Annotated in this window: 103 protein-coding genes, 1 tRNA gene and 1 rRNA gene (1 of these 105 only partly in view); 38 read left to right on the top strand and 67 right to left on the bottom strand. The window is 66.7% G+C overall.

Going from position 1 to position 113,115, the window contains the following annotated elements:
* The 3 genes from astD to astB all read left to right on the top strand — a co-directional run.
* Positions 1 to 34, top strand: the 3' end of a protein-coding gene (gene astD / locus ACOZBP_RS00525; protein WP_422674510.1) for a succinylglutamate-semialdehyde dehydrogenase. The gene continues 1,382 nt to the left of window position 1, outside the view; 34 of the gene's 1,416 nt are visible here — the last part of the coding sequence; the start codon falls outside the window, past its left edge; the stop codon is at positions 32 to 34.
* Positions 35 to 170: 136 nt separating this feature from the next.
* Positions 171 to 701, top strand: a complete 531-nt coding sequence (locus ACOZBP_RS00520; RefSeq protein ID WP_422674509.1) for an endonuclease domain-containing protein — start codon at positions 171 to 173, stop codon at positions 699 to 701.
* Between the two features lie 8 nt (positions 702 to 709).
* Positions 710 to 2,044 carry an N-succinylarginine dihydrolase gene (gene astB, locus ACOZBP_RS00515; RefSeq protein ID WP_422675458.1) on the top strand — a complete coding sequence of 445 codons (1,335 nt, stop codon included), beginning with the start codon at positions 710 to 712 and terminating at the stop codon, positions 2,042 to 2,044.
* Between the two features lie 212 nt (positions 2,045 to 2,256).
* Here the strand turns inward: astB and phhA are convergent, their stop codons facing one another.
* Both phhA and hspQ read right to left on the bottom strand, forming a co-directional pair.
* Positions 2,257 to 3,132, bottom strand: a complete 876-nt coding sequence (gene phhA, locus ACOZBP_RS00510; RefSeq protein WP_422674508.1) for a phenylalanine 4-monooxygenase — start codon at positions 3,130 to 3,132, stop codon at positions 2,257 to 2,259.
* Between the two features lie 72 nt (positions 3,133 to 3,204).
* Positions 3,205 to 3,519: a heat shock protein HspQ gene (hspQ, locus tag ACOZBP_RS00505; protein ID WP_422674507.1), complete on the bottom strand. Its 315-nt coding sequence runs from the start codon at positions 3,517 to 3,519 to the stop codon at positions 3,205 to 3,207.
* A 145-nt stretch (positions 3,520 to 3,664) separates the two neighbouring features.
* Here hspQ and ACOZBP_RS00500 point away from each other — a divergent pair, with 145 nt between their 5' ends.
* On the top strand, positions 3,665 to 4,792 hold the full coding sequence (locus tag ACOZBP_RS00500) for a Ppx/GppA phosphatase family protein (protein WP_422674506.1): 1,128 nt from the start codon (positions 3,665 to 3,667) through the stop codon (positions 4,790 to 4,792).
* Here ACOZBP_RS00500 and ACOZBP_RS00495 read toward each other — a convergent pair.
* From ACOZBP_RS00495 to gyrA, 6 genes are all read right to left on the bottom strand, one after another.
* Positions 4,765 to 5,646, bottom strand: a complete 882-nt coding sequence (locus ACOZBP_RS00495; protein WP_422674505.1) for a peptidylprolyl isomerase — start codon at positions 5,644 to 5,646, stop codon at positions 4,765 to 4,767. The two genes, ACOZBP_RS00500 and ACOZBP_RS00495, sit on opposite strands and share 28 nt — an antisense overlap.
* Positions 5,647 to 5,672: 26 nt before the next feature.
* Complete coding sequence (locus ACOZBP_RS00490; protein WP_422674504.1) at positions 5,673 to 6,524, bottom strand: peptidylprolyl isomerase; 852 nt, start codon at positions 6,522 to 6,524, stop codon at positions 5,673 to 5,675.
* An 8-nt stretch (positions 6,525 to 6,532) separates the two neighbouring features.
* Entirely contained in the window at positions 6,533 to 7,015 is a 483-nt protein-coding gene (gene coaD, locus ACOZBP_RS00485) for a pantetheine-phosphate adenylyltransferase (protein WP_422674503.1), read from the bottom strand.
* Between the two features lie 52 nt (positions 7,016 to 7,067).
* A complete protein-coding gene (locus ACOZBP_RS00480; RefSeq protein WP_422674502.1) occupies positions 7,068 to 7,862 on the bottom strand; it encodes an aminotransferase class IV in 795 nt (264 codons plus the stop codon).
* A complete protein-coding gene (locus tag ACOZBP_RS00475; protein ID WP_422674501.1) occupies positions 7,859 to 8,641 on the bottom strand; it encodes a hypothetical protein in 783 nt (260 codons plus the stop codon). The genes ACOZBP_RS00480 and ACOZBP_RS00475 overlap by 4 nt, the downstream gene beginning before the upstream one ends.
* A gap of 63 nt (positions 8,642 to 8,704) precedes the next feature.
* Complete coding sequence (gyrA, locus tag ACOZBP_RS00470) at positions 8,705 to 11,485, bottom strand: DNA gyrase subunit A (protein ID WP_422674500.1); 2,781 nt, start codon at positions 11,483 to 11,485, stop codon at positions 8,705 to 8,707.
* Between the two features lie 122 nt (positions 11,486 to 11,607).
* On the opposite strand from gyrA, the gene ACOZBP_RS00465 reads away from it, so the two are divergent.
* Positions 11,608 to 12,231, top strand: coding sequence for a superoxide dismutase family protein (locus ACOZBP_RS00465; protein WP_422674499.1), 624 nt, complete (start codon positions 11,608 to 11,610; stop codon positions 12,229 to 12,231).
* 9 nt (positions 12,232 to 12,240) lie between these two features.
* Here the strand turns inward: ACOZBP_RS00465 and ACOZBP_RS00460 are convergent, their stop codons facing one another.
* A complete protein-coding gene (locus ACOZBP_RS00460; protein WP_422674498.1) occupies positions 12,241 to 13,143 on the bottom strand; it encodes a DMT family transporter in 903 nt (300 codons plus the stop codon).
* A gap of 130 nt (positions 13,144 to 13,273) precedes the next feature.
* On the opposite strand from ACOZBP_RS00460, the gene ACOZBP_RS00455 reads away from it, so the two are divergent.
* A complete protein-coding gene (locus tag ACOZBP_RS00455; protein WP_422674497.1) occupies positions 13,274 to 13,846 on the top strand; it encodes a nucleoside 2-deoxyribosyltransferase domain-containing protein in 573 nt (190 codons plus the stop codon).
* A 9-nt stretch (positions 13,847 to 13,855) separates the two neighbouring features.
* Here the strand turns inward: ACOZBP_RS00455 and ACOZBP_RS00450 are convergent, their stop codons facing one another.
* The 18 genes from ACOZBP_RS00450 to ACOZBP_RS00365 form a co-directional block, all read right to left on the bottom strand.
* A complete protein-coding gene (locus ACOZBP_RS00450; RefSeq protein WP_422674496.1) occupies positions 13,856 to 14,323 on the bottom strand; it encodes a DUF2269 family protein in 468 nt (155 codons plus the stop codon).
* Positions 14,323 to 15,630, bottom strand: coding sequence for an SDR family oxidoreductase (locus ACOZBP_RS00445; protein ID WP_422674495.1), 1,308 nt, complete (start codon positions 15,628 to 15,630; stop codon positions 14,323 to 14,325). The genes ACOZBP_RS00450 and ACOZBP_RS00445 overlap by 1 nt, the downstream gene beginning before the upstream one ends.
* Positions 15,631 to 15,634: 4 nt before the next feature.
* A complete protein-coding gene (locus tag ACOZBP_RS00440) occupies positions 15,635 to 16,084 on the bottom strand; it encodes a thiol-disulfide oxidoreductase DCC family protein (RefSeq protein ID WP_422674494.1) in 450 nt (149 codons plus the stop codon).
* A gap of 18 nt (positions 16,085 to 16,102) precedes the next feature.
* Entirely contained in the window at positions 16,103 to 16,603 is a 501-nt protein-coding gene (gene ssb / locus ACOZBP_RS00435) for a single-stranded DNA-binding protein (RefSeq protein WP_422674493.1), read from the bottom strand.
* Between the two features lie 90 nt (positions 16,604 to 16,693).
* Positions 16,694 to 17,125: a hypothetical protein gene (locus ACOZBP_RS00430; RefSeq protein ID WP_422674492.1), complete on the bottom strand. Its 432-nt coding sequence runs from the start codon at positions 17,123 to 17,125 to the stop codon at positions 16,694 to 16,696.
* A complete protein-coding gene (locus ACOZBP_RS00425; RefSeq protein WP_422674491.1) occupies positions 17,122 to 17,802 on the bottom strand; it encodes a hypothetical protein in 681 nt (226 codons plus the stop codon). The genes ACOZBP_RS00430 and ACOZBP_RS00425 overlap by 4 nt, the downstream gene beginning before the upstream one ends.
* Before the next feature lie 78 nt (positions 17,803 to 17,880).
* Positions 17,881 to 20,574: a transcriptional regulator gene (locus tag ACOZBP_RS00420; protein WP_422674490.1), complete on the bottom strand. Its 2,694-nt coding sequence runs from the start codon at positions 20,572 to 20,574 to the stop codon at positions 17,881 to 17,883.
* Positions 20,575 to 20,821: 247 nt separating this feature from the next.
* Complete coding sequence (locus tag ACOZBP_RS00415; RefSeq protein ID WP_422674489.1) at positions 20,822 to 21,703, bottom strand: flagellin; 882 nt, start codon at positions 21,701 to 21,703, stop codon at positions 20,822 to 20,824.
* A gap of 133 nt (positions 21,704 to 21,836) precedes the next feature.
* A complete protein-coding gene (locus tag ACOZBP_RS00410) occupies positions 21,837 to 22,109 on the bottom strand; it encodes a flagellar protein FlaG (protein WP_422674488.1) in 273 nt (90 codons plus the stop codon).
* Between the two features lie 87 nt (positions 22,110 to 22,196).
* The gene (locus ACOZBP_RS00405; protein ID WP_422674487.1) at positions 22,197 to 23,006 is read right to left on the bottom strand and encodes a flagellin; all 810 of its coding nucleotides are present in this window, start codon (positions 23,004 to 23,006) and stop codon (positions 22,197 to 22,199) included.
* Between the two features lie 112 nt (positions 23,007 to 23,118).
* On the bottom strand, positions 23,119 to 23,973 hold the full coding sequence (locus ACOZBP_RS00400; RefSeq protein WP_422674486.1) for a flagellin: 855 nt from the start codon (positions 23,971 to 23,973) through the stop codon (positions 23,119 to 23,121).
* Positions 23,974 to 24,087: 114 nt separating this feature from the next.
* Complete coding sequence (locus ACOZBP_RS00395; RefSeq protein ID WP_422674485.1) at positions 24,088 to 24,900, bottom strand: flagellin; 813 nt, start codon at positions 24,898 to 24,900, stop codon at positions 24,088 to 24,090.
* Positions 24,901 to 25,009: 109 nt separating this feature from the next.
* Positions 25,010 to 25,867 (bottom strand): flagellin, encoded by an 858-nt coding sequence (locus ACOZBP_RS00390; RefSeq protein ID WP_422674484.1) that lies wholly within the window; start codon positions 25,865 to 25,867, stop codon positions 25,010 to 25,012.
* Positions 25,868 to 26,102: 235 nt separating this feature from the next.
* Positions 26,103 to 26,429: a hypothetical protein gene (locus ACOZBP_RS00385; protein WP_422674483.1), complete on the bottom strand. Its 327-nt coding sequence runs from the start codon at positions 26,427 to 26,429 to the stop codon at positions 26,103 to 26,105.
* Positions 26,430 to 26,735: 306 nt separating this feature from the next.
* Positions 26,736 to 27,119 (bottom strand): M15 family metallopeptidase, encoded by a 384-nt coding sequence (locus tag ACOZBP_RS00380; RefSeq protein WP_422674482.1) that lies wholly within the window; start codon positions 27,117 to 27,119, stop codon positions 26,736 to 26,738.
* The gene (locus tag ACOZBP_RS00375; protein ID WP_422674481.1) at positions 27,116 to 27,388 is read right to left on the bottom strand and encodes a hypothetical protein; all 273 of its coding nucleotides are present in this window, start codon (positions 27,386 to 27,388) and stop codon (positions 27,116 to 27,118) included. The genes ACOZBP_RS00380 and ACOZBP_RS00375 overlap by 4 nt, the downstream gene beginning before the upstream one ends.
* Positions 27,385 to 27,540: a hypothetical protein gene (locus ACOZBP_RS00370; RefSeq protein ID WP_422674480.1), complete on the bottom strand. Its 156-nt coding sequence runs from the start codon at positions 27,538 to 27,540 to the stop codon at positions 27,385 to 27,387. Before ACOZBP_RS00370 ends, ACOZBP_RS00375 begins: the two co-directional genes overlap by 4 nt.
* 5 nt (positions 27,541 to 27,545) lie before the next feature.
* Entirely contained in the window at positions 27,546 to 29,021 is a 1,476-nt protein-coding gene (locus ACOZBP_RS00365) for a DUF2793 domain-containing protein (protein WP_422674479.1), read from the bottom strand.
* Between the two features lie 216 nt (positions 29,022 to 29,237).
* Here ACOZBP_RS00365 and ACOZBP_RS00360 point away from each other — a divergent pair, with 216 nt between their 5' ends.
* Entirely contained in the window at positions 29,238 to 30,197 is a 960-nt protein-coding gene (locus tag ACOZBP_RS00360; RefSeq protein ID WP_422674478.1) for an endonuclease/exonuclease/phosphatase family protein, read from the top strand.
* Here the strand turns inward: ACOZBP_RS00360 and ACOZBP_RS00355 are convergent.
* Genes ACOZBP_RS00355 through ACOZBP_RS00330 form a run of 6 tightly spaced genes read right to left on the bottom strand, consistent with a single transcriptional unit; the run spans position 30,172 to position 35,043 of the window.
* Positions 30,172 to 31,377, bottom strand: a complete 1,206-nt coding sequence (locus ACOZBP_RS00355; RefSeq protein WP_422674477.1) for a CCA tRNA nucleotidyltransferase — start codon at positions 31,375 to 31,377, stop codon at positions 30,172 to 30,174. The genes ACOZBP_RS00360 and ACOZBP_RS00355 overlap by 26 nt on opposite strands.
* Positions 31,374 to 32,036 carry a CoA pyrophosphatase gene (locus ACOZBP_RS00350; RefSeq protein ID WP_422674476.1) on the bottom strand — a complete coding sequence of 221 codons (663 nt, stop codon included), beginning with the start codon at positions 32,034 to 32,036 and terminating at the stop codon, positions 31,374 to 31,376. The genes ACOZBP_RS00355 and ACOZBP_RS00350 overlap by 4 nt, the downstream gene beginning before the upstream one ends.
* Positions 32,033 to 32,584 (bottom strand): DUF1285 domain-containing protein, encoded by a 552-nt coding sequence (locus tag ACOZBP_RS00345; protein ID WP_422674475.1) that lies wholly within the window; start codon positions 32,582 to 32,584, stop codon positions 32,033 to 32,035. Before ACOZBP_RS00345 ends, ACOZBP_RS00350 begins: the two co-directional genes overlap by 4 nt.
* Before the next feature lie 48 nt (positions 32,585 to 32,632).
* On the bottom strand, positions 32,633 to 33,142 hold the full coding sequence (locus ACOZBP_RS00340; RefSeq protein WP_422674474.1) for a GNAT family N-acetyltransferase: 510 nt from the start codon (positions 33,140 to 33,142) through the stop codon (positions 32,633 to 32,635).
* 51 nt (positions 33,143 to 33,193) lie between these two features.
* Entirely contained in the window at positions 33,194 to 33,970 is a 777-nt protein-coding gene (locus tag ACOZBP_RS00335) for an enoyl-CoA hydratase (RefSeq protein ID WP_422674473.1), read from the bottom strand.
* Complete coding sequence (locus ACOZBP_RS00330) at positions 33,967 to 35,043, bottom strand: MBL fold metallo-hydrolase (protein WP_422674472.1); 1,077 nt, start codon at positions 35,041 to 35,043, stop codon at positions 33,967 to 33,969. The genes ACOZBP_RS00335 and ACOZBP_RS00330 overlap by 4 nt, the downstream gene beginning before the upstream one ends.
* A gap of 165 nt (positions 35,044 to 35,208) precedes the next feature.
* Between ACOZBP_RS00330 and ACOZBP_RS00325 the strand changes: the two genes are divergently transcribed.
* The 4 genes from ACOZBP_RS00325 (at position 35,209) to ACOZBP_RS00310 (ending at position 38,581) form a co-directional block, all read left to right on the top strand.
* Positions 35,209 to 36,180 (top strand): hypothetical protein, encoded by a 972-nt coding sequence (locus ACOZBP_RS00325; protein WP_422674471.1) that lies wholly within the window; start codon positions 35,209 to 35,211, stop codon positions 36,178 to 36,180.
* A 103-nt stretch (positions 36,181 to 36,283) separates the two neighbouring features.
* Entirely contained in the window at positions 36,284 to 37,069 is a 786-nt protein-coding gene (gene xth / locus ACOZBP_RS00320) for an exodeoxyribonuclease III (protein ID WP_422674470.1), read from the top strand.
* Between the two features lie 2 nt (positions 37,070 to 37,071).
* On the top strand, positions 37,072 to 37,587 hold the full coding sequence (locus tag ACOZBP_RS00315) for a hypothetical protein (RefSeq protein ID WP_422674469.1): 516 nt from the start codon (positions 37,072 to 37,074) through the stop codon (positions 37,585 to 37,587).
* A 73-nt stretch (positions 37,588 to 37,660) separates the two neighbouring features.
* Positions 37,661 to 38,581 carry a cobalamin biosynthesis protein CbiG gene (locus tag ACOZBP_RS00310; RefSeq protein WP_422674468.1) on the top strand — a complete coding sequence of 307 codons (921 nt, stop codon included), beginning with the start codon at positions 37,661 to 37,663 and terminating at the stop codon, positions 38,579 to 38,581.
* 188 nt (positions 38,582 to 38,769) lie between these two features.
* Here ACOZBP_RS00310 and ACOZBP_RS00305 read toward each other — a convergent pair whose 3' ends face one another.
* The 3 genes from ACOZBP_RS00305 to ACOZBP_RS00295 all read right to left on the bottom strand — a co-directional run bounded on the left by ACOZBP_RS00305 (position 38,770) and on the right by ACOZBP_RS00295 (position 41,692).
* Complete coding sequence (locus ACOZBP_RS00305; RefSeq protein ID WP_422674467.1) at positions 38,770 to 39,075, bottom strand: GIY-YIG nuclease family protein; 306 nt, start codon at positions 39,073 to 39,075, stop codon at positions 38,770 to 38,772.
* Between the two features lie 4 nt (positions 39,076 to 39,079).
* Entirely contained in the window at positions 39,080 to 40,777 is a 1,698-nt protein-coding gene (gene recN, locus ACOZBP_RS00300; RefSeq protein WP_422674466.1) for a DNA repair protein RecN, read from the bottom strand.
* A 99-nt stretch (positions 40,778 to 40,876) separates the two neighbouring features.
* Positions 40,877 to 41,692, bottom strand: coding sequence for an outer membrane protein assembly factor BamD (locus ACOZBP_RS00295; protein ID WP_422675457.1), 816 nt, complete (start codon positions 41,690 to 41,692; stop codon positions 40,877 to 40,879).
* A gap of 241 nt (positions 41,693 to 41,933) precedes the next feature.
* Between ACOZBP_RS00295 and ACOZBP_RS00290 the strand changes: the two genes are divergently transcribed.
* The 4 genes from ACOZBP_RS00290 (at position 41,934) to pth (ending at position 45,462) form a co-directional block, all read left to right on the top strand.
* Entirely contained in the window at positions 41,934 to 42,869 is a 936-nt protein-coding gene (locus ACOZBP_RS00290; protein WP_422674465.1) for a ribose-phosphate pyrophosphokinase, read from the top strand.
* Positions 42,870 to 42,962: 93 nt separating this feature from the next.
* A complete protein-coding gene (locus tag ACOZBP_RS00285; RefSeq protein WP_422674464.1) occupies positions 42,963 to 43,997 on the top strand; it encodes a hypothetical protein in 1,035 nt (344 codons plus the stop codon).
* A 144-nt stretch (positions 43,998 to 44,141) separates the two neighbouring features.
* Positions 44,142 to 44,756 carry a 50S ribosomal protein L25/general stress protein Ctc gene (locus ACOZBP_RS00280; RefSeq protein ID WP_422674463.1) on the top strand — a complete coding sequence of 205 codons (615 nt, stop codon included), beginning with the start codon at positions 44,142 to 44,144 and terminating at the stop codon, positions 44,754 to 44,756.
* 88 nt (positions 44,757 to 44,844) lie between these two features.
* Positions 44,845 to 45,462 carry an aminoacyl-tRNA hydrolase gene (gene pth / locus ACOZBP_RS00275; protein ID WP_422674462.1) on the top strand — a complete coding sequence of 206 codons (618 nt, stop codon included), beginning with the start codon at positions 44,845 to 44,847 and terminating at the stop codon, positions 45,460 to 45,462.
* Between the two features lie 158 nt (positions 45,463 to 45,620).
* Here the strand turns inward: pth and ACOZBP_RS00270 are convergent, their stop codons facing one another.
* Both ACOZBP_RS00270 and ACOZBP_RS00265 read right to left on the bottom strand, forming a co-directional pair.
* A complete protein-coding gene (locus tag ACOZBP_RS00270; RefSeq protein ID WP_422674461.1) occupies positions 45,621 to 47,219 on the bottom strand; it encodes a DUF4139 domain-containing protein in 1,599 nt (532 codons plus the stop codon).
* 4 nt (positions 47,220 to 47,223) lie between these two features.
* On the bottom strand, positions 47,224 to 48,636 hold the full coding sequence (locus ACOZBP_RS00265; RefSeq protein ID WP_422674460.1) for a DUF4139 domain-containing protein: 1,413 nt from the start codon (positions 48,634 to 48,636) through the stop codon (positions 47,224 to 47,226).
* A gap of 127 nt (positions 48,637 to 48,763) precedes the next feature.
* Here ACOZBP_RS00265 and ACOZBP_RS00260 point away from each other — a divergent pair, with 127 nt between their 5' ends.
* The 5 genes from ACOZBP_RS00260 (at position 48,764) to ychF (ending at position 54,360) form a co-directional block, all read left to right on the top strand.
* Complete coding sequence (locus ACOZBP_RS00260) at positions 48,764 to 49,150, top strand: hypothetical protein (protein WP_422674459.1); 387 nt, start codon at positions 48,764 to 48,766, stop codon at positions 49,148 to 49,150.
* Positions 49,151 to 49,225: 75 nt separating this feature from the next.
* Positions 49,226 to 51,304, top strand: coding sequence for a TonB-dependent receptor family protein (locus tag ACOZBP_RS00255; protein ID WP_422674458.1), 2,079 nt, complete (start codon positions 49,226 to 49,228; stop codon positions 51,302 to 51,304).
* Positions 51,304 to 52,674 carry a PepSY-associated TM helix domain-containing protein gene (locus ACOZBP_RS00250; RefSeq protein ID WP_422674457.1) on the top strand — a complete coding sequence of 457 codons (1,371 nt, stop codon included), beginning with the start codon at positions 51,304 to 51,306 and terminating at the stop codon, positions 52,672 to 52,674. Before ACOZBP_RS00255 ends, ACOZBP_RS00250 begins: the two co-directional genes overlap by 1 nt.
* A 14-nt stretch (positions 52,675 to 52,688) precedes the next feature.
* Positions 52,689 to 53,162, top strand: coding sequence for a copper chaperone PCu(A)C (locus tag ACOZBP_RS00245; protein ID WP_422674456.1), 474 nt, complete (start codon positions 52,689 to 52,691; stop codon positions 53,160 to 53,162).
* A 100-nt stretch (positions 53,163 to 53,262) separates the two neighbouring features.
* Positions 53,263 to 54,360 (top strand): redox-regulated ATPase YchF, encoded by a 1,098-nt coding sequence (gene ychF, locus ACOZBP_RS00240; protein WP_422674455.1) that lies wholly within the window; start codon positions 53,263 to 53,265, stop codon positions 54,358 to 54,360.
* Positions 54,361 to 54,437: 77 nt separating this feature from the next.
* Here ychF and ACOZBP_RS00235 read toward each other — a convergent pair whose 3' ends face one another.
* The 6 genes from ACOZBP_RS00235 to petA form a co-directional block, all read right to left on the bottom strand.
* Positions 54,438 to 54,914, bottom strand: coding sequence for a hypothetical protein (locus ACOZBP_RS00235; protein ID WP_422674453.1), 477 nt, complete (start codon positions 54,912 to 54,914; stop codon positions 54,438 to 54,440).
* Positions 54,915 to 54,952: 38 nt separating this feature from the next.
* Entirely contained in the window at positions 54,953 to 56,563 is a 1,611-nt protein-coding gene (locus tag ACOZBP_RS00230; protein ID WP_422674452.1) for a M28 family peptidase, read from the bottom strand.
* Positions 56,564 to 56,669: 106 nt separating this feature from the next.
* Positions 56,670 to 58,310, bottom strand: coding sequence for a M28 family metallopeptidase (locus ACOZBP_RS00225; RefSeq protein WP_422674451.1), 1,641 nt, complete (start codon positions 58,308 to 58,310; stop codon positions 56,670 to 56,672).
* Between the two features lie 139 nt (positions 58,311 to 58,449).
* A complete protein-coding gene (locus ACOZBP_RS00220; RefSeq protein WP_422674450.1) occupies positions 58,450 to 59,325 on the bottom strand; it encodes a cytochrome c1 in 876 nt (291 codons plus the stop codon).
* A 5-nt stretch (positions 59,326 to 59,330) separates the two neighbouring features.
* Positions 59,331 to 60,626, bottom strand: coding sequence for a cytochrome b (locus tag ACOZBP_RS00215; protein WP_422674449.1), 1,296 nt, complete (start codon positions 60,624 to 60,626; stop codon positions 59,331 to 59,333).
* Between the two features lie 17 nt (positions 60,627 to 60,643).
* Entirely contained in the window at positions 60,644 to 61,198 is a 555-nt protein-coding gene (petA, locus tag ACOZBP_RS00210; RefSeq protein ID WP_178824549.1) for a ubiquinol-cytochrome c reductase iron-sulfur subunit, read from the bottom strand.
* A gap of 194 nt (positions 61,199 to 61,392) precedes the next feature.
* Here petA and ACOZBP_RS00205 point away from each other — a divergent pair, with 194 nt between their 5' ends.
* Together ACOZBP_RS00205 and ACOZBP_RS00200 are read left to right on the top strand one after the other, a co-directional pair.
* A complete protein-coding gene (locus tag ACOZBP_RS00205; RefSeq protein WP_422674448.1) occupies positions 61,393 to 61,848 on the top strand; it encodes a tRNA (cytidine(34)-2'-O)-methyltransferase in 456 nt (151 codons plus the stop codon).
* 571 nt (positions 61,849 to 62,419) lie between these two features.
* Positions 62,420 to 62,746, top strand: coding sequence for a hypothetical protein (locus ACOZBP_RS00200; RefSeq protein ID WP_422674447.1), 327 nt, complete (start codon positions 62,420 to 62,422; stop codon positions 62,744 to 62,746).
* 15 nt (positions 62,747 to 62,761) lie between these two features.
* Here the strand turns inward: ACOZBP_RS00200 and ACOZBP_RS00195 are convergent, their stop codons facing one another.
* Positions 62,762 to 64,039, bottom strand: coding sequence for a dipeptidase (locus ACOZBP_RS00195; protein WP_422674446.1), 1,278 nt, complete (start codon positions 64,037 to 64,039; stop codon positions 62,762 to 62,764).
* Positions 64,040 to 64,216: 177 nt separating this feature from the next.
* On the opposite strand from ACOZBP_RS00195, the gene hemF reads away from it, so the two are divergent.
* Entirely contained in the window at positions 64,217 to 65,071 is an 855-nt protein-coding gene (gene hemF, locus ACOZBP_RS00190) for an oxygen-dependent coproporphyrinogen oxidase (protein ID WP_422675456.1), read from the top strand.
* A gap of 15 nt (positions 65,072 to 65,086) precedes the next feature.
* Here the strand turns inward: hemF and ACOZBP_RS00185 are convergent, their stop codons facing one another.
* Positions 65,087 to 67,582 (bottom strand): ATP-binding protein, encoded by a 2,496-nt coding sequence (locus ACOZBP_RS00185; RefSeq protein ID WP_422674445.1) that lies wholly within the window; start codon positions 67,580 to 67,582, stop codon positions 65,087 to 65,089.
* An 82-nt stretch (positions 67,583 to 67,664) separates the two neighbouring features.
* On the bottom strand, positions 67,665 to 68,396 hold the full coding sequence (locus tag ACOZBP_RS00180; protein WP_422674444.1) for a type 1 glutamine amidotransferase: 732 nt from the start codon (positions 68,394 to 68,396) through the stop codon (positions 67,665 to 67,667).
* Between the two features lie 83 nt (positions 68,397 to 68,479).
* Here ACOZBP_RS00180 and ACOZBP_RS00175 point away from each other — a divergent pair, with 83 nt between their 5' ends.
* Positions 68,480 to 68,797, top strand: coding sequence for an antibiotic biosynthesis monooxygenase family protein (locus tag ACOZBP_RS00175; protein WP_422674443.1), 318 nt, complete (start codon positions 68,480 to 68,482; stop codon positions 68,795 to 68,797).
* Here the strand turns inward: ACOZBP_RS00175 and rlmJ are convergent.
* Positions 68,794 to 69,618: a 23S rRNA (adenine(2030)-N(6))-methyltransferase RlmJ gene (gene rlmJ / locus ACOZBP_RS00170; RefSeq protein ID WP_422674441.1), complete on the bottom strand. Its 825-nt coding sequence runs from the start codon at positions 69,616 to 69,618 to the stop codon at positions 68,794 to 68,796. The genes ACOZBP_RS00175 and rlmJ overlap by 4 nt on opposite strands.
* 133 nt (positions 69,619 to 69,751) lie before the next feature.
* Here rlmJ and ACOZBP_RS00165 point away from each other — a divergent pair, with 133 nt between their 5' ends.
* Entirely contained in the window at positions 69,752 to 70,156 is a 405-nt protein-coding gene (locus ACOZBP_RS00165) for a hypothetical protein (RefSeq protein ID WP_422674440.1), read from the top strand.
* 57 nt (positions 70,157 to 70,213) lie between these two features.
* Here ACOZBP_RS00165 and tdh read toward each other — a convergent pair whose 3' ends face one another.
* The 3 genes from tdh to ACOZBP_RS00150 are packed head-to-tail and all read right to left on the bottom strand — an operon-like array spanning position 70,214 to position 73,395.
* The gene (gene tdh / locus ACOZBP_RS00160) at positions 70,214 to 71,248 is read right to left on the bottom strand and encodes an L-threonine 3-dehydrogenase (protein ID WP_422675455.1); all 1,035 of its coding nucleotides are present in this window, start codon (positions 71,246 to 71,248) and stop codon (positions 70,214 to 70,216) included.
* Positions 71,249 to 71,259: 11 nt separating this feature from the next.
* Positions 71,260 to 72,462: a glycine C-acetyltransferase gene (locus ACOZBP_RS00155; protein WP_422674439.1), complete on the bottom strand. Its 1,203-nt coding sequence runs from the start codon at positions 72,460 to 72,462 to the stop codon at positions 71,260 to 71,262.
* Between the two features lie 45 nt (positions 72,463 to 72,507).
* Positions 72,508 to 73,395: a DUF4232 domain-containing protein gene (locus ACOZBP_RS00150; protein ID WP_422674438.1), complete on the bottom strand. Its 888-nt coding sequence runs from the start codon at positions 73,393 to 73,395 to the stop codon at positions 72,508 to 72,510.
* A gap of 129 nt (positions 73,396 to 73,524) precedes the next feature.
* Here ACOZBP_RS00150 and ACOZBP_RS00145 point away from each other — a divergent pair, with 129 nt between their 5' ends.
* Together ACOZBP_RS00145 and ACOZBP_RS00140 are read left to right on the top strand one after the other, a co-directional pair.
* Entirely contained in the window at positions 73,525 to 75,600 is a 2,076-nt protein-coding gene (locus ACOZBP_RS00145; protein ID WP_422674437.1) for a TonB-dependent receptor, read from the top strand.
* Between the two features lie 220 nt (positions 75,601 to 75,820).
* Complete coding sequence (locus tag ACOZBP_RS00140) at positions 75,821 to 78,355, top strand: TonB-dependent receptor (RefSeq protein ID WP_422674436.1); 2,535 nt, start codon at positions 75,821 to 75,823, stop codon at positions 78,353 to 78,355.
* 35 nt (positions 78,356 to 78,390) lie between these two features.
* Here the strand turns inward: ACOZBP_RS00140 and mce are convergent, their stop codons facing one another.
* Genes mce through ACOZBP_RS00110 form a run of 6 tightly spaced genes read right to left on the bottom strand, consistent with a single transcriptional unit; the run spans position 78,391 to position 86,966 of the window.
* Entirely contained in the window at positions 78,391 to 78,813 is a 423-nt protein-coding gene (gene mce / locus ACOZBP_RS00135; RefSeq protein ID WP_422674435.1) for a methylmalonyl-CoA epimerase, read from the bottom strand.
* A complete protein-coding gene (gene scpA / locus ACOZBP_RS00130; protein ID WP_422674434.1) occupies positions 78,813 to 80,984 on the bottom strand; it encodes a methylmalonyl-CoA mutase in 2,172 nt (723 codons plus the stop codon). The genes mce and scpA overlap by 1 nt, the downstream gene beginning before the upstream one ends.
* A complete protein-coding gene (locus ACOZBP_RS00125) occupies positions 80,981 to 82,363 on the bottom strand; it encodes a methylmalonyl-CoA mutase family protein (RefSeq protein ID WP_422674433.1) in 1,383 nt (460 codons plus the stop codon). The genes scpA and ACOZBP_RS00125 overlap by 4 nt, the downstream gene beginning before the upstream one ends.
* Entirely contained in the window at positions 82,364 to 84,340 is a 1,977-nt protein-coding gene (locus ACOZBP_RS00120) for an acetyl-CoA carboxylase biotin carboxylase subunit (protein ID WP_422674432.1), read from the bottom strand.
* 14 nt (positions 84,341 to 84,354) lie between these two features.
* The gene (locus tag ACOZBP_RS00115; RefSeq protein ID WP_422674431.1) at positions 84,355 to 85,434 is read right to left on the bottom strand and encodes a hypothetical protein; all 1,080 of its coding nucleotides are present in this window, start codon (positions 85,432 to 85,434) and stop codon (positions 84,355 to 84,357) included.
* A complete protein-coding gene (locus ACOZBP_RS00110) occupies positions 85,431 to 86,966 on the bottom strand; it encodes an acyl-CoA carboxylase subunit beta (protein ID WP_422674430.1) in 1,536 nt (511 codons plus the stop codon). Before ACOZBP_RS00110 ends, ACOZBP_RS00115 begins: the two co-directional genes overlap by 4 nt.
* A 131-nt stretch (positions 86,967 to 87,097) precedes the next feature.
* Here ACOZBP_RS00110 and ACOZBP_RS00105 point away from each other — a divergent pair, with 131 nt between their 5' ends.
* Positions 87,098 to 88,531: a short-chain fatty acyl-CoA regulator family protein gene (locus ACOZBP_RS00105; RefSeq protein ID WP_422674429.1), complete on the top strand. Its 1,434-nt coding sequence runs from the start codon at positions 87,098 to 87,100 to the stop codon at positions 88,529 to 88,531.
* Between the two features lie 40 nt (positions 88,532 to 88,571).
* Entirely contained in the window at positions 88,572 to 88,958 is a 387-nt protein-coding gene (locus ACOZBP_RS00100) for a hypothetical protein (RefSeq protein ID WP_422674428.1), read from the top strand.
* A gap of 59 nt (positions 88,959 to 89,017) precedes the next feature.
* On the opposite strand, the gene ACOZBP_RS00095 is transcribed toward ACOZBP_RS00100, so the two are convergent.
* Entirely contained in the window at positions 89,018 to 90,520 is a 1,503-nt protein-coding gene (locus tag ACOZBP_RS00095) for a CoA-acylating methylmalonate-semialdehyde dehydrogenase (protein WP_422674427.1), read from the bottom strand.
* A 103-nt stretch (positions 90,521 to 90,623) separates the two neighbouring features.
* Between ACOZBP_RS00095 and ACOZBP_RS00090 the strand changes: the two genes are divergently transcribed.
* Positions 90,624 to 91,508, top strand: coding sequence for a LysR family transcriptional regulator (locus ACOZBP_RS00090; protein WP_422674425.1), 885 nt, complete (start codon positions 90,624 to 90,626; stop codon positions 91,506 to 91,508).
* Here ACOZBP_RS00090 and ACOZBP_RS00085 read toward each other — a convergent pair.
* From ACOZBP_RS00085 to ACOZBP_RS00070, 4 genes are all read right to left on the bottom strand, one after another.
* Positions 91,505 to 93,202 (bottom strand): M56 family metallopeptidase, encoded by a 1,698-nt coding sequence (locus tag ACOZBP_RS00085; protein WP_422674424.1) that lies wholly within the window; start codon positions 93,200 to 93,202, stop codon positions 91,505 to 91,507. The two genes, ACOZBP_RS00090 and ACOZBP_RS00085, sit on opposite strands and share 4 nt — an antisense overlap.
* A complete protein-coding gene (locus tag ACOZBP_RS00080; protein ID WP_422674423.1) occupies positions 93,199 to 93,573 on the bottom strand; it encodes a BlaI/MecI/CopY family transcriptional regulator in 375 nt (124 codons plus the stop codon). Before ACOZBP_RS00080 ends, ACOZBP_RS00085 begins: the two co-directional genes overlap by 4 nt.
* 135 nt (positions 93,574 to 93,708) lie before the next feature.
* The gene (locus ACOZBP_RS00075) at positions 93,709 to 97,284 is read right to left on the bottom strand and encodes a M1 family aminopeptidase (RefSeq protein ID WP_422674422.1); all 3,576 of its coding nucleotides are present in this window, start codon (positions 97,282 to 97,284) and stop codon (positions 93,709 to 93,711) included.
* 10 nt (positions 97,285 to 97,294) lie between these two features.
* Entirely contained in the window at positions 97,295 to 98,188 is an 894-nt protein-coding gene (locus ACOZBP_RS00070) for an ABC transporter ATP-binding protein (RefSeq protein WP_422674421.1), read from the bottom strand.
* A 170-nt stretch (positions 98,189 to 98,358) separates the two neighbouring features.
* On the opposite strand from ACOZBP_RS00070, the gene ACOZBP_RS00065 reads away from it, so the two are divergent.
* Positions 98,359 to 99,912, top strand: a complete 1,554-nt coding sequence (locus ACOZBP_RS00065) for a carboxylesterase/lipase family protein (protein WP_422675454.1) — start codon at positions 98,359 to 98,361, stop codon at positions 99,910 to 99,912.
* On the opposite strand, the gene ACOZBP_RS00060 is transcribed toward ACOZBP_RS00065, so the two are convergent.
* The 3 genes from ACOZBP_RS00060 to ACOZBP_RS00050 form a co-directional block, all read right to left on the bottom strand.
* Positions 99,913 to 100,908 carry an alpha/beta hydrolase gene (locus ACOZBP_RS00060; protein ID WP_422674420.1) on the bottom strand — a complete coding sequence of 332 codons (996 nt, stop codon included), beginning with the start codon at positions 100,906 to 100,908 and terminating at the stop codon, positions 99,913 to 99,915. It lies immediately after the preceding gene.
* A 71-nt stretch (positions 100,909 to 100,979) separates the two neighbouring features.
* On the bottom strand, positions 100,980 to 102,230 hold the full coding sequence (locus ACOZBP_RS00055) for an MFS transporter (RefSeq protein WP_422675453.1): 1,251 nt from the start codon (positions 102,228 to 102,230) through the stop codon (positions 100,980 to 100,982).
* A 138-nt stretch (positions 102,231 to 102,368) separates the two neighbouring features.
* Positions 102,369 to 103,196, bottom strand: coding sequence for a 2-keto-4-pentenoate hydratase (locus ACOZBP_RS00050; RefSeq protein WP_422674419.1), 828 nt, complete (start codon positions 103,194 to 103,196; stop codon positions 102,369 to 102,371).
* 174 nt (positions 103,197 to 103,370) lie between these two features.
* Here ACOZBP_RS00050 and ACOZBP_RS00045 point away from each other — a divergent pair, with 174 nt between their 5' ends.
* The 7 genes from ACOZBP_RS00045 (at position 103,371) to ACOZBP_RS00015 (ending at position 112,517) form a co-directional block, all read left to right on the top strand.
* A complete protein-coding gene (locus ACOZBP_RS00045) occupies positions 103,371 to 104,423 on the top strand; it encodes a LacI family DNA-binding transcriptional regulator (RefSeq protein WP_422674418.1) in 1,053 nt (350 codons plus the stop codon).
* Positions 104,424 to 104,526: 103 nt separating this feature from the next.
* Entirely contained in the window at positions 104,527 to 106,113 is a 1,587-nt protein-coding gene (locus ACOZBP_RS00040; RefSeq protein WP_422674417.1) for an AMP-binding protein, read from the top strand.
* Positions 106,114 to 106,183: 70 nt separating this feature from the next.
* A complete protein-coding gene (locus ACOZBP_RS00035) occupies positions 106,184 to 106,891 on the top strand; it encodes a TetR/AcrR family transcriptional regulator (RefSeq protein ID WP_422674416.1) in 708 nt (235 codons plus the stop codon).
* Positions 106,884 to 108,134 (top strand): serine hydrolase domain-containing protein, encoded by a 1,251-nt coding sequence (locus tag ACOZBP_RS00030; RefSeq protein WP_422674415.1) that lies wholly within the window; start codon positions 106,884 to 106,886, stop codon positions 108,132 to 108,134. The genes ACOZBP_RS00035 and ACOZBP_RS00030 overlap by 8 nt, the downstream gene beginning before the upstream one ends.
* A gap of 35 nt (positions 108,135 to 108,169) precedes the next feature.
* A complete protein-coding gene (locus tag ACOZBP_RS00025; RefSeq protein ID WP_422674414.1) occupies positions 108,170 to 109,471 on the top strand; it encodes a spinster family MFS transporter in 1,302 nt (433 codons plus the stop codon).
* Positions 109,468 to 111,177 (top strand): carboxylesterase/lipase family protein, encoded by a 1,710-nt coding sequence (locus tag ACOZBP_RS00020; RefSeq protein WP_422674412.1) that lies wholly within the window; start codon positions 109,468 to 109,470, stop codon positions 111,175 to 111,177. Before ACOZBP_RS00025 ends, ACOZBP_RS00020 begins: the two co-directional genes overlap by 4 nt.
* A gap of 1,112 nt (positions 111,178 to 112,289) precedes the next feature.
* Positions 112,290 to 112,517 (top strand): hypothetical protein, encoded by a 228-nt coding sequence (locus ACOZBP_RS00015; protein WP_422674411.1) that lies wholly within the window; start codon positions 112,290 to 112,292, stop codon positions 112,515 to 112,517.
* A 164-nt stretch (positions 112,518 to 112,681) separates the two neighbouring features.
* On the opposite strand, the gene ACOZBP_RS00010 is transcribed toward ACOZBP_RS00015, so the two are convergent.
* Positions 112,682 to 112,758 (bottom strand) — tRNA-Met (locus tag ACOZBP_RS00010).
* Positions 112,759 to 112,862: 104 nt separating this feature from the next.
* Positions 112,863 to 112,977, bottom strand: a 5S ribosomal RNA gene (rrf, locus tag ACOZBP_RS00005).
* Positions 112,978 to 113,115: the final 138 nt, after the last annotated feature.

Here is a 113,115-nt window from a genome sequence, read left to right as displayed (position 1 = left end):
GAACATCGAAAGCGAGATCAAGGGCTTGCGCTGATTTTCTCACGCTGCGCGATCTTCCACGCACTAGAGCCCTCCCCCTCGAGGGGGGAGGGTTGGGAGGGGGTGCGCCCACGCCGTTTCCCGATCATATTCAGGAGGCTCAACCACCCTCTTGAACCGCAGCCGCTACAATGACCGGCCCAGCCCCCTTCACCATCCCGTCCCGCATCACCCCACGCGAGCGCACCCGCGCCCGCCATCTTCGCTCAGTTCCCACCTGGACCGAGGCCAAACTCTGGGGCCGCCTGCGCCGTCTGCCGATCCGTATCCGGCGTCAGGCCCCGATCGGCCCCTATGTCGTTGACTTCGCCTGCCTGCGCGCCCGGCTGGTGATCGAAGTCGACGGCGGCGTCCACAATCGCATGGACGTCGCCCTGCGTGATCTGAAACGCGACGAATGGCTGACGAGCCAAGGCTACGGGATTCTGAGGATCGACAGCCGCCGCATCCCCCACGACCTCGACGCCGTCATCGCGGAAATCACCCAGGCCATCCGCCTCAAAGCCCCCCTTCCCCTCGAGGGGGAAGGGGTCGGGGGATGGGGTGAAGCCGCATCGCATCTGGAAATGACGCAAGAGGCGCAGTCGCGTCTCCCGCGCTCCAATAATCAACCTCCTGCCAGCACCCCCACCCAACCCTCCCCCCTCGAGGGGGAGGGCTAGTGAGCACCATGACCCACGCCATCGAAGCCAACGCCGACGGCCTGATCGGGCCGACCCACTCCTATGCGGGCCTGTCCCCGGGCAACCTCGCCTCCAGCCTGAACAAGGGCGAGGCGTCGAACCCGCGCGCGGCGGTGCTTCAGGGCCTCGACAAGATGAAGCGGCTGGCCGACCTGGGCCTGCCCCAGTTCGTCCTGCCGCCGCATGAGCGGCCCAACATCCCCGTCCTGCGCTCGCTCGGCTTCTCGGGCTCCGACAAGACCGTGCTGGCCAAGGCCTGGCGCGACGCCCCGGCCTTCGCCGCCGCCGCCTGTTCGGCCTCGCCCATGTGGGCCGCCAACGCCGCGACGGTGACGCCCAGCGCCGACGCCGCCGACGGCCGGGTCCACTTCACCCCCGCCAACCTGCACACCAACCTGCACCGCTCGCTGGAGCATCAGCAGACCAAGCGGGCGCTGGACGCCCTCTTCCCTGACCGGGCCCGGTTCGCCGTCCATGACGCCCTGCCCGCCGTCGCCCATCTGGCCGACGAGGGCGCCGCCAACCACGTCCGCCTGTGCGCCGAACACGGCGGTCGCGGCGTCAATCTGCTGGTCTGGGGCCGCGAAGCCTTCACGCCCTGGGACGGCCGCTTCCCCGCCCGCCAGACGCGCGAGGCCTCCGAGGCCATCGTCCGCCGCCACGAAGCCGGCCGCCCGGTCCTGGCCCAGCAGTCGCGCGCGGCCATCGACGGCGGCACCTTCCATAACGACGTGGTCTGCGTCGGCGCCCTGGACACCCTCTTCTTCCACGAGCTGGCGTTTGAGGACACGGACGCGACCAAGGCCGCCCTCCGCCGCGCCGCCGACGGCCTGTTCGAGCCGCAGTTCGTCGAGGTCTCCGCCGCCGACCTGCCTCTGGCTGACGCCATCAGCTCCTATCTGTTCAACTCCATGCTGATCCAGATTCCAGGCGAGGACCGCCTGACCCTGATCTGCCCGACCGAGACGCGCGACAACGCCCGCAGCCATGCGGTCGCCGAACGGATCGCCGCGTCCAACGGTCCCATCGGCCGCGTCGAATATGTCGATGTGCGCCAATCAATGCGCAACGGCGGCGGCCCCGCCTGTCTGCGCCTGCGCGTCGTCCTGACCGACGATGAACTGGCCGCGACCAATCCCGCCATGCGGATGACGGATGACCTGCACGCCCGCCTCTCGGCCTGGGCGACCCGCTGGTATCGCGAGACCCTGACCGCCCAAGACCTGGCCGACCCCGACCTGCTGGACGAGACGCGCGGCGCGCTGGACGAGTTGACCGGGATATTAGCGCTGGGCGCGGACTTCTACCCGTTCCAGCGATGACGGAACTCTCCTCCCCCGCTTCGCAGGGGAGGATCGCGAAGCCATCATAACTCGACGCCGCAATCCCTTAAAAACGTGGGATTTGAGCACGTCCGGCACGCTTTTCTGCGCCGTCTCTTCACCACGCGTCATAATCCCCTCCCGGTCAGCGCCACGGAGGGGATTTCAGACGATTCAGACGAATTGGACTCTGTTTTTTTGCGACCCAGCCGTCAGGCCGCGAACCGCCCGCCCTTGGCCGCATAGGCCTGCGTCCCGCGCGTAAACACCTGATCGCTCGGCAACACGGTTTCGATCGGCAGGTCCTCGGCCCCCTTCAACCGCTCGTACAGCGGGCCGAAGTCCTGCAGCGTCACCGCCTTCAGATCCTCGATGCTGTCGATGACGAAATAGACCTGCTGGAAGTCATCGATCCGGTAGAGGGTCTTCATCACCCGCTCCAGATCAAAGCCCAGCCGGTTGGGCGAGCCGTCCTCCAGGCTGAACACGCTCTCGGTCGCCGAAGAGACGATGCCCGCGCCATAGATGCGAAGGCCGTCGCCCTCCTTCATCAGGCCGAACTCGACCGTGTACCAGTAGAGCCGCGCCAGCTTGTCCAGCATCCCCAGCGACGCCGCCCGCTGCCCGCCCTTGCCATAGGCCTCCATATAGGCGGCGAAATCGGGGTCGGTCAGCATCGGCACATGGCCGAAGACGTCGTGGAAGATGTCGGGTTCCTGCAGGTAATCCAACTGATCCGGCTTCCTGATGAACTGGCCCGAGACGAAGCGGCGATTGGCCAGATGGTCGAAGAAGACGTCCTCAGGGACCAGTCCCGGCACGCAGACCACGGTCCAGCCGGTCAGGGCCTGTAGCTTGGGGTTCATCACCTCGAAATCGGGGATGCCCCCGGTGTTCAGGTCCAGCGCGTCCAGTCCGCGGAGGAAGGAGTCGCAGGCGCGGCCGGGCAGAATCTTCATCTGCCGGGCGTAGAGCGTGTTCCAGGTCTCGTGCTCGACGTCGGTGTAGGCCGCCCAGTTCTGCGGAATGGTCCAGTCGGCGGCGGCGCCTTCAGGCGGGGCTTCAAAGACGTGTTCGAAATCGGACATGGGAACGCTCCTCTCGGCTCTGACGGCCGTTGCGGGCAGATTAGCGCGCCGGCCCGTCGTCGTCACGCACGTCTATTGCAGCGTTTGCGAACGCGGCGCGTGACGGCCCTGGGCGTCGATGGTGAACCACTGGCGCTCGTCGTCTGGCGACAAGGGTTCGATCTCCGGCGTCGCCACCAGGGCGTCCTCGGCGGCATAGGCCAGAAGTCCGCCGTCGCTGTCGGCGATCAGGATGCGATAGAAGGGCTGATCAGCACTGACCATGCCCGTCTCTGCGGCCGGGCCTGCGTATTGAGCATCCACATCCATGACCAGGCCATGGAAGGCATGGTCGCGATGGCGGACGATCTGTCCGAGGCCGAACCGGGCTTTGTGAACCTGGGTCATGATACAGTTGATACGCCCGCTCGCCTGAAGCAGATGCATCAGCGCCGTTCATCTATGCGACAGAATGTCTTGGCTTGATCAGGCTGACCGGTCTAACCTGATCGGGACGGGCGCCGTTTCGGACCGCCCACATGAAAGCTCGGCCATGCCGGAGACCCCTGGCGCGCCCGCACGGCGCGACGCGAGGTCCCTGCCCACGAAGTCCCGCGATTCAGGGGCTTCCGGTCGCGATGCGCCCCTCTATGGCGCGCTCGACCTGGGGACCAATAATTGCCGCCTGCTGATCGCGCGCCCTTCGCGCGACGGGTTCCGGGTGGTCGACAGCTTCAGCCGCATCGTCCGGCTGGGCGAAGGCCTGTCGCGCACCGGTCGTCTGGATGATCGCGCCATGGACCGGGCCTATGACGCCCTGGCCCTGTGCGCCGAGCGCGTGGCCCGCAAGGGTTTGGACGCCAGCCGCCTGACGGCTGTCGCCACCCAGGCCTGCCGCGCCGCCGACAATGGCGAGGCCTTCATCGAACGGGTTCGTCGCGGCACTGGTCTGAAGCTGAAGATTATCGACCCGGCCGAAGAAGCCAGCCTGTCGGTCGCAGGCTGCCTGAATCTGTTCGACCCCAGGGCCGAGGCGGTGCTGGTCATCGATGTCGGCGGCGGCTCGACCGAACTGTCCTGGCTGATGCGCAGCGCGCGGGGCTTTGAGAGCAAGGGCTGGATGTCGGCGCCCTTGGGCGTGGTCACCCTGGCCGAACGCCACCCCGAACCTGAAGGCGACACCGAAGCCTGGTATGAAGCCATGGTCGCCGATGTGGGCGAGCATCTGGCCGCGGGCGGCCCCAATGATGATAAGGTTCGCGGCCTGTTTGAAAGCGGGCGCGTGCACATGGTCGGCACCTCGGGCGCCATCACCAGCCTGGCCGGCATCCATCTGGGCCTGCGCCGTTACCAGCGTGATCTGGTGGACGGCCTCTGGATGACACGTGGCGACTGCGAAGCGGCGGCGGCGCGGCTCAAGTCTCTGGGACCAGTTGGTCGGGCGGCTGAAAGCTGCATCGGCCCTGACCGCGCCGATCTGGTGCTGGCCGGCGCCGCGATTCTCGAAGCGGTGCAGCGGGCCTGGCCCTGCGAGCGCGTGCGCGTCGCCGACCGGGGCCTGCGCGAGGGTCTGCTGCTGCAAAGAATGAGCGAAGACCGCCAGAAACCTCGTCGACGCCGCCGTCGCGGTCGCAACAACGGCCAGGCGGCCAATCAGGCGGCCGGCGCTCCCGCCACCTGAACCGGCAGGTCGATGTCGCAAACCGAAAAGTCGGCGCCCCTGGCCTGACGCGCGGCCTCGGCCAGGGCGCGGAACTGCGGCGAGGCCGTATCCAGCACCCGAGCCGCTGGGCGCTCGGCCTCGGGCAGATCAGAGGCCACACGCACCCGCGTCATGCGATCGGGGTCGGCGACGATGCCGTCCGGATTGGAGCTGAACTTCAAAGCCCGCACCACGTCGAGCCCGGACACGACCCGCCCCCAGATGGTGTAGCGCTTGTCCAGCGAGGGATAGGGCTGGCGCATCAGGAAGAACTGGCTGTTGGCGCTGTCGGGCGCATCATCCCGCGCCATGCCGGCCACACCGGGACAATACAGGCCCCAGGCGTGGACCTTCCTGTCCGCCGTCGTGGCCATGAAGGCGTCCGGCTGGGTCTGAACCGGCAGGGAATGCAGGATGCCCAGCACCGCGCCTGCAGGCGCGGCCACGGCTGTGAACGGCGTCTGGCCGTCGCGTCGGAAGGTGAACTCGGCCTTCAGGTCAGGATAGGGGCTCTGGCCCTCGCCGGTGCCCAGAGGGTCGCCGGTCTGGGCCATGAACTGATCTATCACCCGGTGCCAGAACTGGCCGTCGTAGAAGCCCCGCCCGGCCAGAAGACGGATGCGTTCGACATGGCCCGGCGCGACTTCGGGCGCCAGTTCAACCAGGATGCGCCCCTTGCTGGTGTCGATCACCAGCAGGTTCTCAGCGGGAACCGCACGCCAGTCAGAGGTTGGAACCGCCGCAGGCGCGACGACCGGCGCCGCCTCCTGCGCCCACGCCGATCCGGCCAGCATCAGGACGGACGCCGCCGCCAAACCCGTTGAAAAGCGCATTGTCGTCCCACCCCAATCGAAAAAAACTAGCCGCCGACGACCTCGACCACCGGCTGGACGTCGCAGATGCCGAACTGGGCGCCGCGCGCGGTGCGGGCGGCCTCCACGGCGGCGTTGAAGGCGGGCGAGCCAGGCAGGGCGACGCGCACGGTGGGGCGTTGGGCCTCGGGCAAGGCCGACGCCAGTTGCACCTTGGTCATGACATCCGCATCTGCGCCGACAGCGCCGTCCTTGGAATCGTCGCCGGCTTTAAGCGCCTTGACCACATCCAACCCCTGAACCACGCGACCGAAGGTCGTGTAGCCGCCGTTCAGGTTGTCGTTCTGGCCTGTCATCAGGAAGAACTGGCTGTTGGCGCTGTCAGGCGAACCGGCGCGGGCCATGCCCGCCACGCCGGGGCAGAACAGGCCGGCGGCCGTCGTCTTGAAGTCGGCGGTGACGAACATCTGGGCGTCAGGCTGGGTGGTGATCGGCAGGCTGCCCATGATCCCGCGCAGGCCGGGGCCGCTGTTCTCGACCGCGACGAAACCGCTGTCGCGTCCACGACGGAAGCTGAACTCGCCCTTCACATCCGGCAGTTCGCTGCCGCCCTCGCCTGTCCCCTGCGGATCGCCGGTCTGGGCCATGAAGTTCGGGATGACGCGGTGGAACTTCAGCCCGTCATAGAAGCCCTGATTGGTCAGGGTGCGGATACGTTCGATATGGTTCGGCGCGGCGCGCGGCTCCAGTTCGACCAGAACCCGTCCCTTCGACGTGTCGATCACCCACAGGTTGTCCGGCGAAACCGTGCGCCATTCCGAAGCTGTCTGAGCGACAGCGCCGCCCGCGATCATCGAGACCGCAGCCGCGGCCAAAAGCATCTTGAGGTTCATATCCATCCTGAAATCTAGCGCTGCACCTTGGCGCGCACCTGGGCGGCGACCGCCGGACTGACGAAGCTTTCGATCGCACCGTCCAGACGGGCGATCTCCTTGACCAGCCGCGAAGCGATGGCCTGATGGCGCGGATCGGCCATCAGGAACACGGTCTCTATGTCGCTGTTGAGGCGCTGGTTCATCGCCGTCATCTGGAACTCGTATTCGAAATCCGCGACCGCCCGCAGACCGCGCACGATGACGTTGGCGTCCACCTCTTCGGCGAAATGCATCAGCAGGCTGCTGAAGGGCCGCACTTCGATATCGAAGTTGAAGCGCGCAACCTCGGCCTTCAGCATCTCGACGCGCTCGGCGGTCGAGAACAGCGGCCCCTTGTCATCGTTCTGGGCCACGCCGATGACCAGCCGGTCCACCAGCTTGATCGCCCGCCCGATGATGTCCATGTGGCCGTTCGTGACCGGGTCGAAAGTCCCCGGGTACAGTCCGATGCGCATGGCCTTCGCCTCCCCGCGTTTCGCCCCGTTTAGCAGGTGCGAAATCAACGGCCTAGATGGCCTGACACGGGTTTGATCGCCAGGCCTCGATGAGGCGTGAAATCAGGGCTTCCGCCAGACCGAACTGATGGCCGTCGATCGCCGCTATGGCGCAGGCGGGCGTGGCGCTGTTGCAGATAAAGGCGCCGTCGAAAGACCCCAGATCAGACAGATGCACCGGGCGTGTCACGCTGCTCAGGCCGAGCTCCGCCATCCCGCGTTGCAGCAGGCCCTGGCCCGTCCCCGCCAGCATGGGCGCCTCGGGCCAGACCACCGCCTCGTCCTGCACGAAGCCGATATTCCAGATGGAGCCTTCGGAAATCCGCCCGTCGCCATCGACGAACAGGACGTCGTCAAAGCCAGCCTGCACCGCCTGACGCCGCGCGCGCACCAGTCCAAAGGTGCCGGCGTGCTTCAACTGGGGGACTTCGCGGGCATAGGTCTGGGCCTGAAGGCGCATCCCGCCCGGCAACGATGCAGGGGGATCAAACACCCCGACCATGACCTCGGGTCGGCCGACCCAGGACGGTTGGCGCATGGAAATCTGGGGCGCAAACAGACTGACCCTCAACCAGGCCTCTCTCCGTCCAGCCAGGGCCATTCGCATTTGATCGCGCAAACTGCGCTCGGGCACGGCGACGCCGAACAGCTCGACGGCTTCGGCTTCCAAACGCGCGAGATGCAGATCAAAGCCCCGCACCCCGCCACCCTCCACCCGAAACGAGGTGAAGGCTCCATAGTTGACCAGGGCCTGATGCTTCAGGTCTTCGACCGACGCCCGCTCGCCATTGATGAAGAGAGCGCTCACGCGTCAGCGGCGGTATGCGCAGGCAACGGGTCCGTCGCAGTCACGACCTTCGGCCGATAGCGTTTCAGTATCCAGAACACTATGGCGGGCAACGGCAACCACACCATCACTATCCACGGATCAAGCGCGCCCATCCCCTTCACCGCTGCGGCGCTGAGAAATGCAACATTGATAGGCTGAAACTGCCAGGTGCCATTGCTCCAGTTGAGTGCGATCTGGGCGACGCCGAAAAGGCTGACCGCCATCCAACCCCACCGCCTGCGCCAGGCGGCGACACCGGCCGTCGCCAGACAGATCAACGGTGCCAGAACAGCACCGGCCAGCACAGCGTAGTGAAGCGGCGTCTTGCCTTGCAGACTGAACCCGCTGACCGCCGCCACCTGTGCGGGCGTAACGACATTGAGGTGAATGCCATCCAGCAGCCAAGGACCGTCGCCTTGCCGTTTCATGAGCGCAGAAACCAGAACGCTTCGCTGAGGATACTCCAGCAGTTGGACCACCTCATAGGTCGACGCTCCGCCGGCTACGACGTTGGACCTCCACGACACAACCTTACTGCTGGCGGCCTCCCCAGCCACGGCAAAGCGGCCCAGGTCCGTGAGCGCCTGCGCCGTGATCTGGGGCCGCATCGTGGTTGTGCTCTGACCAGCAAGCGCCTCAACGTTGCCGTCGCGCACCCACTCGTAGGCTTCACGTCCCTGCTCCACACGCGCCGGATCGGCTTGCGGCAAGGCGCAAGCCGACAGCATCATGACAACGACGACCAGCAAAAAACGCATAGCGCCCCCTCCCCCAAATCCCATTCACACTGTGGACGAGGGGGTTCTAGGGGGTCAAGCTGATCAGCCCTCGCCGCCCTCTTCCGTCGGGGTCTCGTCCGCGCCGTCGTCGTCGCCGCCCGAGTCGGGCAGGCGTTCGACCGAGACGACCTTCTCGTCCTTGCCGGTGCGGAAGATGGTCACGCCCTGGCTGGAGCGACCGACGATGCGGACCTGGCTGACCGGGGTGCGGATCATCTGACCGCCGTCGGTGACCAGCATCAGATCGTCCGACTCCTCGACCGGGAAGGCCGCAGCCAGACGCGTGCCCGCGCGACCGCCCAGACCGTGGGCCGTCAGCCCCTGCCCGCCGCGACCGGTGCGGCGATACTCATAGGCCGAGGACCGCTTGCCGAAACCGGTCTCCGTGACCGTCAGGATGAACTGCTCGGCCGCGCCCAGTTCGGCGATGCGCTCAACCGCCAATGGTGCTTCTTGGGCGGCGTCGGCCACGTCCTCGTCGTCCGCCTCGACGGTCGCGATCTCTTCGTCCGCATCCGCGCCGGCTACGGCCTTGCGCATGGCGTTGGCGTGCTTGACGTAGGCGGCCCGTTCTTCCGGCGAGGCGTCCACGCGGCCCAGGACGGCCATGGAGATGACCTCGTCGTCGCCTTGCAGACGGATGCCGCGCACGCCGGTCGAATCCCTGCCCTTGAAGACGCGAACGTCGTCGGCCTTGAACCGGATGGCCCGGCCCAGCTTGGTCGTCAGCAGGATGTCGTCGTCGGCGTTGCAGATGGACACGCCGACCATGTGGTCGCCGTCTTCCAGCTTCATCGCGATCTTGCCCGCGCGGTTCACCGTGGCGAAGTCGCTGAGCTTGTTGCGCCGCACGTCGCCCGACTTGGTGGCGAACATGATGTCGTAGTTGTCCCACTCGGACTCGTTTTCCGGCAGCGGCAGCACGTTCATGATGCTGTCGCCCGGCTCGATCGGCAGCAGGTTGACGAAGGCCTTGCCGCGCGACTGCGGGTTGCCGAGCGGCAGACGCCAGGTCTTCAGCTTGTAGGCCTTGCCGTTGGTGGCGAAGAAGAGGACCGGGGTGTGGGTCGAGGCCGAGAAGACGCCGGTGATGGCGTCCTCGTCCTTCATCGTCATGCCTGACTTGCCCTTGCCGCCGCGGTGCTGGGTCCGATAGGCGTTCAGAGCGACACGCTTGACGTAGCCGCCGTGGGTGACGGTGACGACCATGTCCTCGCGGGGGATCAGGTCCTCGTCCTCCATCTCGGCGTCGCCTTCACCGATCAGGGTGCGACGCGGTACAGCGAACTGGGCCTTCACCACCAGCAGGTCTTCGCGGATGATGGCCAGGACATTCTTGCGGTCCGACAGGATGGTCAGGTGGCCCTGGATGGTGTCAGCCAGGCCGCGCGCCTCGCCGAAGATGTCATCGCGGCCCAGGCCGGTCAGACGCGACAGGGTCAGGGCCAGGATGGCCCGCGCCTGTTCGTCGGTCAGGTTCAGTTTGTCGCCGTCGATCAGCATTGACCGCGGGTCGGCGATCAGCTCGACCAGGGCGATCATGTCGCCAACCGGCCAGGACTTGGCCTGCAACCGCTCGCGCGCCTCCGCCGGATCGGCCGACGAACGGATGATGTGGATGACTTCGTCGATGTTGGCGACGGCCACGGCCAGACCGACCAGGACGTGGCCGCGGTCGCGGGCCTTGGCCAGCTCGAACTTGACCCGGCGAATGACCACTTCCTCACGGAATTCGAGGAAGAGCTCCAGCAGCTTGCGCAGGCCCATCTGCTCCGGCCGGCCGTGGTTCAGCGCCAGCATGTTGACGCCGAACGAGCTTTGCAGCGCCGTGTAGCGATAGAGCTGGTTCAGGATCACATCGCCCGAAGCGTCGCGCTTCAGCTCGATGACGATGCGCATGCCCTGACGGTCGGACTCGTCGCGAACGTCGGAAATGCCTTCCAGACGCTTCTCACGCACCATTTCGGCGATGCGTTCGATCAGGGTCTGCTTGTTTACCTGGAACGGCAGTTCGGTGATGACGATGGCGTCGCGATCCTTGCGAATCTCCTCGACCGAGGCGCGACCGCGCACGATGACCGAACCGCGTCCGTCGCGCAGCGCATTGCGCGGCGCGGTGCGGCCCATGATCTCGCCCCCCGTCGGGAAATCGGGACCGGGCACTATGTCCAGCAGGGCCTCGTCGCCCATGTCGGGGTTGTCCAACAGCGCCACGGCCGCGTCGACGACTTCACCCAGGTTGTGCGGCGGGATGTTAGTCGCCATGCCGACGGCGATGCCGCCCGCGCCGTTGACCAGCAGGTTCGGAATCCGCGCCGGCAGGACGACAGGCTCCAGTTCCTTCTCGTCGTAGTTCGGCTGGAAATCGACGGTGTCTTTCTCGATGTCGGTCAGCAAGGCCACCGCCGCCGGGGCCATCCTGGCCTCGGTGTAACGCATGGAGGCCGGCATATCGCCGTCGACCGAGCCGAAGTTGCCCTGACCGTCGACCAGCATCAGACCCATCGAGAAGGGCTGCGCCATCCGCACCAGGGCCATGTAGACCGAGGCGTCGCCGTGCGGGTGGAAGCGACCCAGCACGTCGCCGACGACGCGCGCGCACTTCGAATACGACCGCTCGGGCGTCATGTTCAGGTCGTGCATCGAATAGAGGATGCGGCGGTGAACAGGCTTCAGACCGTCGCGCGCGTCCGGCAGGGCGCGGCTGACGATGACGCTCATGGCGTAGTCGAGGTAGGAGCGTTTCAGCTCGTCCTCGATCGTGATGATGGAGATGTCGCCGGGCGCCGAAGGTGCGGCGTTGTCGTAGCTGTCGTCGGTCAAGGAAATCAGGCTTTAAATGGCCGGAATCGGAACGTGATCCGCTGTTCCGGTTTCTAGCATCAGGGGGCCGTCGTGGCAAAGAAACGCCGCTGATTTCCCCATGCCAAAAGGACAGGAAAACCATGCGCATCACCGTCGCCTCCCTCACCGCCGTCGCCTTCACTTCGCTGATGGCCGCGAACGCCTCTGCCCAGAGCGTCGACCATGCCGCCATGGGTCACGGCGCGTCGCATGGCCAGGCGACCGCGACGGACCACTCCGCCATGATCCCGCGCGCCACGCCGGGCCAGACGGGTCAGGCTGCGATCATCAACAGCCAGGGCGCCGAGATCGGCAAGGCCACCCTGACGCAGGGCGCCACGGGCCTGCTGATCAAGGTCGAGGCCACGGGCCTGACGCCCGGCTGGCACGGCATCCACGTCCACGCCACAGGCCAGTGCGCCGCCCCCTTCACCTCGGCGGGCGCCCACATCAACCACACTGATCCCAAGACGCCCCACGGCTTGCTGAACGCCCAAGGGCCGGACGACGGCGACCTGCCGAACCTCTACGCCGCCGCTGACGGCTCGGCGCACGGCGAATTCTTCACCACCAAGGCTCGCATCAGCCAGGACGGCCCCGGCCAGTGGCTGTGGGACGCGGACGGCTCGGCCCTGGTGATCCACGCCAACCCGGACGACCACAACAGCCAGCCCATCGGCGGCGCGGGCGACCGCGTGGCCTGCGCCGTCCTCAGCGCCAACTAGGTTCGGCGATCAGACCTTGGCGGGGGCGCCGGCGCGCAGGCCGCGCTCCCCCAGGGCGACCGTCACCACGCCGATCAGGGCGATGGCCACCCCGGTCAGGATCTGCGGCGTCAGCACGTCGCCCATCCACAGCCAGCCGATCAGGATGGACACCAGCGGCGAGCCCAGCAGATAGGGCGTGACCCGCCCCGCCTCGCGCCGCTGCACCAGCCAGAAGACCAGACTGGTCGCGAACACCGACGAAATCACGCCCGCCCAGACCACCGTGCCCCAGACGATGGGGGGCGCAATCTGCGCGGCTTCCCACTGCCCCGTTTCGAACAGCATCGACCCGAGGGTCAGGGCCGGGAAGGCCATCAGGGCAAGCAGCCCCTGCATCTTCAGCGGCGGGATGGAGGTGGTGCGCCGCGCGATCACCGTCGTCAGCGCCCAGGCCGAGGCCCCCGCCGCCCCCACCGCAATGGCCTTCCAGTCCTGCAAGGCGTGCGGGTCCAGCGTCATCCAGGCCACCCCGACAAAGGCGATGACCAGGCCGACCACGGCCATCCGGCTGATCCGCTCGCCTAGCAGCAGGAAGGCGAGCAGAGAGGTCAGCGGTATCCACAACTGGGTCGCCACCGTCACCGGGCTGACGTCGTGCGCCAGCCAGAAGGCCAGATAGATCAGGCCATAGTGGACCGGCCCGCCCACCACGGCGATGATCAGCAGGCTCTTCCAGTTCGGGAAAGGCGGCCGCACGAACCAGACCAGACAGGCGGCGGCGATGGCGAACCGCAGCGCTCCCACCATCAGCGGCGGCATGACCTCGGTGGCGATCTTGGCGGCGGCGTTGTTGACGCCCCAGATCAGCATCACCGCGATGATGGCGCCGATCTCGAGCAGGCTGAGCGGGGAATGACGTTGGCTGGACACACGCGACCTGATGCCACAGGCGACTGGGAAAGGCCCGTCACGTTCGATGACGGCTCTTTTCCAACGCGCCTGCCCTAGTCTTCGCCCGACAGGGTGCTATGCCCCGCCCCTTCGCGAAACCGAGGCAGACATGAACCGCACGCTGGCCGCCCTAATGATGACTGTCGCCGCCTTGAGCGCCGCGCCCGCGCTGGCGCAGACCGCCAAGGGACCGACTGCGGTGGTCTCGCCCCAGTCCTTGCCCATTGACGACAGCCGGCCGCGCGTCTTCCTGGGCGGCAGCATCGACATGGGCGGCGCGCCGGACTGGCAGGCGGCCATGACCTCGGCCCTGGCAGACATGGATGTGGTGATCCTGAACCCGCGCCGTCCCGACTGGAACCCCAACTGGCGTCCCGAGGCCGACGAGCCCGAGTTCCGCCGTCAGGTCGAATGGGAGCTGGCCGCGCTGGAATCCGCCGACGTCATCGTCATGTATTTCGCCCCCGGCACGCAAAGCCCCATCAGCCTGCTGGAAATGGGCCTGCACGCGCGCGGCGGAAAGCTGATCGTGCTCGCCCCCGACGGCTTCTGGCGCAAAGGCAACGTCGACATCACGGCGCAAGCCTATGGCGTCAGACAGGTGCAGTCCCTGCCCGAACTGACCGCCGCCGTTCGAGAAGCTTTCAGCGACGCTGCGTCCAAGGGCCGCTTCGCCCGCTAGAAGACCGGCCTAGAAGACCGGCTTGGCCACCATCAGGGCGTAGATGCCGATCACGCCCGCGAAGGCCGGCCATCCCAGGATGAACCAGGCCCGGAACAGACGGTGGTAGAGAGGCGGCAGGGGCGTCCCCGCCGCCACCGCGCCCTCGGCCAGCTTGACCATCCGCCACTGGAACCAGACCACCGGCAACCAGCAGGCGCCGATCAGGACATAGAGGGCATAGGCCGCCATCAGCCAAGGCTCGGTCAGGGCGTAGCCCTGCAGGTGGATCAGGGCCAGACCGCTGATCGGCTGGACCACCACGGCGCTGGCGGTGAAGACGAAATCGGCCAGCACCACGATCCGCCCAACCGAGGCGACGGTGCGCGGGTCTTTCGTCGCGTGCGCCCTCAGCATGAAGAAGGCGATGCCCGCCCCTGTGCCGAACAGGACCGCGCCCGACAGGATGTGGATCACCTTGAGGATCAGGTAGGTCATCAGCGCCGCGCGTCCGTCGCAGCCACGAACAGGCACAGCGCCATCATCGGCAGGACCTTGAGCCACGGCCCCAGCGGATCGATCCAGTAGTGCGGCAGGCTCAGCGTCCCGGCGATCAGATAACCGATGGTCGACAGGCACATGAAGATCGCCACCCGCGCCGTCCACGGCCGCACGAAAAGGGCCAGCCCCAGCACCACGTCCAGCAACGCGCCCCACCAGGCGATCGGTCCCGCCCAACGCCCGAAGCCGCCCTCATGCAGGATGGCCAGAGCCCCGCTCCAGCCCGGCCCGAAGCTGATCAGGCCGGTGATCAGCCAGAACAGGCCTAGCGTCACAATCGAGATCGGCCGCACAAACCACAGCCGCGCGTGCCAGACGTCCTGAACCGACGCCGGCGTCTCGGCCAGAAAGCGCGAGAAACCGCGCGCCTGAACGCCCAGACGCTCGGCCCAACCGCTGTCCTGACCTGAAACGTCATGATCCATCTGGCGCATGGCCGTGGTGCGGATCGGCGAGGACCAGCCCAGCCGTCCCAACAGGTCGCCTATGACCAGGGCCGGCGCCGCCAAAACGCGCGGAACCCGGACTACCCGCGCGGGCGACAGGCCCAGCCAGCCGCGATAGAGGCGAACCGTCTCAGCCATGGTCACGGCCTCGGGGCCGGGCATGTCGAAGGTCTCGCGGATCGGCGCGCCCGGCTTCAACGCGGCGACGACGGCGACGCCGAGATCGCTCAGGGCGACGGGTCGGAACACCTGCTCGCCGCCGACAACCGGGCTGAACAGAGGAAAGGCCGCAAGCGCCCGGATCAAACCCGTGCCGCCAAAGGCCGCGCGATCCACCACCAGCGACGGCCGCAGGATCAGCCAGTCCAGAGCGCTGGCCTCGACCAGACGCTCGGTCTCGGCCTTGCTGCGGGCATAGGCCGTGCCCGCCGCATCGTCTGCGCCGACAGCGGAGATGTGGACCAGACGCCGCACCCCGGCGCGTTCGCAGGCCGCGATCAGGGCGCGCGGCCCCTCGACATGGGCCAGACGGGTGCTGTCCCCCGCCCCATCCTGCAAGACGCCGACGCAGTTGATCACGGCGTCCACGCCGTCCAGCAACGGCGCCCAGGCCTCGACCGTGGTCAGTCGGGCGAAATCAGCGGAGATCCAGTCGAAGGTCGGAGCACGCCGTGACGCCTCAACGGGACGCCGGGCGCCCGCGCGAACCCGCCAGCCTTCGCGCGATAGCGAGGCCGCCAGATGCGAGCCGATGAATCCATTGGCCCCGAGAACCAGAACCCGCCCCCCGTCGCTCATCTGTTCATCCCAGAATTCGGTCTTTGAGGTCCGCCGCCGAAGGCGGCAGGGCGCACCAGGCCTGGCCCGGAAATCGCCGCCGGTATCGGGCGACTAGGCCATAGGCGGCGTCCCTGATCGGTCGCGGGATCAGCCGGGCCACAACGGCGGCGCGGTAGGGGAAGGGCAGCGACGCCGCCAGATGCAGCACCCCGTCCGAGCGGCTGATCGCGCGCCCGTCCTCGATCACCAGCATGGTGGAAGGATCGTCGGGCGACAGGCCGTAGTGGACCAGCAAGGCCCGGCCCAGGTCCGACTGCGTCGGCGCCAGACGAAAACGCGGACCATGCTTCAGCAGGGTCCGCGCGGAATGGGAACAGAGGGCGCAATCGCCATCGAACAGAACCAGCGGCCGGTCGTCGGGAAAGGACGGCACGGCCGGGTCGTCGCGATAGCTGTAAGCCCCCCGGCCCACTTCGGTTTTCCGATCGCCTTAGAACGGAATGTCGTCGTTCAGGTCGTAGCTTTCCTTGGGACCCGAGGGCTTGTTGGCGCCGCCGGTCGAGAAGCCCGAGGAATAGTCGTCGTCGTTACGGCCGCCGCCGCCGTAGCCGCCGCCCTGGCCGCTGCCCTGACTGTCGTTACGACCGCCCAGCATGGTCAGTTGGCCGTTGAAGCGTTGCAGCACGATCTCGGTGGAGTATTTTTCAACGCCCTGGGCGTCGGTGTATTTACGGGTCTGCAGCGAGCCCTCGATGTAAACGGTCGAGCCCTTCTTCAGGTAGTTCTCGGCCACCTTCACGATGTTCTCGTTGAAGATGACGATCTGGTGCCACTCGGTCTTTTCCTTGCGCTCGCCGGTGGCCTTGTCGCGCCATTGTTCCGAGGTGGCGATGCGCAGGTTGGCGACGCGGTCGCCGCTGTTCAGCGTGCGGATTTCCGGGTCCTTGCCCAGGTTGCCGATGAGGATGACCTTGTTGACGCTGCCGGCCATGACCGATGTCCTTTTATGTTCTTGCCGTCGCTCCATAGCGGATGACGACGGAATGTTCCAGTTTTGTTCACGCCCAAGCGGACGGGAATTCTAGTTCGGCGCGATGGCCACGGGGCGACCGTCGATCTCGCGCTGGATGGCGCCTGGAATGGCCAGACGTCCGTCCCCCGTGCGCGTCAGAGCGAAGAAGCGCTGCCCCGTCAGAGTCTTGCCGAATTTCACGCCGCCCCGATCGATGAAGATGAACTGCCCTTGGTAGGCGCCCATCATGTCGCGATTGTTACCGCCCATGCTCAGGAAGCGCAGGCGCATTTCCTCGAGCCGTGCGGCGCAGAACTCGATCTGCGGCTGGTCGCGGGCGACGACGTTGATCTGGGGCGCGGACTTGCCGTCCTCGGCCAGCACCACGTGATAGCAGACGCCCGGCTCGGTCGGGGCCTCGACGCCCTTCTGAGCGCAGGCGGCGACGGTCAAGCCAAGGAGGCCGACAGCGACGGCGGCAGCGACGGTTTTGCGGATCATCGGCCCAGCTCCGGGAACTGACAGTTGCGGTCCTGTTGGGCCAGGGTGCGGAAGCGGCTGTTGTCGCTCGACTGCTCGACGCGACGCGGCACCAGACGCAGGGTGGTGTCGCCCCAGCGGCCGTACTGAGCCTCGCCTGGACGAACACAGGTGCCGGCGTACAGCGCCTGGACACAGGCCCCCAGGCTCATGCCGTTGGAAATGGCCCGCCATTCCGAACCCGTGTGGCGCAAGCAGGCCGTGGCCGAAGATGCGGCGGACGTCGGACGGCTGGATTCCACCGGCGAAGCGCCTTCATCGACCGAGGCGACCTCGACAGTCGGTTCGGCGGGCAGTTCAGGCGGCGGGGCGAAGGCTGCGGTCGGCGCCGCGGCCAGGGCGCCGGTGGCGTCCAGACCCACGTCCAGGGCGCTGGTGGCTACGCCGTTGCGCCGAGCGCAGTCGGCCAGAGTGGCCAGGCCGACAAACTGGCCGTCGACAAAGCAACGCAGCTCACGCGCCGGCTCCAGCGTCGGCGCCTCGGCCAGATCGATGGTCAGGCCGCCCTGTGACGCGGGCGGGGCTTCGGTCGGTCGATCTCGCCCTCCGCTGAACACCAGGGCGGCCGCCACGGCCGCGACGACGGCCAGGCCGCCCCCGATGATCAGGACTGTACGATTGTCTTTCGGAAGGGCCATGCGGGACTCGACGCCAATGATGGCCCCAATAACCCCGGCGACGCCGCACCCGTCAACCTAAAGCGGGCTGCGACGCCTCTAGCCTGTGAGTCGTGCCAGGGCGGCCTGATAGTTGGCCAGTTGCGCCTTGAGGTAGGGCGGCGCCGTTCCCGTAACCTTGGGCTTGCTGTTGTCCGGGTCCAAGGCCTTGTAGGCGTCGCGCAGGGCTTTGACGGCCAGCTGAATGGTGCTTGTGGCCGTCTTGGCGGCTTCCGCATCCTTCAGACTCAGCGTTTTCGGCAGGTCGAGACCAAAGGTCTTCAGATCGCTGCTGCTGGGGCCGATGTATCCCGGCGTCAAACCGAGTCCCGCCAGGGCGTCGCGCCCCGCCTCGCCGGCCCGGAGCACAGCCCCCTCGCGTCCATTGGTAAAGGCGATGGACAGGCGCTGCACGCCGCCGGCGGTGATCTTGGTGTCGCCGTCCAGACCCGTGACATGATCCCTGTCGGTCATGATCGTGACCGTCAGCGAGCGGCCGGAAGCCGTCTCGATCTTGCGCGCCAGGGTTTGCAAGGTGTCTTTCGCGTCGATCGTCACAGCGACCGAGCGACCGGTTGTGCCTGAGGTCACGTAGAAGCGATCGCCTGCCCGCAGCGAGGTGGCGTCAACCAGTTGCTTGGAATCGGACTGGGGGATTTCGCCCTGCGGCAGGCCCAGGCGGTCCAGCACGCTTGCGCCGCCTGACGCCACGGCGATTGTCATCGGCGCGGCCTGACGGTCTGCACCGGTCCAGGTCTGGCTCCACTCGACGGCGCCGGTCATGGGATCCAGCCGCGCGAGATAGCCCGAGGTCGGATCCTCGGCCTTGGCGCCGACCATGCGATCGGAGATCCCCGTCAGCCAGACCTTGCCGTCCACGATCTTCACGTCGGCGGCTGAATCGTCGCCAGCCCCGCCGTAATAGGTCAGGCGGTCGTTGGCCGATGCGTTCAGATCGTCCGAGATGACCGCAACAAAGGCGTCCGTGCCGCCGGAATGAGCGGTGTTGATCTGGCCGACATCCAGCGCACCGTTGCGGGTCGAACCGGCCAGGATGACCTGACCGTTGACGACGGACAGGCCCGCGATCTCGCCGCTGGCGTGTCCAAGGTCGCGAGAGGCCAGCAGCGTCGGCGATCCGGTGGCGTCGATCTGGAACTGGCGCACCACCATGCGGCCGTTCTCGACCCCGGCGGTGTAGAGCTTGTCGCCGTCCGTGGTCATGGCCTGGACGTTGTCGTCCCCGGCCGTGCCGAACTGATCGATGCCGGTCGCCGTCGCGGTGATCGGGGCAAGGCTGTGGATCCGGCTTTCGCTGAAGGCCTGGACATAGCCGTCCCAGCCCCCCGAGGCGAGCGCGCCGGGCATCGAGGACTGCGAACGACCAGCGACATAGACCCGACCATCCGCCCCGAACGATACCGCCGTCGCCTCGTCCGCCGCCTTGGCTCCGCGACGCTGGGTCCACTGCTCGACGCCCTTGGCGTCGAATACGGTGACGAAGCTGTCGGCCAGGCTGGCGTCAGCGCCCGAAGCACCGGGGACGAGGGCCCCGACCACCGAGCCGGCCACAGCCACGCGACCGTCGGCGTCGACGGCGATGGCGTAGCCGCTGGCGGTGGATGCGGCGCCCAGGGCGCGACTGAGAACAACCTTGCCCGCCGAATCCAGTTTCATCAGGACGACGTCGCCCTGACCCTTGATCGGCTGGGTCGCGGTTCCGGCGCTGACGTCGGCGACAATCCACATCGATCCGTCCGGACCAGTGGCGCTGGCGCGGACCGTTTCGACGCCGTCGGGCAGGCCCGACTGACCAACCTGACCCTCGACCCAGAAGGCTGCACCGCTGGCCGTCTGACCCGCGCCTTCCTGGAACTTGAGGACTTCATGGCCGCCGGTCTTGCCAACCCCCTGCACCACATAGACAGCGTCGGACGACGTTACGGGCGTGAAGCTGACCTTCTCGTACGACACGCCCTGGAGGTTCAGCGCCCACTTGTCGGGTCCGGCCGGCAGGGTGATGGTCTTGTCGCCGCTCTTGATGACGCGGGGCTCGGACGGCAGTTGTTCGCGCCCCATGCGGGTCTCAACGCCAGCCGCTTCAAGCTTGCTGTTGATATGGGTCACCACAGACTGAAGCGTGCGCGGATCGGACCCCATGTCCGCAAGATTGATGGCGATGACCTGATCGCCGCCCGTCTTCTTCACGGTGATGTTGAACTGAACGTCGCCCTGGAAGGCCGCGACTTCGTCGGCGAGCGCGCCGGTATGGACCGCGCCTGTGACATACTTGGCCGAATCACGCGGAACGGCGGCGCCGGTCTGGGCCTTGGTGGCGGACTGCCCCTGAACCATCCGCACGCCGTCGAACTTGGCCTCGCCCAGATAGGCGGACATTTCAGCCAGCCCTGCGTCCATGCGCTTCGACAGCTGGGCGCGTTCCGAAGCGGTGAGGTTCTTCTGGCCCGCCCGATCCGCGATCGCCTCAAGCATGGTCAGGCCCTGGTACATGGCGAAGATCTTGCGATAGTCGCCGGACGACGCGCCCTTGACGTCCAGGGTCGCATTGTCCTCGTTGATCAGACGCCGACCGCTCAGCGCCGCGCGCAGAAGATCCGACTGGTTCTGCGGTTTGACCGTCGTAGCCCATGGAGCCGTCGGCTGCTTCTTCACAGCGACAGGCGTTCCACCCAAGCCTCCAGAGAAGGTCGAGGTCCCGCCGTACAAACCAAGAAGATAGCTGTTGTTGATCACAGACCGATACGCTCCTGCGCCCAGCTTGCAGCCAAGCGGGTAACGAACTGTTTAAGATCAGGCCGGAACAGCGACGGTTGCTCAACGTTACCAGCCAACCACAGGCAAGGCGGACGAGAGCCCATGTCTTACGTGCGTTGGCTATTCCTGAGACTGGCGAGCCTGTACGGGCTCATGCCGCGCCCGGCCAGGCGCAAGCCGCCGCCGATTTCACTCGGCCACGGCGCGCCCCGCTACTTCAGATAGATCAGCCCTTGAACAGCGACAGGATGATCTGCGGCGCCTGGTTGGCGATCGACAGGGCCTGCGCGCCCAACTGCTGCTGGACCTGAAGCGCCTGCAGGCGAGCGCTCTCCTTGGCCATGTCGGCATCGACCAGATTGCCGATACCGACTTCCAGAGAATCCATCAGCTTGCCGACGAAGATGTTGTGCTTTTCGATCTGCTTGGACTGCGCGCCAAGCTCGGCAAGCTTGGCGTTGGCGTTATCCAGAGCGCCCACGATGGCCGTAAATGCTTCCTGGGCGTTTTCCAGCGTATCCAGAAGAGGCGGCCCCGCCGGGCGAGCAGTCACTACAGGCGGGCCAGCGCTGGCGGCGCGTGCGGGCAACTGCAGCCCCACGCCGTTCAGCGAGAGATCCTGACGGTTCATGGAAATGGTTTCGGTCGCGCCGACATTGGCGAGGAAATCCAGCGTGTTGGTGCTGGCGCCGTTCAGAATATTCTCGCCGTCGAACGTGGCGTTCTTGGCGAAGGACGCCAAGGACTTGAGCAACGACTGGAACTCGTCGTTATAGGCCTTGCGCGAGGCGGGCGTCGACGACGGGTCGGCCGCAGCCGTGGCCTTTTCGCGCATCTCGATCAGCAGATCCGAGATCTGGCCGCCGGCGGCCAGAGAGACATCGGCCAGCGACGTCGCGCGGTTCATGCTCGTCTTGACCGACTCAAGGGCGCCCGTGTCGGCGCGCTGGTTCTGGGCGATGGCCCAGGTGGCGGCGTTGTCCTTGGCGCCCTGCACCTTCAGGCCGGTGTTCACCCGGCTCTGGGTCGCCGCCAGCTTGTTGTTTGTCGAATTGAGGTTCTGGAGCGCGATTAACGCCGAGGCATTGGTGAGAACGCTGTTGGTCATGGCTTCTAGCCCCAGTTCAAATTCTGAAGGCTACTAATGTCGCTGATTCCTGAGCGTATGGTTAACGGCGTGGAAACGAACGCGGCGCCGTCCGGCAAGCCGGCGGCGCTGCGTTCCAAGCTACTTGCGTCGATCAGACCTTGGTCTTGATCAACCCGCCTGCCCCATAGTCCGGGCGGGCGCTCATTTTCACGACCTCTTCACGCGGCAATTGACGTATCACTTCGCCGGTGACCCGATCGCGGGTCTTGTAGACAAACCCGCCGGGACCTTCCTCGATGGTCAGGCGATAACGCCCGGCATCGGGTTCGGCATGAACGGGCTTTGGCGGAGCCTCGACTCCCTGACCAAGAACGTCAGGTTGAACGAGAGTTACGCCAGGTAGTCTCGCGACATTGTCTGACATTTCTCCTTAACGCGGCTTGGCCGCGCCTCCTGTCTCCTCACGTGCGAACGAGGGCGGGCCGAACGACCCGCCCTCGACCACGTCTTGTTAGCGGAACAGACCGAGCAGAACCGAGCTCGACTGGTTCGCGATCGACAAGGCCTGCACGCCCAGCTGTTGCTTGGTTTGCAGGGCCGTCAGGCGCGCGCTTTCCTTGGCCAGATCGGCGTCCACCAGGTTGCCGACACCCACTTCAAGGGCGTCCTGCATCTTGCTGGTGAAGCTGAGCGAGCGCTCCAGCGACTTGGACTTGGTGCCCAGGGCGCCCAGTTCAGCCGTGAAGCCCTTCAGCGCAGTGTCCACGGCCGCAGCCGTAGCGCCCGCGCGAAGGATCGAACCACCGGCCGTGGCCACTGCCGTAGCAGCGCCGGCAGCCGCCTTCAGGGTGAAGGTGTCCCCAGAAGCGGTCCCGGTCTTGACCGAGACAGCATCGGTCGTCGCCGAGAACAGGTTGACGCCGTCGAAGGTGGCGCCGCCCAGAGCCTTGGTGATTTCATTGCCGAGGGCGTTGAAGTCAGCCAGGTAGGCCGTTTCAGCCGCCGAACCGGCGACCGAGGATTCAATCGCCACCGCCAGGCTCTTCTGCTCTTCAAGCGCCTTGGTGATGGTTTCGCCAGCGGCCAGGGCCACGTCGACGATCGATTGACCGCGTTGCATCGACTGCTTCACGGCGTCTAGGGCGCCCATCTCGGCGCGCTGGTTGGTGGCGATGGCGAAGATGGCGCCATTGTCCTTGGCCGAAGAAACCTTCTGGCCGGTGTTCACACGGTTTTGCGTGATCGAGAGATCGCGGCTCGTGTTGTTCAGGTTTTGCAGAGCAACAAGAGCGCCTGCGTTCGTATTAATGCTGTTAGCCATTTTGGCAGTTCCTTTTGTGTCTTTGACATTTCCGACGCCGTTTTGGCGGCCGGGAGCGTTCTGCTCGGGGTGGTCTCATCAAGGGCGAGCCCGCAGACCCGCCCTTAATTCTTTAGCGGAACAGGCCGAGCAGAACCGAGCTCGACTGGTTCGCGATCGACAGCGCCTGCACGCCCAGCTGTTGCTTGGTTTGCAGGGCCGTCAGGCGCGCGCTTTCCTTGGCCAGGTCGGCGTCCACCAGGTTGCCGACGCCGACTTCAAGCGCGTCCTGCATCTTGCTGGTGAAGGTCAGCGAGCGCTCCAGCGACTTGGACTTGGTGCCCAGGGCGCCCAGTTCAGCCGTGAAGGTCTTGATGGCGCCGTCAACGGCGGCGGTCAGCCCCGTCAACGTCGTCTTCTCGCCAGCGGTCGGCGCCGCGTAGTCGGCCACAGTGACAGCCGTGGAGGTCGCCACGGTCGTTGCCGTGGACGCCGCCGCGCCGCCCTTCAGGTTGAAGCTGTCCGTCGAACCGGTGCCGGTCTTGACGCTGATGGGTGCGCCCGCAGCGGTGGTGTCCGTGAACAGGTTCACGCCGTCGAAGGTGGCGCCAGACAGGGCCTTGGTGATTTCAGCGCCGAGGGCGTTGTAATCGGTCACATAGGCCTTCAGAGCATCGCCGGTCGCATTGGAGATAGCGACCGCCAGGCTCTTCTGCTCTTCCAGCGCCTTGACCACAGTCTCGCCGGCGGCCAGGGCCACGTCGACGATGGATTGACCGCGCTGCATCGAGTTCTTCACAGCGTCCAGGGCGCCCATTTCGGCGCGCTGGTTGGTGGCGATGGCGAAGATGGCGCCATTGTCCTTGGCCGAAGAAACCTTCTGGCCAGTGTTCACACGGTTTTGCGTGATCGAGAGATCACGGCTCGTGTTGTTCAGATTTTGTAGAGCAACAAGTGCGCCTGCATTGGTATTGATGCTGTTAGCCATTTTGGCGGTTCCTTTGTCTTTGACATTTCCGACGTCGTTTTGACGCCGAGAGCGTTCTGCTCGGGGGTGGTCTCCTCATCAAAAACGGGGCCGTAGCCCCGCTTTCAATCTCGTTTATCGGAACAGGCCCAGCAGCACGGAGCTGGACTGGTTCGCGATGCCCAGCGCCTGAACGCCGAGTTGTTGTTTGGTCTGCAGCGCCGTCAGCTTGGCGCTTTCCTTGGCCAGATCGGCGTCCACCAGGTTGCCGATGCCCACCTCGATCGAGTCCTGGATCTTGCCGGTGAAGGTCAGCGACCGCTCCAACGACTTGGACTTGGTGCCCAGAGAGCCCAACTCAGCGGTGAAGCCCTTCAACGCGGTTTCCACCAGCGCCGCCGTGGCGCCCGCACGCCCCACCGCCCCGCCTGCGGTCGAGACCGTCGTCGCGGCTGTACCGGCCGCCTTCAGCGTAAAGATGTCCGCCGTGGCCGTGCCAGTCTTGACCGAGACAGCGTCCGTCGTCGTCGCCGAGAACAGGTTGACGCCGTCGAAGGTCGCGCCGCCCAGAGCCTTGGTGATCTCATTGCCGAGGGCGTTGAAGTCCGCCAGGTAGGCCGTTTCAGCGGCTGAGCCGACCACGGAGGATTCAATCGCCACCGCCAGGCTCTTCTGTTCTTCAAGCGCCTTGGTGATGGTTTCGCCGGCGGCCAGGGCCACGTCGACGATCGATTGACCGCGTTGCATCGACTGCTTCACGGCGTCCAGGGCGCCCATCTCGGCGCGCTGGTTGGTGGCGATGGCGAAGATGGCGCCATTGTCCTTGGCCGAAGAGACCTTCTGGCCAGTGTTCACACGGTTTTGCGTGATCGAGAGATCGCGGCTCGTGTTGTTCAGGTTTTGCAGGGCGACAAGAGCGCCTGCATTGGTGTTGATGCTGTTAGCCATACTGGAAATTCCTTAGTCTTCAGACATTTCCGACGTCATTTTGACTATCGGGAGCATTCTGCTCGGGTAGAGGTATCGGGAGACGGATCCGAAAATCCGCTTCCAATTCTTAGCTGCGGAACAGGCCGAGCAGGATCGAGCTCGACTGATTCGCGATGCCCAGCGCCTGAACGCCGAGTTGTTGTTTGGTTTGCAGGGCGGTCAGCTTGGCGCTCTCCTTGGCCAGGTCAGCGTCCACCAGGTTGCCAATGCCGACTTCAACCGCATCCTGAATCTTGTTGGTGAAGATGAGCGAACGCTCCAGCGACTTCGACTTGGTGCCCATGGCGCCCAGTTCGGCGGTGAAGGCCTTGATCGCCCCGTCGACGACGCCCGTCAGCGCGCCCATGGCGGTCTTCTCGGCTGCGGTCGGCGCCGCATAGTCGGCGACAGCGAAAGCAGTGGCGGTGGCGGGAGCGGTAGCGGTGGTCGCCGTTGCGCCGCCTTTCAGAACGAAGTTGTCGGTCAGGCTGGTGCCGGTCTTGACGCTGATTTCGACGCCTGCGGCGGTCGTGTCGGTCCACAGGTTGACGCCGTCAAAGGTCGCGCCGGCCAGGGCCTTGGTGATTTCAGCGCCCAGGGCGTTATAATCGGTGACGTAGGCTTTCAGAGCGTCGCCGGTGGCGTTGGAGATGGCGACAGCCAGGCTCTTCTGCTCTTCCAGAGCCTTGACCACGGTCTCGCCGGCGGCCAGGGCCACGTCGACGATCGACTGGCCGCGCTGCATGGAATTCTTGACGGCGTCCAAGGCGCCCATCTCGGCGCGCTGATTGGTGGCGATCGCGAAGATCGCGCCGTTGTCCTTGGCCGAGGAAACCTTCAGGCCTGTGTTCACGCGGTTTTGCGTGACGTTGAGGTCACGGCTGGTCGCATTGAGGTTTTGCAGCGCGATGAGAGCGCCAGCATTCGTGTTGATGCTGTTAGCCATTTTGGCCATCCTATGTGTCTTCGACATGTCCGACGCCATTTTGGCTGCCGGGAGCTTTCTGCTCGGGATGACAAGGAGCAAGGACGGGGCCAGGAGCGATGACCCCGTGCCGATTTTTAACCCATTGATTTCTATGCGTTAGATTTGGTAAACTACGTTGGACGCTCGGCAAGTCTTGCCGAGAAGCCCCCGAAGTCGGCAGGTTTTGCCGACCCGCCCGGCAAGAAGCGCCGCATCAGCCAGGCGACGCCGCTCGCCCACCCTGAGTTTCCACCCCGATCCAGCCGTCCAGCATGGCCCGTTCGGCGGTCAGGGCCTCGATCGCCAGCCGCCTCGCCCCATCACAGGCCAGTATCTGGGCGCCGCGTAATAGATAGGCCGCCTCCAGCTCCGCCAGACTGGGCGCCGCGGGCAGGGTCGCAAGCCCACAGGGGCGGGTCGTCGCCTCAGCCAGGACCAGGCGCGGCGGCGCAACCGTCGAGATCGGGCGCGAGCCGGCACAGTTCGCGGTCATGAGCGCGCAGGCGATCAGCCCGCACAGGGTCCAAGGGGTCGTTCGCATCGTCGGCGCTCCTCGCCTGGGTGACGGCCGCGACGGTCGCCCGCTCCACGGCCAGGGTCTGTCGGTGATGTATCTCGAGGCGCGCAGCCTGCTGCCTTCGCCCCTCTGTCTCGACGACACGGGCCTGGGCATCGCTCTCAGCCTGCGTTGCCCGCGCCTGGGCCGTCGCCAACCGCCTCTGCTGCAGGCCGAACGGGTCCCAACTTAACCCCACCCCGCGGGCGACGAGCATCAACAGCAAGACCGCCGCCCCGGCCAGGACCAGCCATCCCTGAGGCGTCAGGGTCCGGGCAATATCTCGGGGCCTCATGGATAGGCCCTCCGATCCAGTTCGAAATGCGGGCCGTCCCGCAACCGGACCCAGTCTCCGCCCCAGGTCAGCGGCGTGCCGAGGTCGCGCGCCGCCGCCTTGAAAGCCCCCGCGATCCGGCCATACAGCGGCCAGTCCCAGCGCACCTTCCCCTCCACCAAGGCCGCCACGTCGATGGCGTGGCCGGTCAGGTGGCGCGAGTGCAGCGTCCGACTGGCCCCCGCCCGAACCAGCGCCGCCTGACGAACGGGATCGCGCAGGCCCTCCGTCACCATGAAGTCCACCTCGGTTCGGCGGATCGCCGCCTCGACCACGGCGATCAGGTCAGGGTGGACGCCCTGCAACCGGGCGCGCGAGCGTTGCGACAAGCGAAAGCTCACGCCCTTCCTCCCGCCGCCAGCCGCAGGCGCATATTGGCCAGCATGGCGATCATCTGCTGGGCCGTGGGCGCCACCAGATAGAGGACCAGCATCAGCGCGATCAGGCTCATCAAGCCATCGGCCACTCGCGGCAGGTCCGCGGGCGCCGTCCTTCCCACCGCCCGCGCCAGAAGCAGCCACAGCGCGGCGCTGGCGACGAAAACATAGAGCCGCCGCCACAGCCAGCGGCCTTCGGCCAGACCCGTCTCGTTCTGCCTTGTCTCGCTCATCCTTCATCCTCCTGATCGCCGGGCGCGGCGGGTCTGCGCCAGTCGCTGCCCAGGTGGTCGAAACAATCGTCGGGGGTCAGGCGTTCGGGCGCCGCCCAGGCCTCCTCGTCCAGCAGTTCGGGTTCGAGGATGCGGTCGAAATATCGGGTCATCACGCTCACCCGATCGCCGTCAGCCAGACGACGCCCGCCGCCCCTGCGCCGCCGACGCCTCCCGCCGTCACGCCCGCGCCGCCGCCGCCGCCGCCCGCGCCATGAAGACCGCCCGCTGCACCGGGATACCCCGCCCCCGAGGCTGCGCCCCCGCCCCCGCCCCCGCCCCCGCCGACGCTGGACAGCGCCGACAGCGGCGACGCCTGACCGCTCAGGCCGGACGTCGTGCGCCCCAGACCTCCAGCCGCGCGTACATGCAGAACCGCGCCGTCGCCGCCCGCGCCGCCGCTGAAGGCGACATTTGCCGCGCTGACGCCGCCGCCCGCGCCGCCGCCGCCCGGGCCATCGGTCCGTGTCTGCGCCTGCCCCTCGCCCGCGACAGCGGAAGCCGATGAGTCGCCGCCTGCGTTGGACCGGATCAAGCCGCCGCCGCCTGCGCCGCCGATGCCAGACGAGGCGGCGCCGGTCATCCCGGCCTTGCCGCCCTCGCCGGTCAGCAGCCGGACGCCGCCGGCTGAAACCGTGGAGTCGACGCCGGCGCCACCGCCGGATCCGCCTGCTCCGATCACGACAGCCAGCGGACCGGAAAAACCGTTGACTGGCCACGCGCCCGACACCAGGCCGCCCGCACCTCCGCCGCCGCCGCCGAAGCGCACCGTGCCGGCGGGGCCAACCGCGCCGCTTCCACCGCCGCCGCCGCCGCCCACGCAGATCGCCTCGACCCAGCGCGCCCAGGCGGGCGGGGTCCAACTGCCGCCCGAGGTCAGCACCGTGGTTTCACGTCGCGTCGCGCCCTGGGCGAACCACAGCCGCCCGCTCGTGCGATCCACCGAGAAGGCGTCGTGCCAGGTTCCACCGTCGGCGCTGACCTTGAGCCTCAGGTCGTCGTCGCCGACCAGGCCCAGTTCCGCGCGACCACTCCACCCGCTCTGAAACAACAGCGACAGGACATCGCCCCCGCCCTGCTTGTTGAAGGTGAAGCGCAGGTCGCCGTCGCCGCCGCTTTCGCTCTCCAGCGCCGTCCACAGCGCCTTGTTCACGCGCGCCGCCACGACGTTGGTCGCGTCGGCTTCTGTGTTCACGCCCAGACGGGTCCGGTTCTGAAGGACTGTAACCGGCTCGCTCGCCCCCGCCGCCAAGGGGACCCAGGCCCCGGAGCGACGTACCAGCACCTCATCGCTGTCCAGAACCACCGCCAGCAAGCCGTCAGGCGCATCCACCGCGAGCCAGCCCCCGGCCTCCGCGCGCAAAAGACCGCCCGCGGGATGGTCGGACCAATCCGCGCCCGTCGCGCCGGGCGGCAGGATGTAGAGCGTCCCGTCGAGCGCCGCCGCCGGTTGCGCGGGGGTGGTGCGGCTGACCACCGCCGTCTGGGTCAGGACGTCGAGGCGCGTCAGCGCCTCGTTCAGGGTCACATGTTTCTGCAATTGTCCTGCGGCCAGATAGGGCAGGCCCAGCCGCGCGCTGGCGTCGTCGCTCATCGAATGATCTCCAGGGAATGGATGATCAGTCTGCTCAGCCCGGCCGCCCCGGCGCGCAGAAGGCGGGCGACACGCCGCAAACCCGGAAAATAAAAGGGATTGGCCCGGCCTATTGTGCGCGAGCTTCCGCCGAAGCCGCGCAGCCCTCGACACACATCGCCCGGGTCGATAGGCCAGAGGGCGGTCCGCCGCGTCGCTACCACGAGGACGTCTCGCTTGATCTCCCCCTTTAAGGCCGCGATCCATCTGGTGGCGCTGGGCTTGCTCACGCCGCCCGTCGCTGTCGCCTTGTCCGCCCTGACGCGGATCGGCCACCGCTGGACCGACCTTCTGGCCCAGTTTCCGGCTCCGGCTCTGGCGGCGACGCTGGCGCTGACGCTCGCCTACGCCCTGCTGCGGCTACGTCCGGCTATGATCGCAGGGCTGGCCGTCACTGTTCTGCTGGTTCTGGCCGTCTGGCCCCAGTGGTTGCCACGCGGCGGAGCCCTGCCGCGCGAAGGCGCGCCTGCCTTGACCCTCTATTCCGCCAACCTGTGGGCCCGGAACACCGAGGTCGAGGCCATCGCCCGCTCCATCGCCGAAGCGGACGCCGACATCATAGTTCTGGTCGAATTGGGGGACGCGCCTTCGGCCCAGTTGGAGACGGTGCTGGCGGGCTATCCTCATCGCGTGCTGAACACCCGCGTGGATCGGCCCAGCGGCGCGGCCCGCGCCGCCATCGCTTCGCGCTATCCGCTGACCGTCATCGCCGACCGGCCCGACAGCCTGGTCTCGGTCGCCGCCACGGCTCAGACGCCGCTAGGCCCCATCAACATCATCGGCGCCCACCTGACCCGGCCCTGGCCCTTCCAGTATCAGTGGGGACAGATCAATCAGGCGACGGCCCTGGCCGCCATCCGCCGCGACATGACCGGCCCGGTCATCGCGGCGGGCGATTTCAACAGCGTGTCCAGCGCCCGCATCGGCCGTCAGATTCAGGCCGAGGCCGGGCTGATCCCCGCCCCCGGCTGGCCCGGCACCTGGCCCTCGGCGGCGCCCTCAGCGGTCGGCATGACCATCGACCAGGTCTGGCGCTCGCCCGACCTTGCCCTGCTGGAACGCAAGCTCGGCCGCAAGAACGGCTCGGACCACCGTCCGGTCATCACGCGATTCACCTTGGCGGCAGTAGCGCCCTGAGCCGCGCGTCGTGGCCATGGTCGGGGAAGTCGTCCGCGATCCAGCCGTCCTCAAACGCCTTCAGCACCTGCCCCGTCTCCGGCCCCGGTGTCAGCCCAAGCCGCGCCAGATCACGCCCGCCGACCGGCATTACCGGCCGCGTCCAGTCTTGCGCCAGGGCCAGCAACTCCCGCGAAGCCTCTGTGTGTCCACCCGCCGCCCAGGCCCGCATGACGCGATCCTCGAACGCCTGTCGCCCATCGCGATAGAGAACCTTCCGCGCCTGTGGTCGCGTCAGCGTCGTCGTCGCCTCCCCGCTCACGGCCTCGACCAGACGGTCACGCTGGGTGTTGGACAGGCGCAAGGCCCGCGCGATCTCCGCCGCCTTCGCCGGATCGCCAGGCAGCAGGGCGGACAGCCGCAGCAGCGCATCACCGCTCAAACCCGTCATCGCTTCGAACAGCGCCAAATCGAAGGTGCTCCCCAGCACCCGCCCAAGAACGCCCGCCTCAGCCATCAATCGCACCGCTGGCCGCGGATCCGGCGCGGCCAGCAGCTTCAGAAGTTCCTTGGACACCCGCTCGGCCGACAACTGCTCGACGCCCTCGGCCAGGGCCGCGCAAGCCTCCACCGCCGCCGCATCGGGCGCGCCTCGCCCATACCAGGCATAGAACCGATAGAAGCGCAGAATCCGCAGGTAGTCTTCGCGGATGCGCTCCTCCGGTTCGCCGACAAAGACGATCCGCCCCGCCATGGCGTCGTCATACCCCTGCCCCGTCGGGTCCAGAATGACGCCCTCCGCATCGGCATAGAGGGCGTTAAGCCGGAAATCGCGCCGCCCCGCGTCCTCGGCCCAGTCGGTCGTAAAGGCCACCGTGGCGCGCCGCCCGTCAGTCGAGACATCGCGGCGCAGGGTGGTGATCTCGAACGGCTGGCGCTCCGATATCGCCGTCACGGTGCCGTGCTCGATGCCGGTCGGGACCGACCTCAAGCCCGTCGCCTTCAGCGCCGCGACCACGGCGTCGGGCGTCAGGCTCGTGGCGATGTCGATGTCGTCGATGGGCGCGCCGATCAGGGCGTTGCGCACGCAGCCCCCGACGAAACGAGCGCAGTCAGGCCCGCCCGCCGCCGCCAGCGCCGCCATGACCGCCCGCGTCGCGGCGGCCGTCAGCCAGTCCTGACCTTGCAGCCGATGACTCACGCAGCGTCCTCGGCCGCCGCCGACAGAGGCTCGATTTCGTCGCCATACAGGCGTCCGAACAGGCCCTTCAGAATGCCCGCCGTCACGCCCCAGATGTAGCGCTCCTCGAACGGCATGGCCCAGAACCAGCGCCGCGCTCCGCCCTCTGGATCATAATAGTCGCGGCGGTGGTTGACCGGGTCCATCAGGAAGTCCCACGGCACCTCGAACACCTCGGCCACCTCGTCCGGCGAGGGAGCGACCTGCGGCGGCGCCGTCAGCCAACCGACCACAGGCGTCACCAGAAACCCGGTCCCCGTCTCATAGGGATCGCCCAGCCCCAGCAGTTCGACCACGCCGGGGTCCAGCGAAACCTCCTCGAAGGCTTCGCGCAGGGCCGCCTGCCCCGCCGTCTCGCCCGGGTCCAGCCGCCCGCCGGGAAAGGCGATCTGGCCCGTGTGGCTGGCCAGACTGTCCGAGCGCCGCGTCATCAGCACCGTGGGGCCGTCGTCATGCATGATGATAGGCACCAGAACCGCAGCGGGCCGCAACTCACGTGTCGGCCTCGCCGCGCCGGGGTTCAGGTCGTAGTCCGAGCGAATGGCTGTCCGCTCGGGGCTCCAGGACCCCACCGGGTCCAGACGGGCCTCCAGCCGCGCCCTCAGACTGTCACAGCTCATTCCAGTTCCCCCAGAACGAAGGCCTCGCCGCCGGACCGCACCCGCAGTCGCCCCTCCGCCGCCTCGGCCAGGTCGACCAGCTCATAGAAGACCGGCCGCGCGATCCGCGCCCACAGGTCGCCCCGAACATGGACGCGCGGCGCCGGTTCGCCAGTCGCGGCGTCGGTCTCGACAATGATCGGATGGTCCGCCCCGGCCTCGACCACGTCGCCGACATCGGTCGTGAAGCGCAACACGCCGTCAACCGCCTGCATCGTGATCGCCCGGAACGGCAGGTCCTCGACCCTGATCTTCAGCTTCTCGACGGGCGTGACCAGATGATAGCCGTCCGGGTCCTTCCTCAGCACCGTCGAGAATAGCCGCACCAGCTCGACCCGGCCTATGGGCGAGCCCTCGTGCATCCACACGCCATCGGCTCGGATCAGGATGTCGATGTCGCCGCAATGCTCGGGATGCCACAGATGCACCGGCGGCAGCCCCCGCCCCGGCGCCTGACGCGCCGCTTCAGCCACGCTGGACAGGCCCGACGATGTCTCTGGGTTCGTCATGAGCGAACTATGGGGCGCGTCGTCCGGCAAAGGAAGGTCGAACGGGCCTCAGGCGACCGGATGAACCGGACCGGCCGGAGCCACATCCGTGATCGGCAGCCACATGATCCGGCGTCGATCCACCGGCCCGCTGAAGGCGGCGTCCGGCGCGGGCTGGAAGCCGAAGCGCGAGAAATAGGGCGGGTCGCCGATCAGCAGGACGCCGTCCAGTTTCATCGCCCTGGCCTCCTCGACGCAGGCCTGCACCAGTTCCGCGCCCAGCCCGCCGCGACGGCTGGAAGCATCCACGGCGATAGGACCAAGGAAGACCGAGCGCGCCTCGCCCGCCATGATCGACCATAGCCGCACCGAGCCGATCAGCCGCTCGCCCTCATAGGCGGAAAAACCGGCCGCCAGTTGAGCGGCCTCTCGCAGCCGCTCCGCCGTCTTGGCGAACCGACCGGGGCCAAAGGCCGCCAGCACCAGGGCGTCGATCGCCGCCGCATCGCCCAGTCGCTCTCGCTCGATGCGGACGGGCGTCGCGGTTTCAACAGACAAGGGGGCGGCGACGGCGTTCATGCGCGGCGCCTAGACCCCCTGCCCCCTTGAATCAATCGCGTTTGCGAGAAATCAGCCCGCTTTCGAGAAATCCGGCGCCCGTTTCTGGCTGAAGGCCATGAAGGCCTCCATCGCTTCGGGGCTGCGCATCTGGGAGCCGAAGGCGTGCGCCTCGCGCTGCATCAGGCCCCACAGGGCCTCTGCGTCGCGCATCAGGGCCTTGGTCTTGCGGATCGAATTGGGCGCGCGCGCCGCCAGCTTGTCGGCCAACTGGCGGGCCGTGGCCTCGACCTGATCGGCCGGAACCGCCCGGTTGGCCAGCCCCCAGGCCAAGGCCGTCTTGCCGTCGATGGCCTCGCCCAGGGCGAACAGTTCAAACGCCCGCTGGTGGCCGACGGTCGCCGGCAACAGCAACGACGACGCCGCCTCGGGCGCCAGGGCCAGATTGACGAAGGGAACCGACAGCAGGGCGTCCTCGGCCACCACCACCATGTCGCAATGCAGCAGCAGGGTCAGGCCGATGCCCACGGCGCGTCCACGCACCGCCGCCACCGCCGGCTTGTCCAGATCGGCCAGGGCCTTGAGGAAGCGAAACACCCCCATCTCGACCAGATCGCCGCTGCTCTGCGAGCCCAGGGCGATGAAGTCGGCGATGTCATTGCCGGCTGAAAACGAGTCGCCCTCGCTGCGGAACAGGAGCACGCGCACCGCATCATCGACCTTGGCCCGCTCAGTCGCCTCGGCCAGGGCCGTGTACATGGCCTGGGTGATGGCGTTCTTCTTGTCCGCCCGGTCGAAGACGACCGTCATGACGCCGCCGTCCAGTTCGACCTTGATGTGTTCGCTCATTGCGCCGCCTCCGTCAGTGTCCACCAATCGACGCCCGCCTCATCACGGTCACGTCGGGCCCGCCCCTCGCGGGCCAGATAGTTCAAGTGCGCGATCGCCTCGCCCGTCGCCATGCTCAGCACCTCGTCGCCCACCGGGCGCGCGAACAGGGCCGAGAAGATGTCCACCGCTCGGGATGGCGTCCTCAGCGTCCGCTCCAGCCGTTTCAGCGCCACCTCATGGCCGCGGATCAGAGCCTCCAGCCGCGTCGTGACGCCATAGAAGGGCTCGCCGTGCGACGGCAGGATGAACAGGTCGCCCGGCAGCCGCGCCTTCAGCGCCTCAAGCGAGCGCAGCCATTCGCCCAGGGGATCGCCCTCCGGCTCAGTCGGCCAGACCGAAACGTTGGAGGATATACGCGGCAGGATCTGATCGCCCGCCAGAAAGACGCCGTCGCTCTCACGCCACAGGCAAACATGTTCGGGTGAGTGCCCCTCGCCGATCACCACGCGCCAGTCGTGCTCGCCAATCCGAACCACGTCGTCCTGGGAGAGCCGCAGATATGCCGACGGCATCTCCGTCACCGCCTTGCCGAAGCCGCCGTACCCGCTGCGCCAATGTTCGATCTGTGCATCGTTCCAACCTGCGGCGCGATAAAAGACCTCGCCCGAATCCGGAGCCGGCTGCCCCGTGTCGGCCAGCAGCATCCGCGCCGTCACATATTCCAGCCGCGACATCAGAAGCAGCGCATCGAACCGCTCGCACAGCCAGCCCGCCAGACCGATATGGTCGGGGTGCATGTGGGTGCAGATGACCCGCTTTACCGGCTTGCCGCCCAGCGGTCCGGCCAGCGCCGCCTCCCAGCCCGCTTTCGACGCCTCGGTCTTCAGCCCGGTGTCCACCAAGGTCCAGCCGTCGCCGTCCGCCAGGGCGTAGACGTTGATGTGGTTCAGGCTCATCGGCAGGGGCAGGCGCAGCCACAGCACCCCCGGCGCCACCTCGACCGCTCGGCCCGGCTCAGGCGGCGGCCCCGACGGATAGGTCAGGCCGCGTGCGGTCGTCGCCGCCTCATCGCTGATCGCCCCGTCCGCCAAGTCAGTCTCCAATCGCAACGGTCATAGGTTTAAGCCGATTGCTGCGAACGGGTCCAGTGCCGCCCGCACATCGGCTGCGTATGACAAGGTTGTCGGCGGCGCTTGACCGGAAAGCCTGACCCCGCCAAGGCTTGCGCCATCAGTAGAGGCCGAGGAGCCCTTTCCGTGACCATCAAACGTTTCAGCCGCGCTCTGGGGATCGCCGCCGGCCTTGCCGTCATGACGCTCAGCCCGGCGCTTGCCGTCGCTCAAGAACAATCCGGCTCAGCGGCCCAGGCGGGCAATGGACGCCCCCCGGCAGAGCGGGTCCTGCCCGGCCGCATCGGCGGCGACCGCAACGAACGCCAGCAACAGCGCCAACAACGTCAGAAGGCCCCGGCGCCGGTCGATCCTGCGGTTATCAAGGCGGAGGTCGAGGCCCTCTTTGTCGCCGGCGCCACCGCCTGTCAGGTCTCGGAAGCCAATCTGCTCGGCGTCAGCGCCGAACAGGTCAAGATTTACGAGGCGGCCTGCACCGGCGCGCCCGGCTATATTCTGGTCGCCTCGACCCCGCCCCAGATCGTCGATTGCGTCATCCTCGACAGCCAGGCCCAGGCCGCACGCGCAGCCAATCCGGAAGCGCCCACTGGCCCGACCTGCGCCCTGCCGGCCAATCAGGACATTCAGGGATTCCTGAAGGCCTATGCGACCCAGGCGGGCGTTCCTTGCACGGTTGATGAAGCCAAGGTCCGGGGGCAATCGGGCAATGGCGCCGTCGTCTATGAAGTCGGCTGCGTCGGCGTCGACGGCTACTGGATCGAGAAAGCCGCTTCGGGCTGGGAAAAGACCGAATGCCTGCAGGTCATCAGCCAGAGCGGCACCTGCCAGTTCACCACGCCGGCCGAGCAGGCCGCCACGGTCAAATCCTGGCTGACCGGCTCGGACGCCGGCGCCTGCGACGTTCAGCAGGTCCGCCTGATGGGCCAGAACGCCAATGGCCGCTTCATCGAGATGACCTGCGCCGGCGCTGACGGCTTCATCATTCGCCAGAACGCCGAAAAAGCGATCCAGCAGGTCTATCCCTGCGCCACGGCCCAGCAGATCGGCGGCGGCTGCAAGCTGACGACGACGGCTCCGGCGGCAGCGCCGCAAGCCTAAGCCACACCTGATCGACAAACGAAGCGCCGCCGGAGCGATCCGGCGGCGTCTTTGTTTTCGACGAGCCCTTTTCGCCGAACGCGACGCGCCTTAGCCTCAGGCCATGCGCATCGCCACCTGGAACGTAAACTCGGTCAACGCCCGCCTGCCCACCGTGCTGGCCTGGCTGGAAGCCGCCAATCCTGACGTCGTCTGCTTCCAGGAAATCAAATGCGTGGACGAGAAATTCCCGCGCGAGGCCTTCGAAAGCCTGGGCTACAACGTTGAGACCCATGGTCAAAAGACCTACAACGGGGTCGCCATCCTGTCGAAATTCCCGCTGTCCGACATCCGGCGCGGCCTGCCCGGCGACGACAGCGACGAACAGGCCCGCTATCTGGAGGCCGTAGTCGAAGCCCCGCTTCCCGTGCGCGTAGCCTCCATCTATCTGCCCAACGGCAATCCCGTCGGCACCGAGAAGTTTCCGTACAAGCTGGCCTGGTTCCAGCGCCTGCACGACCACGCCAGGGCCCTGCTGGCCTATGAAGAACCGCTGGCCCTGTGCGGCGACTACAACTGCATCCAGACGCCTGACGACGCGGCCAAGCCCGAGGACTGGGTCAACGACGCCCTGTTCCAGCCGGAAACGCGCGCAGCGCTGAACGCCATGAAGTGGCTGGGGCTGGCCGACGCCCACGACCTGGGTCGGGAGCCCAAGGGGACCTACACCTTCTGGGATTACCAAGCCGGCGCCTGGCAGCGAAACAACGGCATCCGCATCGACTACGCCCTGCTGTCGTCTCAGGCGACGGACCGCTTCCGTGGGATCGAGACCCATCGCGACGCCCGCGACATGGAAAAGCCCAGCGACCACGTCCCCGTTGTGATCGACCTGGATCTGGAGGCCTGACCATGGGCGAGACGTTCAGGGTCATCCTGCTGATCGCCCTGACCGCCGCCTTCCTGACCACAGGCGCTCTGATGCTTTCCTGGTGGATGGAACCCGAGCGGCGATTAAAGCGTGCGCTGCTCAAGTCACTGGGCGTCAAGGCCGACACCGAGGCGCTGTCGCCCGCTGAGGGCCGAGCTGCAGGGTTGGATTTCGACGGCGGTCAGGTGGTGGTTCTGTGGAAGCGCGGCTCGCAAGGTCTGGTCTATGGCTTTGACGAGGTCGAGGGCGGCGAGATCATTGTCGACGGCCACGTCGTGGCCCGCGCCCGGCGCGGCGTCCTGCGCAAGGATCTGGATGTGGTGGTGCCCGAGGCGGAGCAGGTCGTGCTGCGCCTGATGTTCAGCGACACCCGCAGTCCCGAGTTCGAACTGGCCTTGTGGAACGCCGACCTGCCCGCCTCCACCGGCTCGCCGTCCGAGGCTCTGCGGCTGGGGCGCCGCTGGTTGTCGCACGTCGAAGCCCTGATGAAGCGCTGATCGCCCTTCCCGGCTCCGTCCCGGAAGGCTAGAACCCCCGCCTCTGCTGTTTACTGTGTTTCAGGAGCCCGCCGTGGCCCGTCTCTTCGACGCCTACATCATCGCCGACTGGACCGCCGCCGAAGGCAAGAAGCTGGGCGAGCAGACGCTCTGGGTCGGCGTCGCCAAGCGGGACGTGCGTTTTCGCCTCTACACCGAGACCCATAACGTCGCCACGCGCGCCGAAGGCGAAGTCCTGATCGCCGACCTGCTGGCCGAGCACAGGAAGCGCGGCGACCGCGTCCTGGTCGGTTTCGACTTCGACTTCGGCTTCCCCGCCGGCACGGCGGCGCGCCTGAAGCTGGACGGCCGCCCGTGGGAAGCCATGGGCAAGTTCCTGGCCGCCAACGTCGTCGACAAGGCCGATAACACCAATAACCGCTATCAGGTCGCGGCCAAGATGAACCGCCTGATGACCGACCAGCCCTGGCCCTTCTGGGGCGCGCCCGCCAGCCAGGCCCAGCGCTGGCTGACCACGACCAAGCCGCCCGAAGGCTCCGGGGCCGACATCCCCGAATTCCGCGCCACTGAACTGGCCGCGCGCAAGGACAAGCTGCCGCCCAAGAGCGTCTGGCAGATGCACGGCGCGGGCGCCGTCGGCGGCCTGACCCTGCTGGGGGTGCCCATGGTGCGCCGCCTGCTGGACAAGCTGGGCGCCTCCGCCGCCGTCTGGCCCTTCAACACCGGCTGGCGCGAACTGACCGAAGCCGACGTCGAGCCCCTGTCGGCCCTGGTGGTCGAGGTCTGGCCCGCAATGTTCGACGCCAAGCGCAAGATCAACGGCGAAGGCGTCAAGGAGTACAAGACCCAGGCCCAGGTCCGCACCGCCGCCGAAGCCTTCGCCCAGATGGACGACGCCGGAGAACTGCAGAAGGCCTTCGCCCCGCCGAAGACGGCGGATGAGGCGCTGGTGGCCCAGGTCGAGAACGAAGAAGGCTGGATCCTGGGGGTGTAAGCCCCCCGACTCCCGCTCGCCTTTCATCACTCTCCGCCCCCTATTCCGCTCATCCCGGCGAAGGCCGGGAGCCAGATCATATGGCGGAGCGGTTGGTTCCTAAGGGCGGCATTGCGCCATCTGAGATAGGCGGCGCGTCTTACAATCTGGATCCCGGCCTTCGCCGGGATGAGCGATTTAGGAGCGGACTATGTCACATAGTCCGCCAGCATATCCCGCCAAGTCGGGTTCCGTTCTTCGATCAGCCGCAGCTTCCACGAGCGCCGCCATTCCTTGATGGCGCGCTCACGTCGAAAAGCGCTTTCGCGGGTTTCGTGCCATTCGGCCCAGACCAAGGTCTTGCAGCCGTTATCGCGCGTAAAGCCCGGCATGACGCCGGATGCATGTTCATGCGCACGACGGCCCAGGTTGTCGGTATGGCCCGTGTAGATCACACCATTGCGACGATTGGCGACGATATAGACCCAGAAGCCTTCCGTGCCGTCGTCGCGCATCGCCCTAGCCTATCAGCACCCGCGCCGCCGCCCGCGCCTCGTCCGTGATCTCGGCGCCGGACAGCATCCGGGCGATTTCTTCCTGGCGGGGATGGGGGTCCAGCACGTCGATGGAGGTGCGGGTGTGGCCGTCGTGGTCGGCCTTGCGGACCTTCCAGTGGGCGTGGCCGCGTGAGGCGACCTGGGGGCTGTGGGTCACGACCAGGACTTGGGCGCCCTTGGACAGACGTTGCAGGCGCGAACCGACGGCTTCGGCCACGGCGCCGCCGACGCCCTGATCGACCTCGTCGAAGATCATGACCGGCTGGCGCTGATCTTCGCGGCTCGCCAACGCCGCCTTCATGGCCAGAGCGAAGCGGGCCAGTTCGCCGCCCGAGGCCACGGTGTCCAGCGGGCCGAAGGGCGTGCCGGCGTTGGTGGCGACCTCGAAGCGGATGGTTTCGACGCCGAGCGGGCCGCGACGGTTCTCGATGGGGTCCAGGGTCACGCGGAAACGGGCGCGGTCCAGCTTCAGCGGGCCAAGCTCCGCCATGACGGCGGCGGTCAGGCGGTCGCCCGCCGCTTCCCGCGCCGAGGTCAGCAGCATGGCGGCCACGTCATAGGCCTCGATCGCCACGGCCACATCCCGACGCGCATTGGTCAGGGCCTCGGCCCCGTCTTCGATCAGGCGTAGTTGCTCGCGCAGACGCACCCGCAGCGCCGGCAGGGCGTCGACCGTGGTGTTCAGTTTTCGCGCGGCGGCACGCAGGCTGAACAGGCGCTCCTCGGCCTTGTCCAGACGGCCCGGCTCGAAGTCGAAGGCGTCGGCGGCGGCGTCCACGGCGGCGACGGCTTCCGTCGCCTCGACCAGGGCGCGGTCCACGGCTTCCGCAGCCAGACCCAGCTTGATGATGATCAGGTTGTCGCCCTCGGCGCCCGCCTGCACAGCGCGCTGGCGGGCGTGTTCGACGGCGCGCAGGGCCGAGGCCAGACGCTGGCTCAGCTTGTCCCCGCCCAGCAGGTTCCGCGCGTCGGCCAGATCGGCCACGGCCTTTTCCGAGGCGCCCAGGATAGCGCGTTCGCCGGCCAGTTCGGTCTCTTCGTCGGGCTGCGGGTCCAGGGCGTCCAGATCAGCCAGGTTGAGCGCGATCTCCTCGGCCTTGGCGGCGGCCTCGGCGGCAGAAGCTTCCAGCGCATCCAGACGCCCTTGCGCGGCCTTCAGCCGTTCAGCGGCAGCGGCCACACCCGACAGCTGGGGCTGCAGGCCGCCATAATTGTCCAGCAGGGCGCGGTGGGTCTTCCAGTCCAGCAGGCCGACCGTCTCGTGCTGACCGTGCACCTCGACCAGCAGGGCGCCGATCTCGCGCAGTGCGGTCACGCCCGCCGGTTGGTCGTTGACGTAGGCCCGGCTGCGGCCGTCAGCCGAGACGACACGGCGAAGGATCAGTTCCTCGCCCGGCGCGACCTCGAAGCCGCGCTCGGCCAGCAGGTCGATCACGGCGGCGTCGTCGGGCGCGGTGAAGACGGCGGTGGCCACGGCCTGCTTGGCGCCCGCGCGCACCAGCCCCGCGTCGCCGCGTGCGCCCAAGGCCAGGCCCAGGGCGTCAAGGATGATGGATTTCCCGGCCCCGGTCTCGCCGGTCAGCACGGTCAGCCCTTCGCCGACCTCAAGGTCGAGGGCGTCGACGAGGACGACGTCACGGATCGAGAGAGTGGTCAGCATGGGTCAGCTTGATTCGACGTTACAGCCCACTGTAGCCGGAAACAGAAGGGGAACGCAGCGTCTTTCCGCAACCCGGCCGCCCGATCGGGGCCGAAAGGCTCAGGCTCCGCCAGGGATGATGCGCTGCAACCAGCTTTCCCGCTTGGCTTCGGGCTGCACCTCCGGTCGCTCGCCCCGTTCAGTCAGGAGCGCGTAGGCTTCAGCATACCAGGGGCTGCCCGGATAGTTGTGGCCCAGAACGGCGGCGTTGCGCGTGGCCTCTTCGTTCAATCCCAGAGCGACGTTGACCTCGACCAGGCGATAAAGCGCCTCGGGCGTGTGCGAGCTGCGCTGGAAAGCCTGATTATTGATCACGGCCTTGTAGCGATTCAGCGCCGCCAGGGGCTGATTGGCGCGTTGATAGAAGCGCCCCACGGCCATTTCCTTGCCGGCCAACTGGTCGTTGACCATGTCGATCTTGATGCGCGCGTCGCTGGCGTAGGCCGTATCCGGGTAACGGCGCGCAACATCGCGAAGCCCGGTCAGAGCGGCTTCAGCATAGGCCTGATCACGGCCGACATCGACGATCTGCTCGAAGTTGCAGATGGCGCGCATGTAGAAGGCGTAGGCCGCCGAAGGATTCCCGGGGAACAGGGCGATGAAACGATCGGCCGCCGCGACGGCGTCCTGATAGTTATTGTTCTGATAATAGGCGTAGATCTGCATCAGGATCGCGCGGCGCGACCATTCCGAATAGGGATGCTGACGCTCGACTTCCTGGAAATAGTCGATGGCGTCGGTCCAGCGCTTGGACTGCAGCCGTTGATAGCCCGTATTGTAGAGCAACTCGACCGGGCGCTCCTCATAGGCCAGTCGCTGGCGCGGCTTGTTCCCGGCGCAGGCGGATACCGTCAGGGCGGCGACGGCGACCGTCATCAGGGCAAGGCCGGTGCGGGACTTCGAAGCGGGCAAGGGCGACCTCTCAAGATGCCTTGATCACAGCGCACCCCCGGTGCGCCGCTGTCATTACGGCGACCTCTATAGCAGCGACGACGCCCATGCCAATGCAGCGAAATCCGTCATGACGGGTTGATGCGGGGCGATCCGCTGTTAAAGAGCGCGTCCAGAAACGACTGTGCTCATTGGCGCAGCGATGACGGCAAAAGGATGACCGGTAATGAAGCTGCTCTCTGGCAATTCGAACCGGACTCTGTCCCAGGCCATCGCCAACCACCTCGACATGCCGCTGACCAAGGCCCAGGTGAAACGATTCGCCGACAACGAGGTTTTCGCCGTCATCGAGGAAAACGTCCGCGGCGAGGACGTCTTCATCATCCAGTCGACCTCCTATCCGGCCAACGACAACCTGATGGAGCTGCTGATCATGACGGACGCCCTGGTGCGGGCGTCGGCGCGGCGGATCACGGCGGTCATGCCCTACTTCGGCTATGCGCGACAGGACCGGAAGACCGGGGGGCGCACCCCGATCTCGGCCAAGCTGGTGGCCAACATGATCACTCGCGCCGGCGCTCACCGCGTCCTGACGATGGATCTGCACGCCGGCCAGATCCAGGGTTTCTTCGATATTCCGACCGACAACCTGGTCGCCACCCCCGTGCTGGCTCAGGACATCAAGGACCACTATCCCCGTGGCGACGATCTGATGATCGTTTCGCCCGACGTCGGCGGGGTGGTTCGCGCCCGCTCGCTGGCCAAGCGGCTGGACGCCGATCTGGCCATCGTCGACAAGCGTCGCCCCAAGGCGGGCGAAAGCGAGGTCATGAATATCATCGGCGACGTCGAAGGCCGCCGCTGCATCCTGTTCGACGACATCGTCGATTCGGGCGGCACCCTGGTCAATGCAGCCCAGGCCCTGATCGACCGGGGCGCGACCGAGGTCTCGGCCTACATCAGCCACGGCGTTCTGTCCGGCCCGGCGGTCCAGCGCGTGACCAACGGACCGCTCAAGGAACTGGTCATCACGGATTCCATCGAGCAGCCTGACGAAGTTTTGAAGTGCGCGAAGATTCGCACGGTTTCCGTGGCTCCCCTGATCGGCGAGGCTATCCGCCGTATCGCCAACGAGGAATCGGTTTCGAAGCTGTTCGATTAACCTTCGGATAACCATTCCCTCAGCGATATAAGACGCATCAGTTTCAGGGGCGCGCTGCGCGCGCCTGCGTTCGATTTTGAGGGAAGTTCGCCGATGTCCCAGGCCTTCTTGCGCCGCGGCCTGTCCGTCGCCGCCATCGCCGCCGCCGCTATCCTGGCCAGTTGTTCGACACCCGAACCCGAAGCGCCGCCCCCGCCGCCCGTGGTCACGCCTCTGCCGGCGGTAAGCCTGAATGAGGGCGTCGCGCAGGCGGCTTCGGTCTACGTCGCCTTCGTCCGGGACGTCAGCACTATCCAGGGCGGCTTCCCGGACGCCGAATCCATCCAGGCGGCGATCCGCAAGGGCGCGGCCTATGAACCTGGCCAGCTGTCGCGGGGGATGATCGCCTACGGCTCCATCCTGGCCCTGCAGTCGCCGGAATATGTGGCCGGCGTGCGCCAGTTCGCCTCCACGCCCGCCCTGCGTCAGCAGATGATCGCCAGCATCGTGGCCGACCCGGCCTACGCCGCCACCCTGCCCGGCGCCCCGGCCGCGGCAGGCCTGATCACCGCCACCATGGGCAAGGACATCGCCGCCCTGACAGCCATCGCCGAGGCGGTCGAAGGCGACGCCTATACGATCCAGGAGCGTCAAGACCCTCGCCGTCGCTGGGCCGTCACGCCGATTCCGAATCGTGAGGTGCGCCTGGAAGGCGCCAAGACCTTGTCGGTGGCGCAACTGCCTTCGGCAGAAGAAAGCCTCCGCCTGCACACCGCGGCCAACAGCGGCTCGGGCCTGAATCTGACGCCCGCACAACGCGGCGCGCCGTTCACGCCGGCCGTCGTCAACTCGCTGGCCATCGCCGCACTGGCCGCCCTGGGCGCCGCAGGCGACGATGCGCGCACCAATACCGACGCACTATCGAGCGAATCGAACAACGAGTTCTGCCTCAGCATGTCCAAGCTGATGCTGTTCCAGTGCCTGGCGGCGTCCCGCCCCAGCTATGAGGACATGTTCTGCGCCGGCCGCCACATCGTGCGCGACCTCGCCACCTGCACGGCCCAGTATACTGGTCCCGTGCCTGTTCAGACGACGCCGGCGGTGACCATCGCCGAAACCAGTTCCACGCCGGGAAGCGTCATGAACTGACGTCGGGCGGGCTGAAACGACCGGGGCGGTTGCGTCCTCCCCCTGTTCCGTGTAATAGCCCGCCCTCTTGAATTCGAGGGTTCATGACCCCGCTGCGCGGGCCCCGGTTGGCGCGGCGTTACTGTTGTTATTGAGGCGAGCCCGATGGCCGAGATCATTCTGAACGTTGACGTCCGTGAAGGCGTGGGTACCGGCAGCGCACGCGCTGTTCGTCGCTCGGGCGCCGTGCCTGGCATCCTGTACGGTGGCGACAAGGCCCCCGTCTCGATCTCGGTGAACGAGAAGGACTTCCGCAAGTCCCTCTACACCGGCAAGCTGCTGGGCCACCTGGTGACCCTGAAGTACGGCGAAGAGACCCAGCCCGTCATCGCCAAGACCGTTCAGTTCGACCCGGTGTCGGACCGTCCGCTGCACTTCGACCTGATGCGCGTCGACGCCAAGGCTCCGCTCAAGATCGAAATCGCCGTTCACTTCAAGAACGCTGACGAAGCGCCCTTCTCGCGCGCCGGCGGCATGCTGGAAGTCGTCCGTCACTCGGTCGAGATCCTGGTCGCCGCCGACAAGATCCCGGAAGAACTGGTTGTCGACCTGAAGGGTCGCGAAATCGGTGAAACCATCCGCATGTCGGACATCACCCTGCCGAAAGGCGCATCGGCCACCATCACCGACCGCGACTTCGTCATCGCCACGATCAAGAACTCGGCCGCTGGTCAATCGGACGCAGGCGACACGACGGCCGAAGCCGAGACCGAAGCCTAAACGCTTCCTTTTTCGGAAAGAATTCAGCCCCGCCCGGTTCGCCGGCGCGGGGCTTTTCTTTGCCCGGATCACAGGGCATGAGGTCCGCATGATCATCATCGCAGGGCTCGGCAATCCGGGCGCCAAGTACGAGAAGAACCGCCACAACATCGGCTTCATGGCCGTGGACGAGATTTCGCGCCGCTGGCGCTTCGGTCCCGAGCGGGCCAAGTTCCAGTCTATCGTCAGCGAGGGCGAGGTCGACAGCGCCGACGGCCCGGTCAAGGTCCTGCTGATGAAGCCGCAGACCTATATGAACGAAAGCGGCCGCGCGGTCGGCGAGGCGGCGCGCTTCTACAAGATCAAGCCCAGCGAGATCATCGTCTTCCACGACGAGATCGACCTGGCCCCCGGCCGTTTCCGCATGAAGACCGGCGGCGGCGCGGCGGGCCAGAATGGCGTCCGCAGCCTGATCAGCCACCTGGGCGCCGACTTCCGTCGCGGCCGCATGGGCGTCGGCCATCCGGGCGAGAGCCACCTGGTCATGCCCCACGTCCTGGGCGACTTCCACAAGGCCGAGAAGCCCTGGCTGGACGCCCTGCTGCAAGCCTGCGCCGACGCCCTGCCGTTTGCCGTGGCGGGCGACGACGAACGCTATCAGGGCGAGGTCATGCGCCTGGCCCCAGCGCCGAAGTTCAGCCCGAGGCAGGCGGCCAAGGGGGAGTAAGCCCCTCTCCCTCCCCTTCATGGGGAGGGTGGTCGCGTAGCGACCGGGTGGGGAGGACGCGGCGATACAGGCGGCGCTTGAACTGCCGAAGCGCCCCCACCCGACCTCGCCTAAGGCTCGGCCACCCTCCCCATGAAGGGGAGGGAGAATGGAAAATCTCAATCCGTCGTCGTCCATGCCGCCTTCAGCGTCGCCGCGCCATTGGCTGGCACAGTCAGCGTCCAGACCGGATAACCGGTGTCGTCCACTTGGCTACGCACCGACTGGCTGCGAAGGCGGAAGCCGCGTGACATCGCCGCGTCGGCGACCAGTTCGATGGTGACAGGCTCGGCGCGGGCGTTGGTGACGGTGGTCTCGATCTCGGAGCGGTCCGTCGTCACCGCTCCGCGTGTCGAGCTGGTCGATTTCACCAGCCGCGTCTGCACCCGCACGTCGGGCGATTCGCCGAACGACAGGCGCACCGGCAGGCCCACGCCCTTGTCCACAAAGCGGTCCTGACCAGCCAGCAGGACGCCCCCCGCCCCGTCCGGCTGCATCACCGCCACCGAGCCGCCCGGCAGGGCGACGCCGAGGCCAGCCGCCTCCTCGTTCTTCAGTTTCAGCAGGATCGCCATGGGGCGAGCTTCTTCGTTGCCGTTCGGCACGTAGGCGCGATAGACTCGCTCATAGGCTACGCCCTCGCGTTCCAGAAAGCGCACCTGCTTGGTCTGGCGCGCAGCCACCGTGGTCGGTTCCGGCAGGGTGTAGATCTTGTAGTCGCCCAGTTCGCCCTGCCGGGCGATGCGGCTGCCGGAGACCACGATTTCATCGGTGATCACCGAGGCTTCCTCGGCTCGGGCCATCATCGGAGCCGGAGGGGGTGGAGGCGGCGGCCCGCCATACTCGACGAACTGGCCCGATCCGAACGTCGTCGTCCCCTGCGGCCAGCACTGGTTCTGCTGATAGCGCACCACCGGCTCCACGGGCACGGTCCCCGCATCCTTCCTCAGCGTCCCCGCCACCACCTGCACCGGAGCATCGGGGAAGCCCGTCCCGCCAAAGTTGGCGAGCGTCAGCCAGCCGGTCAGGTCCAGCGTCCCGTCCGACGGGTCCAACCGCGCGACATAGTCGGCCGACCACTGCAGTCCCGTCGTCAGATAGGCCAGGGTGACGGTGTGGCGCCCCGCCCGCTCGGCCCGGGTGCGGACCGACAGCACCGGCTGGTCGCCAAGGCCCTCAGGGATTCGGTCGAAGATGACGCGCTCGGTCTGGCCGGAACAGTCCAGAGCCTCGAACCGCCCGTCGATCTCCAGCACGGTCCCTTGCGCGCCCGCCCGGATCACGGCGGCCTTTTCCACCTGTTCGCCGGTCGCCGGATTGGTGCGGACCACGCGCACCACCTCGCCCACCGACTTCTCCATCAGGCTGGCGGGCGACAGCAGGTCGAAGTCGGCGTTGCGCTCGACCACATGGGCCGGTAGGCCCTCCAGCACCGCGCTCTGCGGCACGACGCCCGTAGCCAGACCCCGGAAACGGATGATCCCCTCGCCCGCCGGCAGGTCGACGGTGCGCGTCTCGACGATCAGAGCCAGACCCTCGCGGTCGAGCCGGCTCCAGGGCTGGCGCGACTGCTCCATCAGGGCGACCGTATCGACCGGCTGGTCGCGGTAGATGACGACGGTCGCCGTGTCCGGGCGCGCGGAGACGCTTTCGGTCTGCGCCCATACCGAGGGCGCCAGGACGGTCAGGGCCGTGGTGATCGCCAGAAGGCGGCGCATCGGATCAGCCGCCGGTCGTGATGGTCGCGGTCAGCTTGGTCTCGCCGTTGGCCGGCACAGGCACGCGCCAGACCACGGTGCGGGCGTCGCGCATCTCGCCCTCGATGCTCTGCTCCGACAGTTCGGTGTCGCGGCCCAGACCGCGCTGGCGCACCTCGACCGTCACCGGCTCGGGCCGGGCGTTGCGGACCGTGTATTCCATCGCATAGCGGGTGCGGAAATAGTCCACCAGTCGCCTGGACGTGCGCTCGGACGAGACCAGACGCGGCTGCACCGTCACGTCAAAGGCCTCGCCGGTCGTGACCACGATCTCGGACCCGGCGGGGGAGTGATCGACCTGATCCTCGCCGATGAAGCGCGGCTCGCCCGCCTCGTCCTTCACATAGACGCGCATGACCCCTGCCGGCAGGGCGCGGGCGGCGTTCCCCGATCCATTGCTGAAGATGACGCCGACCTCGGCCGCAACCGGCTCCTCAAAGGTCTGGAAGCCGTCGATGACGTTCAGATAGCGCTTGGTCGCGGGCACGCCCGCCGCGTCGATCAGGCCGACCTGCTTGGTCTGGTTGTTGGCGACCGTGACGGCTTCCGGCAGCGGATAGACATAGACGTCGGCCAGGGCGCCCTGACCGCCCGTCTGCGTGCCGTTGCCGCGCTGGCCGGGCCGCACCACGCCGCGCGGGTTGTAGCCGTTGTTGTCGTTGATCAGGTTGACGTCGCCCGCCACCACTCGCGTCTGGGCATTGCTGAAGGTCGCGCCGGAGTTGTTGGTGATGGTGATCCAGCCGGTCAGGTCCAGCTTGCCCGCCTTCTCGTCGAAGCGGGCGACATAGTCGGCCTTCCACGCCAGGCCGGTGGTCAGATAGGAGAGCGTCGTCTCGCGACGGCCGGCGCCTTCGGCGTCCAGGGTGACGCTGAGCGTCGGGCGCGGGCGCAGATTTTCCGGCACCCGGTCAAAGATGACCCGCGTCGGCACCCCGTCGTCGCGCAGCACCTCGATCCGGTCGCCGATCTGCAAGACCACGCCCTGATTCGCCGCCAGGACGCGGGCGCGCTCGGTCGTCTGGGCACCCGAACCGGGGTTGGTGCGGACGATGCCGATGTCGCCGCCGACGGCGCTTTCCATCAGCTTGCCGGGCGTCAGCAGGTCATAGTCGAAGTTCTGCTCGACCACCGACAGGCCGCGCCCCGACAGGCCGACCGTCTCCGGCCGGATGCTGGCGGAGACGCCCGGAAACTCCTGGCGCGATCGCCCGGCGGGCACGTTCAGGTTCCGCACGTCCTCCACCAGGGCGATGTTCTGATTATAGACGGTCAGGGAGACGCGGTCGGGTCCGCCCGGCCCCTCCTCCACCTGTTGCGCCATTACCGGCGCGGCCAGCAGCATGGCGACGGCGAAGGGTCCGAGTGCGCGGATCATGAGGTCTTCCCTGAGCGTTTCGGCGGCCACGCTGACACGGAGAAACGGCCGTTGTCGAGGGTGCGCGGCGTCCCGTCGCGCTGGACGGGTCTGGCTTCACATTGCGGGAAGGTTTAAGCCCCGGCCTGTGACCCGGTCCCAGAGTGAAAACTGGTCGATTGCGCGCTCGCTGGCCTTCCTGGCCGCGACGTTCGCCATCGTGATCGGAACTCTGCTGCCGTTCGCGGCCCTGGCGGCCTCGGTCCCCGGTCTGCCCATCGTCATCTGCTCGGCCGAGGGGCCGCAGACGATCCAGACGGGCGGCGTCGACGGCCCGGTCAACCAGCATGTCGGGGCCAAGTGCGCGGCCTGCGTCATGCCCCTTCTGGCCGCCCTGCCCGAACCGCCCGCGCCGACGCCCGCTCCGGCCGTCCGCATGGTCGCGCCGGTCGTCTATACGCCCTTCCGCGTCAGTCCTCCGCCGCCGGCCCGCGCGCCGCCGCGCCCGCCGTCCACCGCCCCTCCCCACGCCTGAAAACCAGACCTATCGACGCCGCGCGCCTGCTGACGGGCCGCGCGGCTGCATTTCTGTTTTCAGGATTCCAGTTTCATGTCTTTCAAGACCACCGCAGCGCCGTGCGCGCTGCTCATCGGCGCCTGCCTGGCGCCCGCCCTTGCTCATGCATCCGAGGCTGAGGGGCCGAACGCTGAAGGTCCGGCCACCGTCGTCGACAGCATAATCGTCACCGGGCGCCGCAACGCCGAGGACCCCGCCGTCGTGGCCGAGGCGCGCGACCGTCTCAGCCGCACCCCGGGCGCCGTCGCCGTCGTCTCGGCCGAGAGCTATGCCGACCGCTTCGCCCAGGGCTTCGCCGACACCTTGCGCAACGTGCCCGGCGTCCTGGCCCAGAAGCGCTATGGCGAGGAAAGCCGCCTCTCCATCCGCGGCTCGGGCATCGCCCAGGGCTTCCACCAACGCGGCGTCCTGCTGGCCCAGGACGGCGTCCCCTTCGCCGACGCCGACGGCTTCTCCGACTTTCAGGGCGTCGACGCCCTGAGCGCCCGCTACATCGAGGTGTGGAAGGGGTCGAACACGCTTCGCTTCGGCGGGGCGCAGCTGGGCGGGGCGATCAATCTGGTCACGCCGACGGGCCGCACGGCGCTGCAAGAGACCCTGCTTCAGCTGGAAGGCGGCAGCTTCGAGTCCTGGCGCGGCCACGCCGCCGTCGCTCGCACGCACGGCGACTGGGACATCTACGCCGCCGTCACCGGAATGCAGAGCGAGGGCTGGCGCGACCACAGCGAACAGTCGCAAGGCCGCCTGACCGTCAACGCCGGGCGCGCGTTCGGCGAGGACCGCGAGGTGCGCCTGATCGCCCAGGCGGCGGACATCAAGCAGGACATCCCCGGCGCCCTGACCCTGGATCAGGCGCTGAAGACGCCGCGCATGGCCTCGACCTCCGCTCTGACCGGGGATCAGGCCCGCGACCTGACGGTCAAGCGCCTGACGCTGCAGACGCGCTGGCGCTTCAATGAATCGATGCTGTTCGAGGGCGCCGTATGGGGCTGGGAGAAGTCGCTCTATCACCCGATCTTCCAGGTCGTGGATCAGGACAGCGCCACGCGCGGCGCCTTCGCCCGCATCGACTGGACGGGTCAGGTCGCGGGCCTGCGCGCCGACGCCTTCTATGGCTTCAGCTGGCGTGACGGCGACCTGGACGCCCTGCGTTATGTCAACATCGCCGGCGATCGCGGCGTCCTGACCGCGAAGGGCAAGCAAGAAGCGACGGGGCTGGACGTCTTCGCCGAGGGGCGCCTGTTCGTCACCGACCGACTGGCCCTGGTGGCGGGCGGATCCTGGGGGCGCGCCACGCGCGACTATCGCGACCATCTGAACCCGGCCAATGACGACAGCATCGACTACGACTGGTTCTCGCCGCGTCTGGGCCTGTTGTGGGAAGCCGAGGACGGCGCCCAGGTCTTCGCCAACGTCACCCGCTCGGTCGAGCCGCCGACCTATGGCGCCCTGGTGCAGGCCCCGCTGACTGGCTTCACCCCGGTCGAGGTTCAGGACGCCTGGACCGCCGAAATCGGCACGCGCGGCAGACGCGGCGCCTTCGCCTGGGACCTGACCGCCTATCGCAGCCAGATCGACGGCGAGATGCTGAACTTCATCACCGGCCCGGACATTCCCGCCGCCACCTTCAACGCCGACAAGACCCTCCACCAGGGGATCGAGGCCGGTCTGGACTGGCGCCTGCCCGTCGAACTGGCGGACGGCTCCCTGCTGCTGCGCCAGACCTGGACCTGGAGCGACTTCCGCTTCGACGGCGATGCGCGCTGGGGCGACAACCGCCTGCCGGTCGTGCCCGAGCATCAGTACCGGGCCGAGCTGACGTGGCGCCATGCCTCGGGCGTCTTCGTCACCCCTTCGGTCGAGTGGCGGATCAGCAGCCCCTATGTCGACTACGCCAATACGACGAAGGCGCCCGACTATGCGGTGCTGGGCCTGACCGGCGGCTTCAGCATCGGCGCCAACGCCTCAGTCTATGTCGACGCGCGCAACCTGACGGACGAGCGTTACGTCGGCGAGTTCTCGGCCGTGACCGACGCGCGCACGACATCGACCGCCGTCTTCTTCCCCGGCGAGGGCCGCTCCGTCTTCGTCGGCGTCAGGCTGGCCTACTGATGAGCCGTCCCGCCACGAGCAAGAGCGAGGCGCCGGACAGAATGTCCGGCGCCTATCGCGCCGTCTGGCGCTGGCACTTCTACGCCGGGGTGCTGGTCATGCCCTTCCTGATGCTGCTGGCCCTGACCGGCGGCCTCTATCTGTTCAAGGATGAGATCGATCAGGTCGCCAACCGACGGATGATCCAGATTCCCCATGCGGCGACTGAGACCGCGCCTGAGGCCTGGATCGCCAGCGCGGCTCAGGCCGGTGGCGGTCGGGCGGCCAGCCTCCTGCTGCCCGCCGCCGCCGACCAGGCGGTTCGGGTGCGTGTGGACCGTCCTGACGGCGCGCAGAAGACCGTCTTCGTAGATCCCCATACGGCCCGCGTGACCGGCGTCACCGACTATGGCGGCGTCACCGAGATCATCAAGAAACTGCACTCTCTCAGCCTGTTCGGCGGGACAACCGGCAAGGCGCTCAACATCCTGATCGAGATCGTCGCCGGGTGGACCATCGTCCTGTGCGCCACCGGGCTCTATCTGTGGTGGCCGCGACGGCGTCAGGGCGCGGTGCTGGTCCCACGTGAGACGGACGCGCGTCGTCGCCCCTTCTGGCGCGACCTGCATGCCCTGGTCGGTCTTTATGTTGGCGGAGTCATCCTGTTTCTGGCCGTGACAGGGATGCCCTGGTCCGCGGTCTGGGGCGATCAGGTCATGGGCCTGGTGAAGGCCAGCGGCTGGGGCCGCCCGCCCGCGCCCGTCGCCGGGGCCTGGCAGAGGGCCGAGCATGATGATCACCCCGCCGGCGCCGGATGGACCATGGAGGGCGTCGTCCTGCCCGCGCCGTCCCACGACCGACACGACCTGACGGCGGTGGTCACGACGGCCGAGGTCCGCGACCTGCCGCGCCCCTACACGGTGTCGATCCCGGTCCAGGCCGACACGGCCTATACCGTCACGGCCCAAGTCCGCCGGGTGCAGGACAGCCGCACCCTCTACATCGACCCGGCGAGGGGCGCCGTTCTGGCCGACATCGGCTTCGACCGCTTCGGCCCCGGGGCCAAGGCCATCGAGTGGGGCATCTACACCCATCAGGGCACCCAGTTTGGCCAGATCAATCGCCTGATCATGCTGGCCGGCTGCATCGGCGTCTGGCTGTTGGGCCTGAGCGGCCTGATGATGTGGTGGAAACGTCGCCCGCCCAGCCTGGCCCGCGCCCGCCTCGGCGCACCGACCGCCCCGCCCGGTCCGCGCATACGCCTCGCCATCCTGGGAATCGTCATCCCGCTTTGCATCCTTTATCCCCTAACGGGACTGAGCCTCGTGGCCGTACTGCTGCTGGATTTCGCAGCACGACGCCTCATGCGGCCCCGCCCCGTCGTTTCCTGAAAGAAAGACCCGCCATGAAACGCATCCTCGCCCTCTCCGCCTTCCTCGGTCTCGCCGCCTGCGGCCAGCCCGCCGAGAAGACGGCTGAGACCGCCGCCGCCGCCCCCGGAACCGTCACGGTCGCCGACGCCTGGTGCCGCCCCACGCCCAACGGCGCCAAGGCCGGCGGCTGCTACGTCACCCTGACGGCCGGATCCGACGACCGCCTGCTCAGCGTCTCGACCGCTCTGGCCGACAGCGCCCAGGTTCATGAGATGAAGATGGAAAACGGCGTGATGAGCATGTCGGAACTGAAGGACGGCCTGCCCCTGCCCGCTGGTCAGAAGGTCGAGCTGAAACCGGGGTCCACGCACATCATGCTGATGGGCCTGCGCGACCCTCTGGTCGACGGCGGCGTCGCCTCCTTCACCCTGACCTTCGAAAAGGCCGCGGCCATCGGCGTCCACGCGGCGGTCAAGCAGCCGCCGGTGGTGGATTCGCAGGAATAGCAGCAGCGTCCCTCTCCTGATGGGAGAGGGTGCGTTGCTCGCCGCCGCACCTGACAAACGGGCCCGAACCCGCTAAAGGCTCGCGCTCACGAGGAATCCCATGGCTCTTAAAGTCGCGATCGTCGGCCTGCCCAACGTCGGCAAGTCCACCCTGTTCAACGCCCTGACCAAGACGGCGGCGGCTCAGGCCGCCAACTATCCGTTCTGCACCATCGAGCCGAACACCGGCGACGTGGCGGTCCCGGAGCCGCGCCTGGAGGTGCTGGCCGGCATCGCTGGGTCCAAGGAGATCATCCCCTCGCGGATCACCTTCGTGGACATCGCCGGTCTGGTGCGCGGCGCGTCCAAGGGCGAGGGCCTGGGCAACCAGTTCCTGGCCAATATCCGCGACTGCGACGCCGTGGCCTTTGTCGCGCGCTGCTTCGTCGATGACGACATCACCCACGTCGAGAACCGCATCGACCCCATTTCGGACCTCGAGATCATCGAGACCGAACTGATGCTGGCCGACCTCGAAAGCCTGGAAAAGCGGGTCGTCAACGTCGAGAAGAAGGCCAAGGGCGGCGACAAGGAAGCTCAGACCACCCTGCGTCTGATCAACCTGGCCCTGACGGCGCTGCGCGCCGGCAAGCCCGCCCGCGTGGCCCAGGTGGACAAGGAAGACGAGAAGGCGTGGCACATGCTGCAGCTTCTGACCTCCCTGCCCGCCCTCTACGTTTCCAACGTGGAAGAAAGCTCGGCTGACAAGGGTAACGAGCTGTCCGACCTGGTCGCCAAGCGCGCCGCCGAGGACAACGCCAACTCGGTGGTCATCTCGGCCCAGATCGAGTCGGAAATCGCCGTCCTGGACGACGAGGAGCAACGCGGGTTCCTCGAAACCCTGGGTCTGGAAGAGCCCGGCCTGAACCGCCTGATCCGCGAGGCCTACAAGCTGCTGGGCCTGCAGACCTACTTCACGGTCGGCCCCAAGGAAGCCCGCGCCTGGACCATCCCCGTCGGCGCCACCGGCCCGCAAGCCGCCGGCGTGATCCACACCGACTTTGAAAAGGGCTACATCCGCGCCGAAACCATCGCCTACAACGACTTCGTCACCCTGAAAGGCGAAGCGGGCGCCAAGGAAGCCGGCAAGATGCGCGCCGAAGGCAAGACCTATGTCGTCAAGGACGGCGACGTCATGCACTTCCTGTTCAACAACTAGAGCCTTCGCGCTCCGGTTTGGAACTGCTGCAAGGCCGCCCGACCGGGCGGCCTTGTTCGTTCAGGAGCGCTGTGTCGTCAGCCGGCCAGGGTGGTGCAGCGGATCAGACGAACGGGACGATCAGCCTGGTCCATTCGAGTAATGATCAGCGTCTGCCTGGTCGCCGTCAGACGAAGGCGCTCGTAGCGCGCCTGACCCTCGGAATCGCATTTCAGGGCCAATTCGTATCCTGTGCTGATCTGGGTGATGCGCTGGATGTCGCAACGGTTTTCGTAGCCGCGAAACTCGGTGGTGGTGATTTCGATGGGCACGCGATCACCGCGAGGATTGAAGCACCAATCCGCCTCGGCCGCCCACCGCCCGACGAAGTTGACCGGCCCCGCGCCCGGCAACATGGATTCAGCGCCGGGGGGGCGCTCGGCTGGGGCGGCCGCCGCAGCCGGTCCCTCGATCGGGCGTGCCGGTTCAGTGGGCGGATTGACGCCGCCGTCCCGGTCACAGGCGGCGAGCAGACACAAGGGCGCCGCCAAGGCGGCTGTCAGGAAATGGCGCATTCCTGACAAACGCCGTAGGGCCGCCCCGGTTCAGACCCTTATCGACGCGCCCCGTCGCTGGTCGCGCGAACCTGACCGAACTCGGACGTCGGCTTCCAGGTCGGCCATGCGTCGCTGTTGGCCAGTTGCAGGCCCAGGCGATACAGCAGGGTCAGGTTCTCGACCGCCGAGCGCAGGTCCCAGTCGGCGGACCATTCATCGCTGGGCTTGTGATAGTCGGCGCCGAACTTGGCCTTCCACGCCGCCAGGCCGGCTTCCTTGCCGCCCTCGACCCAGTCGACGCCGTGCCATGGCATCAAGGCCGGAACGCCCGCGCGAGCGAAGGGGAAGTGGTCAGAGCGGTAATAGAAGCCCTGCTCCGGCTGGCCGTCGTCGGAGACATAGCGGCCCTCTGCGGCCGCCAGGGTCTGCAGGTCGTCCTCAAGGCTGTTCTGACCCTTGCCGAAGATCGGCACGTCCTTCGTCGGACCGCTGAGGGGCAGCATGTCGATATTGATGTCGGCCACCGTCGTCTCCAGCGGATAGACCGGATCGGCGGCATAGGCGTAGGCGCCCAGCAGGCCCATCTCCTCGGCCGCCATGTGGGCGAAGACGATCGTGCGGTCCGGCGCGGGCGCGGCCTTCAGCTGACGCGCCATCTCCAGCACGCCGATGGTGCCCGAGGCGTTGTCCCAGGCGCCGTTGAAGATCTTGTCGTGGCCCGCCGCGTTCTCGTTGACGCCGACATGGTCCCAATGGGCCGAATAGATGATGGTCTCATTCGGGCGCTCGGTTCCCGGAATCTTGGCCAGCAGGTTGTGGGTGCGCAGGGTGTCCATGGTCTCGGCCGTCTCGACCGACATGGTCACGCCCGGCACGGCGAAGGCGCGGAAGTCGCCCGTGCCAAGACGCGGGGTCAGTTCGGCCATATCCAGACCCAGGGCCTTGGCCGTATCGGCGTTGATCGCGCCAGAGAACTCCAGATCGGCCGCGCCCGGCGTCAGGGTGCGGGTGCGGGCGTTGCCCTGGGCCTGGCGGGTCCAGGCGGTGTCGGTCGCGGTCGCCTTCGACACGGTGATGACGCCCAGGGCGCCGCGGCGCTTGGCCTCGTCCGCCTTGTAGGCGCCGGACTGGTAGTTGGTCGTGTAGGGGCCGTTGAACAGATCCCCGTCCGGCTCGCCGCCGACGACCAGGACGATCTTGCCAGTCACGTCGAGGCCGCCGTAGTCGTCCCAGCCGCGCTCCGGCGCATGAATGCCAAAGCCGGCGAAGACCAGACCGGCATTGGCGATGGCCGCCCGACCGTCATTGCTGACCGCCCGCAGGGTGATGTCGGTTCCCGGCGTCAGGGCGTGGACCTGACCGTCCGCGCCGGTCCAGCTGGCCTTGGCGGCGTCAGCGACCGGGGTGAAGCGTTTCAGGTCGATGACCTGCAGCCACTGGCCGTTCGGGCCGCCGGGCGCCAGGCCCATGGCCTCGTACTGGGCCTGCAGCCAGTCCAGCGTCTTCTTCTCGCCGTCGGTGCCGGGATAGCGGCCCTGGAAGTCGTCGGCGCTGATGGTGCGGATGTCGTCCGACAGACGCTGGGCCGAAAAATCCTGAGCCGCGGCCGAGCCGACGGCGAACAGAAGGGCGGCGGCGGCGACGCCGCTGATGAACCGACGATGCATGGAAACTCCCGAGCCCTCCCCACGGGGGCTTTCGCGCAAAATAATAAGGCGGCCTCTTGCGAGACCGCCCCTTACTTTTTTGTCATGTTCCGCGAAGGCGCGGCGGTTAGCGGCGTTGATCCGCGCTGACGGCGCGGGCTGGGCCGAACTCGGACCCGTCCTTCCATTCCGGCCAGACGCGGCTGTTGGCCAGGTCGAGGCCGACCTTGTAGATGACTTCCAGATCTTGAAGCATGCCCGCATAGTCCCAGTCGGCTTCCCATTCGTCAGCGGCCTGGTGATAGCGATTGGCGCGGTAGTCAGCGGCCTTGGCCAGGCGCGGCTCGATCGGGGCGTCGAGGAAGTCGCCGGTCGACGACAGATAGGCCATCGGCACCCCCTTCTTGGCCAGCGGGAAGTGATCCGACCGGAAGTAGATGCCGGCCGCCGCGCCGGCGTCCCCGACGAAGCCGCGCCCCTGGGCCGCCGCCGCCGCGATGACCGGCTCATCCAGTTCGGAGTGTCCGTAACCCGTCACGCCCAGCTTGCTCATGCGGCCGAAGACAGCCGAGGAATCCAGATTGAAGCCCCCGACAGTCTTCTCCAGCGGATAGACCGGGTTGGCGGCATAGAACTCCGACCCCAGAAGGCCGCTTTCCTCTGCGGTGAAGCCGATCATGACGATGGTGCGCTCCGGGCGGGGACCGGCGGCGAAGGCCCGGGCCAGCTCGATCAGGCCCGCCGTACCCGAGGCGTTGTCGATGGCGCCATTGAAGATGCGGTCGCCCGAGGCGTCCGGCTCGCCCATGCCGATGTGGTCCCAGTGGCCGGTATAGAGGATGGTCTCATCCGGATGGGTCGTGCCTTCCAGCTTGGCCAGCACGTTGTGGGTGACGATCTGATCGGTCTTCACGTCGAACCGGGCGTCAATGGTCGCGCCCTTCAGTTCGACAGGCTGGAAGTCACGGCTGCGCGCCTTGATCTTCTCCTGCTCGAAATCGAGCCCTGCGCGCTGGAACAGCTCAACCGCCACGTCGCGCTGGATCCAGGCCTCCATCGGCACGCGCTCGGCCGAGGGATTCTGACGCACGATGTCGAACTGCGGCACGGACCAGGAGTTGGCCACCGTGGTCCAGCCGTAGGAGGCGGGCCTGGTCTCGTGGACGATCAGCACGCCCGCCGCGCCCTGACGAGCGGCCTCGTCATACTTGTAGGTCCAGCGGCCGTAGATGGTCATGGCCTCGCCGCCAAAGGTGTTCAGCGAAGGCTCTTCGAAGTCGGCGTCGTTCACCAGGACGACGATGACCTTACCACGCACGTCGGTCTTGAAGTCGTTCCAGTCGCGTTCGGGGGCCTTGGTCCCGTAGCCGACAAAGACCAGAGGCAGGCCCGAAAGATCAACAGCTTCGCCCGGCAGTCGGGTGGTGATGGTGGCCTGTTGGCCTTGGGCGAGCGGTTGCGTCCAGTCGCCGAGCTTGATCTGACCGCTGACGTTGGAGACGGTGAAGCGGTTCAGGCCCACCGCCTGGGTCCAGCCGCCGTTCTCGCCGCCGGGGGCGAAGCCCGCCGCCGCATACTGCTGGCTCAGATAGTCGATGACCTTCTGTTCCGCCGGGGTGGCGATGCCGCGTCCCTCGAAACTGTCGTCGGACAGGACCTTGATGTCGTTGGAGATGCGCGCCGCATCAAACGCCGGGGTTTGTGCGGCGGCTTCCGCGGCCAGGGAAGCGGCGAACAGCAGGACAGCGGCGGACGACATCAAACGCATGGGGAACCCCTCGACGAAAACGAAGTGCGGAGCCTAGAGACCGAAATCGCCCGAGTCGATGCGTCCGCATTCCGCATCCGGACATGAAAAAACCCGCCGGATCGCTCCGGCGGGTCATCTCGTCTCGAAGGGGTTCGCCTTAGTGGGCGACGCCCTTCCAGATGCGGCGGTAGCTGGCGTAGGTCAGACCTGCGAACAGCAGCAGGAAGATGATCACGCCAAAGCCCATCTGCTTGCGCTCGGTCGCCTTGGGCTCGGAGGTCCAGGCGATGAAGGCGGCGACGTCCTTGGCCATCTGGTCGACGGTGGCCTCGGTGCCGTCGTCATAGGTGACCTGACCGGCGCGCAGCGGCGCGGGCATGGCGATGAAGCCGCCGGGAGGGACATGGCCCTCGCCTTCCCAGAACGGGGTCAGATCGCCCGCCATATAGGGATTGTAGTGCTGCGCCGAGGTCATCTTCAGGCCGGCGGGCGGGGTCACATAGCCCGACAGCAGCGAGTAGATGTAGTTGGCGCCGTCGTGACGGGCCTTGGCCATGACCGAAAGGTCCGGCGGCATGGCGCCGCCGTTGGCCGCCGCCGCAGCCGTGGCGTTCGGATAGGGGTTCGGGAACTTGTCAGCGGTGGTGGCGTCACGCATCAGCGCCTCGCCGGTCTCGCTGTCGATGTCCGGAACCTGGGCTTCCTTGGCCAGAGCCTTCACGACCGGGTTGTCGTTCGGGTTCGGGTATTTCGGGTTCCAGAACGGCCCGTGCTTGTCGCCCAGGTTACGGAAATGCATCAGGTCCATGCCGTGGCAGGAGGCGCAGACCTCCTTGTAGACCTTGTAGCCGCGCTGCAGCTGTCCCTGGTCGTAGGTGCCGAACGGCCCCTCGAAGCTGAAGTTGCCCTCGCGCGGATGCTTGGCGCCCCCGGCGGCCATCGCCGGAGCGGCGATGGCGACCAGGCCGACAGCGGCCGTCAGGGAAACCAGGATCTTGCGGAAGGACACGGTTTTCTTCTCGTTCGAAATCATCGCGCTCAGCCCTTCTGCTCGGTGACGGGCAGGACCGGCTCCGAGATCGTCGCCGGGACCGGCAACGGCTTCTCGCGCAGGCCGAGCCAGGGCATCAGCACCAGGAAGAAGATGAAGTAGTAGGCCGTCAGGAAGCGCGTCAGCCACAGGTAGGAGTTCAGCTTGCCGTCAAACAGGGTGAAGCTGGGCATGCCCGGGATGACGGCAGCGTCCGGCAACTGACCACCGCACCAGCCGAGGCCGAAGCAGACGAACAGGAAGATGATGAAGAAGGTCTTCATCGTCGGGCGGTAGCGCATCGAGCGCACCTTGGACGTGTCCAGCCAGGGCAGGACGAACAGCACGCCGATGGCGGCGAACATGGCCACCACGCCGCCGAACTTGTCGGGGATGGCGCGCAGGATCGCGTAGAAGGGCAGCATGTACCATTCGGGCACGATGTGGGCCGGGGTCTGCAGCGGGTTGGCCGGGATATAGTTGTCGGCGTGGCCCAGGGCGTTCGGCTGATAGAAGACGAAGACCGCGAACAGGATCAGGAAGAGGATGATGGCGAAGCCGTCCTTGACCGTGAAATACGGGTGGAAGGGCAGCATGTCCTTCTTCTGGCGGTCCTTCGGGATCAGGATGCCGACCGGGTTGTTCTGACCGGCGGCGTGCAGGGCCCAGAGGTGCAGCACCACGCAGCCGGCGATGACGAACGGCAGCAGGTAGTGCAGCGAGAAGAAGCGGTTCAGCGTGGCGTTGTCGATGGCCGGGCCGCCGCGCAGCCAGATCAGGATCGGCTCGCCGATGATCGGAATGGCGCCGATCAGGTTGGTGATGACCTCAGCGCCCCAGAAGGACATCTGGCCCCAGGGCAGGACGTAGCCGAGGAAGGCGGTGGCGATCATCAGGAAGAAGATCAGGCAGCCGACGATCCAGATCATCTCGCGCGGCGCCTTGTAGGAGCCGTAGTAGAGACCGCGCAGCATGTGCAGATAGACGGCGATGAAGAACATCGACGCGCCGTTGGCGTGCACGTAACGGATCAGCCAGCCGCCGTTGACGTCGCGCATGATGCGCTCGACCGAGGCGAAGGCCAGGGCCGTGTTCGGCGTATAGTGCATGGCCAGAACGATGCCGGTGATGATCTGCGTCATCAGGCACAGGGCCAGGATGCCGCCGAAGGTCCACCAGTAGTTCAGGTTACGGGGGGTCGGCAGGTTGGCGTAGTCCATGCCGAACCGGATGATCGGCAGGCGGGTGTCCATCCACCGCTCAATCGCGGTCTTGGGGACGTAGGTGGATTCGTGATCGCTCATGGGTCCTCTGTCCGTCCTCAGCCGATTTTGACGCGGGTGTCAGACATGTATTCGTAGTTGGGCACCACCAGGTTCAGCGGCGCCGGTCCCTTACGAATACGGCCCGAGGCGTCGTAGTGCGAACCGTGGCAGGGGCAGAACCAGCCGCCGAAGTCGCCCGTACCGAAGGTCGGAACGCAGCCCAGGTGGGTGCAGGAACCGATGACGACGAGATACTTCTCGTGGCCGGCCTTGGTGCGCTCGACATCAGTCTGCGGCGGCGAGCCGACGGCGCCCTCGGCGGACACCTTCTGGATCTCGGCCGGCGTGCGGTAACGCACGAAGACCGGCTTGCCCTGCCACTTGATGACGACCTGCTGACCTTCCTGAACCTTGGTCAGATCGAATTCGATCGAGGCCAGGGCCAGGGTGTCGGCGGCGGGGTTCATCTGGTTGATCAGCGGCCAGGCCACCATCACGCCAGCACCGACCGCAGCCGCGCCGGCGGCGATGTGGATGAAGTCGCGGCGGGTGGCGTCGCCGCCCCCGTGTTGGCCATCAGGCCCTTCAGCATTCACGACCGATTCGGCCACGCTCTCACCTCTGCACTCCCGATCGCCCGCCCCGAAAGGGGTTAGTCGTCGGCATGGATCGTCCCTGCGGAACGGCAGAAGATGCCTGCGGCCCTGATTCTGCCACCCTCTTCGCAAGTCGCTGACGCAACTTGCGAAACAGTCGCAATAAAGGCCGCGACAAGACCCCGCCCCGCGCGTATGAGGGCCTTAGAATGCGTCTCGCCCTTTTTCAACCTGACATCCCGCAGAATGTGGGCGCCTGCATCCGGCAGAGCGCCTGTTTCGGCGTCGAATTGCACGTGATTGAGCCCGTTGGCTTCCATTTCGACGACCGCGCCATGAAGCGCGCGGCGCTCGACTACGGCCCGCTCAGCCATATGACTCGCCACGCCGACTGGGCCGCCTTCCAGCGTGACCGCGCGCCCGGCCGTCTGATCCTGTTTACCACTCGGGGCGCCACGCCCTTGCCCGAGTTCGAATTCCGATCCGATGATATTCTGCTTTTCGGCAAGGAAAGCGCCGGCGCTCCCGACTATGTCCACGCCGCCGCCGACGCCCGCGTCGTCATCCCTATTCGCCCTGAGACGCGCTCGCTGAACCTGTCTGTGAGCGCAGGCATCGCCCTTTGGGAGGGACTGCGTCAGATCAAGGGATTCTACATCGGATAAAAACTGATCGCTCTCAGGGTTTACCCGATGGCGGCGCCGTTTCCTTGATAGGAAGCTCGCCCCATGAACAAGCCCTCGACGACCCACCTCATCACCGCCTCCGCCTTGGTCGCAGGCCTCCTTGCTTCAGGCGGCGACGCCCGGGCCCAGTCGCTCAACGACCGGTTCTGGATCGAAGGCGCCGCCTTGTGGGCGGACGTGAACAGCGAGGGCGAGTTCCGCCTGCCGAACGCATCAAGAGGGGTCGCCATCGATTTCGAATCGGATCTCGGCCTGAACGATCACGAGACGCTCGGATCGATCAATGCGGGCTTCAGAGCGTTCGACCGGGTCATCATCGGCGCGGACTACTATCGACTGGATCGGTCCAGCAGCGCCTCGCTGGGGCGTGATATCCAGTTCGAGGACGTCACCTTCCCGATTTCAGCCAGTGTGGAAAGCGGCTTCAGCTCGGACGTCTACCGGCTGACGATAGGCTACGCATTGATCCGCAACGACACGCTGGAGATCGGCCCCGCCATCGGTCTTCACGCCACGGACTTCGACATCTTCGTTTCGGGGCGAGGCGCGCGTGGGCCAGAACCAGGCCGCACAGACCGTGCGCCAACGCGATTTTCTGGCGCCCCTGCCCACCGTCGGTCTGTTCGGCGCCTGGAGCCCGGCGCCGCGCATCACGGTGAACGCCCGCGTCGACTACATGTCGCTATCGCTCGGCGACTACGACGGCGGCGTCACCAATGTGCAGGCCGGGATCAGCTACGCCCTGACGGATCACTTCGATTTCGGCGTCATGTATCGTTTCGTGGACTACGACCTGACGATCGAAAAGGACGCCTGGACCGGCGATCTGAGCTACGACTTCCAGGGCCCAGCCGCCTTCATCCGCGCCAGCTTTTAAGCCTCCGCTCCGCCTCTACGCCGGCGGACCGTCATTCGGCAGTTGAGCCAGATTGGGCCGCTCGCCGCGTTGGGCCGTGGCTGCGCGTTCTACGGCGCGCATGGTGCGGAGCAGGTTTTCACCCGCCAGCTTGCGAATGTCGGCCTCACTCCACCCGCGACGCATCAACTCGGCGAGGATGCGTGGATAGGCCTCCACGCTCTCGACGCCCTCGGGCAGGCTGTCGACGCCGTCGAAATCGCCCCCCAGTCCGACATGGTCGATGCCCGCCACGTCGCGGACGTGCTGGATATGGGCCACGACATCGTCAATCGAGGCCTTGGGCGCCGGATTGGCCGCGACGAAGGCCGCCATGCCCGCCTTGACCGCATCGGGATCGCCGGGGTTCAGGGCTGACAGCCGCGACATCTCGGCCGAGCGCGCCGCGCCCGACGCCCGCACCGCCTCGCTGATGAAGCCCGGCACGAAGGTCACCATGACCACGCCGCCGTTGGCCGGCATCAGCCGCAGCACGGCGTCAGACACGTTGCGAGGATGGGCCGTCACCGCCCGCGCCGACGAGTGCGAGAAGATGACCGGCGCGGTCGAGACGCGAATGGCGTCGGTCATCGTCTCTTCCGAGACGTGGCTCAGGTCCACCATCATGCCGATGCGGTTCATCTCCTTGACCACCTGCTCGCCAAATGGCGACAGGCCGCCCCACTTGGGCGCATCCGTGGCGCTGTCAGCCCAGGTCGTGGTCCTGGAGTGGGTCAGGGTCATGTAGCGTGCGCCGGAATCATAGAACTCACGCAGCAGGCCCAGGGAATCGTCGATGGAATACCCGCCTTCCATGCCGATCAGACTGGCGATGCGTCCGGCCTTGTGGATTCGGCTGATGTCGTCGGCGGTGGTCGCGATCTCGAACACCGCAGGATAGGCGGCGGCGATGCGCTTGACCGTGTCGATCTGCTCGAAGGTGGCCTTTGCGGCCTCGACCGGCTCCAGGCTGGCGGGGACATAGACCGACCAGAACTGGGCCCCGACACCGCCCGCACGCAGGCGGGGGATGTCGGTGTGAAGCCGCGTCGTCGCCGCCAGATTGGTCGCCAGATCAACGCGATAGGGGTCATTGCCAAAGCCCTGCCTCAAGGCCCACGGCAGGTCGTTGTGGCCGTCGATCAGCGGGGTGCGACGCAGGATCTGCATCACCCTCTCTTGCCCCGCCGTATCGCCGCTGCCTCGGGATTGCGCCAGGGCGGGGGCGGCCAGGACGGCGAGTGAGACGGCGGCGAGCAAGGCGGTGCGGATCATGGATGTCCCTCAAACTGTTGCGGCCACGCTGGCACAGAGGGCGCGTGATGGGAACGGGGTCTGATCTGGATCAAGGCCGGTGTTCATCTCTGAGGGCATGAAGCGTGCACCCCGCCCTGTTCACAAAGGCCGTCCGTCATGGTTGAAGCCCTGATGATCCAAGAGACCCCCACCCTGATGGTCGAACACCGCGAGCGCGCCCGCCTCTGGTTCGAAACCCTGCGCGACCAGATCCACGCCGGTTTCGAAGCCCTGGAAGACGCCGCGCCCGCCGACCTCTTCCCCGGCGAGCCCGGCCGCTTCGTGCGCACGCCATGGGACCGCAAGGAAGGCGGCGGCGGCGTCATGGGCATGATGCATGGCCGCCTGTTTGAAAAAGTCGGCGTCCACTGCTCGACCGTCCACGGAACCTTCCCTGCCGACTACGCCAGGAACGTCCCCGGCGCCGAGGAGGACCCGCGCTTCTTCGCCACCGGCATCAGCCTGATCTGCCACCCGGTCAGCCCGCGCGTCCCGGCCGTGCATATGAACACCCGCCTGATCTCGACCACCAAGACCTGGTTCGGCGGCGGCGGCGACCTGACGCCGGTGCTGGATGCTGATCGCCGTCAGGACCACCCGGACACAGAAGCCTTCCACGCCGCCATGCAGGGCGTCTGCTACGCCTACGACCCGGCCTGGCACGCCAAGTACAAGCAGTGGTGCGACGAATACTTCTTCCTGCCCCACCGCAACGAGCCACGCGGCACCGGCGGCATCTTCTACGACCACCACGACAGCGGCGACTGGGAACGCGACTTCGCCTTCACCCAGGACGTCGGCAAGGCCTTCCTCAACGTCTATTCGAAGATCGTCGCGGGCCGCATGACCGAGGCCTGGACGCCCGAGGAACGCGAGGAACAGTTGATCCGTCGCGGCCGCTACGTCGAGTTCAACCTGCTCTACGACCGCGGCACCATGTTCGGGTTGAAGACCGGCGGCAACGTCGAGTCGATCCTCAGCTCCATGCCGCCCTTGGTAAAGTGGCCCTGAGCCTGGCCTGAGACTTCAGGCGACCTTAGACCGCTCGCCCGAGGCCATCGCACGGGCCATCCCCTCGAACAGGGCGACGAGGGTGAGCGGCTTGGTCAGATGGCCGTCCGCGCCTGCGGCCCGTCCTGCCTCGACGTGTTCGGCCATGGCGTTGGCCGTCAACATCAGGATCGGCGTCGCATCGCGGCCGGTCTGCGCCTCGAAGGCGCGGATAGATGCGGTCGCCGTCAGGCCATCCATCACCGGCATCTGCATGTCCATCAGCACCAGGTCGAAGGCCTCCCGCTTGAACGTCTCCAGCGCCTGGGCCCCGTCCTCCACCGCGACCAGCTCCATCGCCGTGGCGGCCAGCATGACTTCAATGATCTTGCGGTTGGCGGGATGGTCGTCAGCGAGCAAGACCCGCAAGGATTGTAGCCGAACGTCCGCGACCGGCGGCGCCAGCTCTTCCTTTTCGCCGGTGTCCTCGACCGGCGGCAAGGGTATTTCGAACCAGAAACGCGAACCTTCACCCGGCGTGCTGTCGCACTCCAGTCGCCCCCCCATCAGTTCGACCAGCTCGCGGGAGATGGCCAGCCCTAGCCCTGTGCCGCCAAAACGGCGCGTGATCGACCCGTCCGCCTGCTGGAACCGGCCAAAGATGCGGGCCTTCTGTTCCTCATCGAAGCCGACGCCCGTGTCCGTGACGATGAATCGCACATCGCCTTCGACGCCGGGCTCGACCGCCAGCGTCACCTCCCCGCTGGTCGTGAATTTCAGCGCATTGCTGACCAGGTTGGTCAGGACCTGACGCACGCGCACGGCGTCGCCGTCGACAAGGCGATCCAGCCTCGGATCCACATGGGCGGTCACTCCGACGCCCTTGTCTTCCGCAGGAATGCGCCAAAGGGCCGCCACGTCCTGCACCGCGCGCCCCAGATGGAAGGGCGCCGCCTCGATCGTGACCTGCCCCGACTCAATGCGAGCGCTGTCCAGGATGTCCGACAGCAGACGCTCAAGCGTTGCGCCTGACGAGCGGATGACCTCGACCATGTCGTGCTCATCGCCGTTGAGGTCACGTTGCGCCAGGGCGTCGGCCATGGCCACGACGCCATTCAGAGGCGTGCGGATTTCATGGCTCATATTGGCGAGAAACTCGCTCTTGGCGCGGTTGGCGTCCTCGGCCCGACGGCGCGCGCTGCGCAATTCGGCCCCCTGTCGCCATTGCCAGATCAGGGTCAGCAGCGCCGACAGCATGAAGACCACGCCGATGCCGACGATCCAGTTCTGCCAGCGGATGACGGTCCGCTGCAGTTCAGTATTGGCGCGCGCCGTGTCCAGTTGCTGGCGTCTGCGATCCAGTTGCTCCTGAATGTCGCCCGTGACCTGGCGGATGCCTGCGCTGAACCTCTGGGCCGTCTGGACGTCGCGATCGCGCTGGTAGGTGCGCATCACCTGATAGGCCTCCGCCGGTCGATCGGAGGCGAAGAGCAGCTCCGCCTCGACCAGGGCGACATGGGAATCCACGCCGCCTTCGATATCCAGCGCACGCAGCCGCGCCAGATCCCGACGCGCGCCTTCGACGTCGCCCGTCCGCGCTCGCGCCACCGCCCGCAGCGGCAGAATGTCGAGCATGAGAAAAGCCGCCGTGCCCATGTCCTCGCCATAGGGGGCGACGCAGGCCAGAACCTGAAGCGGCTCGTCCTTGGCGTCCGCGACCTGGGCGCACAGGCTCGCGTCATAGACCAGAAGGTTTTCGAGCCCCGTCCTCAGACTCAGGCGTCTATGGGCTGCGTAATACTCCTGGGCGCGCGTCAGGTCGCCCACCTGAACCGCCATCTTGGTCAGGTTGTACAGGCTGTCGAAATCCGGTCGTGGATAGGCGGGATTGGCGTAGTCGATCTCGAAACGGCGAAAGGCGATCGTAGCGCCGACCACGTCATTCAGTTTCATCAGGCCCATGCCTGTGACTTCCCACAGGCCAGCGTGCGCGGTGTCGGCGTAGAGGTCTTCGTCCGGGATGTCCGCCTCGGCCTGATTCAGCAGTTTGAGGCCTTCGCCGACGCGATCCTGGTCCATCAGGGTCAGGGCCGTCAGTCTTGCGGCATGGGCGCGCACGAACCAGTCCACGCCAGCTGTCGTCATTCGCGCCATTTCGGCGTCGACGGTCAGGTCGCCGCGATCGTATCGGGCGGTCAGCTCATTAAGGCGAGCGATCTGGATGTAGCGCTGGTCGCGTTGCGTCCGCGCCTTGGCCTCCAGTCGCTGGTTCCAGAAAGCCGCGCGCTCGAACTCGCCCTGGTTCTGAATGATCCACACGACATGATAAAGGCGGTTGAGCCCCTCTCGATCGCGCCGACGATAGGCAGCCTCGCCAAAGGTCTCCAACTGCGCGAAATTCGTCCGGGAGGCGCGCTGCTCCACGGCCCGCAGAAGATCGGCGGGCGGTCCCTCGACCTGCGCCTGCGCGCTGACCATGGCTGGCGACAGAAAAATGGCGGTCGCGAGGACCGCAGCTTTGATTGGCGACATAACACTTCCGCACTGAAGCCTCAGCATCGCACGCCAGAGGTTGCGCAAGGTTTAGCGTTCAGCGAACGAGATGAAACCCGTCCTAGATACCGCTGCCGTCCGCTTCGATCGGCGGCGGGGTCAGCAACAGATAGGCGCGTATCCACGCCGTCAGCACGGCCCGGTCGTTCGCGCCCTCCAGACTCAGCAGGGCCTCGTCGGCCAGATCATGCGGAATGCGATCCCCGCGCCGGCCCTCGATCAGTGCGGCGGCATAGGCCGGCTGAAACTCAGGATGGCACTGAAAGCTGATGGCGTCCTCGCCCCAGGCCAGACCGGCGTAGGGGGTGAAGGGGCTGGAGGCGATCACCCGGGTGTCCGGCGCGATCGAGATCACCTGATCCTGATGCGACACCGGAATGGCGATGGAGGGCGCGCGCGGGTGCATCCACGGCTCGTGGCTGACCACGTCATAGCGGTGCAGGCCCACACCCCAGCCCTTGTGCGATTTCTCGACCTTGCCGCCGAAGGCGTGGGCCAGAACCTGATGGCCAAAGCAGATGCCCAGCAGGCGCGTCCGGCCCCGCGCCGCCCTCAGCCACTCCACCAGAGGCGAAATCCATGGCAGGTCGTCATAAACCCCCGCAGCGGAGCCCGTGACGATCGCGCCCGTATAGATCGATGGATCGTCCGGCAGATGCCCTGACTGCACGTCGAACCGCACCGTCGGGACATTCTCGCCCAGAAGGGCGCGAAAACGCGCGGGATAGTCATCAAAGGCGTCCCGAAGATGCTCGGGCGGATGGCCGGTTTCCAGAATGGCGATGCGGGTCATTTCGGCGTTTTCCAGCGGGGAGAAGGAAGCGTCTGTCTCTGGATTGGGGTAGAAGTCAGGCGATTGCAACGAGGCTGCCCCGCATGACCGCCGACGCACACGACGATTCCCCCGTCGTTCTGATCAACATCTTCAAATGCGACCCCCGGCGCCAGGAGGACCTGATCGAGCATCTGGCCGCCTTGGCCCAGGTCCAGCGCGCCTTGCCCGGCTTCGTCTCGGCCACCCTGCACCGCGGTCTCAACGGGCGGGTTGTCGCCAATCACGCCGCCTGGGCCAGCGCCACCGACTGGAAGGTCATGACGCGGCATCCCCAGGTCGTGGCCGCCATGGAGCCCATTCTGGCCATCGCCACCTTCGAGCCTCATCTCTACGAGCCCGGCGTCCTGCTCGAGGCCTAGCCTGCGCGCCAGACCTCTGCCCGCGCGCCAGCCTCGCCCAGGTTCGCAGCCACCCAGCCGCAGATCTCGGCCGCTGCGGCCTCGGCTCCCGAGGGCGGATTGACCACCGTCATGGCGCAGCCGTTCATCTTCATGGGATTGTTCAGCGAACGCAGGCGCGCCTCGGCTACCAGAACCCGGCCCACCTGGGCCTCCTCCAGCCGTCGGATGAAGCCGTCGAAAGTCTCCATGTCCTTAAGCGGGGTCCAGATCGCCACCGTCGCCGCGCGGTCGTGGCGGAGGATGGCGGCGGTGGTCTCGGCCGAACGGACATAGTCGTCGGGTCGCTCGAACGGGGGATCGATCAGGACCAGCGGCCCCTTGATCGTTCGAGCCGCCTTCAGCGCCTCTACATAGCCGTCGCCTTCAAGCCCGCCGGCGGCCGGCCAGGCGGCCAGGGCCTCGACCAGCATCGCCTGAACCGGCGGATGGAACTCGAAACCCAGGTAGCGGTCGCCGGGGCGCAGGGCCCGCGCGACCAGCAACGGCGATCCTGGATAGAAGCGTGCGCCGCCGTCCGGATTCAAGGCCGCGACCTCGACCGCCAGGGCCTCGATCAGCGGCGGCCGATCTGCGGCGGTCATCAGCCGCGCCACGCCCGCCTCGGCCTCTCTGGACCGAGCCCCGTCGCCGGAAAGGTCATAGAGGCCGGCGCCGGCGTGGGTGTCGATCACCGTGACAGCCGCCCCACTCTCCTGCCGCTCCTTCAGCAGCCAGAGCACGAGGGCGTGCTTGACCAGATCGGCGAAGTTTCCGGCGTGAAAGCTGTGGCGATAGTTCATATGCGTTCCGTCCTCCGGACCAGCGTCGCGGTCAAGCCCCGTCCGACCATCAGAAATGACGCTTGTTTGATTTTGGAAAACCAGCGTTACGCTTCATGGGGCATGCAGGGCGCGATCGCTGGAGGACACGCCGATGCACCATCGACTTTCCAACCGCTTCCTTCGGCTGGCGGTGCTGTTCGCCCTGACCGGCATGACCCTGGGTTACTGGATGGGCGCCACGCTGCAGTTCGCCGCCTCGCCGGTCCACGCCCACATCAACCTGCTGGGCTGGGTGTCGATGGCTCTGTACGGCCTCTTTTACCGGGTTCAGCCAGACGCAGCGCAGGGGTGGCTGCCGGTCGTGCATTTCTGGATCGCCCTGATCGGTCTGCTGGTCTTCATGCCGGCTCTGGCCGCCAAAATTCTGGGCGGGCCGTCGCTTCAGGCCTTCGCCGACCCCGGCCTGATCATCGGCCCAAGCCTGACCCTTCTGTCGATGATCCTCTTCGTGGTGATCGTCTTCCGGGCGACCGGGTCGCGTTCGGCGCTGGCCTGATACGAAAAGGCCCTCTGCCTTGCGGTCAGAGGGCCTTACGTTCGCTTTAGACGCGGATCAGTCGGCCCAGTTCAGGACGACCTTGCCCGACTGGCCGGAACGCATGGCCTCGAAGCCCGCCTCGAAGTCCTGATAGGGCATCTGGTGGGTGATCAGCGGCGTCAGGTCCAGACCGGCCTTCAGCAGGCCGAGCATCTTGCGCCAGGTCGTGAACATCTCGCGTCCGTAGACGCCCTTGATGGTCAGGGCCTTCAGGATGATCGTGCCCCAGTCCGTCTCCATCGGCCTGGACGGGATGCCCAGCATGGCCATGCCGCCGCCCATGATCAGGGTGTCGACGCACTGCTTGAAGGCGATGGGCGAACCCGACATCTCCAGCGCCACGTCGAAGCCGACCTTCAAGCCCAGCTCATGCATGACGTCGCGCAGGTCTTCCTTGGTGGTGTTGACCGTGCGCACGCCCGGCGCAACCTTTTGCGCAAGTTCCAGACGGAAGTCGTTGATATCGGTCAGGACCACGGTGCGAGCCCCCGCGTGACGCGCGACCGCAGCGGCCATCATGCCGATGGGACCGGCGCCGGTCACCAGGACGTCTTCGCCCAGCAGGTCGAACTGCTGCGCCGTGTGAACGGCGTTGCCGAACGGGTCCAGGATAGAGCCGATCTCATAGGGGACGTCGTCGGGCAGCTCGATGACGTTGAAGGCCGGGGCCACCACGAACTCGGCAAAGGCGCCCTGGCGGTTCACGCCGATGCCGCGGGTGTCGGGGTCCAGGTGGAAGTGACCGGCGCGGGCCGCTTCGGAGTTCAGGTCGATGACGTGACCCTCGGCCGAGACGCGCTGGCCGATCTTGAGACGGCGATCCACGTCCTTGCCGATGGCGACGATCTCGCCGGCGAACTCGTGCCCGGTGATCATCGGCACCGGCACGTTCTTCTGGGACCACTCGTCCCAGTTCCAGATGTGGATGTCGGTGCCGCAGACGGCGGTGCGGTGGACGCGGATCAGCACGTCCTCGTCGCCCGCCACCGGGATCGGAGCGTCGATCAGTTCCAGGCCCACGCCGGGTCTGGTCTTGGCCAGGGCCTTCATCATGTCCGCCATCAAATCACTCCCAGTTCTTTACCAGCCGTCGTGAACGCCGCCACGGCGGCGTCGATCTGTTCAAAGGTGTGGGCCGCCGACATCTGGGTGCGGATGCGGGCCTGACCGCGCGGCACCACCGGGAAGCTGAAGCCGATCACATAGACGCCCAGTTCCAGCATCCGCGCCGCCATGTCCTGCGCCAGCTTGGCGTCGCCCAGCATGACGGGGATGATCGGGTGCTCGCCCGGTTGCAGGGTGAAGCCCGCCGCCGTCATGGCCGAGCGGAAGCGCGCGGCGTTGGCGAACAACTGGGCGCGCAGGGCGTCGCCCTCCTCGCCGCTCGCGATGCGGATGGCCTCGAGGCTGGAGCCGCAGATCGCGGGGGCCAGGGCGTTGGAGAAGAGATAGGGCCGTGCGCGCTGCTTCAGCAGGGCCACGACATTGGCCTTGGCGCAGATGAAGCCGCCCATGGCGCCGCCCAGGGCCTTGCCGAAGGTGCCGGTGACGAAGTCGACCTCGACGCCATTGTGAGCATAGGAGCCGCGCCCCTTGTCGCCCAGGAAACCCGTGGCGTGGCAGTCGTCGACCATGATCAGGGCGCCGTACTGGTCAGCCAGAGCCCGGATCTCCTTCAGCCTGGCGATATAGCCGTCCATCGAGAAGGCGCCGTCGGTGGCGATGATGATCTCGCGCGCGCCGTCGGCCCGGGCCTGCTTCAGCTGGGCCTCCAGGTCGGCCATGTCCGAGGTCGCAAAGCGATAGCGCTTGGCCTTGCACAGGCGCACGCCGTCGATGATCGAGGCGTGGTTGAGGCTGTCCGAGACGATGGCGTCCTCGGCTCCGAACAGGGGCTCGAAGATGCCGCCGTTGGCGTCAAAGGCGGCGGCGAACAGGATGGTGTCTTCAAAGCCGAGGTAGTCGGCGATGGCGCGTTCCAGCTCTTTATGGATTTCAAGGGTGCCGCAGATGAAGCGGACCGAGGCCGTGCCCGCGCCCCACGTCTCCATCGCCTTGATGCCCGCCTGGGTGACGCGCTCGTCCCCGGCGAGGCCGAGATAGTTGTTGGCGCAGAAGTTCAGAACCTCGCGGCCGTTCACCGAGATCACCGGCCCCTGACGCGAGGCGATGACACGCTCGGGCTTGGTCAGGCCCTGGGCGTCGATGTCGGCCAGTTCGGCGGAGATGCGGTCGTAGAAGACCGATGAGGTGCTCTGGGTCATGCTTGCTCCGCTACGCTGAATTCAGGCAGGTTTGAACCCCCGATTTCAGGTCGCGGGGGCAGGACCGGCTGCATCACTGGAAACCGGCCGGAAAGGACTGACACGAATTTGCCGCCCGCACGGCGTCAGGGCCAGCGGCAAGCTGACCAGCGCCGTATCGCCCGGCGTCGTCAGGCGCAGGGTCTTGGCTTCCGGGCAGGTCTTCTCGCCCTCGGCCTCATGCGGCACGACGTTCCAGGCCAGGTCGAAGAAGGCCTTGGTCTGCGGCTTCAGCGGGACCGCCGTGGGCGCTGCATTCTGGGCGAAGTAGTTGCCCGGCTCCTGTACCGCCCTGACCGTGGGCATGGCCCGCCCGCCAGCGTCGGCAAGGGTGACGGTAGGATAGCCGGTCAGGCTACAGGCCTGGGCGCCGACATTCTGCAGCGCCAGGGTCGTGACACGATTGCCCATGCCAGCGTCGCCGCCTTCGACAGACAGCCTCAGGTCAGAACCCACGCAGGGCGTCAGGCTCGACACCGGCTGACCTGGCGCATTCGGCGCCGGAGCCAGGGCTGCGACGGGGCGGCTGCAGCGCTCTATCACCGCGCCGCCCGCCTGATCATTGGGACCCAGGCGGCTGAGGGTCGCGCTCTCCTGCCCGTTCCGGCTGGCGGTCCACCATTCCAGCCCCTGCCCGGCATAGCGGGCGCCGCTGGCCGAGACCGCGCTGGTCATGACGTAGTCGCGCCCGTCGTAGGACACCTGGGCCGTTTGCGTGTCGGGATAGGTAACAGCGATGGTCTTGCCGCTTTCGCAGGCATAGCCCACGGCGGCGGCGGGCTGGCTGACCGGCGCCTCCACAGGCGAGGCGGCGGGCGCGGGCGGCGCTTCCTGCGAACAGGCGGCGGCGGCCAGGCCGAGACAGGACATCAGCACAACGGCGGATCGGGTCATGGGCGTCTCTCTGCAAAGGTTACGACCCAACGCCGCATCCGGCCAAAGGCTCCGCTTGCAAAGAAATCGACCGGAGCAGTTGCATGGTGATACACTATAACATATCAAGTTCGCGACATTGTAACGGGGATGCGTGCCTTGCGACTTCAAACCTTTCTGCTGACCGCCGTCGGGGCCGCCGCCCTCTCGACCTCCGCCTTCGCCGCCGACGATGTGATCCAGACAGCCCGACAGGACGAGCCGACCGAGATCGCCGACGTCGTGGTCCGCGCCCTGCCTCTGGGTCGCGCCGGCGACGACGTGGGTTCGCACGTCGCGCTTCTGAGCGGCGACGAACTGGTTCACCGTCGCCAGTCGACCCTGGGCGATACCCTCAGCGGCATTCCGGGCGTCAACTCCGACACCTTCGGCGGCGGCGCCAGCCGCCCGGTGGTGCGCGGTCAGGCCGCCCCGCGCGTCAAGGTGCTCAGCGAAGGCGCCGGCCTGATGGACGCCTCCGAGGTCTCCCCCGACCACGCCATCTCGGGCGAGCCCCTGTTGCTGGAAGGCATCGAGATTCTGCGCGGTCCTTCGGCCCTGCTCTATGGCGGCGGCGCCATCGGCGGCGCGGTCAACCTGCTGGACAAGAAGATCCCGACGCGCGTGCCGGCCAACGGCGGCGAGGGCGTGGTCGAATACCGTCGCGGCTCGGTCGATAACGAAGAGGCCGGCGTGGTCGGCCTGACGGTCGGGGCGGGCAACTTCGCCGTTCGTGTCGAGGCGGCGGCCCGCAAGGCCGACGATTACAAGGTGCCGGACTGGGACGAACCCCGCCTGGACGGCTCCTACAACGAGACCTCGACCGCGACGCTCGGCGCCTCATACATCGGATCTCGCGGCTATCTGGGCGCGGCCTATACCGAACAGACCAGCCGCTATGGCCTGGCGGGCCACACCCACCAATACGAGGGCTGCCACCCGCACGGCGACCACCTGCACTGCGGCGGCCACGACGATCATGACCACGACGACCATGATCATGAGGAAGGCGAGGAGCACGATCACGACCACGGCGTGCCCGAGGTCCGGCTGAAGAGCCGCCGCGTCGACCTGCGCGGCGAGTTGAGCGATCCTCTGCCCGGCATCGAGAACGTTCGTCTGCGGGCCGGCTACACCGACTATCAACATCAGGAACTGGAAGAAGGCGTCGTCTCGACCACCTTCACCAACGAAGGCTACGACGGCCGCATCGAGGCCCAGCACAAGCCGATCGCCGGCTTCAAGGGCGTGGTCGGCCTGCAACTGAGCAAGAGCGACTTCGCCGCGGTCGGCGAGGAAAGCTTCCTGGCCCCCAGCACGACCAAGAACACCGGCCTGTTCGTGATGGAAGAGTACGAGCTTGGCGACTGGCATTTCGAAGGCGCCCTGCGTCAGGAGTGGCAGGAGGCCTCGGCCCTCGGCCTGGCCGACACCGAGCACAAACCCTTCTCGATCTCGGGCTCGGCGGTCTGGCACTTCATGCCCGGCTGGACCGGCGCGGTGTCGCTGTCGCGTTCGCAGCGCGCGCCTTCGGCTCAGGAAATGTATGCGGACGGCGTCCACCTGGCGACCAACACCTATGAGATCGGCGATAGCAGCCTCGACGTCGAAACGGCCAACGCCCTGGAGCTGACCCTGCGCAAGACGGCGGGGCCCACCACGGCCTCGGTCAGCGCCTATCACTACGCCTACGACGACTACATCTTCGCCCGGACGCTGGATCAATTCGAGGACTTCCGCCTGATCCAGTACAGCCAGGCGGATGCGACCTTCACCGGTCTGGAAGGCGAGGTGCGCCAGCAACTGACGCCCTGGTTGTCGGCCACGGTCTTCGGCGACTATGTGCGCGGCGAACTGAAGGGCGATGGCGGCAACCTGCCCCGCATTCCCGCCGCCCGCCTGGGCGTCCGCGCCGAGGCCTTCGCCGGGCCATGGTCTGGCGACGTCGAATACAGCCGCACCTTCAAGCAGAACGACATCGCCGCTTTCGAAAGCGAGACGCCGGGCTACAACATGGTCAACGCCACCGTGGCCTATGATGTCGATCTGGCGGGCGTGAAGTCCCAGGTCTTCCTACGCGGGACCAACCTGCTTGACGAACTGGCGCTGAACCACGCCTCCTTCCTCGCCGAGACCGCGCCACAGCGTGGCCGAAACCTGGTGCTGGGCGTCCGCGCCCGCTTCTGATTTCCATCAGGACTGAAAAAAGAAGGGGCGGCGTCCGACGGACGCCGCCCCTTCGTTCGTTAGACCATTGTCGAGCCTGTTGTGACATTTCCGCGTCATTACAGGCTGTTAATCTGAACGAGACTCGTCGCCCTTATTCGGCGCACATCGGTCTTCAAGAAGGTCGACGCATCTCACGGGGCGAAGTCGCCCCAAGCCTTCGGTCTATTCAGGACAGTCCATGTCGCCCGTCGCTCTGCTTCTCGCTCTCGCCTCGATAACCCCCAACGCCGAGACCGCTCCGGTGACGACAGGCGCGGTCCAGACCCAGACGACGCCTCCGACCGCCGTTGAAGAGCAGGAGGTCTATGACCTGGGCGAGATCCAGGCCGTCTCGACCCGGCGGCGCGGCGCGGCCCTGGGCGACTACGAGCCCGAACTGGTGCTGGATGAGGAACAGCTGAAGGCCTATGGCGCCAGCAGCATTCAGGAGCTGATGACCCTGCTGGAGCCGGTGACGCGCAGTTCGCGCGGCGGCTCGCCCGTATTTCTCGTCAACGGACGTCGCATCTCGGGCTTCCAGGAAATTCGCGGCATCCCGCCCGAGGCCATCGAACGCACCGAAATCCTGCCGGAAGAGACCGCCCTCTCCTATGGCTACAGCGCCGATCAGCGGGTGGTGAACTTCGTCCTCAAGGCTGACTTCCGCTCCGTGACGATGCAGGCCAGCGTCCGCCGCCCGGATGCAGGCGGCCGCACGGTCACGGATCTGGAAAGCAACGTCCTGCGCATCGCCGGCAAGCAGCGCGCCACGCTGGACCTCGAATACGAAAACGACACGGCCCTGTTCGAAACGGAACGCGACATCCAGCGCGAAGACGGGGAACCGACCGACTACCGAACCATCCTGCCCAAGAGCGAGCAGGGATCGGTCGCCGGATCGCTCGTACGCGACCTGAACGACACCACCGCCCTGACCCTGAGCGCCAGCCTGGATGACACCTCCAGCCTGAGCTACTTTGGTCTGCCTGGCGTCGACCTCATCATCCCCCCCTCGACCGTTCCGGAAGGCCTCTACCTGGACGCGCCAGACTCCCTGTCGCGCACGACGGACACCCGGGCCGGCAAGGTCGGAGCGCTGGTGGACGGCTATCTCGGCGACTGGCGCTGGACCGTGACCGGCGGCTACAATCGCACCGAGACCAAGACCCGCACCGGACGCGGCCTCGACCAGGAGGCGCTGCAAGCCGGCCTGACAGCCGGCACGATCGACCCCTTCGGAGAGGCGAGCCAACTGCCGCTGGCGCCCGTAGACACCGCGCGCTCGGTGTCCAGCAGCGCCAATGTCGAGGCCGTCATCAACGGCACGGCCTGGGAGGGCCCGGCGGGCGCCCTGACCTCGACCTTCAAGGTCGGCTTCGACACCCAGTCGCTGGATTCGGAAAGCCAGCGCTCCAACATCTTTTCCGAGCGGTCGCTGTCGCGCGACCGGACCAGCGCCTCGGGCAATTTCAGCCTGCCGATCGCCAGCCGCGACCGCGAGGTTCTGGGCGCGCTGGGCGACCTGTCCGCCAACCTGAACCTGGCCTATCAGGACCTGTCCGACTTCGGCGGGCTCAGCGCCTACACCCTGGGCCTCAACTGGTCGCCGTGGAGCCCGGTCAACTTCAACATCAGCTGGGCTGACGAGCAGAACGCCCCGTCGATGTCGCAGTTGAACGACCCGATCATCTCGACGCCCAACGTCCCGGTCTATGACTTCGCCACCGGCCAGTCGGTCGACATCCTCCGCATCGAGGGCGGCAATCCCAACCTGTCCGAAGAAACCAAGCAGGTGTTGAAGCTGGGCTTCAACCTGACGCCGCTGAAGGACCGGGACCTCAGGCTGACGGCCAACTACACCCGCACCGAGACCTCGGATTCCATCGCCGCCTTCCCGACCATTACGACGGAGCTAGAGGCGGCTCTGCCTGAACGCTTCATTCGCGACGCGGACGGCGACCTTCTGTCTGTTGATGCCCGTCCGCTGAACTTCGAAAGCGCGATCCAGCAGGAAGTGCGCTGGGGCCTGAACTTCTCGACCCCGTTCGGCAAGCCTGATCCGGCTGCGGCCGCGCGCATGGGCCAACGGGGTCCTGGCGGTGGAGGCGGCGGCGGCCGCGTCACGATGCGCGGCGAAGGCGGCCCGCCTCCTGGCGGCGGCGCCGGCGGACCTCCGCCGGGAGGCGGCATGCGTATGGGACCGGGCGGCGGCGGGCGCGGCTCGCGCGGCCCCACGATGCAGCCGGGCCAAGGCCGCTTCAACCTCTCACTCTATCATACCTACCGCATTCAGGATGAGATCACGATCCGCGACGGCGTGCCGGTCCTGGACCTGCTGGACGGTGCGGCCACGGGCGCGCGGGGCGGCCAGCCGCGCAACGAAGTCCAGTTCCAGATGGGCGTGTTCAAGAGCGGCATGGGCGGCTTCCTGAACGCCAACTGGAAACAATCGACGCGCGTTAGTGGCGGAACCTCGCCCGACGACGACCTGAGCTTCTCGGATCTGACGACCGTCAGCCTGAACCTGTTCGCCGACCTGTCGTCACGTCAGACCTGGGTGGCGAAGTATCCGTGGTTGAGAGGCGCGCGCGTCAGCCTGGGTGTCGACAACCTGTTCGATCAGCGACTGGAGGTGCGCAACGGTCTGGGCGAGACGCCCCTCGCCTATCAGCCCGACTACATCGACCCCCTGGGTCGGACCTTCCGCATCAGCCTGCGCAAGATCCTGTTCTAGAAAAAAGGCCCGGTCAGCGACCGGGCCTTTTGACTTCAGTGCGCCTCTTTCGGCGTTTCCATCAGTTCGATCAGGACGCCACCCATCTCCTTGGGATGCAGGAAGACGACCGGCGTGCCGTGGGCGCCGATGCGGGGCTCGCCCGTGCCCAGGATGGTCACTCCCTTGGCGCGCATCTCGGCGACGGCGGCGTGGATGTCGGCGACCTCGAAGCAGACGTGGTGCTGGCCGCCCTTGGGGTTCTTGGCCAGGAAGCCAGTGATCGGGCTGGTCTCGTCATAGGGCTCGATCAGTTCGATCTGGGCCGTGGGCGTGTCGATAAAGCAGACCTTCACGCCCTGCGCGGGCAAGTCGAAGGGTTCGCCGATCATGGTAGCGCCCAGGATGTCGCGATACAGCTTGATCGAGTCCGCGATCGAAGGCGTGGCGACGCCGACATGGTTCAGGGCGCCGATCATCACTTCACATCCTTGGGTGCGGGCTGGGCGTAGCCCAGACGCAGGTTCAGCTTTTCAATCAGATCCGCCGCCGTGTCGGCGATGACCGAGCCGGGCGGATAGACGGCGGCGGCGCCCATGTCGAGCAGGGGCTGGACGTCGGACGGCGGGATGACCCCGCCGACCACGATCATGATGTCCTCGCGCCCCAGCCTGGCCAGCTCGGCGCGCAGTTCGGGCACCAGCGTCAGGTGTCCCGCCGCCAGAGACGAGGCGCCGACCGCGTGGACGTTCTTCTCCACCGCATCCCTGGCGGCCTCGGCGGGGGTCTGGAACAGCGACCCGGCGGTGACGTCGAAGCCGATGTCGCCGTATCCGGTGGCGACCACCTTCTGACCCCGGTCGTGACCGTCCTGGCCCAGTTTGGCGATCAGGATGCGCGGCGGGCCGCCGTCATTTTCCACAAAGGTCGCCACCATGTCGCGGGCGCGCGCCACCTTGGGATCATCGCCCGCCTCCTTGCCGTAAACGCCTGAGACGGTCTTCACCGTGGCGACGTGACGCCCAAAGGCGGCCTCCAGCGCGTCGGAGATTTCGCCCACCGTGGCCTTGGCGCGCGCAGCCTGAACCGCCAGCTCCAGCAGGTTGGCGTTTCCGCGCGCCCCGGCGGTCAGGGCTTCCAGCGCCGCGTCGGTCGCGGCCTGATCACGCTCGGCGCGCAGGCGCTTCAGCTTCTCGATCTGGGCCGTCAGGACGGCGGCGTTGTCGACCTTCAGCATCGGAATGTCGTCGGGCGTATCGTTCAGATAGCGGTTCACGCCGACCACGGTCTGCTTGCCGGTGTCTATGCGGGCCTGAGTCTTGGCGGCCGCCTCCTCGATGCGCAGCTTGGGAATGCCGGCCTCGATGGCCTTGGCCATGCCGCCCGCCGCCTCGACCTCGGCCATCAGGGCGCGGGCGCGGTTCGCCAGATCATGGGTCAGGCGCTCGACGTAGAAGCTGCCGCCCCAGGGGTCGATGGTGCGGGTCAGGCCCGTCTCCATCTGCAGCAGGATCTGGGTGTTGCGCGCGATCCGGGCCGAGAAGTCGGTCGGCAGGGCCAGGGCTTCGTCCAGGGCGTTGGTGTGCAGGCTCTGGGTCTGACCGCCCGCCGCCGCCATGGCCTCGACCATGGTGCGGGGCACGTTGTTGAACACGTCCTGCGCCGCCAGGCTCCAGCCCGAGGTCTGGCAGTGGGTGCGCAGCGACAGGGACCGCTGGTCCTTGGGCGCAAATTTCTCGGCGACCTTTTCGGCCCACAACAGGCGGCCGGCCCGCATCTTGGCCACCTCCATGAAGTAGTTCATGCCGATGGCCCAGAAGAAGGACAGGCGCGGCGCGAACCGATCCACGTCCATGCCCGCATCGACGCCGGCCTTGATGTATTCCAGACCGTCCGACAGCGTGTAGGCCAGTTCGATCTCGGCCGAGGCCCCCGCCTCCTGCATGTGATAGCCGGAGATCGAAATCGAGTTGAACTTCGGCGTCTCCTGCGCGGTCCACGCAAAGATGTCCGAAATGATCCGCATCGAGGGCGCGGGCGGATAGATGTAGGTGTTGCGGACCATGAACTCCTTCAGAATGTCGTTCTGAATGGTTCCGGTCAGAGCCGCGTGCGGCACGCCCTGTTCTTCCGCCGCTACGACATAGAGCGCCAGGATCGGCAGGACGGCGCCGTTCATGGTCATGGACACCGACATCTGGTCCAGCGGAATGCCGTCGAACAGGGTCCGCATGTCCAGAATGCTGTCGATGGCCACACCGGCCATGCCGACGTCGCCCTTCACCCGCGGGTGGTCGCTGTCATAGCCCCGGTGGGTGGCCAGATCGAAGGCGATCGACAGGCCCTTCTGGCCCGCCGCCAGGTTGCGACGATAGAAGGCGTTGGACTCCTCGGCGGTCGAGAAGCCCGCGTACTGGCGGATCGTCCACGGATTGCCCGCGTACATGGTCGGATAGGGCCCGCGCATATAGGGGGCAAAGCCCGGCAGGCCGTGGATGGCGTCCAGACCGTCCAGCGCCTCGGGACCATAGGACGTCTCGACCGTCAGGCCCTCGGGCGTCAGCCACGGGTCGCGTGTCGGACCTGCGCCGGTCGTGGTCAGGTCAAGCTCGACCTTGGTGAAGTCGGGGAAGCTCCCAAAGGCGTTCATCGGTTCGCCTCCTCGGACGCGATCTCAAAGGGCGCGGCGAAGCGCACCGGGGTCAGAGCGCCGTGGCGCACCGGGACGAAGGCGGGATCAGCAGCCTCGACCGGGGCCGGGCGCGGATCGGGATCGACGTATTTGGTGACGCCGACCATGTGGCGGGCGCCGTCCTTGAGCGCGGCCTCCAGCTGACCACGCGTGCGTTCGACGCGCGGCTGGATCAGGTGGTGCTTCAGGGCGTCGACCACGCCGCCTTCGGCTTCGATCGACTGGAACTCCTTCCAGCCCGCCTCGGCCAGATCGCGGGTGCGGCTGTCCAGGAACCAGGAGCCGGCGGCGGGATCATCGACCCGACCCAGATTGGCCTCTTCCATCAGCACCAGTTGGGTGTTGCGGGCCTGACGGCGGGCGAAGGCGTCGGGAAGGCCCTCGGCGCGGGTGAAGGCGTCCAGCACCACCACATCGGCGCCGCCGACGGCCCCCGCGAACCCGGCCGCGGTCAGGCGCAGCAGGTTGGGCCAGGGATCGCGCGCCGACAGCATCCGCCGCGACGAACGGGCCTCGATGATCGCAGGGGTCTCATGCCCAAAGGCCTTGGAGACGCTGGCCCAGATCAGGCGCATGGCCCGGACCTTGGCCAGGGCGTCGAAATACTCAGCATCGACCGAGACGCCCAGCACCACGCCCTTCAGCGCCTGTTCGGTGCTCAGGCCGGCCAGGACGGCGGCCTTGACGTAGGCCACGGCGCTGGCGGCGGCGAAGGCCAGTTCCTGCCCCGCCGAGCCGCCGGCCTCATGCACCACACGGCCCGACGCCAGGAACAGTCTGGCCTCGGGATAGGTCCCGGCCAGACGCGCGGCGGCCTCAGCCGCCTCGGTCACGGCGGCGTCGATCTCGCCCTCCCCCGCCTCAGCAAAAGCCGAGATCGGGTCGAGGTGGAATTGCAGCTGGGCGCGGGGCGAACCCTTGGCCACGGCCGCCAGAGCCTCGGCGGCCTTCAACCCGTCGAAGCCCGCATCCAGCGCCACCGGCGCCAGTTCCAGCGCGACGCCGTCCAGCGCGGCGGCCAGCAATGTCTCGTCGGTCGTGAACGCGCCCTTCAGCACCACCGAGGCGGCGCCGTTTTCAAGGTCGGTCAGGACGGCGGCGTTGATCACCGCCGCCTCGTCGCCCTCGACCAGGGTGCGTACATCCCACGCCCGCCCCTCGGCGTCCGTCGTGCGCGGCGCGCGCAGCGCCTGCACCCCGGTCGCCTCGGCATAGAGCGGCCGGATGATCAGGCCGTCGGCGTCGAGGTGGAGCAGGCTTTCGATCGCCCGCCCCTTTAGCGCCTTCTCGGCCTGTTCCCGCCATTCCAGCGGGCTCGGCGTGGGAAAGGTCGTCATCTACGCAAACTCCACCAGCACGTCGTCGGCGGCGACCGGATCGCCGGCCTTGGCGCCGACCGCCTTCACCACGCCGTCATGCTCGGCCTTGAGGATGTTCTGCATCTTCATGGCTTCGATGATGGCGACGGTCTCGCCCGACTTGACCTCCTGACCGACCGTCACGGGAATGTCGACGACCAGACCCGGCATGGGCGACAGCACCAGCTTGGAGGTGTCGGCGGCGACCTTTTCCGGCAGGCGCTGATACATGGCGGCGGTGCGCGGGGTCAGGACGCGCACGCGGGCTTTCGCGGCCCGGTGGCGGATGTCGAAGCCGTCCGGCGCGCGCTTGACCTCGGCGGTGAAGGGCTCGTCGTCGAGCACGGCGCGGAACTGGGCCATGCCCGGACGCCAGTCGATTTCCGACAGGGTCAGGTCGCGTTCGTCCAGCGAGATGACCAGATCCTCGGCTTCGTCATAGGCCAGCGACACCTCGTGGGCCTCGCGGTCGATCAGGACGGTCCAGTCGGTGCGTTCCGACGGATCGCCCGCCTGCTCAGCCAGGACCTCGTTCATCGCCGCGGCCACGGTGATGAAGATGTCCTTTTGCTCTTCGCTGGGCTCCAGACCGCGGAAGCCGTCGGGGAACTCGTCCTTGATATAGCTGGTCGACAGCTGGCCGGACTTGAAGCGCTCCTGATCCATCACCGCCGACAGGAAGGGCACGTTGTGGCCGACGCCCGACAGGTGGGTGTCCTCCAGCGCGCGGGCCATGCCGGTGACGGCCGCCTCGCGCGTCTCGCCCCAGGAACACAGCTTGGCGATCATGGGGTCGTAGAACATGCTGATCTCGTCGCCCTCGCGGACGCCTGAATCGTTGCGGACGGTGTAGTCCCCCTGATCGCCCTCTTCCGGCTGCTCATAGCGCACCAGACGGCCGATCGACGGCAGGAAGCCGCGATAGGGGTCTTCAGCGTAGATGCGGCTCTCGATGGCCCAGCCGTTGATCGACAGGTCTTCCTGCTTGAAGGCCATGGTCTCGCCCGCCGCCGAACGGATCATCTGTTCGACCAGATCGACGCCGGTGATCAGCTCCGTCACCGGATGCTCAACCTGCAGACGGGTGTTCATTTCCAGGAAGTAGAAACTGCGGTCCTGACCGGCCACGAACTCGACCGTGCCGGCGCTGTCATAGTTCACGGCCCGCGCCAGGGCGATGGCCTGATCGCCCATGGCCTTGCGCGTGGCGTCGTCCAGCAGAGGCGACGGGGCCTCTTCGATGACCTTCTGGTTGCGGCGCTGGATCGAGCATTCGCGGTCGAACAGCGAGACGATATTGCCGTGCTTGTCGCCCAGCACCTGAATCTCGATGTGGCGCGGATTGACGATGAACTTCTCCAGGAAGACCCGGTCGTCGCCGAACGCGGTCAGGGCCTCGGCCTTCACCGCGGCAAAACCTTCGGCCATGTCGGCGTCGGAATGGGCGACGCGGATGCCCTTGCCGCCGCCGCCGGCGCTGGCCTTGATCATGACCGGATAGCCGATCTCATTGGCGATCTTCACCGCCTCTTCGGTCGATTCAATCAGGCCCATGTGGCCCGGCACGGTCGAGACGCCCGCTTCAGCCGCGAACTTCTTGGACGTGATCTTGTCGCCCATGGCCTCGATGGCGTGCGGGTTGGGGCCGATGAAGGTGATGCCCTCGGCCTCCAGACGACGCGCGAAGACCGGGTTTTCCGACAGGAAGCCGAAGCCGGGGTGGACCGCCTCGGCGCCGGACTGGCGCACCGCGTCCACGATCTTGTCCTGGATCAGATAGGACTGGGCGGCGGGCGACGGGCCGATGTGGATGGTCTCGTCGGCCATCTCGCAGGCCAGCGAACCGGCGTCGGCGTCCGAGTAAACAAGCACCGTCCTGATGCCCATCTTGCGACAGGTCTTGATGATGCGAACCGCGATCTCGCCCCGGTTGGCGATGAGGATTTTGGAGAACATGACTTGTCTCTGGATTATTTGGGCACGCTCTTATCAGCGCCTAAAAGAACGGAAACAGCACCAAGGACGCGATCTAGGGATTCTTTAAGATCATTGTATCGGCTGTCATTTTCCACACCGATTGTTTTCTCGCCCCGACGAATAATGAAATTTCGTTCTGTTTCAGCAAGCTTTTGTACGACAAAAGATGCGCGCTCCGGATTTCCGTACTGAGTCATCAAGTACGCAAGGTACTGAGCTTCAATATTTGTTATTTCATTCTTGTTGGATTTAATGTCCATCTCACAAGAGACATACAACCTAAGAAAGAAAAAAGCCACAAACTGAAGCAGTATACCTACAGGCAACCGCGTCGCGTACTGCCTCCAAAAAGAGGCATCCGAGATCGACTCAGTACCAGATATTACACTCGGACTCACAAGTGGGAGCCCAAGAACTCCTATCGCGAGAAGCGTAGAAACTATACCAATCAGGAGATTGGTTTTCGAGTTTGAAGAAAGCCTATCGCGCTCAGAGCCCAAACGGTTACACATTCGCGTAAACACACCAGAGGACGAATTTACCTCTTCAAGCTTTGCTTCCAGAGTTTCAATTTTCCTCTGGAGCCTCCTAGAACGCGGGAAAGCTCCAGGATAGATCACTTCAGATTCATCATCAGAATAACTGATGTCAGAACCAGCTCTAAGAAAATGGGCCCTACGTGCCTCCATGTAATCAAACGAATGACGACCATAGACTGTAGAATCAACATCCTCTTTGATACCAAATACCCCCCTAAGGGTCGACTTTGCGAACTGGGCACCAAGGATCGTCACAAAACCGATAACTAGAATAACAATCAGGGCGGGAAGACCGACCTGAAGCAGGTCACTTACTATCTTCGAAAAGAAGAACGATAACCTACTGTTTTCATCGGCAGAAAACTGAGCACCGATAAAGCGTTCGATCAGCCAATATCCAGTGGCAATGGCGACTACTGCCCCGCAAGCCCACCCGAGCAATTGCCACCAGAAGCGCCTCTTAGCCATGCGCGCTTCCGCGTCACCGTCAGGCGCTTCATCAACGATTTGATTTTGATTTTGATCTTCCATCATAGCGGGATGTTGTCGTGCTTCTTCCAGGGATTTTCCTGGGTCTTGTTCTTCAGCGTGCGCAGGGCCTTGATCAGGCGACGGCGCGTGCCGTGGGGCATGATGACGTCGTCGATGTAGCCCAGACCGGCCGCCACGAAGGGGTTGGCGAAGCGTTCCTTGTACTCGGCCTCGCGCGCCGCCAGGGCCTCGGGGTCGCCGGCCTCCTTGCGGAAGATGATCTCGACCGCGCCCTTGGCGCCCATGACCGCGATCTCGGCGGTGGGCCAGGCGTAGTTGACGTCGCCGCGCAGGTGCTTGGAGCTCATGACGTCATAGGCGCCGCCATAGGCCTTGCGCGTGATGACCGTCAGCTTCGGCACCGTGGCCTCGGCATAGGCGAACAGCAGCTTGGCGCCGTGCTTGATCAGGGCGCCGTACTCCTGCTTGGTGCCCGGCATGAAGCCCGGCACGTCCACCAGGGTCACCAGCGGGATGTGGAAGGCGTCGCAGAAACGGACGAAGCGCGCGGCCTTGCGGCTGCTGTCGATATCCAGCACCCCCGCCAGCACCTGAGGCTGGTTGGCGACGATGCCGACGGTCTGGCCGTCCAGACGACCGAAGCCGCAGATGATGTTCCTAGCGAAGTCGGCGCCGATCTCGAAGAAGTCGGCCTCATCGACCATCTTCAGGATCAGCTCCTTCATGTCATAGGGCTGGTTCGGATTGGTCGGGATCAGGGTGTCGAGCGACGCCTCGTCGCGATCCGGCTCGTCATAGGAGTCGCGCACCGGCGGCTTTTCGCGGTTCGACAGGGGCAGGAAGCCGATCAGGCGGCGGACCTCCGACAGGGCCTCCAGATCATTCTCGAAGGCGCCGTCGGCGACCCCCGACTTGCCGGCGTGGACGCGGGCGCCGCCCAGGTCCTCGTGGCTGACGACCTCGTTGGTGACGGTCTTCACCACGTCCGGGCCGGTCACGTACATGTAGGACGTGTCCTTCACCATGAAGATGAAGTCGGTGATGGCGGGCGAATAGACGTCGCCGCCCGCGCACGGACCCATGATGACCGAGATCTGCGGGATGACGCCCGAGGCCAGGGTGTTCTGCAAGAAGATGTCGGCGTAACCGGCCAGCGATTCCACGCCTTCCTGAATACGGGCGCCGCCCGCGTCGAACAGGCCGATGATGGGCGCGCCCGCCGTCAGGGCCATCTTCTGGATCTTGACGATCTTGGCCGCGTGCGCGCCCGACAGGGAGCCGCCGAAGACGGTGAAGTCTTTCGAGAAGACATAGACCAGACGGCCGCCGATGGTGCCGCGCCCGGTGACGACGCCGTCGCCCGGAATGCGCTGCTGATCCATGCCGAAGTCGTGGCTGCGATGCTCCACGAACATGTCGGTCTCTTCGAAGCTGCCTTCGTCCAGCAGGACTTCGATCCGTTCGCGCGCGGTCAGCTTGCCCTTGGCGTGCTGGGAGGCGATGCGCTTTTCACCACCGCCCAGTTTGGCGGCGGCGCGGCGGCGTTCAAGCTCCTCGAGGATGGCCTGGCTCATGGTGTGGGCTGCTCCCTGTAATCTTTGGTGATCACTGAGACGCTTCGTTGCAAAAAGGCAATCGCAACTTTGCAAAAAGGGCGTAAGTGCGTAAGCCTGCCAAGGTCGATGGGCTGTTTTGCTAAGTTGCGATGGCGGGAAAACTCTACCTCGGGGCCAAGGTGCGCAAGCTGCGCGAGGCGCGCGGCTGGACGCTGGAAGCCTGCGCCGGGCGGCTGGCCCTGTCGCCTTCCTACCTGTCGCAGATCGAGACCAATCAACGCCCGGCGACGGCGCGGGTTCTGATCGCCCTGACGCGGGCCTTCGACGTGGACGCCAGCCTGTTCGATCTGGACGGCGACGCCCGTCTGATCGCCGACCTGCGCGAGGCCGTCACCGACGTGGCCGGCCACGCCGAGGCCCCCTCGCCCGCCGAGCTGAAGCAGGCGGCGACCAACACGCCCCGGCTGGCGCGTCAGTTCCTGGCCCTGCATCAGGACTATCGCCGGCTGGACGAGCGGCTGAAGACGCTGAACGAGACCCTGGGCCGCGACGAGCGGGCGCAAGCGGCCCCTGCCCTGCCCTATGAGGCGGTGCGCGACTTCTTCCACTATCGCGACAACTACATCGACGTGCTGGATCAGGCGGCGGAGGCTCTGGCGGAGCAGCTGGGGCTGGGCGCGGGCGGTCATCCCGAACGCGATCTGGAAGCGGCGCTGAACGACCTGTGCGGCGTACGACTGGCGACCGGCGACGGGCGCGGGACCATGCGGCGCTTCGATCCGGCGGGGCGCATCCTCTACATCGACGCCAGCCTGCCCGGGGCGACGCGGTGCTTTTTGATGGCGCACCAACTGGTCCTTCTGCGCTTCCACGACCTGATCGAGCATGAGCTGGACCGGGCCGCCTTCGACATTCCCGCCGCGCGCGACGTCTGTCGGGTGGGTCTCGCCAACTATGCGGCGGGGGCCCTGCTGCTGCCCTATCGCCGCTTCCTCGAGGCGGCGCGCGAACTGCGCCACGACGTGGACAGACTGCGCAACCGCTTCCACGTCAGCTTCGAACAGGTCTGCCACCGGCTCAGCACCCTGCAACGCCCCGGCTGGCGCGGCGTGCCCTTCTACTTTGCGCGGGTGGACATGGCCGGTAACATCACCAAGCGGCACAGCGCCACGCGGTTCCAGTTCGCCCGCTTCGGCGGCGCCTGCCCCCTGTGGAACGTGCACGAAGCCTTCGGCGCGCCAGACCGCACCCTGGTCAATCTGTCGGAGATGCCGGACGGCTCTCGCTATATCTGCATCGCCAAGAGCGTGTCCAAGCCGGGCGGCTCCTACCTCGAACCCGATCGCCGCTATGCCCTGGGCCTCGGCTGCGAGATCGAACACGCCCGAGCGCTGGTCTATACAGAAGGCCTGGATCTGAACGGACCGCCGACCCGCATGGGCGTCAGTTGCCGCATCTGCGAACGAACTGATTGCACCCAGCGCGCCTTTCCACCGATCGACCGAATCCTGCGCGTTCCGGAAAACAGCCGAGGCGTGATACCCTATTCTCTGGAAGCCGATCCTCGCCTTGAGGCGTTGTAGACACCGTCAGCTCTATCGGCTGCATGAAGGAAACTGCCGTATGCGCCATATCCTCCTTGCCGTCGCCGCCGTCTCCGCCCTTGTCGCCTCAGGAGCGGCGGAGGCAGAAACCGTCAAGGTGACGATCAACCTCGACATCCCTGTGTCCTGCGGCGCTCGCCTGATCGAGGCGGTCCCCGTGGGCGACCGGGTCGAGGTCGCCGTCCGACGAACCTGCAACACGCCCCACGCCCTGACCTTGAGCGGCCCCGGCATGGACAAGGCCTCGGTGACGGAACTGAATTCACGCGCCGTCCGTCCGGCGGAACAGGCCGTATTCAGGCACACGGCTCTGACGAGCGACACCACCGATCGGTTCGTGATCGAAGGGGCTGCCGACGTCGCCAAAACCGCCGCTGGCCTGCAGGTCGCCATCGGCGCTCTCTGAACAAAAAAGGCCGGCGCCGGAGACCTCCGACGCCGGCCCAAACCTCGACGCGTTCGTCGTCAGCCCATCGTGGGGATGACGAAGGAGCTGTCCCCGTGCTCCAGTTCGCTGTCAGGCCAGCGGGCCGTGACCGTCTTGGTCTTGGTCCAGAAGCGCAGACCTTCCATGCCGTGCTGGTTGATGTCACCGAAGGCCGAGCGCTTCCAGCCGCCGAACGAGTGATAGGCCACCGGCACCGGGATCGGCACGTTGATGCCGACCATGCCGACGTTGACGCGGGCGGCGAAGTCGCGAGCCGCACGGCCGTTCTGAGTGAAGATGGCGACGCCGTTGCCGTACTGGTGCTTCGACGGCAGGCTCAGCGCCTCCTCGAAGCTGGCGGCCCGCATGATCTGCAGCACCGGGCCGAAGATCTCTTCCCTGTAGGATTCCATCTCCGGCTTGACGTGGTCGAACAGCGACGGGCCGATGAAGAAGCCCTTCTCGTGACCCTGCAGGCTGAACTCGCGGCCGTCGACGACCAGTTCGGCGCCTTCTTCCACGCCCTTGTTGATCCAGCCCAGGACCTTGTCCTTGTGGGTCTGGGTGACGACCGGGCCGTAGTGGGCCTCGGCGTCGGTCGAGACGCCGACGCGCAGATTGGGGATTTCCGAAACCAGACGCTCGCGCAGTTCGTCGGCGGTGCGCTGGCCGACCGGCACCACCACCGGCAGGGCCATGCAGCGCTCGCCGGCCGAGCCATAGGCTGCGCCGGTCAGGTCCTTGATGACCTGATCCATGTCGGCGTCGGGCAGGACGATGCCGTGGTTCTTGGCGCCGCCCATGGCCTGGACGCGTTTCCCGTGCTGAGCGCCCATCTGATAGACGTAGTGGGCGATGTCGGACGAACCGACGAAGCTGACGGCGTGGACGTCGGGGTGGGTCAGGATGGCGTCGACCGCGGTCTTGTCGCCGTGTACGACGTTCAGCACGCCAGCGGGGGCGCCCGCCTCCATCATCAGCTCGCCCAGACGCACCGGCAGCGACGGATCACGCTCTGACGGCTTGAGGATGAAGGTGTTGCCGACCGCGATGGCCATGCCGAACATCCACATCGGGATCATGCCGGGGAAGTTGAACGGGGTGATGCCCGCCACCACGCCCAGCGGCTGGCGCATGGAATAGACGTCGATGCCGGGACCGGCGCCTTGCGTGTATTCGCCCTTCAGCGCGTGCGGGATGCCGCAGGCGAATTCGATGACTTCCAGACCGCGCTGGATGTCGCCCTTGGAGTCGGCGATGACCTTGCCGTGTTCCGAGGACAGCAGCTCGGCCAGCTCGTTCATATTGGCCTCGACCAGGCGCTTGAACTCGAACATCACGCGGGCGCGGCGCTGCGGGTTGGTGCTGGACCAGCCTTCGAAGGCGGCCTGGGCGGCCTGCACCGCGCGGTCCATCTCGCTGACGGTCGCCAGCTGGACACGGGCCTGAACCTCGCCGGTGTTGGGGTTGAACACGTCGCCGAAACGACCCGATGCGCCGTCGAAGGCCGCACCGTCGATGAAGTGGCGAATGTCGCGCATGGAGGCGTTTCCCTGTGATGTCGTTGTTCGTTCCAGCATGGCCTAGCAGACTGGCACGCCGCCACCCATTGCAATCTTGCATCCTATGCTGTGCATTCCTGCAATGTTCGACTGGGACGACGTTCGCATCTTCATCGCCGCCGCCCGCGCCGGCTCACTGGCGACCGCGGCCCAGCGGCTGGGCATAGACGCGGCCACGGTCGGGCGGCGCGTGGCCCGGCTGGAGACAGCGCTGAAGTCGACCCTGGTGGTGCGCTCGGCCTCTGGCCTGCTGCTGACGGCGGCCGGGGCGCAACTGCTGGAGACGGCGCTGGACGCCGAGAGCGCCATGGAGGCCGCCGAGCGGGTGACGCGGCCCGACCTGGTCGCCGGCACGGTGCGCATCAGCGCCTCGGAAGGCTTCGGCGGCGCCGTCCTGGCCCCCGCCCTGCCCGAACTGCTGACGGCGCATCCGGGACTGAACATCGAACTGGCCGCCAGTTCCGGCTTCCTCTCGCCCAGCCGGCGTGAGGTGGACATGGCCATCACCCTGAGCCCCGCCGCCAGCCCGCGCCTGATCGTCGAGCCGCTGACGCCCTATCAACTGGCGCTCTACGCCGCGCCCGAGCACGTCGCCCGGCATGGCGCGCCCGACAGCGTGGACGACCTGCCCCGCTTCGACATCGTCGGCTATGTCGACGATCTGATCTATGCGTCCGAACTGCATTACCTGGACGAGATCCGCCCCAACCTGCGCCCGCGGCTGGCCTCCTCCTCGATCCGAGCGCAGCGGGACATGATCGCGGCGGGCGGCGGGATCGGGGTCCTGCCCTGCTTCCTGGCCGAGGGCCTGACGCGGGTCCTGCCCGATCAGGTGCTGATCGAGCGCCGCTTCTGGCTCAGCACCCACCGCGAGGTTCACGGCATGGCGCGGCTGAAGGCGGCGCGGCGCTGGATCAAGACCCTGTGCCGCGACGCCGCCGAACGCCTGTCGCCCTATGGCGCCTAGGTCGGGCGCTTGGCCCTGTTCGCCATTTCATCGGCGTTGCGGTCCATCTCGGCGGCGCGTTCCACCAGCTTGGGACTGAGGGCGAGCAGTTCGGCGTCGGTAACCGCATTGCCTTGCTCGCGGTTTTTGGCGACCTGCTCGGCGCGATAGGCGGGATCGCGCAGACGGGCGGCCTCCTGACGCATGGTTTCTGCGCCTCGACGCATATGCTCGGCGCCCCTGCCCATCTGCTCACGCGCCTGAACATGAGCGCGAGCGGCGAGCACACGGGCCTCCTCGCCCTGCCGACGAGCCACAATCGCTTGAGCCCGCGCTTGCTCGCCCTGTTGACGCGCGACAACCGCGTCAGCGCGAACCTGCGCCGCCTGGCGACGCGCCTCTTCGCCCTGGCGACGGGCGACAACCGCTTGAACGCGTGCTTCTGCGGCCTGTTGGCGGACCTCGACGCTCTGCTGACGCGCCTCTGCGGCCTGGACGCGAGCTTGGCGAGCGACTTCGCGCGCCGCCTCGGCCTGGGCCCGCTGCTCCGGCGTGCTGTTCTCTGAATAGAAGCCGGTCGAGGAATAGGTGTAGCTGACGCGGCTGGGCGGGGCCGGAGGTGCGGGTGGCGCTGGCGGCGCAGGCGGCGCGACAGCCGGAGGCGGCGGCGGCGCGGGGGGCGCCGGCTGGACCCGGAACGACGGCGGGGGCGGCGGGGCCGGAGGCGCTGGCGGGGCCGGCGGCGGGGCATAGGCCGAGGCCTGCTCCCTCAGTTCCAGGGCCGCCAGCGGCGTGGCGACGACGGCAAGCGCGGCGACGGTCAGGGCGACCACCAGCGGGCGGCGACGAGCAGAGGTGTTCGTCATGATGCAGGCGATCCTTTTCTCAAGCGTGTGGGTGTCGGCGGCCATGGCCGTCGCGGGATAGGATGAGGGATGGGCGGCCAGTCGGACCAGGACGCGGGCGTAGTCCCGGCGATCCACCGTCCGCACGGCTTCGGCGTCGGCGGCTTCTTCGGAGGTCTCGGCCAGGACGGCGGACAGCCGCCAGACCAGGGGATTGAACCAGAACAGGGCCAGCGCCAGCCGCGACAGGATCAGAAAGACCCAGTCCTTGCGGCGCAGGTGGGCCATTTCGTGGGCCAGGACGGCGGCGGCGGTCTGCGGTTCGGCCAGGCTGGCGGGGTCCAGAACGATGACGCCCGGCGCGACGCCCCAGCTCAGCGGGCTGGACACCCGGTCGCTGCTGACAAGACGTGGGCGAGCAGCGGGGGCCAGCGGCTCCAGCGGCTTGCGCCAGGTCAGACACTTGACCGCCCGCCCCTGCTCGGTCCAGCGGCTGAGGGTGCGAAGGCCCAGCAGCAGCCGCCCCACGACCGCCACAGCCCCCAGAAGCCAGAATCCCGCAGCGACCGTCGCCAGCGTCGGCCACGACAGTTGCGCCGAGACGGCCACGCCCGCGACCGGCCCGACCTCGCCCGCCCACAGCGGCGTCGTGGGCGTCGAAGCGACAGCCGGAACCGCCGGCAGCAGCGCCAGTTCGACGGCGGGCAAGACTGCGACCAGCACCGGCAGGGCCAGCAACAGGCAGACGGTCGCGCGCAGAATGTCCACGCGGTCGGCCGCCCGACGCGCCACGAAGCGCGCGACGATCAGACCGCTGAGCGTGATCAGGCTGGACTTGACCAGCAGCGACAGAAACAGGGCCAGGGTCATGGCTGACGCTCCACCGCTTCGTCGATGGCGCGCTCCAGGGCGGCGGCCTCATCAGCGGTCAGGCGCTGGCCCAGTCCCAGGAGGGCGGTGGCGGCGCTGGCGGCGGAGCCAGCGAAGAAGGTGTCGATCATCCGCTGCAGGGCGCCGGCGGCGACAGTCTCCGTGCGGGGCACGGGGCGATAGACGAAGCCGTCCGTTCCCGCCTCGCGCTCGACCAGTCCCTTGGTCTCCAGGCGGGCCAGCAGGGTGCGGACGGCGGAATCGCTGAGCGTGTCGGTCAGGGCGTTGCGCACCCCTGCGGCGGTGCCGGTTTCCAGACGACACAGGGTCTCGAACACTTCGCGTTCGCGTCTGGGCAGGGACTCGATCACTGGGACACTCCGCATCGGTTGACGCTACATTTGTAGCGCTACATGCGTAGCGGGTCGAGGCGAAAATAAGGCAGCCGGATTAACTCGCCGTAGGCCCCTCCTCCCGCCTTGCAGCGGGAGGAGAAGGCTCTGGCGTCAGCCGACCGGCTTGACGTTGTCGTCAGAGTTGCGGTCGATCCAGCGGTTGTAGGGGTCGATCCCCGCAAAGGCCGGCTTCTTGTCCGTGACGAAGCGGAAGACCTGGGTTCCGCTGCGCAGAGGGCGGCGCTCCATCAGCATGACCGACTTCTGGTCGAACGCTCCCTTGCCCGGCTCAGCCGAAAACAGGCCGACGTCGAAGGTCTCGTTCAGCGGGGCCTCGGTCTCCTCGCCCTTGCCGTCGGCGTACAGCTTGCGGGCCTCGACCGTCAGGGCGACGTCCCACTTGCCGTCGGCGCGCCTGGTCGCCGTGACCGACTTGGCCGCCACGTCATACAGGGTGATCTTCTCGAACAGGTCGGTGATCAGGGCCTGCTTGTCCGCCGGCGCCTCAGCGCGGATGGCGTTGACCAGATCCAGCGAGCGCGGATAGGGCGCGGACTTAAAGGCGTACTGCGCCAGCACCCGACGCAAGGCGCGGTTGACGGCCTCCTCGCCGATCTGATCGCGCAGCAGGTACATGACCAGACCGCCCTTCTGATAGTGGATGTACTGCTGGTTCTCGACCCGGATCAGCGGCATCTCCTCCAGCCGTTCCATGCCGCGCGAGCGCAGGTAGCGGTCCAGTTCATACTTGAGGAAGCGACGGATCTTGTCCGGTCCGTACAGCTTCTCCATCACCATCAGCGCCGAGTATTGCGCCAGGGATTCCGACAGCAGGGTCGAGCCCTGCTGGTCCGAGCCGATCACCTGGTGCGCCCACCACTGGTGTCCGACTTCGTGAGCGGTGACGTAGGTGACGTAGTCGATCTTCTCCTCGTCGCTCAGGTCGGCGATGAAGCCCAGCCCTTCCGAGTAGGGCATGGTGTTGGCGAAGGCCTGGGCGAAGCTGGCGTAGGCCGGGAACTCGATGATCCGGGCCTGACGGAACTGATAGGGGCTGAAGGCCGTGCCGTAGTAGTCCAGCGCCGACTTCATGCCGTTCAGCATGCGCTCGACGTTCCGCTCGTGACCCTTGTGGTAATAGACGGCCAGTTCGATGGGACCGTGCTGCTCCTTGGCCACCTGATAGTCGGCGGACTGGACCGAGAAGAAGTTCAGCACCGGGGCCTCGGTGACGAAGCGGGCCGTGCGGCGGCCATCCTTCGTCACGTCGGACACCTTGTAGCCCGGCGCGATCGGGGTTTGATCGGCCACCGTGGTCACGGTGATGTCGGCGTTGACCCAACCCGAACCGATGTAGTTCTGGTTCTGGGCGCTGACGTCCTCCAGCTTGGCCATACGCAGTTCGGGCGGCAGGCCGTATTTGCGACGCTTGGCCCGGTCGGACAGCAGGCCGTCGCGGCCCATGCCGATGGTCAGGGCGAACTCGCCGTTGCTGACGAAGGTGCCGTTGTCGACGATCCGCGTGGTGTCGCCGCTGTTCTTGAAGCCGCGCTGCTCCAGCACCGTCTCGAAGGCGATGGTGCGCTTCTCGCCCGGCTGCATGGGCGTGGCGAAGCGATAGATGCGATACTCGAACTCGGGCCATTCCCTGGCGACCGTCGCGCCCTGAACGTCCAGCCTGGCGATCTTCAGGTCCTGATTCCAGCGGAGATGAACCTCATTCAGAGGTGCGCCGGTGCGGTTCTCGATGACATAGCTGCCCTTGGTCGTCAGACGCGGCTGATGCGGATAGAGGTCCAGGTCCAGCTTGACGTCGGTGATCTCGGGCTGCGGGGTCTTCTCGTACTTAAGCAGGGTCTTCTCATAGTCCGCCAACAGCTGTTCGCGCTGGTCGCGGCTGCGGTATTCGTTCCAGACGTTGGTGTTGATGTAGGTATAGACGCCCAACCCCACGAAGGCGGTCAGAGCGACACCGCCGATCACGCCCGCAGGCCCCATCAGACGACGCGGCAGACGCTTCAGGCGCGGCAGGAAGCGCGTCTCCGCCCCCCGACGCCACAGGCCATAGGCGAGGACGAGCAGGACGATGGCGAAGGCTGACCAGTAGGCTTGCATCCACGCCGCATAGCCCGCGAACTTGCCCAGGCCGTTCATGTCCGACAGCGGCATTCCCGTTCCCGAACCATAGCGATAGAGAACGTGGTCAAAGCCCAGGTTGGACAGGACCATGGTCGAGATCAGATAGACCACCATGATGGCCCAGCCGACGAACTTGTTGGGCGATAGCGACTGAACGAAGATGGCCAGCACCGCCATCAAGGCAAAGCTGATGGATTGGGGCACGACGTACCAGAACAGGTATTTGCCGATCTCGTAGTTGGTGTAGCCCTTGATCGTCTGCACGATCATCCCGGCCAGCGAGGCGGCCAGCAGGGTCGAGACCAGCACCAGGATCAGGGCCAGCGTCTTGGGCAGCAGGAAGGTCCAGTCAGGCGTCGCGGTGGAATCGATGATCTCATGCGTGCGCCGCTCGCGGTCACGCCAGACCAGTTCGCCCGAGTAGTAGATCGAGATGATCATGACGATCAGCACGAACGAGGTGCCCAGGCTCTCGATCACCACACGCGTCACCGGCAGAACGGGCGCGCCATAGATTTCTCCCGCGAACAGCAGGACCGCGATGCCGAAGGCGAAGCCCAGCGCCAGCATGACGAAGTAGGCCGGGCTCTTGAACACGGCCTTCATCTCGAAGGCGGTCCGCGAGATCAGCTGGGTCCACCCGGCCTTGAAGCCGTAGGACGGCTGAGCCAGCGGCGCGACCGGCGCCGTCGTATCGAGCGAGGCTTCGGCCAGGGCCTTCAGCTTTTCCTGCTTGCGCAGCTTCGATCCACGCGGCGACGGATTGTAAAGGGGCCAGGCGGCGGCGAGGAAGGCCAGGCTGACGCCGAGCCACAGCAGCTTGTTGCCCAGCAGCAGGCCGGTCAGGGGCGCGTTGATCGTGTTGCGCTCAGCCGCCGTCCAGTACTTGGTCGCCAGGCCATAGGCGCCGGCGCCGAAGGGCTCCAGCCAGGCCACCAGGGTCTCCAACTCCGGCTTGGAGCCGAACACCGAGGTCGTGGTCATATAGAGGATGAAGACCCCGACGACGCCGACATAGGTGGCCATCATCGACCGCGTGACGGTCGCCAGGGTGAAGAAGACCGCCGAGCTGAACAGCAGCCCCGGCAGGCCCATGACGACGAAACCGTAGAGGTAGTCCAGCGGACGGAAGGGCCCGACCGTCTCCTTGTCCACCCACGGCATCAGCGAGCCGATCAGGATGCCCAAGGCGACCGACAGGAAGGCCAGGGCCACCACGGCGAAGGCGCCGAGGAAACGACCATAGAGATAGTCGAACTTCGACAACCGGCTGGCCTGGATCATAGGTCCAAAGCCGGTCGTGGCGTCACGCACCACGACGTTGGCGACAATGGCCGTCGTCGCCAGCATGAAGAACAGATTGAAGGCCAGATGGGCCTGCGCGATCGCATAGGGGGCGTTCTTGAAGACGTTGCCGCCGGTGCCCAGGCTGACGTTCGGGCTGGCGACCAGGCCGAAGCTCAGCAGGAAGAAGAGGATGGAGATAACCCAGAAGGCGGGCTGGCGAAGCTGATAGCGGAACTCGAAGGCCGCGACTTTCCCGAACATGATGCGGGCCTCAGGCGGCTTGAGCGGCGGCGGGACGACGCGAGGCGGCCAGCGTCGAGAAATAGACGTCCTCCAGACCGCCCGATGCCGGCTCGAAGCCCTCGCCCGGCTTGGCGTCGGCCAGGACGTGGATTACGGTCTGACCGGCGAACAGACGCGTCGAGATGACCTCAAAGCGGGCGCGGTGTTCCGGTAGCGCCTCCTTGGCGATGGCCTTCTTCCACACGCGGCCGGACAACTGCTTCATCAGCTCCAGCGGCGCGCCCTCCAGCTGGATCTTGCCGCCCGCCAGCACCGCCATGCGCGGGCACAGGTCGGCTACGTCCTCGACGATGTGGGTCGACAGGATGACCACCACGTTCTCGCCGATCTCGGCCAGCAGGTTGAGAAAGCGGTTGCGCTCTTCCGGGTCCAGACCGGCGGTCGGCTCATCGACGATAATCAGGCGGGGATTGCCGATCAGGGCCTGAGCGATGCCGAAACGCTGGCGCATCCCGCCCGAGAAACCGGCCAGGGCCTTCTTGCGGACGCTCCACAGATTGACCTGGTTCAACAGGGCCTCGACCGTCTGCTTGCGGTCCTTGCCGTCGGCTATGCCCTTCAACACCGCCATGTGGTCCAGCATGTCGTAGGCCGAGACGCGCGGATAGACGCCGAAGTCCTGGGGCAGATAGCCCAGGGTGCGCCGCAGCAGCTCCGGCTGGCGGATCACGTCGATATCGCCGAACTGGATCTCGCCCGAGGTCGGGGTTTGCAGGGTGGCGATGGTCCGCATCAGCGTCGACTTGCCTGCGCCGTTCGGGCCCAGCAGGCCGAACATGCCGGTCGGGATGGTCAGGCTGACGTCGTCCAGCGCCCGTGTTCCGTTGCCGTAAACATGAACCAGATTGTTGATCGTCAGCATGGAAGCGCCCCCGCGATGTAAAAGAGACTTCACACTGACGGCTTCACCCCCTTCGCGACAAGTTACAGATTGGACAGGTTTGGCGGCGCGCCCACGTCACGGGCCTCTGGAGCCCTCGTCGAAATGCCTGCTAAAGCGATGACACCGGTTTCTTTGGAGGGGCGACCATGATGATGTCGAGACGAGCCGCCGTTTTCGCAGGCCTAGCCGTGACGGCGACCGCCAGCACCAGCCATGCCGCGCCGCGAGCGCCGCGGGCCGTCACCACTGCCGGACCGGTCGTCGGCCGTCGTCAGGACGGGATCAACGTCTTCAAGGGTGTCCGCTATGGCGCGCCGACCCGGCGCTTTCAGCCGCCCGAGCCGCCGACGCCGTGGCGCGATCCGGCCCCCGCCTTCGACTATGGCGCCGCCAGCCCGCAGCGCGGCGACGAGCCGAACCAGAGCGAGGACTGCCTGTTCCTCAACATCTGGACGCCGGGTCTCGACGCGGGCCGACGGCCGGTCATGGTCTATATCCACGGCGGCGCCTATTCGAGCGGCTCGGGGTCTGATCCCCTCTATGACGGAACGCGCCTGGCGACGCGCGGCGACGTGGTGGTGGTGACCCTGAACCACCGGCTGAACGCCCTCGGCTACGCCTATCTGGCGCGGCTGGCGCCGGGGTTCGAGGACTCGGGCAATGTCGGCCAATTGGACCTGATCCTGGCCCTGCGCTGGGTGCGCGACAACATCGCGGCCTTCGGCGGCGATCCCGACCGCGTCATGGTCTTCGGCCAGTCCGGCGGCGGGGCCAAGATCGCCACCCTGATGGCCATGCCCGCCGCCAAGGGTCTGTTCCACAGCGCCGCGACCATGAGCGGCCAGCAGGTCACGGCGTCCGGCCCCATCAACGCCACGACCCGCGCGACCGCTTGGCTCAAGGCGCTGGACCTGACGCCCGACCGCGCCCACGAGGCCGCCACCCTGCCGGTCGAACGCCTTCTGGAGGCTCAGGGCGCCGAAGACCCTATCCTCGGCTACGGCGGGCTCTACTTCGGCCCGGTGCTGGATTTCCGCAGCCTGCCGCGCCACCCCTTCTATCCCGACGCCGCGCCGCAGGGTCTGAACATCCCCATGATCATCGGCAATACGCGCGAGGAAACCCTCGGCTTCATGGGCAATGATCCCGCCAATGTCGGTCTGACATGGGACACGCTGCCCGCGCGGATGTCGCCCGGCGTCCTGCGCATCGACATCACGCCCGAGGCCGTCATCGCGGCCTATCGCCGGATGCACCCCGACTGGTCGCCGGATCAGGTCCTGATCGCCGCCACCACCGCCGGACGCTCCTGGCGAGGCGCGGTGATCGAGGCCGAGGAGCGCGCCAAGGCGCAGGCCCCCGCCTGGGTCTATCAACTGGATTTCCCGGGCGAGACGGCCTCGGGCCGCAAGGGCGCCTTCCACACCGCCGACATCCCTCTGGTGTTCGATAACGTGCACGCCGCCGGATCGCGCACGAAAGGACCGGGCGCACAGGCGGTGGCGGACAGAATGAGCGACGCCTTCATCGCCCTGGCCCGCGACGGCGATCCCAACCATGCGGGCCTGCCGCGCTGGGACCGCTACGAACTGCCGACGCGCCAGACCCTGCTGTTCGACGTGGAGCCCCGGATGGCCAACGACCCACGCGGCGACGAACGGGCCTTCTTTGCGGCCATCCCCTACATCCAGCCCGGGACCTGACTACAGGGCGAAATCCAGACGGGCGGCCCAGGCGCGCGCCAGCTCGGGCCAGACCGCCGCCGGCCGCCCCTGGATCAGGCGGATGCCGAAGCCGTGGCCGCCTTCCTGGAACACATGGGCCTCAGCCTTGACCGTCGCCGCCTTCAGCGTGCTCAGCAGCATCAGGCTGTTCTCAACCGGCACCGAAACGTCATCCATGGCGTGCAGCAGGAAGACGGGCGCCGCCCCGTTCCAGTTCATCTTCTCCAGAGAATAGGCCGCGATCCGCTCGGCTGACGGCGTCTCTCCCAGCAGATGCGTCCGCGATCCGGCGTGAACATGCGGGTCGGCCATGGTCGCCACCGGATACATCAGCACCGTCAGATCGGGCCGCAGCGACGCCGCATCCGCCGCATCGACCGGCGCATAGGCAGCATCCGTCCGCGCGCTGGCCAGTCCCGCCAGATGCCCGCCCGCCGAGGCGCCCAGCACCGCAATCCGGTCGGTCCGCACCCCGAACTCACCCGCCCGGCTGCGGATCAGGCGGATGGCTCTCTGCGCATCCTGCAAGGGCGCATCCGCTCCCGCCGACCAGCCGTCGGCGGGCAGGCGATAGCGAAGGATGAAACAGGTCGTGCCGCTGGCGGCGAAGACCCGCGCTACGTCAAAGCCCTCCTTGTCCAGCACCGCCCAGCGATACCCGCCGCCGGGAATCAGCAGCATGGCCGAGCCATTTGGCTTGTCCGGCCGCATCACCGTCATGATCGGGTCGGTGGTGTATTGGGCGTAGCGGTCGCGATAGGCGGGGTCGGTCGAGCGCTCGGGGACGATGGGGACCACCGTCACCCCCTCCCCGCCCGGCGCGCCATTGGGCCACAGGCGGACCACCTCGGTCGGATCGGGCGGCGCGACGGTCTGCACCTTAGCGCTCGCGGGTAAGGCCCCCGCCAGGGCTGGAGCCAGAGCCGGGGCCGCCGCCCCCATGATCAGCAAACCGCGTCGATTCACATCAGGCATTACCGCCTCCTGCTGGAATTGAAGAGGGGCGCTCGCCCCCTCAGACGAGCGCCCCTCTGGGCCTCAGGTCATCAGACCTTGGCCGGTTCGTATCTTGGCGAGATCAGATGAACCACAAGCAGGGCCACCAGATAGGCCGAGGCCGCCACCACGAAGATCGGGGTGTAGGTGCCGATCTTGTCCAGCACGAAGCCGGCGTACTTGGCCATGATCATGCCGCCGATGCCGCCCAGCATGCCGCCGATGCCGACGACCGAGCCCACCGCCGAACGCGGGAAGACATCGCCGGGGAAGGCGTAGAGGTTGGCCGAGAAGCCCTGGTGAGCCGCGGTGGCCAGACCGATGATCAGCACCGCCACCCACAGGTTCGACGCAAAGGCGGCGAAGGCGACCGGTACGGCGCAAAGGGCGCAGATCAGCATGGTCAGCTTGCGCGCCTTGTTCAGGCTCATGCCGCTCTTCATGAAGCGCCCGGACATCCAGCCGCCGCCGACCGAACCCACGTCCGACAGCAGGTAGATGGCCACGATCGGCGGTCCAAAGGTCTTCAGGTCCAGACCATAGTTCTTGCCCAGGAAGTCGGGCAGCCAGAACAGGAACATCCACCAGATCGGGTCGATCAGGAACTTGCCCGCGGCATAGGCCCAGGTTTCCTTGACGGTCAGCAGCTTCTTCCAGCCGATCTTCTCGACGGTGTCGGCCGGATCCTGCTCGATCCATTCCAGTTCGCCCTGGGTCAGGGTCTTCACTTCACGCGGGCGACGATAGACGATCAGCCAGATCGGCAGCCAGACCAGGCCCAGCAGACCGGTGACGACAAAGGCCGCCTGCCAGCCGAAGCTCAGCACCAGAATCGGCACGACCAGAGGCGTCACAATGGCGCCGATATTGGTGCCGGCGTTGAACAGGCCGGTGGCGAAGGCGCGTTCCTTCTTGGGGAACCACTCGGCCACGGCCTTGATCCCGCCAGGGAAGCCGCCGGCCTCGCCGACGCCCAGCAGCATCCGGGCCATGATGAAGTGCGACAGGTCGCGCGCGGCGCCGTGCATCATGTGGCCGATCTGCCAGATCAGGAAGGCGATCCCCAGGCCCCAGCGCGCCCCGATCTTGTCCATCACCCGTCCGAAGATCAGGTAGAAGACGGCGTAGGACGCCTGGAACCAGAAGACGATGTCCGCATAGTCCGTCTCGGACCAGCCGAACTCCGTCGACAGCGTCGGCTTCAGGAAGCCGATCATCTGACGGTCGACGTAGTTGATGACCATGGCCGCAAACAGCAGCCACATCACGATCCAGCGGTACTTGCCCGCCGGCGGCGCCATCACGCGGATCGGCCCCTCCCCGGCGGGTGCGGCTTTCGAAGCGTCACTCATGGTACGAGACCCATTCCCTTGGTTCCTCGCATGCCCCGTCTTCTTGACCACCCTGAACGGCGGACGGGTTCATGCTGTGATTAAATACTAGACTTGCGACGGATGCGGCGCGGCCTTGACGACCGAGCAGCGGACTTCCCCCACGCCTTCAAATACGCACGTCGATTCACTGCCGGCGTAGATCCGGTGAACGCCGGTCACGGCGCCGGTCGAAACCAGGGTCCCGGCCGTCAACGGACGGCCCCAACGTGCACAGTGTTCCAGCAGAAAACGCACCGATTCCAGTGCGCCGCCAGCCAGCGACGGAGCCCCGCCCTTGCCGACGCTGACCCCGTCGATGATGGTTTCGACCTGGATCGCATCCATGCGCTCGCGCCAGTCGGTCAACTCCGGCCCGATCACCAGACCACCGTTGTTGCCGAAGTCAGAAGCGACCACGGCCGAGCCCAGGTCGTTGATGGCTGACAGCGGGCTGCCCGCCAGTTCCACCCCGATGAAGACGGCGTCGATCTGATCGGCGGCTTCCTCGGCGGTCCATTCGATCTTGGCGGGATCCGCGTCGGCGCCGATGCGGGCGATGAACTCGGCCTCGACCGCGGCAAAGCCGCCCTCGATGGCCGGCAGAGGCGTCGGCGCCGCGCCCGTGGTCCAGACGTTGCCGGCGAAGATGGCGCCGGCCAGGCGATGGATGCCCAGGGCGGGCTGCTGTGCGGGCGGCACGCCGCCGACCTTCCAGCCCACGACCCGATCCGGATACAGGGCGATGGCGGCGTCCTGGATGGCGTAGGAACGCGCCATCTGCAGCGGCGCGTCGCCCGGATAGCCGGGCACCGCACGCGCCGCCAGGCGCGCGTTGACAAAGGTCTCGGCGACAGCCTGATCCGAGATCGGCGTCTGCAAGGGAGCGGCCGTCATACGCAGCGCTCCGAAGAAATGATCTGGTCGGTCAAATGACGCCCCATTGGAAAACGCCGGATAATGGGCGGCTTAGGAAACCGGTGTCAATCCGCCTTGAAAACAGCCCATGGCGCACAACGTCGTGCGAGGCTATGCCTTATGGTCAAATAAGAACACTCAGGGGGAACGCCGTTGTCGGAAGACGATTCGCGGCCGACTAAGACGGGCAAGCGCGCCACCATCAACGATGTCGCCCGCGTCGCCGAGGTCTCCAAGAAGACCGTTTCGCGCGTCATCAACCAGTCGCCCTTCGTGCGTGAGGACACGCGAGAGCGGGTTCAGGCCGCCATCGACGAACTGGGATTCATCCCTGACCCCCAGGCGCGCGGCCTGGCCTTCCGCCGCTCCTTCCTGATCGGCATGATCTACGACCAGCCCAGCCCAACCTACGTCGTCAATATGCAGCAGGGCATCCTGGACGCCCTGAAGGGGTCCGGCTTCGAACTGGTCGTCCATCCGTGCAGCCGGAACTCCCCCACCCTGCTCAAGGACATTCGCGGCTTCATCGAGCGCCAGCGCCTGTTCGGCGTCATCATGCCGCCCTCGGTGTCCGAGGATGATTCGGTGATCGAACTGCTGCAGGAACTGGACTGCCCCTATGTCCGCATCGCCTCGCTGGTGCTGGACGAGCCGCAGAACATGGTCGTGACCAACGACTGGATCGGCGCCGCCGAAGCTGCTGATCATCTCGCCGACCTGGGCCACCGCCGCATCGCCCTTGTGCGCGGTCTGGCGTCGTTCCGCTCCTCGGTCGTTCGCGGTCAGGGCTTCATCGACGCCCTGACCAAGCGCGGGATTACCCTGTCGCCCGAATATGACCTGCAAGGCGCCTATACCTACGAATCCGGCGTCGAGGCCGGCCACGCCCTGCTGTCCCTGCCGCAGCCGCCGACGGCCATCTTCACCCTGAACGACGACATGGCCCTGGGCGTCATGCAGGCGGCGCGCGAACGCGGGATGGAACTGCCGCGCGACCTGTCGGTGGTCGGCTTCGACGACCTGCCCATGGCGGCGCGGGTATGGCCCAACCTCACCTCCGTCCGCCTGCCGATCCGCGACATGGGACGGATGGCCGCCGAGAAGCTGCTGGCCCCGACGCGCGGCGTCGATCCCGCCAAGCTGATCCAGCCCGAGGTGCGCCCGGCCCTGGTGGTGCGCAAGTCCGCCACGCCCTTGGAACACTGATCCCGTGCACAACGACAAAGGCGGGGGGGGGGCGCCCCCCCCCCCCCCCCCCCGCTTCCGGCCCTCCCCGGCCTTTGTAACTGTGTCTGGACCTACCCCACGGATGACCGGCTTCACTCCCGCCCTCATGCAGGACTATGCGCTCACCGTTGATCGCTTCCTCGATCACGGCGCCAAATGGCACGACGCGGCCCGGGTCGTCACCGCGGGCGGGTCAGACGACGACCAGACGATCGGCTATCGGGATCTCCGCGACCGGGCCAACCGGCTTTCCGGCGCCCTTCTGGGCCTGGGACTGGGGCCTGGCGACCGCGTGGCGACCCTGGCGTGGAACACGCAGAACCACATGGAGGTCTGGTACGCCGCCATGGGGGCGGGCATGGTCTGCCACACCCTGAATCCCCGGCTTACCCTGGCCCAACTCGCCGCCATGGCGGTCGAGGCGGGCGACCGGGTCCTGGCCATCAGCGCCGACCTGCGCCCCCTGGGCGACGCTCTTATGGCCGCCTGTCCCAGCCTCGAACATCTGATCCTTCTGGACGGCGAACCCGGTCAGGCCGAACCGCGCGTCATCGACCTGGAGACGCTTATCGCCGCCAGGGGCCGCTCCGTCGCGTGGGGCGAGTTCGAGGAGACGACCCTCGCCGGGCTCTGCTTCACCTCGGGAACCACGGGCGCGCCCAAGGGCGTCGGCTACACCCATCGCTCCAACTACCTGCACACCATCCGGTCCTTGCAAGCCGACGCCATGGCCTTGACCGCGGATGACGTCATCCTGGTCGCGGTCCCCATGTTCCACGCCAATGCCTGGGGCCTGCCCTTCGCGGCCCCGGCCGTGGGCGCGAGCCTGGTGCTGCCCGGGCGCGTCACGGGCGGGCCGGCGCTCGACCGGCTGATCCGCTCGCACGGCGCCACCGTGGCGGTAGGCGTGCCGACCGTCTGGCTCGGCCTCGTCGATCATCTGGACCTGACCGGCGGCGACCTGCCCTCGCTGAAGCGCATCATCCTCGGCGGCGCGCCCTGCCCCGACGCCCTGCTCCAGCGACTGGAGAGCCGTCTCGGCGTGACGGTCCAGACCAGTTGGGGCATGACCGAACTGTCCCCGCTGGGCGCCATCTCGCCCGCCACGGCGCAGCCGCACGCCCGGCGCGGGGCCGGGCGTGCGCCGATGGGCCTCGACCTGCTGCTGACCGACGAGGCCGGGCGGCCCCTGGAAGAGCAGCGCAACGCCGTGGGCCGCCTGAAGGTGCGGGGGCAAAGCGTCATCCAGCGCTACTACGGCGCGGAGACCTCGGCGCTCGACGCCGAGGGATGGTTCGACACCGGCGACCTCGCGAAGATCGATGACGCCGGCAACCTCGCCCTGGCCGGGCGGTCTAAGGACCTGATCAAGTCCGGCGGCGAATGGATCAACCCGATGGAGATCGAGGAGATCATCGGCGCCCTGCCCTCGGTGAGCCTTGTGGCGGTGATTGGCCGCGTCGACGCCAAATGGGGCGAGCGTCCGGTCATGATCATCGAGCCGACCGGCGACGCAGCCCCGGACCCGGCCGCGCTCAGAGCGGCGCTGAAGGGCCGCGTCGCAGACTGGTGGATTCCCGACCAGATCGTCGCGGTCGAACAGATGCCGCTGGCCGCAACCGGCAAGATCAACAAGACGCAGCTTCGCGCCGTGTTCGGGGACGCATAGAGTGACGGCTGTTTCCGTCCCGGAATCGGCCCCCCGACGGGTGACGGCCGGGCGCATCGAGGTCCAGCGCATGTCTTCCACTCCCGTCCGCAAGCCCCGTCGCAAAGCCGAACAGCGGGCAGAGAGCCTCGAGCAACTGCTGGACGCGGCCGAGGACCTCTTCTCGCGCAACGGCCTTCACGGCGTCACCATCAAGGACATCGCCGACAAGGTCGGGGTGCACAAATCCCTGATCCACTACTACTTCACCGACAAACAGGAGGTCTTCGACAAGGTGATGGCGCGCCGCGCGCCCATCACCGTGGGTCGACGGATGGAGGCGCTCGACGCCTATGAGGCCCAGGTCCAGGGCAGGCCGACCGTCGAGGGCGCCTTGCGCGCCTTTCTGGACACCGACCTCGACACCTATTCGACCGGCGGCGACGGCTGGCGTCACTTCGGCGCCCTGAGCGCCCAGATCAACAATACGCCGGCCTGGGGCGCGGAGGTGATGGACCGCCTCTATGATCCCGTGGTGTTGCGACTGATCGCCCTGTTGAAGCAGGCCCTGCCCGACTGCGCCGAGGAGGATATCTTCTGGGGCTATCACTTCGTGACCGGTGCCCTGACCCTGACGCTGGCGCGGACCGGCCGGATCGACCACCTGTCCGGCGGCCTGTGCCGATCCGACGATTTCGAGGCCATCAAGGCCCGCATGGCCGCCTTCATGGCCCATGGTTTCATCGGCATCTGCCAGAGCCGGGCGGCGGAACGCCGGAGCGCCGCCGACGATGCATGAGCCTGGCGGCCTGACCTTCTCGACCGCGCCCGAGGACCTGGGTTTCGACCGTCGGGGTCTGAACCGACTCAAGGCCTTCATGGCCGGGATGGTCGATGATGGGCAGGTCGCCGGCGCGACCGCCCTCCTGATGCGCCATGGTCAGGTCGCCGCCTTCGAAACCTTCGGCCATCCCAGCCTTGACGCCGCCGAACCGCTGACGCGTGACGCGCTGTTCCGCATCTATTCAATGACCAAGCCCGTGGCCGCCGTGGCCATGATGATCCTGTTCGAAGAGGGTCTCTGGGCGCTCGACGACCCGATCACGACCGTCCTGCCCGAGTTCGCGGCGACCGGGGTCTATCGCGGCGTCGACGACAAGGGCGTCCTGCTGACCGAAAAGGCCCGGCGGGCGCCGACCCTGCGCGAGCTGATGAGCCACACCTCAGGCCTCGGCTACGGCCTGTTCGATGTCCACCCGGTCGAACGCGCCTATCGCGACGCTTCGGTCCTGGGCGCAGAAAGTCTGGACGAGTTGGCCCGGCGTGCAGCGCAGGTCCCCTTCATGTTCCAGCCGGGCGGCGAGTGGTTCTATTCCATCGCGGCCGATCTTCAGGGCCTCGTCGTCGAAAGACTGACGGGTCAGGCCTTCGGCGACTTTCTTCAGGGCCGGATCTTCGCCCCTCTGGGAATGGTCGATACGGCCTTCCAGACCCGCCCCGACAATGAAGACCGCCTCGCCTCCATCTACAGCGACGACGGCGCCGGCGGATTGCGCGAGGCGACGCACATCTTCGATCAGCCCATCAACGACTATAGGCGTCCGCCGCGCTACCAGGGCGGCGGAGGCGGCCTGTTGTCGACGGCGGCGGACTACGGACGCTTCTGCCAGATGATCCTCAATGGCGGATCGCTCGACGGCGTCCGCATCCTGACGCCCGAGACCGTCGCTCTCATGGGCCTGAATGCCGTCCCTCCGGATGTGCTGGCTGCGCCCAACGCCTTGCGCCTCCTGCCATTCGGCCCGGCTTTCGGCTTCGGCCTGGGGTTTTCGGTCGTGCTTGATCCCGAAGCCCATGGCGCGCCAGAGGGCCGCGGGACCCTGAGCTGGGGCGGCGGCGGCGGCACCTGGTTCTGGATCGACCCTGAAAACGACCTGATCTTCATCGGCCTGACCCAACGCCTGGCCGATCCCGTCAGCGCGGAGTTTCGCAGCCGCGCGCGCACGCTTGTCTACCAAGCCCTGACCCATCCCGAAAAATAGACGGGCCCCAAGGCCCGCTTCACGAGGAAACGCTCATGAGTCACCCGACGATCGCCGCGCCTCCCCCAACGCAGGTCGGCCGCCAGGCCTGGATCGCCCTGGGCGCGCTCTGGTTCATCTATGTGCTGAACTTCCTCGACCGCCAGCTGCTGTCGATCCTGGCCAAGCCGATCCAGGACACCCTGCATATCAGCGACGGCCAACTGGGCCTGCTGGGCGGGCTCTATTTCGCGTTCTTCTACTGCTTTATCGCCATTCCGGTCGGCTGGCTGGCGGACCGCACCAACCGCGTCGCGGTCGTCTCCATCGCCTGCGGCATATGGAGCGCCGCGACCGTCGCCTGCGGCCTGTCGCGTAACTTCGGCGAACTGGCGGCGGCGCGGATGACCGTCGGCTTCGGCGAGGCGGGCGGCGTGCCGCCGTCCTACGCCATCATCACCGACTCCTTTCCGCCCGGTCGCCGCGGCATGGCCCTGGGCATCTACAACCTCGGCCCGCCCATCGGCGCCGCCATCGGCATCGCCTTCGGCGCCTCGGTCGCGGCGGCCTTCAGCTGGCGCGCGGCCTTCGTGGTGATCGGCCTGATCGGGGTCGGCGCCGCGCTGCTGCTGATGCTGATCGTCCGCGAACCCCGGCGGGGCGGGCTGGATCCCGCCATGGCCGGCGGCGCCCAGAAGGCCGGGTTCTGGTCGACCTTCCGCATGTTCTTCTCGCGCCCCGCCCTGGTCCTGGCGGCCCTGGGCAGCGGCGTGACGCAGATCGTCACCTATGGCCTCGGCAACTTCGCCACCCTCTTCCTGATGCGTGAAAAAGGCATGACCCTTGGCGATGTCGCCCTCTGGTACGCCATCGTCGTCGGCGTCGGAATGAGCGCAGGCATCTTCGCCTCCGGCTGGCTCATCGACCGTTTCACCCGTCGCTCGAAGAGGGCCTACGCCCTTCTCCCGGCCACCTCGCTCGCCCTGGCGGTGCCCTTCTACATCGCCTTCATCTGGGCCCCGACCTGGCCCCTGGCCCTCGCCTTCCTGACCCTGCCGACCTTCCTGAACTACTTCTATCTCTCCTCGTCGGTGGCTCTGGTCCAGGCGGAGGTCCAACCCAACCAGCGCGTGATGTCGGGCGCGCTTCTGCTGCTGGTGATGAACTTCATCGGCATGGGCGTCGGCCCGACCTTCGTCGGCCTGGCCAGCGACGCCTTCCGCGCCACGCATCCAGAAAACTCGCTGCAGATCGCCCTCTACGCCCTGACGCCGGTCTATCTCGCCGCCATCGGCCTCTTCCTCTGGCTCGCCAGGGTCCTCGGACGCGCGGATCGCATCACGGAGGCCGCCCGATGAAGCCCGCCCACGCTCTTTACGCCCTCTGCGCAGCGCTCTTGACGGCTGCGGTTCCAGCGACCGCCGCCGAGGGCCCGCCCGCGCCCGCCTCCCCCATCGTTACGGTCGCGGAAGGAAAGGTACGCGGCCGCCTGGAGAACGGCATACAGGTCTATCGTGGCCTGCCGTACGCTGCGCCGCCGGTAGGTCAGAACCGCTGGCGGCCGCCGCTTCCGGCGCCACGGCGGACGAGCGTCCTTGACGCCTCGCGCTTCGGGCCAGCCTGCGTTCAGCCGACGCCGAAGATCGTCTCGATCTATTCCCAGGACCTCGGGGCCACCAGCGAGGACTGTCTGACCCTGAACGTCTGGACGCCGCCGACCACGACGGCAAGGACGCCCGTCATCGTCTGGATCCATGGCGGGGCGCTGCTGACGGGGTCTAGCAAGGAGCCTCTCTATGACGGCGCGGCGCTGGCAGCGAGAGGCGTGGTCGTCGTTTCGATCAACTATCGACTGGGGGTGCTGGGCTATCTGGCTCACCCCGAACTCAGCGCAGAATCCCCCCTCGACGTCTCAGGCAACTATGGTCTTCTGGATCAGGTTGCGGCGCTCGGCTGGGTGCAGAGGAATATCGCCTCATTCGGCGGCGATCCGGACAATGTCACGATCGCCGGCGAATCCGCCGGCGGGCTGAGCGTCCTCTATCTGATGGCCTCCCCTCTGACGAAAGGCCTTTTCGACAAGGCGATCGCCCAGAGCGCCTACATGATTTCGACGCCCGTTCTGAAGACGGCCCGCTATGGCGCGCCGGCGGCCGAACAGGCGGGAGCGGCGCTGCACCGCCCGCTTCAGGCGCGGAGCCTTCGCGCTCTGAGAGCCATGGACGCCCAGGTCTTGACCGACGCCGCCGCCGCGGCCGGCTTCTCGCCCTTTGCCGCCGTCGACGGCGTCGTCCTGCCTGATCAGTTGGTCGATGTCTTCGACCGCGGCCAACAGGCTGATGTTCCCATTCTCGCCGGCTTCAACAGCGGCGAGATCCGATCCCTGCGCATGCTGGCCCCGCCAGCGCCCGCACAGGCGTCAGACTATGAGCGTGTCATCCACGCGCGGTACGGGGATCTCGCGGACGCCTTCCTAGCGCTCTACCCCTCCTCGGACATGGAGGAGAGCATCCTGGCGAACACGCGGGACGCGCTCTACGGCTGGACGTCCGAGCGTCTGGTGCGATCCCAGGGCGCGCTCGGCAAGCCCTCCTATCTCTATCTGTTCGACCACAGCTATCCCGCCGCCGAAACCGCTGGCCTGCACGCCTTCCACGCCGCCGAACTACCCTTCATGTTCGGCAATCTCGACCGGACGCCGCCCCGCTGGCCCAGGGTTCCCCAGACGCCGAAGCACGCGACCCTCTCCCAGGCCATGGTTGACTATTGGACCAGCTTCGCCCGCACCGGCACGCCCTCTGCCGCAGGCGCGGCGGCCTGGCCGTCTTTCGGAGAGGCGGGTTCTCAGATGGTGTTTGCGGGCCACCCCCAGGTCCGCCCCCTGCCTCCCGGCATGTTCGCCCTGCACGAGCAGGCCGTTTGTCGGCGAAAGATCGCGGACATGGCGTGGAACTGGAACACTGGCCTCATATCGCCGCAACTAGGGCCCCAGACCCATGGACCGACGTCGCCATGCGATCCTGAAACCTCTAACAGCATAGGGCGAGGACATGGAAAGCCTTGAGCGACTGACTGGCGGCCTCTGGCGGTTCTGGATAACGAGATTGCTCCGCCCCCCGGCCGGTAGGCCCTCAAAACCCGCAAGCGGCGTTGGCGGTGGCGATGGTTGCGGAGTCGTTGTCACGGATCATGCTGAACTGGAGCTGACGGGAATGCCCTGGGGCAATGTCGGGGCCGATAAGACGAAGACCTGGGTTGGGGCTGTGGGTCGCAGGTGAGCCATCCGATAACGACATGCGGGCCTATCGCCGTCGAGCGGGCCCGCGCGGAGGTGGTGCGGGGGAGGGCATCGGGTCGTTCCGGATGAGGTCTCAGAGATGCCGCACGACCGCAAGAATTCCCGGACGGAGAGCTTCACGTTCAGAGAACTCCAAGCGCGCCGGTTGATCGCCGAGGCGGCGGCAACAAGGAAGCAGTTCCGGCGACTTCCAGGAGGTCCTCGCAGGATCGTCCGCCGGATCTCGAGCAATCCATCCGGCGTCGCCCCCGATCGAGCCGATCTGCCCCCTAAATGAAGGGCGGTTCTCAGGGCACCTGTGCAACAGCGTCAGGTCTTCACCTGATTATTGCCCTGCTTCGTCGAGGCCGAACATCCGGCCTCGCTATGGAGGCTGCGGCAATGTCCCTAAGGGTCAAACACCTAGCGACGGCCACGGCCGTCCTGTCCATGTTCGACGCGGCGGTGTGCGGAACGTCGGCCGGCTGGGGTCTGCGGGCCTCGGCGATCTTGCTCTTCCCAAAATAGGATGACGCGGCGTTCGCGAGCGCCGCGCGTGGCGCTCAGATCTGGCCTGCGGCCGCCGCCCGGCAGTTCGTCCCGGTCGCGCTCGGCGCACAAGCTGGAGACGCAGGCCTCGACCTCTAGGACGCCACACCACTCGTCGACAGCCTACGCCAATTTAGACCCGCGCCCGTTGTCCTTCCTTGAACTGTTGCAACCGGATTTATAGCCATGTCCTCGCCGCTTCCTTCCTGGCGGCCCGGCACGACGCGGGACGCAATTCTCGAGTTCCTCGAGGCCGTCACAAACGAGAACGGACCCGACTCCACGCCGCCTGCCGAACGGATCGCGGTCTTTGACAACGACGGCAGTTGTGGTGCGAGCAGCCGGTCCAGGTGCAGGTTCTGTTCTGCCAAGATCGGCTCAGGCAATTGGCTGAGTCTGACCCGGCGTTGCCAGAGCAAGAAGCCTTTCGAGCCCTCCTAGACCACGACATGAAAGCCATTCACGCACTGGGCAAGCAGGGTGTTTTCGAGTTCGCCTTCAAGGTTCATGCAGGCATGAGCGTACCCGTCTTCCAGCAGCAGGCCCGCCAAAGAACGTCGCATCTGCGCCTTCGCTGAGCAACCGCCAGCGCCGATCAGCCTCGCGGCATCGTGATCCGAAGCCCCGCTGTGCCTAGTTTTGCGCGTCAGGCGCTTCCACGAGGCTTCCACGGCGGGATTTTGAGGCGTTGGATTTGGGCAGCAAAAAGCCGCTAGACGATTGATCTAGCGGCTTTTTTGTTTGGGTGCGGGAGCAGGATTTGAACCTGCGACCTTCAGGTTATGAGCCTGACGAGCTACCGGGCTGCTCCATCCCGCGGCAAGGCGGCGTGCGAAGGAAGAATGTGGTTCGAGGCCTGTCCTCAAGTAGTCCGAAGTCCGGTAGGACAAGACTAATGAGAAGACATTTTATGTGTTCGGTAGACCCCGCGGCGACCTACTCTCCCGCGCCTTGAGACGAAGTACCATTGGCTCTGGAGGGCTTAACGACCGAGTTCGGAATGGGATCGGGTGTGGAACCTCCGACATAGCCACGGGGTCAACCGAACACATAAAAATCATCCGGGCTCAAGAAGTGCGAGTGCACGTTAGCCCGAATATAATGAGAAGACATCGTCGCGTTTTGTTATCGGCAAGTAGAACCGAATGAGTTTTGCTGAGAAACGATCAAGCCGAT

This window comes from Brevundimonas sp. NPDC058933 (genome assembly GCF_049315965.1).
GTDB lineage: Bacteria > Pseudomonadota > Alphaproteobacteria > Caulobacterales > Caulobacteraceae > Brevundimonas.
Note: the sequence above shows the minus strand (reverse complement) of the source record. Positions and strands in the feature narration are given on the sequence as shown.

Coding starts and splice junctions, on each gene's coding strand:
- ACOZBP_RS00125 (WP_422674433.1), bottom strand. CDS start 82,363: ATGACGACCTTTCCCACGCCGAGCCCGCTGGAATGGCGGGAACAGGCC.
- ACOZBP_RS00410 (WP_422674488.1), bottom strand. CDS start 22,109: ATGTCAGACAATGTCGCGAGACTACCTGGCGTAACTCTCGTTCAACCT.
- ACOZBP_RS00285 (WP_422674464.1), top strand. CDS start 42,963: ATGTCCCAGGCCTTCTTGCGCCGCGGCCTGTCCGTCGCCGCCATCGCC.
- ssb (WP_422674493.1), bottom strand. CDS start 16,603: ATGGCCGGCAGCGTCAACAAGGTCATCCTCATCGGCAACCTGGGCAAG.
- ACOZBP_RS00450 (WP_422674496.1), bottom strand. CDS start 14,323: ATGACCTACCTGATCCTCAAGGTGATCCACATCCTGTCGGGCGCGGTC.
- ACOZBP_RS00405 (WP_422674487.1), bottom strand. CDS start 23,006: ATGGCTAACAGCATTAATACGAACGCAGGCGCTCTTGTTGCTCTGCAA.
- ACOZBP_RS00235 (WP_422674453.1), bottom strand. CDS start 54,914: ATGCGCCATTTCCTGACAGCCGCCTTGGCGGCGCCCTTGTGTCTGCTC.
- ACOZBP_RS00280 (WP_422674463.1), top strand. CDS start 44,142: ATGGCCGAGATCATTCTGAACGTTGACGTCCGTGAAGGCGTGGGTACC.
- ACOZBP_RS00335 (WP_422674473.1), bottom strand. CDS start 33,970: ATGAGCGAACACATCAAGGTCGAACTGGACGGCGGCGTCATGACGGTC.
- ACOZBP_RS00060 (WP_422674420.1), bottom strand. CDS start 100,908: ATGCCTGATGTGAATCGACGCGGTTTGCTGATCATGGGGGCGGCGGCC.
- ACOZBP_RS00030 (WP_422674415.1), top strand. CDS start 106,884: ATGCATGAGCCTGGCGGCCTGACCTTCTCGACCGCGCCCGAGGACCTG.
- ACOZBP_RS00425 (WP_422674491.1), bottom strand. CDS start 17,802: ATGGCCCTTCCGAAAGACAATCGTACAGTCCTGATCATCGGGGGCGGC.
- ACOZBP_RS00150 (WP_422674438.1), bottom strand. CDS start 73,395: ATGACCCGATCCGCCGTTGTGCTGATGTCCTGTCTCGGCCTGGCCGCC.
- ACOZBP_RS00120 (WP_422674432.1), bottom strand. CDS start 84,340: ATGTTCTCCAAAATCCTCATCGCCAACCGGGGCGAGATCGCGGTTCGC.
- ACOZBP_RS00290 (WP_422674465.1), top strand. CDS start 41,934: ATGAAGCTGCTCTCTGGCAATTCGAACCGGACTCTGTCCCAGGCCATC.
- astB (WP_422675458.1), top strand. CDS start 710: ATGACCCACGCCATCGAAGCCAACGCCGACGGCCTGATCGGGCCGACC.
- ACOZBP_RS00175 (WP_422674443.1), top strand. CDS start 68,480: ATGACCGCCGACGCACACGACGATTCCCCCGTCGTTCTGATCAACATC.
- ACOZBP_RS00345 (WP_422674475.1), bottom strand. CDS start 32,584: ATGACGAACCCAGAGACATCGTCGGGCCTGTCCAGCGTGGCTGAAGCG.
- ACOZBP_RS00265 (WP_422674460.1), bottom strand. CDS start 48,636: ATGATCCGCGCACTCGGACCCTTCGCCGTCGCCATGCTGCTGGCCGCG.
- ACOZBP_RS00340 (WP_422674474.1), bottom strand. CDS start 33,142: ATGAACGCCGTCGCCGCCCCCTTGTCTGTTGAAACCGCGACGCCCGTC.
- ACOZBP_RS00065 (WP_422675454.1), top strand. CDS start 98,359: ATGATGTCGAGACGAGCCGCCGTTTTCGCAGGCCTAGCCGTGACGGCG.
- ACOZBP_RS00020 (WP_422674412.1), top strand. CDS start 109,468: ATGAAGCCCGCCCACGCTCTTTACGCCCTCTGCGCAGCGCTCTTGACG.
- ACOZBP_RS00025 (WP_422674414.1), top strand. CDS start 108,170: ATGAGTCACCCGACGATCGCCGCGCCTCCCCCAACGCAGGTCGGCCGC.
- ACOZBP_RS00400 (WP_422674486.1), bottom strand. CDS start 23,973: ATGGCTAACAGCATCAATACCAATGCAGGCGCACTTGTTGCTCTACAA.
- ACOZBP_RS00350 (WP_422674476.1), bottom strand. CDS start 32,036: ATGAGCTGTGACAGTCTGAGGGCGCGGCTGGAGGCCCGTCTGGACCCG.
- ACOZBP_RS00255 (WP_422674458.1), top strand. CDS start 49,226: ATGTCTTTCAAGACCACCGCAGCGCCGTGCGCGCTGCTCATCGGCGCC.
- tdh (WP_422675455.1), bottom strand. CDS start 71,248: ATGAAGGCCCTGGCCAAGACCAGACCCGGCGTGGGCCTGGAACTGATC.
- ACOZBP_RS00430 (WP_422674492.1), bottom strand. CDS start 17,125: ATGATCCGCAAAACCGTCGCTGCCGCCGTCGCTGTCGGCCTCCTTGGC.
- ACOZBP_RS00095 (WP_422674427.1), bottom strand. CDS start 90,520: ATGCGCGACATTCGCCACTTCATCGACGGTGCGGCCTTCGACGGCGCA.
- ACOZBP_RS00230 (WP_422674452.1), bottom strand. CDS start 56,563: ATGCATCGTCGGTTCATCAGCGGCGTCGCCGCCGCCGCCCTTCTGTTC.
- ACOZBP_RS00195 (WP_422674446.1), bottom strand. CDS start 64,039: ATGATCCGCACCGCCTTGCTCGCCGCCGTCTCACTCGCCGTCCTGGCC.
- ACOZBP_RS00455 (WP_422674497.1), top strand. CDS start 13,274: ATGAACCGCACGCTGGCCGCCCTAATGATGACTGTCGCCGCCTTGAGC.
- ACOZBP_RS00445 (WP_422674495.1), bottom strand. CDS start 15,630: ATGAGCGACGGGGGGCGGGTTCTGGTTCTCGGGGCCAATGGATTCATC.
- ACOZBP_RS00205 (WP_422674448.1), top strand. CDS start 61,393: ATGCGTCTCGCCCTTTTTCAACCTGACATCCCGCAGAATGTGGGCGCC.
- ACOZBP_RS00520 (WP_422674509.1), top strand. CDS start 171: ATGACCGGCCCAGCCCCCTTCACCATCCCGTCCCGCATCACCCCACGC.
- ACOZBP_RS00415 (WP_422674489.1), bottom strand. CDS start 21,703: ATGACCAACAGCGTTCTCACCAATGCCTCGGCGTTAATCGCGCTCCAG.
- rlmJ (WP_422674441.1), bottom strand. CDS start 69,618: ATGAACTATCGCCACAGCTTTCACGCCGGAAACTTCGCCGATCTGGTC.
- ACOZBP_RS00375 (WP_422674481.1), bottom strand. CDS start 27,388: ATGAGCGAGACAAGGCAGAACGAGACGGGTCTGGCCGAAGGCCGCTGG.
- ACOZBP_RS00165 (WP_422674440.1), top strand. CDS start 69,752: ATGCACCATCGACTTTCCAACCGCTTCCTTCGGCTGGCGGTGCTGTTC.
- ACOZBP_RS00145 (WP_422674437.1), top strand. CDS start 73,525: ATGCGTGCCTTGCGACTTCAAACCTTTCTGCTGACCGCCGTCGGGGCC.
- ACOZBP_RS00220 (WP_422674450.1), bottom strand. CDS start 59,325: ATGATTTCGAACGAGAAGAAAACCGTGTCCTTCCGCAAGATCCTGGTT.
- pth (WP_422674462.1), top strand. CDS start 44,845: ATGATCATCATCGCAGGGCTCGGCAATCCGGGCGCCAAGTACGAGAAG.
- ACOZBP_RS00035 (WP_422674416.1), top strand. CDS start 106,184: ATGTCTTCCACTCCCGTCCGCAAGCCCCGTCGCAAAGCCGAACAGCGG.
- mce (WP_422674435.1), bottom strand. CDS start 78,813: ATGATCGGCGCCCTGAACCATGTCGGCGTCGCCACGCCTTCGATCGCG.
- ACOZBP_RS00110 (WP_422674430.1), bottom strand. CDS start 86,966: ATGAGCCAGGCCATCCTCGAGGAGCTTGAACGCCGCCGCGCCGCCGCC.
- phhA (WP_422674508.1), bottom strand. CDS start 3,132: ATGTCCGATTTCGAACACGTCTTTGAAGCCCCGCCTGAAGGCGCCGCC.
- ACOZBP_RS00050 (WP_422674419.1), bottom strand. CDS start 103,196: ATGACGGCCGCTCCCTTGCAGACGCCGATCTCGGATCAGGCTGTCGCC.
- scpA (WP_422674434.1), bottom strand. CDS start 80,984: ATGAACGCCTTTGGGAGCTTCCCCGACTTCACCAAGGTCGAGCTTGAC.
- ACOZBP_RS00475 (WP_422674501.1), bottom strand. CDS start 8,641: ATGCGTTTTTTGCTGGTCGTCGTTGTCATGATGCTGTCGGCTTGCGCC.
- ACOZBP_RS00115 (WP_422674431.1), bottom strand. CDS start 85,434: ATGATGGAAGATCAAAATCAAAATCAAATCGTTGATGAAGCGCCTGAC.
- ACOZBP_RS00040 (WP_422674417.1), top strand. CDS start 104,527: ATGACCGGCTTCACTCCCGCCCTCATGCAGGACTATGCGCTCACCGTT.
- ACOZBP_RS00185 (WP_422674445.1), bottom strand. CDS start 67,582: ATGTCGCCAATCAAAGCTGCGGTCCTCGCGACCGCCATTTTTCTGTCG.
- ACOZBP_RS00070 (WP_422674421.1), bottom strand. CDS start 98,188: ATGCTGACGATCAACAATCTGGTTCATGTTTACGGCAACGGAACACGG.
- ACOZBP_RS00315 (WP_422674469.1), top strand. CDS start 37,072: ATGGGCGAGACGTTCAGGGTCATCCTGCTGATCGCCCTGACCGCCGCC.
- ACOZBP_RS00100 (WP_422674428.1), top strand. CDS start 88,572: ATGCGCCATATCCTCCTTGCCGTCGCCGCCGTCTCCGCCCTTGTCGCC.
- ychF (WP_422674455.1), top strand. CDS start 53,263: ATGGCTCTTAAAGTCGCGATCGTCGGCCTGCCCAACGTCGGCAAGTCC.
- ACOZBP_RS00075 (WP_422674422.1), bottom strand. CDS start 97,284: ATGTTCGGGAAAGTCGCGGCCTTCGAGTTCCGCTATCAGCTTCGCCAG.
- hspQ (WP_422674507.1), bottom strand. CDS start 3,519: ATGACCCAGGTTCACAAAGCCCGGTTCGGCCTCGGACAGATCGTCCGC.
- ACOZBP_RS00215 (WP_422674449.1), bottom strand. CDS start 60,626: ATGAGCGATCACGAATCCACCTACGTCCCCAAGACCGCGATTGAGCGG.
- ACOZBP_RS00140 (WP_422674436.1), top strand. CDS start 75,821: ATGTCGCCCGTCGCTCTGCTTCTCGCTCTCGCCTCGATAACCCCCAAC.
- ACOZBP_RS00270 (WP_422674461.1), bottom strand. CDS start 47,219: ATGCGCCGCCTTCTGGCGATCACCACGGCCCTGACCGTCCTGGCGCCC.
- ACOZBP_RS00055 (WP_422675453.1), bottom strand. CDS start 102,230: ATGGCGCCGCCGGCGGGCAAGTACCGCTGGATCGTGATGTGGCTGCTG.
- hemF (WP_422675456.1), top strand. CDS start 64,217: ATGGTCGAACACCGCGAGCGCGCCCGCCTCTGGTTCGAAACCCTGCGC.
- ACOZBP_RS00500 (WP_422674506.1), top strand. CDS start 3,665: ATGCCGGAGACCCCTGGCGCGCCCGCACGGCGCGACGCGAGGTCCCTG.
- ACOZBP_RS00490 (WP_422674504.1), bottom strand. CDS start 6,524: ATGGATATGAACCTCAAGATGCTTTTGGCCGCGGCTGCGGTCTCGATG.
- ACOZBP_RS00085 (WP_422674424.1), bottom strand. CDS start 93,202: ATGACCCTGGCCCTGTTTCTGTCGCTGCTGGTCAAGTCCAGCCTGATC.
- ACOZBP_RS00365 (WP_422674479.1), bottom strand. CDS start 29,021: ATGAGCGACGACGCCAGCGCGCGGCTGGGCCTGCCCTATCTGGCCGCA.
- ACOZBP_RS00390 (WP_422674484.1), bottom strand. CDS start 25,867: ATGGCTAACAGCATCAACACGAATGCTGGCGCTCTCATCGCGCTGCAA.
- ACOZBP_RS00370 (WP_422674480.1), bottom strand. CDS start 27,540: ATGACCCGATATTTCGACCGCATCCTCGAACCCGAACTGCTGGACGAG.
- ACOZBP_RS00105 (WP_422674429.1), top strand. CDS start 87,098: ATGGCGGGAAAACTCTACCTCGGGGCCAAGGTGCGCAAGCTGCGCGAG.
- ACOZBP_RS00385 (WP_422674483.1), bottom strand. CDS start 26,429: ATGCGAACGACCCCTTGGACCCTGTGCGGGCTGATCGCCTGCGCGCTC.
- coaD (WP_422674503.1), bottom strand. CDS start 7,015: ATGCGCATCGGACTGTACCCGGGGACTTTCGACCCGGTCACGAACGGC.
- ACOZBP_RS00465 (WP_422674499.1), top strand. CDS start 11,608: ATGCGCATCACCGTCGCCTCCCTCACCGCCGTCGCCTTCACTTCGCTG.
- recN (WP_422674466.1), bottom strand. CDS start 40,777: ATGCTGACCACTCTCTCGATCCGTGACGTCGTCCTCGTCGACGCCCTC.
- ACOZBP_RS00090 (WP_422674425.1), top strand. CDS start 90,624: ATGTTCGACTGGGACGACGTTCGCATCTTCATCGCCGCCGCCCGCGCC.
- ACOZBP_RS00395 (WP_422674485.1), bottom strand. CDS start 24,900: ATGGCTAACAGCATCAACACCAATGCAGGCGCTCTTGTCGCCCTGCAA.
- ACOZBP_RS00180 (WP_422674444.1), bottom strand. CDS start 68,396: ATGACCCGCATCGCCATTCTGGAAACCGGCCATCCGCCCGAGCATCTT.
- ACOZBP_RS00250 (WP_422674457.1), top strand. CDS start 51,304: ATGAGCCGTCCCGCCACGAGCAAGAGCGAGGCGCCGGACAGAATGTCC.
- ACOZBP_RS00225 (WP_422674451.1), bottom strand. CDS start 58,310: ATGCGTTTGATGTCGTCCGCCGCTGTCCTGCTGTTCGCCGCTTCCCTG.
- ACOZBP_RS00305 (WP_422674467.1), bottom strand. CDS start 39,075: ATGCGCGACGACGGCACGGAAGGCTTCTGGGTCTATATCGTCGCCAAT.
- ACOZBP_RS00245 (WP_422674456.1), top strand. CDS start 52,689: ATGAAACGCATCCTCGCCCTCTCCGCCTTCCTCGGTCTCGCCGCCTGC.
- ACOZBP_RS00495 (WP_422674505.1), bottom strand. CDS start 5,646: ATGCGCTTTTCAACGGGTTTGGCGGCGGCGTCCGTCCTGATGCTGGCC.
- xth (WP_422674470.1), top strand. CDS start 36,284: ATGCGCATCGCCACCTGGAACGTAAACTCGGTCAACGCCCGCCTGCCC.
- ACOZBP_RS00295 (WP_422675457.1), bottom strand. CDS start 41,692: ATGACGGTCGCCGTCGCCGCCCTGACGGTATCCGCCTGCGCCGGGAAC.
- ACOZBP_RS00155 (WP_422674439.1), bottom strand. CDS start 72,462: ATGACCCAGAGCACCTCATCGGTCTTCTACGACCGCATCTCCGCCGAA.